Source organism: Enterobacter sp. RHBSTW-00593 (genome assembly GCF_013784105.1).
In the GTDB taxonomy this organism is placed as follows: Bacteria; Pseudomonadota; Gammaproteobacteria; order Enterobacterales; family Enterobacteriaceae; genus Enterobacter; species Enterobacter ludwigii.
This window is the reverse complement of record NZ_CP056393.1, coordinates 2,181,416-2,296,758: the sequence shown is the minus strand read 5'-3', so window position 1 is coordinate 2,296,758 and position 115,343 is coordinate 2,181,416. Positions and strand designations below refer to the sequence as shown.

Below are 115,343 nucleotides of genomic sequence, written 5' to 3'. Positions count from 1 at the left end.
AAACCATGCCCCCGGCTACCGCTTTTACCAGGTGAATTTTGAGATCTGCATCACATAATGGTTGAGTTTTCGCCGGTTGACGTTTTAAGATCGTCTCCTCTTCTTTTCAGCAACGAATCTCCGACATCGCTATGACAACGAACACAGTTACCCGCAGAGTCGCGTGGCTACGCGTGGTCACGCTGGCAATTGCCGCGTTTATTTTTAATACCACAGAATTTGTTCCGGTTGGGCTGTTGTCTGACATCGCTGAAAGTTTCCAGATGGAAACCGCGCAGGTGGGCATTATGTTGACCATCTATGCCTGGGTGGTGGCACTGATGTCACTGCCGTTTATGCTGCTGACCAGCCAGATGGAACGGCGAAAGCTGCTGATCGGGCTGTTTGCTCTGTTTATCGTCAGCCACGTCCTGTCGTTTCTGGCGTGGAACTTTACGGTGCTGGTCATCAGCCGCGTCGGTATTGCCTTTGCCCATGCCGTATTCTGGTCGATCACCGCGTCACTGGCCATCCGCCTGGCACCAGCGGGTAAACGCGCGCAGGCGCTGAGCCTGATCGCCACCGGCACGGCACTGGCTATGGTCCTGGGCCTGCCGATTGGCCGTATCGTTGGGCAATACTTTGGCTGGCGAACCACGTTCTTCGCTATCGGCATGGGGGCAATGATCACCCTGGTCTGTCTGATTAAACTGCTGCCAAAGCTGCCAAGCGAACACTCCGGCTCGCTGAAAAGCCTGCCGCTGTTAATGCGTCGTCCGGCATTGCTGAGTATCTATCTGCTGACGGTCATTGTGGTCACGGCGCATTACACCGCCTACAGCTATATTGAGCCGTTCGTTCAGGTCGTGGCCGGCTTTAGCGCCAACTTTGCCACCGTTCTGCTGTTGATCCTGGGGGGCGCGGGCATTATTGGCAGTATTTTGTTTGGTAAGCTCGGCAATCAGCACGCGTCGGCGCTGGTCAGCAGCGCCATTGGTTTACTGCTCGCGTGCCTGGTGTTACTCATGCCAGCGGCGGGCAGCGAGGGTCATCTGGCCGTCCTGAGCCTGTTCTGGGGAGTGGCGATCATGATTATCGGTCTGGGTATGCAGGTGAAGGTGCTGGCCCTCGCCCCGGACGCAACGGATGTGGCGATGTCACTGTTCTCGGGGATTTTCAATCTCGGTATTGGCGCGGGCGCGCTTCTGGGAAATCAGATTAGCCTTCACGTGTCGATGTCTGCGATTGGCTATCTGGGTGCCATTCCGGCACTGGTGGCGCTCATCTGGTCCCTGCTCATCTTCCGTAAATGGCCGGTCGCACTGGAAGAACAGGCCCATCACGGGTAGACCGCAGTCAACGTAAAACGGCAACCGAGGTTGCCGTTTTGCATTACCGGGCGGGTGATTAATGGTACGTCTTAATAATCTCCAGCACACCGTTGATAATAAACTGCACGCCCATACACACCAGTAAGAAGCCCATCAGGCGGGAAATCGCCTCAATACCGCCCTTACCGACCCAGCGCATGATCGCGCCTGAACTGCGCAAGGATGCCCATACGATGATACCAATCAGTGCAAAAATCAGCGGGGGCGCAACCGTAATGACCCAGTCCGGAAAGGTCGAGCCATCCCGCACCGTTGACGCGGAGCTGATGATCATCGCAATCGTTCCTGGCCCCGCCGTACTGGGCATCGCCAGCGGGACAAAAGCAATATTCGCGCTGGGCTCGGTTTCCAGCTCTTCGGATTTGCTTTTGGCCTCAGGTGACTCATGCGCTTTCTGCGCAGGGAACAGCATACGGAACCCGATGAAGGCGACAATCAGTCCGCCGGCAATACGCAGACCCGGGATGGAGATTCCGAAGGTGTTCATCACCAGCTGTCCGGCGTAGTAAGCCACCATCATGATGGCAAACACATAGACCGAGGCCATCATCGACTGATGGTTACGCTCGGCGCTGTTCATGTTCCCTGCCAGCCCCAGGAAGAGCGCAACCGTCGTTAGCGGGTTAGCCAACGGCAGCAGTACCACCAGCCCCAGACCAATTGCTTTAATCAAATCCAACATAGTGCGTCGTTGTCCTTATCCATGTTTATCACCGCAATTATAGGGTGAAAGTGTGACGTTCAGCCATTCGCTCAACGTAACGATTATTTACGGTCATTAACGATAACCCTTCGTTATCTATTTGAATTGAAAGCATGCAAAAAAAGTTCATGAAACGTTTTAGCAATTCGTGGCATCCGCTGATCCATTCAGTTGACTTATACTTGCCTGAGCAATAATATCTGCCGTGACTAAACTACTTGCCAGGGCAACCATTGTGAAAAGCACCAGTGATCTCTTTAACGACATTATTCCGCTGGGTCGTCTTATTCATATGGTTAACCAGAAAAAAGATCGCCTGCTCAATGACTATCTGTCACCGCTGGATATCACCGCCACGCAGTTCAAAGTGCTGTGCTCCATTCGCTGCGAAGTGTGTATCACGCCGGTTGAGCTGAAAAAGGTGCTCTCTGTCGATCTGGGTGCGCTAACCCGCATGCTCGATCGTCTCGTTTGCAAAGGATGGATAGAACGAAGCCCTAACCCGAATGACAAACGCGGCGTCCTGGTGAAACTCACCAGCGATGGCGCGGCTATGTGCGAGCAATGTCATCAACTAGTAGGACAAACACTGCATCAGGAACTAACAAAAAACTTAACGGCAGATGAAGTGGCAACGCTTGAGCTTTTGCTTAAGAAAATACTGCCGTAAACAGAAAAAGAGGTATGACGATGTCCAGACGCAATACTGACGCTATTACTATTCATAGCATTTTGGACTGGATCGAAGATAACCTGGAATCGCCGCTCTCCCTTGAAAAAGTGTCAGAGCGTTCAGGTTACTCCAAATGGCACCTGCAACGGATGTTCAAAAAAGAGACCGGCCATTCATTAGGTCAATATATTCGCAGCCGCAAGCTGACGGAAATTGCCCAGAAGCTGAAAGAAAGCAATGAGCCGATCCTTTATCTGGCGGAACGTTACGGTTTTGAATCACAGCAAACCCTGACGCGTACGTTTAAGAACTACTTCGACGTGCCGCCTCACAAATACCGTATTACCAGCGTGCCGGGTGAATCCCGATACCTGTATCCACTAAAACATTGTAGTTAATCATCGCCTGTAAAGACGTAACCGAGGAAATCATGAAAGTTACAGCCTCCGCCGCCCTCGCCTTGCTGGTGCTGTTTTCCAGCCAGACCTTCGCGGAGCAAACCCCTCGTGCAACGCAGCAAAATAATCGTGACACGATGATTTTGCCGTCAGCACATGACCAGTCACCTTATGACTTCAACCACATGGGTGCTGGTAGTGACAAATCCGACGAGTTAGGCGTGCCTTATTATAATCAGCACAGCTTCTGATTCGTTTTTGCCCCGCGGATGCGGGGCTTTTTTTATGCCTATCCTCTTGCCCGCGTTACCCGACGCACGCGCAAACCAAACACGTTGATGTACAGCCCGGCCATGATCAGCACGGCCCCCAGCAGCTGCAGCGCACTCAGCTTTTCATCGAGCAACAGCGCGGCGCTGGCCAACCCTACCACCGGAACCAGCAGGGATAACGGCGCCACGCGCCAGGTTTCGTAGCGACCCAGCAGCGATCCCCAGATCCCATAACCAATAATGGTGGCCACAAACGCCAGGTAGATCAGCGATAAAATGGTGGTGAGATCGATTTCCACCAGGCTTTTCAGCATCACGTCCGGCCCATCAAAAATGAGCGCCGCAACCATAAACGGAACAATGGGGATCAAGGCGCTCCAGACCACCAGCGACATCACCTTCGGGCGCGCCTCATGCTGCATAATTAGCTTGTTGAAGATATTCCCGCAGGCCCAGCTCAACCCCGCTGCCAGCGTTAACATAAAGCCCAGTAACGCCACGTGCTGCCCGTTCAGGCTGGCTTCTATCAGCACCAGCACGCCGAACACCGCAAGAGTGATCCCCGCCAGCTGTTTACCCTGCAGACGCTCGCCAAAGACAAACGCCCCGAGAATGATGGTAAAGAACGCCTGAGCCTGTAACACCAGAGAAGCCAGACCGGCGGGCATCCCGAACTTAATGGCGCAGAACAGAAACGCGAACTGGCCAAAGCTGATGGTCAGGCCGTATCCCAGTAAGAGTCTGAACGGAATTTTCGGGCGCGCGACAAAGAAGAGCGCCGGGAAGGCCACCAGCAGAAAACGCAAACCGGCCAGCATGAGTGGGGGCATGTTATGCAACCCAAGCTTGATGACCACAAAATTCAGACCCCATACGATGACCACCAGCAACGCCAGCAGCCCGTCTTTTCGCGTCATACTCTGCCCCTGAATGATTAAATTTTTGTAAACACTTCAAGGTAACGAAAAAAACATGCCACGAGAAGATCATTATTTCTGGCAGTCAACTGAAGCACTTACGGATAAATTAGGCGCTATACAAGCCCCTTATGTCGTGATACTCCTGATATATACCTAAAATAATACACGTTGCAGGATGGCGGCGAGCAAGCGCGGCCAGAATCTCTGCGGCTCAAAAAAAACAAACGCAATTGTCAGGCAGGAATATGAAACCATCACTCAGGCGCTCAACCGCAGCGCTGCTGGCGTCGTCGTTATTATTAACCATTGGTCGTGGGGCAACGCTGCCGTTTATGACCATCTATCTCACACGTGTATTTAATATGAGCGTTGAGAATATTGGTTATGCCCTGACCATTGCGCTTACCGTCGGTGTGGTATTCAGTATGGGGTTTGGCATCCTCGCCGATAAGTTTGATAAAAAGCGCTACATGCTGATTTCTATCGTCGCCTTTATTGCCGGGTTTGTTGCTATCCCGCTGGTGGATAACGTCACGCTGGTGGTACTCTTCTTTTCCCTGATTAACTGCGCCTATTCGGTATTTTCAACGGTGCTGAAGGCCTGGTTTGCCGATGTGCTGACCTCGAGCCAAAAAGCGCGCGTTTTCTCGCTAAACTATAGCTTCCTGAACATTGGCTGGACGATCGGGCCGCCGGTGGGCACCTTACTGGTGATGTACAGCCTGCAGCTTCCGTTCTGGCTGGCCGCTTTTTGTGCCGCACTGCCGCTCGGTTTTATCCATTTCTTCGTGCAAAAAAGCGTTGCGCTCGATGCCACCGAAGAGAAAATGCCGTGGCAACCGTCAGTACTGCTTAAAGACCGCGCGCTCTTCTGGTACACCCTTTCCGGCCTGCTGGCGTCGTATGTGGGCGGGTCATTCGCCAGCTGTATTTCGCAGTACGTGCTGGCTGCGAATGCCGACAGCAACTTTGCGCAAAACGTGGTCGCCGTGGTGCTGCCGGTGAATGCTGCGGTGGTTGTCACCCTGCAATACGTTATCGGTCGCAAGATCTCCGCCACCAATATACGTCCGCTGATGACGGTGGGAACACTCTTCTTCGTCCTGGGTCTGGGCGGTTTTATGCTCTCCGGGGAAAACCTGGTCTACTGGGGCATTGCGGCAGCAGTGTTTACGCTGGGTGAGATTATCTATGCACCGGGCGAATATATGCTGATCGACAATATTGCCCCGCCGGGTATGAAAGCGAGTTACTTCTCTGCCCAGGCGCTGGGCTGGCTTGGGGCGGCGGCAAACCCGATGATCACCGGTATTATCCTTACCAACCTGCCGCACTGGTCATTGTTTGCGATCATGATGGTTGCCATCGTGATTGCCTGGCTGATGATTTTGCGTGGAATGAGCGTGAAGGCGTGGTGCGAAATGCCGAAAGTGGCTTAAGTCCTCAACGCCGGGCGGCATGACGCCCACCCGGCATCGGGCAGGCCATTAATGGTGCAGCATCTCGTCGACCACCTGCTGTTTGTACATTTCGTTCGGGTAGTACGTCGGCCAGTTATCCATCTCTTTTAGCAGCGCCTCGTGGGAGGTGTTGCCCATAAAGATATGGAAATGGGAAGAGGCTTTTGGGGCGATGGTATGGTCGCTGAACTGGACAAACTTCGGCGCCTTGCTGTCCGGATCTTTACACTCGAACAGATAGCGAACCCCTTTCTTACCTGATGCATAAGTCAGGATCTTATAGCCGCTGTAATCATACTGGCAGCGACTGATAGCCTTACCTTTGTGGAATTCCATCACGTTGTTTTCGATGCCGATAGTCTCAACGTCCGTCGCATACCCTGTGCGATAGTAAGCTTTCACCTCGTCGAAGGATTTTTTATCCTTCTGCGCTTTCTGTTTAAAAACCGGATCCAGCGCGCCATCGAGCAAAAACGGATAGACGGATTGCCATGTCCCATCCCAGTCAGACAGCTTTCTGTCTTTGACGTCTTTATCCTCAAAGACGCCGTTCGCCGCCTTCTGTTCCGCTTCAGTCATCTGATGACCATGCGAATGGGCAAACAGCTGACCGCTTACCAGCAGCGCCCCCAGAGTCATTGCAAATTTGCCAATATGTGCAGCCAAAACAAACTCCTCACTCCGTTTTATAAGAATGAGGATGTTATAATATAACATTTCAAATCGCAACCAGTCCGCGAACGCCCTCTTGTTCCATTGTATCGCCCCGTCCACGCTGAATGATGGTCCCGCGCGACATCAGCAGATAGCTGTCGGCAAGTTCAGCGGCGAAATCGTAAAACTGCTCTACGAGCAGGATTGCCATATCCCCTCTGTCCGCCAGTTGGCGGATCACCAGGCCTATCTCTTTGATTACCGACGGCTGAATACCTTCCGTGGGTTCATCGAGGATTAACAGCTGTGGCCAGCTCGCCAGGGCGCGACCAATCGCCAGCTGTTGCTGCTGACCGCCGGAGAGATCGCCTCCACGACGATGCTTCATCTCTTTAAGCACCGGGAACAACTGCCAGATATCCTCCGGGACGCGCTTTGCGTCGCGGGCGGGGAAGCGTGACAGCCCGAGCAACAGATTCTCCTCGACCGTTAAGCGTGGAAAAATCTCACGCCCCTGCGGAACATAGGCCACACCCGACTGCACGCGCTGGTGCGGTTTGCTGTGGGTGATTTTTTTTCCCTGCCAGATAATGTCGCCTGTTTTTACCGGGATCAGGCCCATCAGACACTTGAGCAGCGTGGTTTTCCCCACCCCGTTGCGCCCCAGCAGACAGGTCACTTCACCGGTCGCCGCTTCAAAACTGACCCCCCGCAGAATATGACTGCCGCCGTAATACTGATTCAGTTCGTTCACCTGTAACATGACGGCTCCTTAGCGTCCCAGATAGACTTCTATGACCTGCTCATTGGCCTGCACCTGGCGAAGTGACCCCTCCGCCAGCACGCGTCCCTGGTGCAGCACCGTCACGTGGTCGGCAATGGTTTCGACAAAGCCCATATCGTGCTCGACCACCATCAGGGAGTGTTTGCCCGCAAGGGTTCTGAACAGCTCAGCCGTATAGTCGGTCTCCGCGTCGGTCATTCCGGCCGCCGGTTCATCCAGCAACAGCAGATGCGGGTCCTGCACCAGCAGCATGCCAATCTCCAGAAACTGCTTTTGCCCGTGCGAAAGCAGCCCGGCGCGGCGATTGCGCTCGCCGCCAAGCCGCAGCAAGAGCAGCATCTCGTCAATACGGTCCCGCTGCTCGCCGTTGAGTCTGGCCCGCAGGCTCGCCCAGACGGATTTGTCGGTTTTCATCGCAATCTCAAGGTTTTCCCACACCGTGAGCGCTTCAAAGACCGTGGGCTTCTGGAACTTACGTCCGATGCCCTGGCGGGCGATCTCGGCGGGTTCAAGCGCCGTCAGGTCGATGGACTGATCGTACAGCGCTCTGCCGCTTTTAGGCCGCGTTTTGCCGGTAATCACGTCCATTAACGTCGTTTTTCCCGCACCGTTTGGGCCAATCACGCAGCGCAATTCACCCACGCCAATGTTCAGTGAGAGGTCCGTCAGCGCCTGAAAACCATCAAAATTCACGTTGATGGCTTCAAGCTGCAGTACCGGATCGGTCTGGTCGCGATAGCGATCCCCGGGTAACTGGCGGGTAAATAATCCTTCGGCTGGCTGCATTAGTGTTCTCCCTTACGAAACAGACCGTAGACACCGCGCGGTAAAAACAGCGTCACGGCGATGAAAATCAGCCCCAGAAACAGCTGCCAGTATTCCGGCAGGGCGACGGTAAAGACGCTCTTCGCACCGTTCACCAGCGCCGCGCCTATCACCGGGCCGACCAGCGTGCCGCGCCCCCCCAGCGCAACCCAGATGGCCGCTTCAATCGAGTTGGTTGGTGACATTTCACCCGGGTTGATAATGCCCACCTGCGGCACATACAGTGCACCGGCCAGACCGCAGAGTACGGCTGAAAGTGTCCACACCAGCAGCTTGAAACCGCGGGGATCGTACCCGCAAAACGTCAGGCGGTTTTCGGCATCACGCACCGCGGTCAGAATGCGACCGAACTTACTTTTCGCCAGCGCGAAGCCTGTGCCCAGCGCTATCAGCAACAGCATCACGGTAGCCAGAAACAGCGCGATACGGGTGGTGGTCGCGGTAATGGAAAACCCAAGCAGCGTGGTAAAACCGGTAAAACCGTTATTCCCGCCAAAGCCGGTTTCATTGCGAAAGAACAGCAACATCCCCGCGTACGTTAGCGCCTGGGTCATGATCGAAAAATAGACCCCTTTGATTTTTGAGCGAAAGGCAAACCAGCCAAACACCAGCGCCAGCAGCCCCGGCACCATCACAATTAATACCAGTGCCCAGACAAAGTGCTGCGTCCCCCACCAGAACCACGGCAGTTCGCTCCAGGAGAGAAACGACATAAACGCGGGCAGCCCGTCACCCGCCGCCTGGCGCATCAGGTACATGCCCATCGCATAGCCGCCCAGCGCGAAGAAGATACCGTGGCCCAGGGAGAGCATTCCGGCATAACCCCACACCAGATCGAGCGCCACGGCGACAATGGCATAGCAGAGGATCTTACCCGTGAGCGTGAGCATCCAGGTCGAGATCGCCAGCGGATGCGTCGCGGGCAGTAAGGCGAAAAACGGTAAAACCAGCAGGCAGGCCACGATCAGGCTACCGGCTATCTGCGTCGTGCGTGGCGCTTTGCGCGCCAGCGTTAAGGTAAGCGGCTGGCTCATCAGTCAGTAACCCTCCCTTTCAGTGCGAATAACCCCTGCGGACGTTTCTGAATAAACAGAATAATCGCCACCAGGATCAGGATCTTGCCCAATACCGCCCCCATTTGCGGTTCGAGAATTTTATTAAAGATCCCCAGCCCAAACGCCGCGGCCACGCTACCTGCCAGTTGACCCACCCCGCCAAGCACCACCACGAGGAACGAGTCGATGATGTAACCCTGGCCCAGTTCTGGCCCAACGTTGCCTAACTGCGATAACGCCACGCCCCCCAGACCCGCAATCCCCGAGCCAAGCCCAAAGGCCAGCATATCGACGCGACCTGTCGGTACCCCGCAGCAGGCTGCCATGCTGCGATTTTGCGTCACTGCGCGCACGTTCAGTCCAAGACGGGTTTTGTTCAGAATGAGCCACGTGAAGAACAGCACCAGCAGCACAAAACCCAGTACCACAATGCGGTTCCACGGCAGCGTCAGATTGGCAAACACCTGCACGCCACCGGACAGCCATGCCGGGTTTGCCACCTCCAGGTTCTGGGCGCCAAACGTCATGCGTACCAGCTGAATAATCATCAGGCTGATACCCCATGTCGCCAGCAGCGTTTCCAGCGGTCGGCCATACAAATGACGAATAACGGTACGCTCAAGCACCATCCCGATGCTGGCGGTCACAATAAACGCCACCGGCAGCGCAACGATCGGGTAGAGCGCCAGCCACTGTGGGGCGAAGCCGGCCATCACCTGCTGAACCATCCAGGTGGCGTACGCGCCCAGCATCAGCATCTCCCCGTGAGCCATGTTAATCACCCCCAGCAGGCCGTAGGTAATTGCCAGCCCCAGCGCGGCGAGCAACAGTACCGACCCCAGCGAGAGCCCCATAAACGCCTGACCAAGCAGATCGCCCCACATCAGGCGATGCTCAATCTGTTTCAGACTTTCGGCAGCGGCAGCACGCACGCCGGCATCCGGCTCCGATCCTGCCTGCGTATACGGCATCAGCCGGGACTGAACGTCCGGATCGTCTGATTGCCCTAACAGCGCCACAGCGTTCAGGCGTACCGCAGCCTGCGGACTTGCCAGCTGGAGGTTCGCCAGCGCCAGCTTCAGCGACTGACGGACCACATCATCCGTTTCGCTGCTCACCCGTTTTTGCAGGAAATCGAGCATTTCAGGCTGTGCATCCCGCTGGAGTTGACGGGCTGCCGTACGCCTTTCCGTGACACTGTCACTCACGAGTTGATGGGTTGCCATTGCCGTCGCCACCAGATTGCGCAGCCGGTTGGTCAGACGCACGGCTTTGGTTTGGCCTGCTGCGGCTTTTGTTTCACCCAGGGGAACCATTGCCCCCTGGCGTTGTGCAAACGCATGTTTCTGGCTGTCGGTGTAGAGACTTTCACTCTGCAGCGCCTGGAGCAGCGGCAACCGTGCCGCCTCCGGCGCGGTTGCCCACTGCGTCAACAATTCTGCCTGCTGGCTGCGACTGGCGGCCACGAATTGGTCGGCATCCGATGCCTGCACCATCCCTGGCAGCAGTCCGGTAAGCCACACAATAGCGATGATCGTGCGTATGGCGTTCATGACTTTTCTCCCTGCGGTGATAACTTAGTTGCTGGCGGTTTTCATCGGCTGATCGGGCTTTTTGTCATTACCGGCAATGAAGGGACTCCACGGCTGGGCGCGCACCGGCTGTTCCGTCTGCCAGACCACATTAAACTGGCCGTTACCTTCAATTTCGCCAATCATGACCGGCTTATGCAGATGGTGGTTGGTGGCATCCATGGTGAGCGTAAAGCCTGAAGGTGCCTTGAAGGACTGACCGTCCATTGCCGCCCGAACTTTATCGACGTCGGTGGTACCTGCTTTTTCAACCGCCTGCGCCCACATGTGGATCCCGACGTAGGTGGCTTCCATCGGGTCGTTGGTGACCACGGTGTCGGCGTTCGGCAATTTGTGTGCCCTGGCATACGCTTTGTAATCCGCCACAAACGCCTGGTTGGTCGGGTTATCAACGGACTCAAAGTAGTTCCACGCCGCCAGGTTGCCCACCAGCGGTTTGGTGTCGATCCCGCGCAGCTCCTCTTCTCCCACGGAGAAGGCCACAACCGGAACATCGGTAGCTTTCAGGCCCTGGTTAGCCAGCTCTTTATAGAACGGAACGTTGGAGTCGCCGTTGATGGTGGAAACCACCGCGGTTTTCCCTCCGGCAGAGAATTTTTTGATACTGGAAACGATAGTCTGGTAATCGCTGTGACCAAACGGGGTGTATACCTCTTCAATGTCTTTATCTTCCACCCCTTTCGAATGCAGGAAAGCACGCAAGATTTTGTTCGTGGTGCGGGGATAAACGTAGTCGGTGCCTAACAGGAAGAAGCGTTTCGCGCTGCCTCCGTCTTCACTCATCAGGTACTCCACCGCCGGGATTGCCTGCTGGTTTGGCGCGGCACCGGTATAGAAGACGTTAGGTGACATCTCTTCACCCTCATACTGCACCGGGTAGAACAGCAGTCCGTTCAGCTCCTCAAACACCGGCAGCACCGATTTACGCGACACCGACGTCCAGCAACCAAACACCACCGCCACTTTGTCCTGGCTCAACAGCTGGCGCGCTTTTTCGGCAAACAGCGGCCAGTTCGAGGCCGGGTCAACCACTACCGGTTCCAGCTTCTTACCCAGCACGCCCCCTTTGGCGTTGATCTCATCGATGGTCATCAGCGCAACATCTTTAAGCGGCGTTTCGGAAATCGCCATCGTGCCGGAAAGGGAATGCATGATCCCCACCTTGATGGTATCGGCCGCCTGAGCGCCAAAACTCATCCCCATAGCTACGACAGACGCGGACAATGCGAAGGCTTTTAATAAGGTACGACGGTGCATATTTTCACTCCTGAAAAAGAAAGCTGTGCAAAGGCGTCCGTTACGGCGTGGACGCAGAAAATAAAAACGTCAGCTTAGAGAGAGCAAAAAGGATGCCAGGATGGATAAAGCGCTATGACAGGAGAAGTAATGAAGGATGTAAAAAGAACGACTCAGAATGGTACAGCGCTGCACTTTTATAATGCAGCGCTGTGGCGGAAGGTTTACCAGACTTCGCTGGCGATCTGCGTCACCAGACGGACTTTGTCCCACTGCTGGGTTTCGCTCAGGCTGTTGCCCTCTTCGGTAGAGGCAAATCCGCACTGCGGGCTCAGGCAAATCTGCTCTTTAGCCACGTATTTCGCCGCCTCCTCCAGACGCGCCTTCACCCCTTCAGGGTTCTCCAGCTCGCCATTTTTAGTGGTGATAAGACCGAGCACCACCTGCTGCTTGCCCGGGCGAACAAAACGCAGTGGCGCAAAATCACCGCTCCGGTCATTGTCGTACTCAAGGAAAAAGGCATCCACGTTGACCGTCCCGAACAGCACTTCAGCCACCGGCTCATAGCCCCCTTCGGAAATCCAGGTTGAACGGAAGTTTCCGCGACAGACATGCAGCCCGATGGTGAGATCGTCCGGCTTGCCCTCCAGTGCCTTATTCAGAACGCGGGCATATATACGCGCCAGCTCGTCGGCATCGTCACCACGCTCGCGGATCTGACGACGTTGATCGTCCGAACAGAGATAGGCCCAGACGGTGTCATCCAGCTGCAGATAACGGCAGCCCGCGTCGTAAAACGCCCGGATCGCGTCCCGCCAGGTGGTCGCCAGATCGTCAAAATAGTCCTTCAGATCCGGGTAGACCGTTGCATCAATGTCTTTGCGCCCACCGCGGAAATGCAGCACGCTCGGGCTGGGAATGGTCATCTTCGGCTGAGCATTGCCGCTAATGCTTTTCAGGTAGCGGAAATCCGCCAGCATCGGGTGATCGCCAAAGCCCAGCTTGCCGGTCACGCGCACGCCGTGGGCTTTAGTCTGAACACCGTTGAACTGAATACCCTGCTGAGAATCGTAACGCTCAACACCCTGCAGACCGTCGAAGAAATCAAAGTGCCACCAGGCACGACGAAATTCACCGTCGGTCACCACATGCAAGCCACAGGCGCACTGCTGCTCGACAACATGGCGGATCGCCTCATCCTCAACCGCACGAAGCTGCCCGGCATCAATTTCGCCGCTGGCGAATTTCAGGCGAGCCTGTTTGATGGCATCCGGACGTAAAAAGCTGCCGACTACATCGGCGCGGTATGGGGCATGGTGTCGTTGCATGGAAATCTCCTTTATCTGCCGACAATAATTGCCTGCAGTGATAATTCATTATTTGAATTTTTAGACTTCTGGATGTCTAAATGTCCAAAAAAGATGTCATACCTGCCGCCAGCCGGCAAACGAGAAAATTTCACGGGTGTTGAAAAAAATTCATCTTCACAGTGCGGAGAGCGATTCCTGGCTCGCAAACTCAAACTTTTCATCTTCCCAGCCGGTGATCCCGCCGAGCATAATTTTCACCGGCAGCCCCAGACGCGCCAGCTTTAGCGCGGCTCTGTCCGCACCGTTGCAGTGAGGCCCGGCGCAATAGACCACAAACAGCGTGCCGTCAGGCCACTGGGCCATGCGTTCGGCGGTGATCTGACGCCACGGCATATGTAGTGCACCGGGAACGTGACGGCGGGCGAACTGCTGCGGGCTTCCGACGACGTGCAGCAGGACGAAATCCTGCTCGTGATTCGTGATGGCATGATGCACATCGGCGCAATCGGTCTCGACGCTCAGGCGGCGCAGAAAATGGGTAACGGCTTCCTGCGGTTCAGCAGCCGGAAATTCAGTAACATAACTCATGATCCTTCCTCATCTTTGGCGTTTGTGTTAACACTACTCTATCCACAAATTCAGCCCGTGAATGCGCTCGTTTATGCCAGAAAACAGCAAAAAGATGACAAACTTAAGACAGATTTCCCGCCCTCAGGTCATTGTGCTGGCGTATGACGGTTTGTGTACCTTTGAGTTTGGCGTGGCTGTGGAAATCTTTGGTCTGCCGCGTCCGGAGCTGGGAGACGAATGGTATCGTTTTGCCGTGGCGGGCGTAGACAGCGGTGAACTTCGGGCGACCGGGGGGATTCGCCTCATCACCGACGGCGATTTAACCCTGCTTGAGACAGCCGACCTGATCGTCGTGCCCGGCTGGCGAGGACTGGATTCACCGGTTCCACCCGCGCTCTGCGCGGCATTACGTAAGGCCAATGCGCGGGGATGCCAGCTTTTGTCGATCTGTTCCGGCGTGTTTGTTCTTGCCGCTGCCGGGCTGCTGGATGGGCGTAAAGCCACAACGCACTGGCGCTATATTGAGGCGCTTAAGGCCCATTACCCGGCCATCGAGGTGGTTGAAGATGTACTTTATCAGGACGACGGCGACATTCTCACCTCGGCGGGCAGCGCGGCAGGCATCGATTTATGCCTGCACGTAGTCCGGCGGGATTATGGGATGGAAATTGCCAACACCGTAGCGCGTCGTCTGGTCATTCCCCCGCACCGGGATGGCTCACAGCCGCAGCAGCTAAGCCGCCCGGTGGCGCAACTGCGCGAAAGTCAGCGTCTCGGTCAGCTGTTTGATTTTCTGCATACCCATCTTGCCGTATCGCACAGCGTTGATTCACTGGCGCGTCGGGTCGGCATGAGTCAACGCACCTTTCTGCGCCGCTTTCAGGATGCGACCGGCACCACGCCCGCGCGCTGGTTGCTCAATGAGCGCCTGCTGAGGGCAAAGGATTATCTGGAAAGCAGTCGCTTAAGTATCGACAGCATCGCGGAGCAGACCGGATTCGGTCAGGCATCGACCCTGCGTCACCATTTTCGGCAGCAGTTCGCCCTTTCCCCGGCCCAGTATCGCAAACACTATTCGCGTCCTGCCCGCTAGTGGCCGGATTGCAGACAAAAAAAACCGCCATAATATGGCGGTAAATGCTTGCATGGATAGATTTGTATTTTGGTCTCTACGTCCCGACACTCCATGGCCGGGCAGCGGATCTCTTACAAACTAACATCCATAGTCTCAATGAAAGGTAAACAGCCTGATTAACCCGCTTTGGTATTGATTTGCAAATAACGCATCAGACCCTGCTCCGCGCTCTGTTTTGCATCATCATTGATGGCTTCCAGATAAAACGAACGCGACACACCATACGGTGCTTTTTCAGACGGATAAACCGCGAACTCGAATGTTTTACCTCTTGCCTGATTGGTGCAGCCTAATTGCCAGCGCTGGTCATCAATTTTGGTGCTATTACAGGCCACGCGTCCGTAATCGCTGGTTAAATATGACCCAACACGCGCTTTCGCGGACTGAATATATTCTGGTTCGTCATTACTAATAGAGTAAATACCTGCACCCGCCCCAACAGCAACCACCAGCAGCGCAAGCGCTATCATTTTTTTCATTTAACAAGACCCATTCCTTAGCCAGAGTTTAACCATTATATAGGATTTATCCTTAAAGCTAGTGGCTAATTACGTACCAGAATTGGCGGTTAACAAACTTGATGCTAATTTTAGGAAAAGTCTCATCACAGCTGTCGCCGCACAGAATTTGACACTCTCTTTGCGCTAATTTGAATTTTTGAATAATTTCCCGAAGAAATTATTGGCATGATAGTCCCGCGATGGCATTCAACGGTGAAATAATGATGAGAAAAGGGTTAACGCTGATATTGCTGGTGTGTGGGTTATTTTCAGGTCAGCTGATGGCAGGACATAAAGGCCATGAATATGTGTGGGTAAAGAATGTGGAGCATCAGCTCCGCCATGAAGCGGATAGCGATGAATTACGCAGCGTTGCAGAAGAGTCTGCGGAAGGTTTGCGCGAACACCACCTGTGGCAGAAATCGCGCAAACCGGACACGCACTTTCGGTAATTAATTACCCTTACGCTTAGGCAGGGTTTTCATTAAATCGTCCGGGCTCACGGAGGCCACAACGCTACCCGGTGACGGCATTTTGAAAATATGATTTTTCATCTTGCCAATCACATGCATTTCGCACGGACGGCAGTCAAATTTCAGGGTCAGCACTTCGTCGCCATTCACCAGCTGCATCGGTGTGGCCTTCCAGCTTTTAATATTCCCTTTCGCCTGTTTCGGGCAGAGGTTGAAGGCGAAGCGGAGACAGTGCTTGGTGATCATCACCGGCACGTCGCCCTTCTCTTCATGCGCTTCATAGGCTGCGTCAATCAGCTGTACGCCGTGACGGTGATAGAATTCACGCGCTTTGTGGTTATAGACGTTCGCCAGGAAGGACAAGTGCGTGTCAGGGTAAACCGGCGCAGGAACGGTTTCGGCCTTGCGGCTGCCGCGTGGATAGTTAGCCAGGCGGGCGGCATCCAGCATTTCTGCCGTCTCGCGGCGGAACTGATTCAGCAGGCTGTTCGGAACAAACAGGGCATCCGGCAGGTTAACGTCGATATGACGCGCGTAGTAAAGGGTCTGCCCCAGCTTCGCCACGCCATCCTTCAGGTTGTTAAGGGCTTTTTCCGCGTTGTTTGCCACCTCGAACAGACCATCAAGCGTGTGCGTTACGCTGATACCGTCTTCACAGGTCATGGTCAGGATCAGCTGCTCTTCCCAGCCACCCAGTTCAATGTCCACCGCGATACGGCGTTCGCTCGAGGTTTTCAGTAGCGCCTGCTGCCAGTTATGGTCAAGGTTACGGTTCAGTGCCGCGTTAGGGCGCGCTTTGTAGAGATCCGCAGGCATCTCGTTTGGCCATACGCGATAGCGATTTTCACCGGTTTTTTCCACCGTATTCGCACGGAAGCCCACCACTTCACGCTTGATCATCACGTTCAGTCCATCGCCGTTGGCCAGCGGCTCGGTCACTTCCACGTCGAGGTGATCTTTTGCCACTTTCAGCACTTCACCCACCGGTAAACCAATAAACTTCGGTGAATCAAACGCACCGATATCCCCTTTACGGGCATTCACAAAGTAGTCAGTGCTGCCGCGGTGGAAAGTTTTGTCCGTTGACGGAATAAAGAAATGCTCGGTACGACCGGCCGACGCACGCGCCAGGTCACCGCGATCTTCAATGATGGCATCCAGCATCTGACGATAGTGAGCGGTGATGTTCTTCACGTAGCTCATGTCTTTATAACGCCCTTCAATCTTGAAGGAGCGCACACCGGCGTCAATCAGCGCACCCAGGTTGGCAGTCTGATCGTTATCTTTCATCGAGAGCAGGTGTTTTTCGAACGCCACAACGCGGCCCTGATCGTCTTTCAGGGTATACGGCAGACGACATGCCTGAGAGCAGTCGCCGCGGTTGGCGCTGCGCCCCGTCTGGGCGTGGGAAATATTGCACTGACCAGAATAGGCGACGCACAGCGCGCCGTGGATAAAGAATTCAATGGTTGCGTCGGTCGCCTGGTGAATATCGCGGATCTGGTTCAGGTTCAGCTCACGCGCCAGCACGATCTGGGAAAAACCCACATCAGAAAGAAACTTCGCCTTCTCTACCGTGCGGATATCGCACTGGGTACTGGCGTGCAGTTCAATGGGAGGAATATCCAGCTCCAGCACGCCCATATCCTGCACAATCAGGGCATCGACGCCGGTCTGGTAGAGATCGGTAATTAAACGTTGCGCAGGCTCCAGCTCATCATCATGCAGAATGGTGTTCAGGGTCACGAACACTTTCGCCCCAAAGCGATGGGCGAACGGCACCAGTTCAGCAATATCGCTCAGGCTGTTGCTGGCGTTATGACGGGCACCAAAGCCAGGCCCACCAATGTAGACGGCATCAGCACCATGAAGGATCGCTTCACGGGCGATGGAGGCGTCGCGGGCCGGGCTTAAGAGTTCGAGATGATGGGATTGCAGGCGCATACTTCGTCGTTATCCGTTATGGTCAAAATGGCGGCTATTGTAGTCAGAAGTATGCGGCAGCGAAACAGTTTTGCGTCGCTTCAGCGGGGATAATGGATCAGGGAGTGAAAATGCACCGGCCGGTCGCTGCTGTTGCGGTAGGCGTGCGGTTTATCCCCGGCAAAACGCACCCCCGAATCGGCAGTAATGGTCTGCCACTCGCCATCGATGTTCATCTCCAGTTCGCCGCTGATCACCACCACGTGTTCAATCACGCCAGCCTCGTGGGGCGTGGATTCGCTCAGGGCGCCGGCAGCGAGGGTTATCGAAAAGTGGTCAAACTTTAGCGTCTCATCCCACGGGAATAACGGTTTCACCACCATCGCCTGCTGTTCCGGGTCGAATACCGCCTGCCTGTCAGCTGCCGGCGTGATGAAGGCAGAAAAAGGGATGTTCAGCCCCGTGGCGATTTTCCACAACGTGGATACCGTCGGGCTGGATTCATTGCGCTCGATTTGCCCGAGCATGGCCTTTGAAACGCCGGTCTCTTCCGCCAGTCTGGCGAGGCTCCAGCCACGCGCCTGACGCTCGGTTTTCAGTGTGTAAGCAAGATGTTGTGTGATGTCCATGTTCCCTCCTGATGCGACCGATCATACCACTTGTACGCTATAACGCACAGTGTTACCTTAGGGCGGACGTTATAACGCACAACGGAGTTTTTATGCGCCCTTCATCCTCACTCTTTCCTGCCGTTCTCGCCGGTTTTGTCGCCGTTCTGGTGGGATATGCCAGTTCCGCCGCCATTATCTGGCAAGCCGCTGCCGCCGCAGGCGCAAACGCGCAGCAGATCGCCGGCTGGATGACGGCCCTGGGGATAGGTATGGGGGTCAGCACGCTGGCGCTTTCCTGGTGGTATAAAGCCCCGGTGCTTACCGCCTGGTCTACACCCGGCGCGGCGCTGTTAGCCACCAGCCTGCACGGGGTAACGCTTGCCGAGACCATCGGGATTTTTATCTTTGCCAACGCGCTCATTCTGCTGTGCGGCGTAACCGGGTTGTTTGCTCGCCTGATGAAGCTTATCCCGCATTCCCTTGCCGCTGCTATGCTCGCCGGGGTGCTGCTCAGGTTTGGACTGCAGGCGTTCAGCAATCTTGAGGGACATTTTTTACTGTGCGGCAGCATGCTGGCGGCATGGCTGTTCGCCAAAGCGCTGGCCCCTCGCTACGCCATTGTCGCCACGTTGCTGGTGGGCAGTATGGTGGCCTGGGCGGGAGGTGACGTTGTCACAAAAGAGTTAACCCTTTCCGTGGTGATGCCCACGTTTATCGCGCCAACCTTTACGTTAACCAGTCTGATAAGCATTGGCGTGCCCTTCTTCCTGGTCACCATGGCGTCCCAGAATGCGCCGGGCTTCGCCACGATGCAGGCTTCCGGCTATCCGCTGGCCGTATCACCGCTGATGATCGTCACCGGAGGGCTGGCACTGGTGTTATCCCCGTTCGGCGTCTTTTCCATCTGTATCGCCGCGATCACCGCTGCGATTTGCCAGAGCCCGGATGCGCACCCGGATGCCAGCAAACGCTGGCTTGCCGCCGTGGCCGCAGGCGGGTTTTATCTGCTGGCGGGCATTTTTGGCGGTTCCATTTCCGGGCTGATGGCCTCCCTTCCCCTGAGCTGGATCCAGATGCTCGCCGGCCTGGCGCTGCTGGGCACCATCAGCGGGAGCTTGTATCAGGCATTGAACAATGAAACGGAGCGCGACGCGGCAATTGTCACCTTTCTGATGACCGCCAGCGGCGTCACGATCCTGGGTATTGGCTCTGCGTTTTGGGGGCTGGTGTTGGGCGGCGTATGTTATACGGTCTTTTCACACCTTCGCCGCGCGTAGCTGCGAGGGCGTTATGCCCATCATGCTGCGAAAGCGGTTACTGAAATGGCTGGCGGAGTTAAACCCGCAGGCCAGCGCGATATCCGTGAGCGGTGTGGTTGTATACTGCACCAGCGCTTTTGCTTTCTCCATCCGACGCTGCATCACGTACTGATGCGGTGCCAGCCCCATGGACTGACGGAACATTCTGGCGAAATGATACTCGCTCAGCGCGGCCTGTTCGGCCAGTTCCGCCAGCGTTAGCGGCTGGGAAAGGTTCTCTTCGATAAACGCCAGAACGTTACGCAGCACAAACGGCGACAACCCGCCGGTCACCACCGGCAGTTTCCACTGCACGCTGGAGTAATTCTGTAACAGATGGGTCATCAACAGCGTAGACGCGGTACTCAGGGTGAGCTGGTTAGCTTTTTGCTGCCAGTCGCAGCCGAGCAAAAACTGACGGTAAAGCGCGGTAATTTTCGGGTCGCTGCCGAAGATCTTTTCATCCAGCGTCAGGGACAGCGGGCGCTTGTCCCAGATTTTTTCCCCAACATCACGCAGATGCTCATCGGTGCAGTAGAGATGGACAAACGACAGGTCATCGCGAATATCCCACGTCGATTCACTCTCCTTTGGCATCAGACAGAAACGGTCCGGGCCGCCGCCGTTTTTCCAGCCGCCCGGCGTTTTTTGATAGCTCTCATAACCGTCCGCCACGTACAGGCTGAGGGTATGGTGATTACTTTTCACGGTTATCGTGTCGTGCTTGTTGTACCAGGCTGCCAGTTGAATACCGGAATTCAGCGCAACGGTTTCCCGCAGCACGGCGTTCTGCTGGCGTAGCGTTTCAAAGGTATCGTAAGCGCGAGACATAGCTATTAACGGGTGAGTAATCAGACTCTCAGTCTATGAAGTGTTGCGCCACGATGCCAGATCTGCAGCCACAAAAAAGCGCAAGAATATGCAAGTCCACCGCAAATCGGTGAAAGCAATGTCATGCCACTCGCGCCAGACTGCACTTTTCAGTATGTGAGAAGAGAGCAACAATGAACGCATTACTCTATGGACTGGTGGTGGTGATATGGGGAACAACCTGGATTGCCATTTTCCTGCAACAGGGACCAGTCGCAGCCCCGGTCTCAATTTTCTGGCGTTTTGCCGTGGCCTGCGCCACGATCATGATCGTCTTAATTGCCCTGCGCCGGCTTCGTAAGCTGGCCTTGCGGGATCATCTCTTATGCATGTTGCAAGGATGCTGCGTTTTTTGCTTCAACTTCTGGTGTTTTTATACCGCCGCCGCGCACATTAATACCGGGCTGGAGTCGGTGATTTTCTCGATGGCCGTACTGTATAACGCCATCAACAGCTTTATTTTCTTCGGTCAGCGCCCACCCGCACGCTTCTGGACGGCGGCGGCCCTGGGACTTATCGGGATCATCACCCTCTTCTGGGACGACCTGCTGGCGAGTGGCTGGAGTGCCTCCCTGCTGACGGGGATTGGCCTTTCAGCACTGGGGACCTACGGGTTCTCGCTGGGCAATATGATCAGCATGCGCCACCAGCGAAAAGGGCTGGAGACCATGACCACCAATGCCTGGGCGATGTTTTACGGTACGGCCATTATGGGCTGCATTGCCCTGTTCCGGGGTGACAGTTTTATCCCCGAATGGACGGTGAGTTACATTGGCGCGCTGCTTTATCTCGCCATTTTTGGTTCGGTCATCGCTTTTGGTGCCTACTTCACGCTGGTGGGACGCATTGGCCCGGGCAAAGCGGCATACAGTACGCTGCTCTTCCCGCTGGTGGCGCTGTCCATCTCCACGGTCTATGAAGGTTACGTGTGGCATCTCAACGGCATCATTGGATTACTGCTGATTCTGGGCGGGAATATGGTGATGTTTACGAAACCGGAAACCTGGTTCAGACGTTTGCGTATGGCATAAAAAAAGGCCTGCATTGCTGCAGGCCGTTTTGATTATTTCGCGGTTTTCTTAACATCAAACATGGTGGCATCCGTCGCCATGTCATCCACAACCTGTTTTAACGTTGCGAAGCCCATTGGCGTATTTTCGTTCGCCAGCTCTTTACCTTCGCCTTTACGCACGACCTTCATGACCGGCTTATTCGTCGCCGAATCAATCAGCTCGCCTTCGAAGAAGAGATGGGTATCCATAGTGCGGTGCCCCGTTGCCATCTGCGTACCTGCAACCACTAACGCGACGGGCACTACTTCATAGAACTGCAGACCTTCTTTCTGTGAACTCACACCGGTAATCGCACCGCGGAAGATCAGGCTGTGTTTACCTGGCGTTGTAACAACAGGTTTACGCTGGCTGATTGCCGCTTTCATTTTGGTGTTGGTATAAGCCAGAAGCTCATCAAGCGTTTTTTGACCAATTTGGGTCGTTGGTTTTGGCGCTGGATAATAGGTGATTGGCGTCCATAAAATACTGTCGTAATTTGCCTCGTTATACGACGGGTCGACCCAACGCAGCGTCGGTTTACCCGTTGCGGACGTTGTTTGCTGCAATCCAGAATAATCTTTTAAAAAGCCTGAATATTGTTCGGGGGCGGCGACTTTAGACGAACAGCCCGCTAACGCCAACAGACCAGAAAGCACTGCAACTTTAAAAAAAGTGTGAGTACGCATGATGGTATTCCATGTTATCTGCAAGTATGCATTTGAAGTTATAGCAAAAGTCTGGCGGGTTTGTTGTGACAAAAAATGATGTAAGCAGCACAAATTGCGAAAAGATTGCCCGACTGAACGCCGGGCAGAGAAAAACTACTGATTAATATCAACCTGCCAGAACAAATGCTTGCCAAACGGATCGATTTCATAGCCCGTGACTTCCTTGCGCACCGGTTCAAAAATCGTCGAATGGGCAATCATTACTGCCGGTATCTGGTCATGCATCATCTGCTGGGCCTCTTTATACAGCGCCACGCGTTTATCATGATCGGTTATCGATTTCGCTTCAGCGATAATTTTATCAAATGGTTTGTAGCACCATTTGGCGGAATTAGATCCACCGTTAGCCGAAGTACAGGTAAATAACGGACCAAAGAAGTTGTCCGGGTCGCCGGTTGCGGTCGTCCAGCCCATCAGCGCGGCCTGATGTTCACCGCCCTTCACCCGCTTAAGATACTCGCCCCATTCATAGGTGACGATTTTGGTCTGGACGCCAACCTTCGCCCAGTCGGCCTGAATCATCTCCGCCATCCGTTTTGCGTTCGGATTGTAGGGACGCTGAACCGGCATCGCCCATAAATCGATGCTGATGCCGTTTGCAAAACCAGCCTCCTTCAACAACGCTTTCGCTTTTTCAGGATCGTAGTCGTAATCCTTCAGTTCGCTGTCGGCGCTCCAGACGCCGGGTGGCAGCAGGTTTTTCGCCGCCGTGCCGGTGCCATGGAATACCGCGTCAATAATGGCCGGCTTATTGATGGCCATTGCCAGCGCCTGGCGGACCTTCACGTTATCCAGCGGAGGTTTTTGCGTATTGAAGGCCAGAAAACCGGTATTCAGACCGGCTTTACTCATCAGATTAATGTCTTTGTTAGCCTTCATGCGCGGCAGGTCCGCCGGGTTTGGAAACGGCATCACCTGACATTCGTTCTTCTCGATTTTAGCAAAACGCACCGAGGCATCGGGCGTGATGCTAAACACCAGTCGATCCAGCTTCGATTTGCCCTGCCAGTACTCCGGAAACGCAGTGAACAGGATGCGCGAATCTTTCTGGTACTGCGCCAGCTTAAACGGCCCGGTGCCAATCGGGTCCATATCCACCTTTTCCGGCGTGCCGGCTTTCAGCATCGCGTCGGCATACTCCGCCGACAGGATCGAGGCGAAATACCACGCCAGATCGGCGACAAACGGCGCTTCCGGATGAGCGAGCGTAAAGCGCACGGTGTGGTCATCGACTTTATCAATGGCCGTGATCAGGCTACCGAACTCAAGGCTCTCGAAGTTGGAATAGCTGCCGTTAGAGACGTTGTGATAGGGATGGTTTACATCCTTCTGGCGCATAAACGAGAAAATCACGTCGTCGGCGTTAAAGTCGCGCGTCGGCCTGAACGATTTATTACTCTGGAATTTCACCCCTTTACGCAGATGGAAGGTATAAACCTTGCCGTCCTCGCTCACCTCCCAGCGTTCCGCGAGGCTCGGGACCAGTTCCGTTGTACCCGCCCTGAAATCGACCAGCCGGTTATAGACCGGCACGGCACTGGCATCCACGCTGGTTCCCGACGTGTATAACTGAGGATTAAAGTTTTCCGGCGATCCTTCAGAGCAATACACCAGCGTTTTTGCCGCGACGGTGGAACTGACCGTGAGCGCAGCAAGTGCCAGCGTTAACATTGTGAGTTTGCTTTTCATCATTTATTCCTGTCTTTTTAATTCGACGGCTAATTAATTCTTTTGCCATTTCATAAATATCATTAAAGTGATGTAGCAAACACCTGAAAAATAAATACAGAAGGAATCACTATGGGCTCGGCACTCTCCAGACAATTAACGCACCGCTTCTTCCGCTATCTCGCCATCACCAGCCAGAGCGATCCCAGAGTGAACACCCTTCCCTCTACGCCGGGCCAGCACGACATGGCGCGTGAGCTGGCCCAGGAGCTGGCGCAGCTGGGTTTAGACGATATTGTGATTGATGAATACGCGACGGTTACTGCGGTTAAAAAAGGTAATGTAGCCGGGGCGCCACGCATCGGTTTTATTACCCATATTGATACCGTCGATGTCGGTTTATCACCGGATATTCATCCACAAATATTAAAATTTGCGGGTGAAGACCTCTGTTTGAATAAAGAGAAATCAATCTGGTTACGCGTAAAAGAGCATCCAGAAATTCTGGCTTACCCGGGTGAAGAGATTATTTTCAGCGACGGGACCAGCGTATTAGGCGCAGATAATAAAGCCGCCGTCACCGTGGTCATGACGCTGCTGGAAAACCTGACGCCAGAACACCAGCATGGCGACATTGTGGTCGCGTTTGTGCCGGATGAGGAGATCGGCCTGTGTGGCGCGAAGGCGCTGGATCTAAACCGTTTTGACGTTGATTTTGCCTGGACCATTGACTGCTGTGAGCTGGGTGAGATTGTTTACGAGAACTTCAACGCCGCGGCGGCAGAAATTCGCTTTACCGGCGTAACGGCTCACCCCATGTCCGCCAAAGGCGTGCTGGTTAACCCACTGCTGATGGCGACAGACTTCATCAGCCATTTTGACCGCCAGCAAACCCCGGAATGCACCGAGGGGCGTGAAGGCTATATCTGGTTTAACGGCATTCAGGCGGGGCAAAGCGAGGCCGTCTTAAAAGCGAATATCCGTGATTTCGATAAAGCACAGTTTGCCGCCCGCAAGCAGCAGATTGCCGATGTCGCGGCGTTGATTGCCGGACAGCATCCTACGGCAAAGGTGGAGTATCGCATTGAAGATACCTACAGCAATATCAGCAATGCGATTGGTGAGGATCGTCGCGCTATCGACCTGATGTTTGAGGCCATGGAATCCCTTGGGATCACGCCCAAACCGACGCCAATGCGCGGCGGTACTGACGGCGCAGCGCTCTCGGCAAAAGGCCTGCTCACGCCAAACTTCTTCACCGGCGCGCATAACTTCCACTCGAAGTTTGAGTTTCTGCCGCTGTCGTCGTTCGAGGCCTCATACAACACGGCCCTGCAGCTCTGCCTGCTGGCCGCCCGTTAAGCGGGCTTGCGCGCCAGCAGCGTGGCAAAACGCAGTTTGATGCGGTTACCGTTCTCGTCGGTGCGGTGCAGTTCGCCCACCTCTTCGTTGTACTTGAGCAACGCCCAGCCCTCGTAGTAGTTGCTCAGTTCACCGCTTTTGAACGCAAACGGGAAGCCGACGGTGCACGGGTAATCCGCCGTGTCCATCGCGGCAACAATCAGGTTATAACCGCCGGGTCTGGTGCAGCGCTGCATATTGCCGATCAGGCCCGGAATGATTTTCGCTTCCAGGAACATCAGCACCACGGTAGAGAGAATAAAATCGTATTCGCCCTCAAAGCTCAGGTTGTTCAGATCTTTGATTGCCGTCTGCAGGTTTACGATGCCTTCTTCCGCTTTGATACGCTCAATATTATCGATACTCAGGGGATTTTTATCCCACGCGGTCACGTCGTAACCGTTGGCTGCCAGATAGAGGCTGTTACGCCCGTTACCACAGCCCAGATCCAGCGTTTTACCCGATTTCACAATGCCCGCGCTGTACAGCACTTCTGAGTGCGTACGGGTTAAGCCATATTTCTCTGTGAAGTAATTTTCATCAACAGCCATTATTTTTCCTCAGATTGCATAAGCAGCGCTTTATCAATGCGCACCAGAAGTTTGCCCTGTATCAGCAAGATAAACGTTCGTACCAGCAGCATCCCGATGATGACATTGGTAAAGATAAACAGTGGGACGGCAATGGCGTGGAAAAAGCCCGACGGACTGCTCTGCCCAAGATGAAGCCCCGTGGTGGCCAGGGCCGACACGCCAAACGAGAAGCTCCAGAACGAGGCGTTAAACGGCTGGGACAAATACCATGGCATCAGCCGTAACATAAACAGCAGTTGCAACAGGCCGTAGCCGAACAGCATTTTGGCAAATGTATCCGCCTCACCGCCATTAACGCTAAACCAGGCGCTGCAGGCCACCAGCGCGGGGGCCAGCTGAATACCCAGCGAGGTTCGCAGCGCGGAAGGCAACTCCCCGGCGCTACGAAGTCGTTGCAAAATCACCGGCTCAAGGCTGAGCCAGGAAAAAACGCCCGCCCCGAGAAACACCAGCCCGGCATCGTTAAACCCCAGCGCGCCGCACGCCATGGCGCTGATAAAGTTGTTTGCCACCGTGGGCAGGTATAACCCCGGCGTGGTGGCCTCTTGCGGATGGTTACCGCGCCATAATCCGGCGCTTTGCCAGGCAGCATAAGCCAGCTGTATCACCACCCCGACGCCAAATAACACCAGTGACACCGGACGCAGCCAGGGCACAAAACCGATGGCGACCAGCATCGTTGTGGCGGGAAAAAGGCTGACAAAACTGCTCATCACCGGGTGGCGCATCTCGGCCAGCACACTTCGCGGGAAACGGATCGCCCGGGCGATAAACGCCACCGTCAGCAAAAACCAAATCACAATCGCAAGGGCCACCAGGCTCTCACCCGGCCAGCGCGTTACGGGCCAGAGCGTGCTGGCGTATCGCCAGGCGAATCCCATCCCAATGATGCCAAGCACCATACCGAAGTAACCCGCGGGCAGGTTAAGCACTTGTTGAGCGTTGTTATTTTTATTCATTAATTTGAATTTTTAAAATGTATTTTAAATGCCATTTTAAGGGGTTTCCGCGACGGATGCCAGCACTACGAAACACCGAAAGTTTGCTACGTTTAGTGGAGACGCTTACCCGAGACTCCATGATGAAAAAGTACAGGCTCAGCGAGGACACCCGCCTCTGGCAATGGAAAAACGGCGAGACAACGCACACGACGTCGTTACGACAGATTATTGCCACGGCGAATTTTAACGACATCGTGAGCGGCACGAAAGGCGGTTGGGTTGAAGATGAGAGCGCCCTCGCGCACGAAGGCGACTGCTGGATCTACGATGAAAACAGCGTCGTCTTTGCCGGTGCGACGGTGTCCGGCAACGCGCGCCTTACCCTGCCTTGCATCGTCAGTCATGACGCGCAGATTGGCGACAACTGCTGGCTGGACGGCGCGGAGGTCAGTCACGGTGCGCGCATAAGTGACAACGTCACGATACAGCAATCCTGTGTGCGCGGCGAATGCCATATTTTCGGCGAGGCGCGGGTGCTTCATAACAGCGTGGTTATTGCTGCCAAAGGGCTTACGCCGGACCATGAGCAGATCCTGAAAATTTATGACAAGGCGACGGTGAGCCAGTCACGCATTGTGCATCAGGCGCAAATCTACGGCGAAGCAATGGTTAATTATGCCTTCGTTGAACACCGGGCGGAAGTTTTCGACAGCGCCATCCTCGAAGGCAACGATCTCAATAACGTCTGGGTATGTGACTGCGCAAAAGTGTACGGTAACGCCCGCGTCATTGCCGGTTTTGACGACGATGCCATCCCTACCGTCCGCTACAGCTCTCAGGTGGCAGAGAACGCGGTGGTGGAAGGAAATTGTGTCATTAAACACCACGTCCTGATTGGCGGTCAGGCCTGGCTGCGCGGCGGCCCTATCCTGCTTGACGATAAGGTCGTGATCCAGGGACGGGCGCGCATCAGCGGCGATGTGCTTATTGAGCATCGGGTTGAAATCACCGACGATGCGGTGATTGAGGCTTTTGCCGGTGAGAACATCCATCTGCGCGGAGAAAAGGTGATTAACGGCGACCAGCGCATCACCCGTACGCCTCTGTTGGGAGCGTTATAGCGGGTAAATTTTGCCGTAGAGATTCACATCGTCAAAACGGCCATTCAGGAACTCTGCTTCCCGCAGGCACCCCTCCAGCGTAAAACCGTTGCGCAGGGCAACGTTGTTGCTGGGTTTATTCGCCACCCGACACTTAATGACAAAACGGCGGATCTCGCCTCGCTCGGCGTAATAGCGCATAAACGCCTGCAGCGCCTGCGACAGAATGCCCTGTCCCTGATGCGCCTCATCCAGCCAGTAACCGATGTATCCGGCTTTGTTGGCGGGTTCAATCGCATTAAACGACAGCACGCCGACCAGGTCCTCATCCTTGAAAATCAGAAACATTTTGGCGTAGCCGCGCTGGTGCAGCATCTGATTACTCAGCACATTACGACGGGTGTCATCTTCGGTGCCCACATGCTGCGCCCAGTCAAAGGCGGTTTGCAGCCAGGCTTTGTTTCTGATGACCATGTTGTGCAAATCGGCGGTATAGCGCTCTTCGACGGCGCGAAGCTCGAGATGGTCAGTCACCTGGATTATTTCAGATTCAGTGGCGGTCATGGTCCCTTCCCGTCACCCTCTCCCCGCCGGGGAGAGGGAATAAATGGTCAACGCATGATGCGATCGTCAACGTAGTTACGTTTGTCCGGCGCAGGCGGGAAATACTGATACAGCCAGGTCTCACTGATCGCATCCCCCTGGCAGCGCAGGAACAGGCGCATGTCCACCGGTTCGGTCGAATCCGAGGTAGGATACCAGTCGAACAGAATGCGATAGCCGTCAAACGGCTCAACGTAGAGGATCTCAACCTGCTTCGCTTCACCGCTGGAGAGGGTAATGACCGGCTCAATGCCTTTTGGCGCGGCAGCCTTCAGATCGCCCCCGACGAAGTCGATAGCAAAGCGACGGGCCCACACTTTCGGGTAGTTTTCGCCCGGCGCCCAGCCTTCCGGGAACCCACCCATACCGGTACGGGTCGCGAAGACATTCGCCAGTGGGGAACGGACCGGCGGCATGGCGCTCCAGTAAAGACGGTATTTAAAGTCCAGCTCATCGCCCGCTTTCACCGGTTTTTCTGGCTGCCAGAAGCAGACCACGTTATCCAGTGTTTCACCCGTTGTCGGGATCTCCATCAGGCCAACCGCACCTTTACCCCAGTCGTTACGCGGCTCCACCCAGAGGCCTGGGCGTTTGTTATACCAGCCCATGACATCCTGATAATGCGAGAAATCGCGATCGAGCTGGAGCAAGCCGAACCCTTTCGGGTTTTTGTCCACAAACGCATTGAACTGCAGCTTCTGCGGGTTGTTCAGCGGACGGCAAATCCACTCCCCGTTACCGCGCCACATGGCGAGACGGTCGGAGTCATGAATTTGCGGGTGGATGGTATCGCACATGCGGCGTTCGTTTGTACCGCAGCTGAACATACTGGTCATCGGCGCAATGCCGAGCTGTTTAATGTCTTTACGCGCATAGAGATGGTTTTCCACCTCCATGATCACCTGGCTCTTCTCGCAGTGGATCACGAACTTATACGCACCGGTGATGCTTGGGCTGTCCAGCAGCGTATAGACGGTGAAGGTGGTGTCGCCCGGTTTGACGGTTTCAAACCAGAACGCGGTGAAGTCAGGGAACTCTTCCGGCGTGTCGGTAAAGGTATCCACCGCCAGACCCCGCGCGGAAAGACCATACTGATAGGTATCATCAACCGCACGGAAATAGCTCGCCCCCAGGAATGAGACGATATCGCGACGCGCCAGTTCCGGTGCCTTGAAGGCACGGAAACCGGCAAACCCAAGATCGCTTTGCCCTTCCAGCTGCTTCGTATCAACACCGGTTTCACCGTAGCTGAACAGCTCAGGACGGAAGTGGATTTCGCGCGCCTGTGACGTTGACTGATCCAGCGAGAACATGCGCACGCGGCGACGGAAACCCATGCCCATATGGAAGAACTGCACGTCCAGCTGACGGCCTTCAATGTTATTCCACAGTGACTGTTTTTCATCGTAACGGATGGCGTTATAGGCCTGCGGCGTCATGGTCGCCAGCGTGTCCGGTAACGGTCGCGGTGCTCCGCCCCACGAGGTTTTCGCCAGGTCATGGGCCATGGATTGCAGTACGGAGAAGTCAAAACGACGGCTCTGACCGTCAGCAATGTCAGAGTCAGCAGCGTAAGCCGCTTTGGAAAACAGGGAAGCAAGGCCAGTTGTGCCGCTCAGGGCTGCCATTGCCAGCGAGCCTTTTAGAAAACGTCTGCGATTCATGCCTGGAAAAACGTCCTTATGGTCGTGTGAATGTGTTTCGCACTCGGCGAAATGACGGCAAGAAAGAACGCACAGCCTAAACAAAAATGGTTAAGAATCCAATTGTTGGGCGGCGATTATCTGTACAAAGTGCGAAATATTTTCTGTCGACCAGAACGACCCGAAAAAGGTGTAAAGAAAGGTATAAAGACGTGTATAAAAATGCCCCGGCTGGACATCGTCAGTCGGGGCAAATGAGGCGGTTATTTTACGCTGACATCGATACCTGGGAAGTACTTATCAGCGAGTTTAGCGATCGTGCCATCGGCACGCACTTTATCAATTGCGGCATCAAGTTGCTTTTTGGTGGCCTCGTCCCCTTTACGCAACCCAAAGCCGATCCCACTGCCGAGGATAGTGTCGTCCGACACCGGTTTGCCGATAAAGCCAAACCCTTTCCCCTGCGGCTTGCTGAGGAAACCTGCCTGCCCGGCCGCGGACATAACCAGCGAGGCGTCGATACGGCCATTCAGCAGATCGCCCCAGGCCATATTCTGATCTTTATAAGACACCACGGTGACACCCTGCTTTTCCCAGTGCTCTTTCGCGTAGGTTTCCTGAATTGAGCCCTGCAGGACACCGATGGTTTTGCCCTTAAGCCCCGCGGGCGTTGCCTCTACCGCGGTACCGGCCTTGCCAACGAGCTGCGACGGGATGCGGTAAATCGGCTGGGTAAAATCAATACTTTTACGTCGCTGTTCGGTGATGTTCATCGCCGAGTTAATGGCATCAAATTTCTTCGCCACCAGGCCCGGTATTAACGCATCAAAAGAGGTTTCAACCCAGGTGCATTTCAGCGCTGCGGCTTTGCAGATGGCATTGCCCAGCTCAACGTCAAACCCTTCCAGTTCGCCAGCAGCATTTCGGCTTTCAAACGGCGGATATTCCGCCTCCAGCCCGTACCGCAGTTCGGTAGCCGCGAATGACGAAAACGTACACAGCAATCCCATGCCGACAACTAACGCGCGTAATTTCATCTCCAACTCCTTAGCGTGGTTTAACCCGACACAGGGCCTGGGCACCTGCCCGTAACGTCGCCTCATCTTTCGCAAAAGAGAGACGAATCAATTTATTATCCGTACCATCCGCATAAAACGCCGACAGCGGAATGGTGGCCACTCCATACTCAACGATCAGCCGTTTCACCAGTTCACTGTCGCGCTCATCGCTAAACTGGCTGTAGTCGGCCAGCAGGAAAAACGAACCGGCGCTCGGCAAGAGTCTGAACGGTGATGCTTCCAGCAAACTTTGCAGCAGATCGCGTTTGCGCTGATAAAACGCCGCCAGCGACAGCCAGGTTTGCGGGTCAATCATGTGCTCTGCAAACGCATGCTGCATTGGCGTATCGGCAGAAAACATCAGAAATTGATGGACTTTACAAATCTCATCCATCAGTACCGCCGGAGCAACACAGTAACCCACGCGCCAGCCGGTCACGTGATAGGTTTTTCCGAAGGAAGAGATAATGACGCTCCGCTCCGCCAGCTGCGGATGTGTCGCCATACCGTGGTGCGGTTCACCATCAAAGACGACGTGTTCGTACACTTCGTCAGACAAAATAATGATATCGGTATTGCGGGTCACCGCCACCAGCTGCTGCAGGTCCTCTGCTGAAAAGACCTGCCCGCTCGGGTTGTGCGGAGTATTGATGATAATCATGCGTGTACGCGGGGTGATCGCCGCACGGACTTCATCCCAGTTGACGGCAAAATCCGGCACCGTCAGTTTAATGGCAACCGGCGTGGCCCCCTGCAGGCGAACAATCGGGGCGTAACTGTCAAACGACGGTTCAAAGTAGATCACTTCGTCGCCCGGGTGCACCAGCCCGCTGATCGCCGAATAGAGTCCTTCACTGGCACTGGCGGTGACCAGCACTTCGCTGGCCGGGTCATAGTGCGTGCCGTAGAGGGTGGCAATTTTATCCGCAATACGCTCTTTAAGCGGCTGCAGGCCGGTCATTGCCGCGTACTGGTTGTGCCCTGCCTCCATCGCCCGGGTCACCCCGGCGACCAGTTTGGGATCGCAGGAAAAATTGGGTGCACCCTGAGAAAGATTGATGGCGTTATGCCGGGCGGAGAGCTGGCCGATAACGGTAAAAATCGTGGTTCCCACATCGGGTAATTTGGAACGGGTGTGCACCGGAGTGTGTAACGTCATCCTCTTTCCTTTCTCATGATGAATGCATAACTATTCAAACAACAAGTCGGTTGTCGGGACAATCGAATTGTTGTCATAATAGCCATGAGAAAAACGCATACCTGAGGTGGTTAATGTCGCGCCGTTCGCTCCCGCTTAATGCCATCGACGCCTTTTTAGTCACCGCGCGTCATCTGAATCTGACCCATGCCGCAACAGAGCTCTGTCTGACGCAGGGAGCCGTAAGTCGCAAAATCGCCACCCTTGAAGCGTGGTTCGGCTTTCCGCTGTTCGAGCGCCATGCGCGCGGCCTGCGCCTCTCCCCACAGGGCAGCGCCCTGCTTCCGGAATTGCAATCCACTTTTGAAACGCTGCTGACCCTGGCCGATCGGGCCCGTACCCAGCAAACCGTGATCCGACTCAAAGCACCCACCTGCGCCATGCGCTGGCTGGTGCCTCGTCTGCTGGAGGTGGAGCGCGAGCAGCCGGATATGCAGATCGCATTGACCACCACTACCGACCATAACGTCAATTTCAAAACGGAATCTTACGACGCGGCCATTGTATTTGGCACCCATATGAGCGCGGGCGATCTGCTGTTTGAAGAGGCGTTAACCCCGGTAATGAGCCCCCTGCGAGCAGGTTGCGAACTGGGTGCGTTAACCTTCCTTCACCCGACACGGGATAAGACAGACTGGTCCTTGTGGCTGGCGAAGCAGGAAGGCCCGGGGGTTGTTATGCACAAAAATCAACACTTCGACACGATGGACCTTGCCATCACGGCCGCCATTCAGGGGCTGGGGGTGGCCATTGCCGACGAAACGCTGGTGGAAGAAGATGTCCGCGCCGGAAGGCTGGCGCGGCCTTTTGAGAGCAGCATTAAAACGGGTGCGAGCTACAGACTGGTTCTGCGCGAATCGCCTGGCCAGGAAAATGGGCTGGCGGCGTTTCGCGCCTGCCTGCTCAGTCGAGGCTCACATGGTGTTTCATGACGCGCTTAAAGAGGCTCATGCGCGCGCGCATAAAGCGGTTTTCAAGCCTGAAACCTGCATGTTTATTCACACCGATACGTAGCAGCACGTCCCTTCCTTTTCGACAGGCCGGCCAGTGCGTCGGGCCAGGAAGACTTTCCCGGTGACCGGCGTCACGCGCAAAACTCACCCAATAATCTGCAACCTGCGCTGCGAATTGCCGGTCTCGCGCATTAACGTAGTGGCAGGAAGGCTCAATCTCACCAAGGGTGTCAAACACGTACGGTACCTCATTACCGTGCCAGGCACCGTTGATATAGGTTGCGTGCTCTGCTTCCGCCACATAGTCGAACCAGTAACGCCAGCACAAGCCGCCCACGCGCTGCTGGGCCTGCATCACCACATATCCCATGGTGGTAAAAGCCATATCCCGGCACACCTGCCTGCCAAGCTCCACATCCCCTTTCACCCCCGGATAGAGCAGTTTGATCAGCCCCAGTCCAAAGCGACGTTCACGGCGAAGCTTCTGGATCTGACCGGCGAGATCGATACCAAATACCGCCATCACGCTGGCTTCGTCACTGTTCGACCCGATCATCACCGGAACAGGATGCTGACGCGCGGCAAAGAACACATCGAGCATTGATTCCGGCAGAACACAGTCTCCGACGATGGGGGCCGGGGCGATGTTCAGCGGCGCGGCCAGCGGCCAGAACGCTTCGGGGGGAATGGCACGTAACTGTTCTGCTGACGCCTCCTCAAGGCCGAAATGCGCCGCCAGCGCTTCCCCTTTTTGCAGGGCCTGTTCCCGCGGCGTATCCGGCAGGGTGTATCCGCTTTGCACAATCGCCTTGTGGAAGAGTCCCTTCGCCAGCGGAGACGCCAGCAGCGACAGCACGCTGCGCGCGCCGGCGGATTCGCCAAACAGGGTCACGTTGTCAGGATCGCCACCGAAAGCGGCAATATTCTCCCGAACCCATTCAAGGGCAGCGATCTGATCCAGCAGCGCAAAGTTATGCACCACCCGGTCTTCTTCTCCCTCCAGCGCGGGATGGGCAAAAAAGCCAAGGTGACCAAGACGGTAATTGATCGTCACAACCACCACGCCACGCGTTGCCAGCGCCTTACCGTTATAGGGCGGCAGGCCACCCGCGCCAATGGTAAACCCCCCGCCGTGCAGCCAGACCATGACGGGAAGCGGCGTCGGGCGCTCGACGGGTGACCAGACGTTAAGATACAGACAATCTTCTGAAAACCGGCCGGGATCGCCACCGCCTAACGCCTGGCAATACTCACTGTTCTGCCAGCTTGAGGGCGAAAAAGCGGTGGCCAGGCGCAGCCCCTCCCAGCGTTCAGGCGGCCGTGGCGAACGCCAGCGCCAGTTGCCAACGGGAGGCGCCGCATAGGGAATACCACACCAGAGATGAACGTTTTCATCCGTTAAACCAGACAGTGCGCCCTGGCGCGTTTCAATCACAGGGGCGGAGGGATTTTGCATAACAACCTTCTGTTTCCATCACACCCCAGAAGAGTAACGATTTCAGAGCAAACCGCAACGCTGTTTGCTGCGGATTTCAGCCTCCTGATAGAGCATGAACTCATCGTACACCGGGCAACCCAGCGCCGCTTCGAACGCGTCGCGACTGGCGTTACCGTGGCTACGCGCCTGGGTTTCATTGCCCAGATTCGACTGGAAAATCCCTGCGGCACTGACCGGGAGGAAATCTTCATAGGTAATCGGCTGAGCGACAACCCACCCGCGCTCAATTAACGGCTGTGGATCGTCTCCCGGACGAAACGCATGTCGATGCGCTTCCCCGGATGGCGTCAGGCGATAGCGGAAATAGGCCAGCTCCTGACGGCGCATCAACAATTCACTGTCCGGGAAGGCGCTGAAGATCTCGCGCAAATGGAGCTGGTGCGTCATGTTATCTTTACCGGTACCGGCCTCTGCAAGCAGGCTGTCATAAAGCGCACGACCTTTTGGCGTCAACGCCACGCCGCGCTGTTCAATTTCGCCAAAGCGCGCGGTATGCGTTCCTGTATGCTCCCCGGCAAACAGCACCGGCTCTTCCAGCGCTTTAAAGCTGGTCTGGCGCAGTAATACGGGAACCTCGCGGCGCGGTGGCCCTTCAATCAGAATTTTGGGTTCAATCCCGTACTTCGGCATCAGCTCCTGCACCCGGTCAATATCCAGCGTACGTGGCGTGAGGTGGTTAATATGGCAACCCGGGAAACAGACCACATCCGCAATCAGTCGGTGCTCGTTATGCAATGCCAGATAGGTCTCCTGGTCGACCGTCGCATGACGATGCCAGCGGAAGGTTTCTAACGCCTCCTGTACAAACGCCTGCGCCTGCGCATCCGTAAAGTGCCCTTCTGCCTCATGCAGCGCGATAAGTTCCAGACAACGCGGGGTAAAGATATTGCGGTGAGACAGGATCTCCGCGGCACGCTCACGCAGGACGACGTTGTCAATCAGTTCGAGGCGCAGCAGCGAGGTAAAGATACGAAACGGATTTCGGCACAGCGCCGCATCATCGACCGGGCGGAACGCCGTGGAGTGGACGGGCACACCCGCCTGAGAGAGGTCATAATAGCTGACCGGGTACATCCCCATAATGGCAAACATACGACGCAAGGTCGAAAGCTCTTGCGCGGTACCCACGCGGATCGCCCCATGACGCTCCACATTCAGGCGCGCCAGTTCATCCGCGTTCGCCAGTTGTTCATGTAATAGTGGGTTATTTTCCAGAACCGCCAGGTTTACGTCCGCAACCAGGTCGAGCAAGGTGCCGTACTGCGGAACTTCCTGCTGGTACATCGCCGACATAGCCTGCGAAAAGTGTTCCCGAATATCATCAGCCGTGATGGTGTTCGCCATGATGTCATGCCTCCAGTGAATATTACCTGGAGTGTAGAGAAACCCGTTCCCTCTGGGGGGAAGAATTTCCGATTTGTGATCTTAAGACAGGAGTGGTTAAAGCGTGTGCTGGCCTGCCCCTGACACCCATATGACCTGGCAGATACACCTTCTCTAAATGTAGATTCACCTTCTCTAAATAAAGCGTTTTCTGATCAAATTGTATTATTAATAACCTCATCGCTTAACCATTAAGAGGTAATTAATAGTATTATCTTAAGAGGTAACATCTCATTAAAAACAAATATCAGCGGCATATATCTTATTTCGTTAATGCAACAAGCGTACTCCCATTTTTTTCCTTGAGATTAATCTGTAATTTTTAGACTGCCGCACGCGCTTCAGGCATAAACAATGCAAGAAAAACAGTTATCCTCTGCGGCTCGCGGATTAACTCCATGAAGACAGACAGTTAACCGCAAGCCGTCCAGGATATATTCATATTAAACGAAGCGTTAACCATCAGAAATAAACCAGCAACGAAGCGATGGTTTACAAAACATATTTGACGAATATGAAACACCGACTAAAGTTATTACTCGAACGACGAGTGATACGGAATATTTTCGTATCTTAACTGACATAACCAATATATGAGGTTTAATATGGCAGAGCATCGTGGTGGTTCCGGTAATTTCTCACAAGACCGTGAAAAAGCATCAGAAGCTGGACGTAAAGGTGGCCAGCACAGCGGCGGTAATTTTAAAAACGATCCGCAACGCGCATCTGAAGCAGGTAAGAAAGGAGGAGAAAACAGCCACGGTGGTGGCCGTAAAAACTCCTGATCTGATGTAAATCTCTTTTATTTAAAACAGAGAGCATGCTGCGGGCCTCCAGGCTCGCAGTACCCCTTCTTTATTTTACCGGAGCGTAATGATGAATATGAAAAGTGTCGAAGATGTGTTTATTCACCTCCTGTCCGATACCTACAGCGCTGAGAAGCAGCTGACCCGCGCGCTCGGCAAACTGGCTCGTGCTGCCTCCAGTGAAAAACTGAGCGCAGCCTTTAGTGCACACCTTGAAGAGACGCAGGGACAGATTGAGCGTATCGACCAGATTATCGAGCAAGAATCTGGCCTTAAGCTCAAACGTATGAAGTGCGTAGCAATGGAAGGCCTGATTGAAGAGGCCAATGAGGTCATCGAGAGCACCGAGAAAAATGAGGTGCGTGACGCCGCATTAATTGCCGCAGCACAAAAAGTGGAGCATTACGAAATTGCCAGTTACGGTACCCTCGCCACATTAGCAGAACAACTGGGCTATAAAAAAGCCGTTAAACTTCTGGCCGAAACGCTGGAAGAAGAGAAAGAAACTGATCTTAAACTTACCGACCTGGCCGTAGGAAATATTAACCAAAAAGCGCAAAAATGACGCTATAGCAAAGGTTAAATAAAATGAGCATCAGTCCCAGGACTATTAAACGGTGCCATTTAACGGCAGCAATAATATGGTTCATACTCGCTATCCCTTCCGTTTTATGGTGGAAGAGCAGCGTGCTATGGGTCATTATCATCAGTATCTACGCCAATATTGTCGGCCATTTATCTGGCTACAGTGCTGCGCGTGCCGATCAGGCTGCTGAGAGTGAGACCAAATAAGCGACACCATAATGAGGACATTATAATGAATCACGTAGAACACTACCATGACTGGCTACGCGATGCCCATGCGATGGAAAAGCAAGCCGAATCTATGCTGGAATCCATGGCCAGCCGTATCGATAATTATCCCGATGTTCGCGCCAGAATTGAGCAGCATATTAGTGAAACAAAGCGACAAATTACCTTACTGGAAGAGATCCTCGACCGTAATGATATTTCTCGTTCGGTTTTAAAAGATTCGATGAGTAAAATGGCGGCGCTCGGACAATCCATTGGCGGGATGTTCCCCTCTGATGAGATCGTCAAAGGGTCTATCAGCGGCTATGTTTTCGAACAATTTGAAATAGCCTGCTACACCTCCCTGCTGGCCGCGGCCAAAAAAGCGGGCGACATGGCTTCCGTGCCCGCCATCGAAAGTATCCTGGCGGAAGAGCGCGAGATGGCCGACTGGCTGATTCGCCACATTCCACAGACCACCGAACAGTTCCTGCTGCGTTCAGACGCATCCGGTGTCGAAGCAAAAAAATAACCTCAGGAGAGAAGACATGTTTCGACACGTCAAACAATTACAATATACGGTTCGGGTTGCCGAACCGAATCCCGGCCTTGCCAATTTATTACTGGAACAATTCGGCGGTCCTCAGGGCGAGCTGGCCGCCGCCTGCCGTTACTTTACTCAGGGGTTGAGTGATGACGACCCGGGTCGTAAAGATATGCTAATGGATATCGCGACCGAAGAGTTAAGCCACCTTGAAATTATCGGTACCCTGGTGGGTATGCTTAATAAAGGGGCTAAAGGCGCACTGGCGGAGGGCGTGGAAAATGAAGCCGAGCTGTATCGGTCCATGACCGAAAACGGTAACGACAGCCATATCACCTCCCTGCTTTACGGTGGCGGTACTCCGTTGACCAACTCCGCCGGGGTGCCTTGGACGGCAGCTTATGTCGACACCATTGGCGAGCCGACCGCCGATCTGCGCTCAAATGTGGCTGCCGAGGCCCGAGCGAAGATCATCTATGAACGGCTGATTAACGTCACGGACGATCCGGGCGTGAAGGATGCGCTGGCGTTTCTGATGACGCGTGAGGCAGCGCATCAGCTCTCCTTTGAGAAGGCGCTTCAGTCCATTCGTAATAATTTCCCTCCGGGAAAACTGCCGCCAATCGAGGAATACACCAACAAGTACTACAATATGTCTGAAGGTGGGGAGGTTCGCGGAAGCTGGAACAGCGATAAACATTTCGACTACGTTGAATCCCCCCAACCTGCCGTTGACGGCGGAGACGGGAGTGCAAGCGTGACGCTGACGACCGAACAGGCCACGCTGGTCAAAGCGATGTCGGCCCGCACGAAGTCCGATCCACATTCCGACCCGCTGACCGGCGCCGAACTGGGTGCCGGGAAGAAAAAACCGTAACCGATTTTGCCAGGCAGCCCCGGACTGCCTGGCAATCCTCGTGCGCAACAGTTCCAGAGGTACGGACCATGTTCGAACTCGACGCATTTCACCTCGCCAGAATCCAGTTCGCTTTTACCGTCTCGTTTCATATTCTATTCCCGGCGATCACCATCGGTCTTGCCAGCTATCTGGTGGTGCTCGAAGGGATGTGGCTTCGCACCAAAAATGAGGTGTGGCGCTCGCTGTACCATTTCTGGCTAAAGATATTTGCCGTTAACTTCGGTATGGGGGTCGTTTCCGGTCTGGTCATGGCCTATCAGTTCGGCACTAACTGGAGCGGATTCTCACAGTTTGCCGGCAGTATTACCGGCCCCCTCCTGACCTATGAAGTCTTAACCGCCTTCTTCCTCGAAGCCGGTTTTCTTGGCGTGATGCTGTTCGGCTGGAACAAGGTCGGCCCGGGCCTGCACTTCTTCTCGACCTGTATGGTCGCGCTGGGTACGCTGATGTCCACCTTCTGGATCCTCGCCTCCAACAGCTGGATGCACACGCCCCAGGGGTTCAGTATTCAGAACGGTCAGGTTATTCCGGAGGACTGGCTGGCCATCATTTTTAACCCCTCCTTCCCTTACCGTCTCATTCACATGGCTATCGCCGCGTTCCTGAGCAGTGCGCTGTTTGTGGGGGCGTCGGGCGCATGGCATCTGCTGCGCGGCAACGACACGCCCGCGATACGCACCATGTTTTCCATGGCGATGTGGATGGCCCTGCTGGTCGCGCCCATTCAGGCCGTCGTCGGTGATATGCATGGCCTGAATACCCTCGAACACCAGCCGGCCAAAATTGCCGCCATCGAAGGTCACTGGGAGAACCCACCAGGCGAAGCGACACCGCTGCTGCTGTTTGGCCTGCCGGATATGGAGCAGGAGCGCACCCGCTACGCGCTGGAAATTCCTGCCCTTGGCAGTCTGATTTTGACCCACAGCCTGGATAAACAGGTCCCGGCACTGAAAGACTTCCCGAAAAAAGATCGCCCGAACTCACCGATTGTTTTCTGGTCATTCCGCATTATGGTCGGCATGGGTCTACTGATGATCACGCTGGGTCTGGTCAGCGTCTGGCTACGCTATCGCCATCGACTCTACCAGTCGCGGCCCTTCCACTGGTTCGCGCTGTGCATGGGACCGGCGGGCCTACTGGCGCTGCTGGCCGGCTGGGTCACCACCGAAGTGGGTCGTCAGCCGTGGGTGGTGTATGGCTATCTGCGCACAATCGACGCGGTCTCGCTGCACAGCACGCTGCAGATGAGCATCAGCCTGCTGGCCTTCTTTGTGGTCTATTCGTCGGTGTTTGGCGTGGGCTACGTCTACCTGATTCGGCTTATCAAGAAAGGTCCGCAGCCCGTTGATACCTTGACGTCAAATACCTCGGGCACCCCTGCCCGTCCGCTGTCTGCCGCTGAGTCTGTTCCGGAACAGGAGAGAAACTGATGGGCGTCGATATCTCAGTTATCTGGTTTGCCATCATCGTGTTCGCCACGCTGATGTATATCATCATGGATGGCTTTGATTTGGGCATCGGGCTGCTTTTTAACTTCGTGGGCGATGCCAGAGAGCGTGACGTAATGGTCAACAGCGTAGCGCCGGTGTGGGACGGCAACGAGACCTGGCTGGTGCTCGGCGGTGCGGGGTTGTTCGGCGCGTTTCCGCTGGCCTATGCGGTGATTATCGATGCGCTGACCATCCCTCTTACCGCCATGTTAATTGGCCTTATCTTTCGCGGCGTGGCCTTTGAGTTCCGCTTTAAGGCAACGCCTTCGCACCGCAAATTCTGGGACTACGCCTTCGCCGGCGGCTCTTTGCTTGCCACCTTCAGCCAGGGGGTGGTGGTGGGAGCAGTGATTAACGGCTTTGACGTTGAGGGCCGGCGTTTTGTCGGCTCCGCCCTTGACTGGCTAACGCCCTTCAATCTTTTCTGCGGCATCGGGCTGGTAGTGGCCTACACCCTGCTCGGCACTACGTGGCTTATCATGAAAAGTGAAGGCGCGTTGCAAAACCGCATGCGTGAACTGACCCGGCACGTGCTGCTGGCGCTGGTGGTGGTGATCGCGGTGGTGAGTATCTGGACGCCGCTCGGCTGGCAGTACGTTGCCGACCGCTGGTTTACCTTCCCCAACTTCATCTGGTTCCTGCCGGTTCCCCTGCTGGTAGGCGTGTTTAGCCTGTGGATCTGGAGACTGACGCGCAACCCGGCCAGCCACTCGCGTCCCTTCCTGCTGACCCTTGGGCTGATCTTCCTCGGATTTAGCGGTCTGGGAATTAGCCTGTGGCCTAACATTATTCCGCCGCACATTACCCTGTGGGAGGCTGCGGCACCACCGGCCAGCCAGCTATTTATGCTGGTCGGAACATTACTGATCATTCCGGTGATTCTGGTGTACACCGCCTGGAGCTACTACGTTTTCCGGGGCAAAGTTTCCGACACGGAAGGTTATCACTGAGGTGAACTATGGCAGATTGGCACACCCGAGCCATTATTTATCAGATTGATACTGCACTCTTTTATGATTTAAACGGCGATGGCTGCGGGGACATCGCCGGGATTGGCGCAAAATTGCGCTACATTCGCCGCATGGGGGCGACGGTTATCTGGATCACCCCTTTCTACCTCACCCCGTTTCTGGATGAAGGCTACGACGTCAGCGACCATCTGCAGGTTGATCCTCGCTTCGGAAAGCTGGCCGACATTATCGCCTTTATTGAACAGGCCCGGGAGCTGGGTATGCAGGTCATTATTGAGCTGTTGATTCAGCACACCTCGGACGCCCATCCCTGGTTTCAGCAGGCGCGCCGCAACCCAACTTCACCTTTTCGTGACTATTACATCTGGTCGGATAATAACGAGGACGATATCTCCCCGATGTTTCCCGGCGTGGAAGAGAGCGTCTGGACATGGGATGACGAGGCCGGGCAATACTACCGACATATGTTCTATCACCACGAGCCCGACCTGAATCTGAGCTGCCCCGCGCTGCTCAACGAGATCGAAAATATTATCCTCTTCTGGCTCAAGCTCGGGGTGTCGGGATTTCGCCTCGATGCCGCAACGCACCTGACCGCGCAGGCAGGCGGCGGTGACGAGAAAAAGGGGTTATGGATCCTGGAGCATATGCGCCGCCTTATTGAAGCACGTAATCCGGAAGCGATCCTGCTCGGTGAGGTGGACGTCGACGTGGAGGCGTATAAAGACTATTTCGGCGAAAATAACCGTCTGAATCTGGTGCTGAATTTCTGGCTCAATAAGTATTTCTACGTCAGCCTTGCCAGGAAAAGCGCCCGACCGCTGCGCAATGCCATAAGGAAGATGATTGTCCCGCCTGACTCGTGCTGCTTTGCCAACTGGCTGCGCAATCACGATGAGTTAGATCTGGAAGGGATTGGTAAAAAAGAGAAACAGATTGTGGTCGACACCTTCGCCCCTGACGAAGAGATGAACGTCTACCAGCGCGGGATACGACGCCGTCTGGCACCGATGTTAAAGGGCGATCAAAAACGGCTGGCGTTCTGCCACGCGGTGCTCTTCTCACTCCCAGGCGTGCCGGTCATGCGCTACGGCGATGAGATTGGCATGGGTGATGATCTGACGCTGGAAGAGCGCTATGCCGTGCGAACGCCAATGCAGTGGGCGGGGTCAGAAGGCGGTGGCTTTTCAGCAGCGGATCCTGAGCGGTTTATCGCCCCAATCATCGATCGCGGTCCCTGGCGTTATCAGAAAATCAACGTGGCCGATTCCCTGCTGCACCGCAATTCCCTGCTGCACCGGATCATCGACATGGCCAATACGCGCTCTGAATTTCCGGAGATTGCTGTCGCACCGTTTCGTCTCATCAATATTGATGATGACGCGGTACTGGGCATTTATTACGAAGCCGAAGCGCGCAGTATCCTGACCTTCGTTAACTTTAGCGACAAGCCGGTCCAGTTTACCGCCCGCGGGATCCGTCACGCCACCTGGACCGCCTGCCTGGCGGATAAACGCTATGACGACGCGCTGATCTGTGGCAAAACCGTCCAGCTTACCCTCAGCGGCTACGGCTATCGCTGGTTCTGGACTAACCGTAGCGCGCTGCGCTGATTACCTTTTACGCCGGGTCATCAGCCGCGTCAGCACAACGCCCGCCACCGCGAGGGAGCCTAACAGGACTTTCCCGGGCACACCTGACGTGATCGCCGTGGCGCGGTTTTTCGCTTCCGGGGTAAAACGTCCATGGATTTTATGCAGGTCGTTGACCGGCTGGTCGAGATAATCCTGGCGATCCCGGTCATTCAGATCGTCAGTCATCTGACCTTCCCAGGCCTTCTTCACCATCAGCCGGTCCAGGAAACCCGGGAAGAGGAATTGTCCGACGATCGACTGAATGGTACTGCTGCCCACCCACAGTTCGCGCACCGGTTTTTGCGCGACCTTAAAAATCGCGCTCGCGGCAACTTCAGGCTCAAACACCGGCGGAACCGGACGCATAGACCAGGCGAATTTGTTTCTTGCCCAGTCAAACTGCGGTGTATTCAGCCCCGGCATCTGCACCATTGAAAGCTGCACCCGGCTGTTCTCATGCATCAGTTCCGTGCGCACCGCATCGGTGAATCCCCGAATCGCCGCTTTGGCGCCGCAGTAGGCCGATTGTAACGGGATCGAGCGGTAGGCCAGCGCGGACCCGACCTGAATAATCACGCCGCGATCGCGTGGCACCATCAATTCCAGCGCGGCGCGGGTTCCGTTTACGAAGCCAAGATAGGTCACGTCAGTGACGCGGCGAAATTCATCCGGCGTCAGGGTACGAAACGGTGCCAGCACAGCACCCATCGCATTGTTAACCCACACATCAATCGCACCGAGGCGATATTCAATCTCGTTTGCCGCGTCCACCACCGCCTGGCTGTCGGCGACATCCGCCTGTACCGCACAGGCTTTGACGCCAAATCGTGTTAACTCCTCCTGGGTCGAGTGCAGGCTTGTCTCATCGCGGGCAATAATGCCCACATCGTAGCCTGCCTTTGCGAAGTGCAGCGCCGTTGCCTTCCCCACACCCGCCGTACCGCCGGTAATGACAATCACGGCCATAGAACCTCCGCGCTAATTTACTCGTTATCCCAGCCTGATAATCTGGTCACTAATTCAGACAATGAATACTGCACCGCCTTCTCTACCACATCCTGGCAGTCGCCGGAAAACAGGACGGTACGGGTTTCCGTGTGTCCGCGAAGGTTCCAGGCGAAGCAAACGGTCCCTGCCGCCGTGCCATCGTCGCCCCCTTCTGGCCCGGCATAACCGCTGATGGCAATACTGACATCTGCCTGGGCAATCTCCAGGATCCGGGCGGCCATTTCAGTTACCGTCTGTTCACTCACGGCCGTATACCGTTCAAGGGTCTCAGGACGCACGCCCAGAATGCGCTCTTTTGCGCCGTCACTGAACACGACCAGGCCGACATCATAAAATTCGGCCGTGTTCTCTTCAGCACAAAGGGCGACGGAGAGTTTTCCGCCGGTGCAGGATTCTGCCGTGGTTAAGCGAAGCCCTAGGTCTGTCAATTTGCTCGCCACTTTTTTGGTCAGTTCGGCGACGGTATAATTGTTATCGTGGTGAAGGTTGCTCATTTCGTGGCCTCTTACTTCTCAAAAGGAATGATTGAAATATGACCATTGCGCTCAAGAATGGCATATTTAATTTCACTCAGCTGCGTAACACCATTATTCTGGCGTGCCGATACCAGAATATCATCACAGGAAACGTCGACTTTTTTGAGTTTATCTGCTAACGGCACGCCGTTCTCAACCAATATCACCGGAGTACCATCAAGAATATTTTCTACCGGTGAGAAATATTTTTTCATTATCCCAAAGATAATATCCACTACCACCAGCGTGGTAATGGTAATCATTGCGCCGGTGACCGAAAAATCTTCCCCGAGCAGCGCCTGTTGCGTCGCCTCACTGATAATTAACAGGAGAATCAGATCAAAGCTGGTCATCTGCAGCAAAGCGCGCCGTCCGGCAACTTTAAATACCACGACGAGGAACAGGTAAATAGCCAACGCACGAAAGACCATATCCATATCAGCCTCCTACGGGTAAATTAATTGCCAGAAAGGGATTTCCGGCTCGTTGTTTATGCGAACGACATTGTTCCATTTACCTGCGCGTGCAGGGGTCGTGAAAAGTAAGACAGAGAAGTTGTCGGACATTTTCAGGTTGTTATAAACAAAAAAGAGCGTATTCCCGCGACTGAACATGCTGTCCGGTTGCGGCCAAACGCTTCCTGGCTCGTAAACATCGTTGCTCTCGCTGGTCACACTCAGGGTGTATTTCCCTTCTGTTTTGACCGGGAATGAAAGGTGGATCTTCGACTCCGTCTGGCGTCGGCCAAAGCGCTCGTAGTTGATGGTCAGCGACTTTGCCGAGTTTGTTCTTTGCGTATCACTCACCACTCCGCTTGAAAAGAAACCCGCTATCGCCGCAACGATAATGGCCAGCAGGACAATAAACCCCACCTGACGAAATCCATATTCAAACGTCAGCAATCGGTAATTCTCATCTATCCCAGGTAACTTATCACTTTGACGCTTCATGGCGGCTATCACCGTTTCGCTTATTAACCGATATTTTTGATTTCAAAAGCGAATGTTTTTAAGACTTATCACATTTGCCACATAAAGGAATAGCAACAATACTTAATAAGTCAAGACACACAAAATGAAGGATATCAGATGAAATTATCGCTTATTTCCGCTTTTTTGATATTTCTGGTACCGGCCGCATGGGCAGATAATAACGGCGGGTTACAAAAAGGTGAAGCACCGCCACCGCCGCACGCACTGGATAGCGGTTATCGCGGAACCGATGACGCACGAATTATGACCATCGATCATGCAAAAGAAATGCATGATGGTGCGACTATTTCATTACGCGGAAACCTTATTGACGGTAACGGCGATAAGTTTGTATTCCAGGATAAAACCGGAAAAATAGACGTTATTATTCCCCAGGCAGTATTCGACGGCAGAACAGTAAAACCCGATCAGATGATCAGTATCAACGGATCGCTTGATAAGAAATCATCGCCACCTGTCGTGCGCGTCGATCATTTGCAGAAATAATTCAGCGAAGCGTTAACGCTGCAACTATCCATCAAATCTCACCCCTTGGCTTAAGGAGTCAGCTATGAGTGATACTACACAACGTCAGAACGCTTACCCGCAACCCCCTTTCCCGGAGCAACCGCAAACGCCGCCGGGACTGGCATCAGAAATGCAACCCGTACCCGACCACGGGGAAACGAGCTATAAAGGGCATGGCCGCCTTGCCGGCAAGAAAGCATTGATCACCGGAGGTGACTCCGGTATTGGTCGCGCAGTCGCGATCGCTTACGCCCGTGAAGGGGCTGACGTCGCAATCAACTATCTGCCTGAAGAAGAGAAAGACGCGGTTGACGTCATTGAGCTTATCAAAGCGGAAGGACGCATTGCCGTCGCGCTGCCGGGTGACATACGTGATGAGACGTTCTGCCAGAATCTGGTAGAAGAGGCGGTGGCCAAACTGGGGGGACTGGACATTCTGGTGAATAACGCCGGTCGTCAGCAATACCGGGAATCCCTTGAAGAGCTTACCACGGAAGATTTTGACGCGACCTTCAAAACCAATGTCTATGCGCCTTTCTGGATAACCAAAGCGGCGCTGCGCCATCTGAAACCGTCGGCCTCTATCATTAATACTTCCTCGGTCCAGGCGGTTAAGCCCAGCCCTGTGCTGCTGGATTATGCCCAGACAAAAGCCTGTCTGGCGGTATTCACCAAATCCTTAGCGAAACAGCTTGGTCCAAAAGGAATACGCGTCAACGCGGTTGCCCCGGGTCCTTACTGGACGGTGCTGCAATCCAGCGGCGGCCAGCCGATGGAAAAAGTGAAAGAGTTTGGTGGTGATACCCCGCTGGGACGTCCGGGTCAACCTGTTGAGATCGCACCGCTCTATGTCACGCTGGCCTCGGATGAATGTTCATTTACCTCCGGTCAGGTATGGTGCTCTGACGGCGGTGATGGCGTGATTTAACCCGGCTATACACTGACGTAACGCTCTCAATGTGCTCGAAAAGAACAAGGACGTTCTTCCTCTCCCCCCTGCCAAAAAACATGTTGTAACTCAAACAGATCAAATGTTAAAAATATTTTGCTATCAAGTTATCAAAATTAAACAACTTAGCTTGTCACCCGCATCGCTCTGTTTTTAACATCGCCTATGGAAAAAAATGGTCTGTTCAGTCAGCGCATACGCTTGCGCCATTTGCATACATTTGTGGCCGTCGCTCAACAGGGAACGCTGGGGCGAGCGGCTGAAACTCTCAACCTAAGCCAGCCTGCGCTCTCCAAAACGCTGAACGAGCTGGAACAACTCACCGGCACCCGTCTCTTCGACCGCGGTCGGCTGGGGGCACAACTCACCCTCGTGGGTGAACAATTCCTGACGCACGCCGTCAAGGTTCTCGATGCGCTGAATACTGCCGGACAGTCGCTCAACCGCAAAGAGGAGCACGCCACGGAGATTGTGCGCGTGGGTGCCCTGCCAACGGCGGCGCTCGGCATTCTGCCTCCGGTCATTGGACAGTTCCACAAACATCAGCGGCATACCACTATTCAGGTTGCCACCATGAATAACACTATGCTGCTCGCCGGGCTAAAATCCGGCGAACTGGATCTCGGTATCGGGCGCATGTCCGACCCCGAGCTTATGGGCGGGCTTAACTACGAGCTGTTGTTCCTGGAATCCCTGAAGCTGGTCGTGCGTCCCGGTCACCCCCTGCTGCAGGATACGGTGACGTTAAGCCGCGTGATGGAGTGGCCGGTGGTAGTATCCCCAAAAGGCACCGTTCCGCGTCAGAACGCTGAGACACTGCTGCAGATGCAGGGCTGCTCACTGCCTTCAGGTTGCATCGAAACGCTGTCGGCCTCACTTTCGCGCCAGCTTACGGTGGATTATGATTACGTCTGGTTCGTTCCCTCCGGCGCGGTGAAAGATGATCTCCGCCAGGGCACGCTTACCGCACTGCCGGTGACGTCGCCAGGTGCGGGCGAACCTATCGGTATATTAACCCGCGTGGATACCCCGCTCTCCCCGGGTGCGCAGACGCTGCTCAGCGCCATCCGCAAATCCATGCCTGCCTGAGACGCCTTTACAACCTCAACCACTAACCCGTCCTGTCGACGGGTTTTTTGTTTCTGTGGTCAAAAAATGCGAAATCATCCATTAACAATTGCGTAAAACAATTTAACAGTTTTATCATAGCCTCGAATTCACCAAATGGTTCGCATGCTATTTGTTAAACAGGAATTCAACCGCACATGATGCGGATAAACCGTATAAAACCTCATCCCCCTCCGCGATTATTACCCAATTGGTACATATTCGGCACCGTTCCGCAACGCGGGGGATTTAAAGGAGACAGAAATGGCATTTGGCAGCGCGCCACGTGGGATACCCCGTATCCTGCAGTGGCTCCTTGCCGGACTGATGACGCTCATCGGTCTGGCTGTTGGCGGCTTAGGTTTAAAGCTTGTTACCGTAGGCGGAAGTGGGTACTTCCTGATCATGGGCGTGGCGATGGTGATTGCCGCCGTTCTGATTTTCATCAACCGCGCCAGCGGGATCGTCCTCTATGGCATCGCGTTTATCGCCTCGCTGTTCTGGGCCGTCAGCGATGCCGGATGGGATTTCTGGCCGCTCTTCTCGCGCCTCTTTACATTTGCCGTGCTGGCCTTCCTCTGTGCCATCGTCTGGCCGTTTATGCGCGCCGCAAACCACAACGCCCCGAATAAAGCACCGGCGTTTGGCGTCGCGGCCGTTCTGGCGGTCGTGATGCTGGTGAGCCTCGGCTGGATGTTCAAGCCGCAAACGCTGGTGGTGGCGAATGAGCCGGTACCGGTAAAACCGGTCGCACCGGGTCAGGAGCAGAAAAACTGGGCGCACTGGGGCAATACCACCCACGGTGACCGCTTCGCCGCCCTCGATCAAATTAACAAACAAAACGTGAACGATCTGAAGGTGGCCTGGGTTGCCCACACGGGGGATATTCCTCAGAGCAACGGCTCCGGTGCGGAAGATCAGAACACCCCATTGCAAATTGGCGACACGCTGTATGTCTGTACGCCGTACAGTAAAGTCCTGGCGCTGGACGTCGACTCCGGTAAAGAGAAATGGCGTTACGACGCGAAAGCCTCGGCACCGAACTGGCAGCGTTGCCGCGGTCTGGGTTATTTTGAAGACCACAGCAGCGTGACAACGTCACAGGCAGATGCACAGCCTGCGGCCTGCCCTCGTCGTCTGTTCCTGCCGACCACCGATGCGCGACTGATAGCCATCAATGCGGATAACGGCAAAGTCTGTGAAGACTTTGGCGATCGTGGCACCGTTGACCTGAGCATCGGGATGGGGGAAATCAAGCCGGGCTACTATCAGCAGACCTCCACGCCACTGGTCGCGGGGAATGTGGTGGTGGTCGGCGGTCGTATCGCGGATAACTTCTCCACTGGCGAACCGCCGGGCGTCGTGCGTGCATATGACGTTCATACCGGTAAGCTGGCATGGGCATGGGATCCGGGTAATCCGCAACTGACCGGCCTTCCACCGGAAGGACAGACCTATACACGCGGCACGCCGAACGTCTGGTCTGCCATGTCTTACGATGCAAAACTGAACCTGATCTATCTGCCAACCGGCAACGCCACGCCAGATTTCTGGGCGGGTGAGCGTACGGCGCTGGATGACAAGTACAGCTCCTCCATCGTGGCGGTGGACGCCGCCACCGGTCAGGTGCGCTGGCATTTCCAGACCACCCACCACGACCTGTGGGACTTTGATCTCCCTTCCCAGCCGCTGCTGTACGATTTACCCGACGGTAAAGGTGGCACCACGCCGGTGCTGGTGCAGACCAGCAAGCAGGGCATGATCTTTATGCTCAACCGCGAAACCGGCAAGCCCGTGGCGAAAGTGGAAGAGCGCCCGGTACCGGCCGGTAACGTTGAAGGTGAACGTTACTCCCCGACCCAACCGTACTCTGTTGGCATGCCGATGATTGGCAACCAGACGCTGACCGAATCGGATATGTGGGGGGCGACACCAGTCGACCTGCTGCTATGCCGCATTCAGTTTAAAGAGATGCGTCACCAGGGCGTCTTCACCCCACCGGGTCTCGACCGTTCCCTGCAGTTCCCGGGCTCCCTTGGCGGGATGAACTGGGGCAGCGTCTCAATCGACCCGAACAACAGCCTGATGTTCGTTAACGATATGCGCCTGGGCCTGGCAAACTACATGGTACCGCGTGCCAACGTGGCGAAAAACGCCAGCGGCATCGAAATGGGTATTGTGCCTATGGACGGTACACCGTTCGGGGCTATGCGTGAACGCTTCCTGTCGCCGTTGGGCATTCCGTGTCAGAAGCCACCGTTTGGCACCATGTCAGCCGTTGACCTGAAATCAGGCAAGCTGGTGTGGCAGGTTCCGGTCGGTACGGTGGAAGATACTGGCCCGCTTGGCATTCGCATGCATATGCCGATCCCAATCGGTATGCCGACCCTGGGCGCGTCACTCGCTACCCAGTCCGGTTTGCTGTTCTTTGCCGGCACCCAGGATTTCTACCTGCGCGCGTTTGATACCGCCACCGGGAAAGAGATCTGGAAAGACCGTCTGCCGGTCGGTAGCCAGTCCGGACCGATGACCTATGTTTCACCGAAAACCGGTAAACAGTACATCATCATCAACGCGGGGGGTGCCCGTCAGTCGCCGGATCGCGGTGATTACGTGATTGCCTACGCGCTGCCGGATAAGCAGTAACGCAATAAAAAAGGGACCTGACGGTCCCTTTTTTTTCACCCGTTTACCCCGGACGACTCAGAACGTTTCCCAGTTATCACCCGACACCGCAGGCGCAGGACGTAAAGGTGCGTTTTTCACCGCTGGCGCAGACGAGACTGAACGGCCAGGCTTTGCGCCACTCAGACGAAATGCCCCGACAGCCTCGGTCAGACGCGCGCCCTGTTCTTCCAGGGAGGCCGCCGCCGCAGAGGCTTCTTCCACCAGCGAGGCGTTCTGCTGCGTCACTTTGTCCATCTCCGAAATCGCCTGGCTGACCTGCTCGATACCGCGGCTCTGTTCGTCGGAGGCGGCGGCAATTTCCAGCATAATATCGGTGACGCGTTTCACCGCATCGACGATGTCGTTCATGGTGTTGCCCGCGGCGACCACTTCACCGGAACCCTGATCGATCAGGGAAACCGACTCGTTGATCAGGCTTTCAATCTCTTTCGCGGCATTTGCACTTCGGCTCGCCAGGGTACGCACTTCGCTCGCCACCACCGCAAAGCCGCGTCCTTGTTCACCCGCACGCGCTGCTTCTACTGCCGCATTGAGCGCCAGGATATTGGTCTGGAACGCAATGCTGTTAATTACTGCAGTAATCTCAGAGATCTTCTTCGAACTGGTGGAGATATTGCTCATCGTTTTCACCACGCCGGAGACCATCTGGCCGCCACGGCTGGCTTTACCGGAGGCATCTTCCGCCAGCTTGCTGGCATGGTGCGCGTTATCGGCATTTTGTTTCACCGTCGCGGTCAGCTGTTCCATACTTGCGGCAGTCTGCTCAATGGCGGCCGCCTGCTGTTCGGTACGGGATGAGAGATCGGTGTTGCCAGCCGAGATTTCACTGGTTCCACGATAGATCTCTTCCGCCCCCTGGCGTACGGTGCCAACCGTGGTCTCCAGCGAGTGCTGCATGGTTTGCAGGTCGCGCGTCAGTCGGCCAATTTCGCTGCGCCCGGCGACATCATCCGGCATCGTCAGGTCGCCTTTCGCAATGTTCTCGATTCGCGTGGCAGCACGCTGAAGCGGATTGATGACCGTGCGGCGCAGCACGATAAAGGTCAGCGCAGTCAGCACCAGCGCCAGGGCAAACGCCCCGACCATAAACATCAGGCCCAGCTGCGTGCGGCTGTGCGCCTGCGCCGTCAGGGCATTGGCCCGGTCGGTACGGATCTTAATCGCCTTCAGCAGGACGGCGTTATAGGCGTCATCCAGCGGGCGCGCGGATTCGTTTTCATGGTTAATGATCGCTTCAAACATGCCGTTTTTGGCAAATTTAACCATCGGCTGAAGACCTGCGATATAGGCGTCAAAGCGTGTTTTCAGTTCGGCATCCAGTGCTTCATCCTCCGCCGTACGAACGGGGCGGTTCATGTACGCATTAAAGCCATCCTGAGACTGCTTAATACGTTTTTCCGCCTCGCTGATGTTCTGCTTCATTGCATCCATCTCAGCGATACGGCTGGCCGCGCCAGCGTGGATCATATTGATACGCGCGGTGCGAAGATGGTTAGAACTGTTCGACAGCCCCATACGCACCTGAATTTCTGATGTGACATCCTGCTGATCGGCGTCTGCCTGCAGCAGGAAATAGCCCGCCAGACCTGAGCTCAAGGCGAACAGCAAAATAATGCCACCGAGAATGGAGGAAAACAGCGGAACCAGCCTGATATGATGCAAAAAGCTCAGCGTGCGCTGCGCCTGCACCGTTGTTGTGTTGTCCATGACCGTCGACTCTCTTGTAGGTAAGATGCGTAAAAACACGCCTGTAAAATAGTCATCGGCACGGCTGGAGATTAGCTTACGGCTAAAAGCGCAAGGCAGGTCACACTTTAGAGAAGATTATGCAGGAAACGCCAGCGGCAAAAAAACCGCTGGCAGAAGAGTTACTTGTCGCCGAAGTGAATCACGGTACGGATGGACTTACCTTCATGCATCAAATCGAACGCATCGTTGATTTGCTCCAGCGGCAGGCGATGGGTAATGAACGGGTCGAGCTGAATTTTCCCGACCATTGCATCTTCCACCATGCCCGGAAGCTGGGTGCGCCCTTTCACGCCGCCAAACGCTGAACCACGCCACACACGGCCGGTCACCAGCTGGAATGGACGGGTTTTGATCTCCTGGCCCGCACCGGCAACGCCAATGATGATGCTCTCACCCCAGCCTTTGTGGCAGCATTCAAGCGCGGAACGCATCACGTTAACGTTACCGATACATTCGAAGCTGAAGTCAACGCCGCCATCGGTCATCTCAACGATCACATCCTGAACCGGCTTATCGTAGTCTTTCGGGTTCACGAAATCAGTGGCACCCATTTGGCCTGCCAGGGTGAATTTCTCCGGGTTAGTATCGACAGCGATAATACGACCCGCCTTCGCCTGCACCGCCCCCTGGATAACCGCCAGACCGATACCGCCCAGACCGAACACCGCAACGGTGTCGCCCTCTTTCACTTTTGCGGTGTTATGCACCGCGCCAATCCCGGTGGTCACGCCGCAGCCCAGCAGGCAAACTTTATCCAGCGGCGCCTGTGGGTTCACTTTCGCCAGCGAAATTTCCGCGCACACGGTGTATTCGCTGAAGGTACTGGTGCCCATGTAGTGATAGATCGGCTCACCGTTATAGGAGAAGCGAGTGGTACCGTCTGGCATCAGACCTTTACCCTGAGTAGCGCGAACCGCCTGGCAGAGGTTAGTTTTGCCGGATTTACAGAACTTACACTCACCACATTCTGCCGTGTACAGCGGAATCACATGGTCACCCGGTTTCAGGCTGGTCACGCCCTCGCCGACTTCCACCACAATCCCGCCGCCTTCGTGGCCGAGTACCGCCGGGAAAACGCCTTCAGGATCGTCACCCGAAAGGGTAAACGCATCGGTATGGCACACGCCGGTATGGGTAATTTTGATCAGGACTTCGCCTTTCTTCGGCGGAGCCACGTCGATTTCAACGATTTTGAGCGGCTGGCCGGGGCCAAATGCGACAGCAGCGCGAGATTTCATAATGTCTCTTCCCTTATTGTGAGGTCTGTGGGTTTATTTTAGATAAGAGCGCAGCAAATGGCCGACTTCTGCCATGCGAACGGCCCGCTGGTCCGGCGTTGTTTCCCCGGTCACCAGCTCATCTTTGAGGTGAATTTCAACCATTTCGCCCATCAGCCCATTCGCAGCACCGCGCACGGCGGCAATTTGCTGCAGGATGGCCAGACAGGGGTCGCCCGATTCCAGTGCACGCTCAAGAGCATCAACCTGCCCTCGAATGCGGCGGACGCGCGTCAGAATACGTTTTTTATCTGCGGGTGAATGCGGCATACGCCCTCCTGATACTATAGGGGGGTATTGTATCTTTTAAAACAGCTTTATGTAAACATTAGGTTTTACGTGGTTATCGTGTAGTTAGCTGAGAGGGTCATCAGCCAGAATTGCTGCTCAGGGTTAGTTCATCTCCTGCGATTTGCTCATAACCACGACCAAAGGATGCAGAACGAATCGTGTGGCTAAACTTCCCTTCCCTTTCTGCCCGTATCTGGGTTCACCAGGTGAATATATCTGTCGCCACGTTTCCTCCGGACGTAAAAAAACCCGCCTAAGCGGGTCATTTTTTTAGCTAAAAATCACGGGTATTTTTTCTTCAATTCATCAAGCTTGTTACCGTCTTCCTCTGTAAACATTGTTGCATCAAACAACGCCCGCTTATCAGTACCGTCTACTCTCATGACTGTCACAGTGAAAACAGCGTCGCTTGGGGCATAAAGTTGACCCCATTCAGAATTTTTAGGCGGAGCCAGAGCCCATGTAGCTTCTTCATTCGGTTTAAGCCCGTCAGGAATATCGTAAAAGAACTTACTTTCCAACCAGGGATCTGAGTGTCCGCTGCTTGCTATCACTCCATGCAGGTAGGCTCTGGAAATAACGTTTTCACTCTTGTTTTTTACAACCAGTCTAATTACGGGTTGTGGCTCACCGTCTGCCTCAGGCTCCCTGGTAAATCTGGCTGATAAAACCTGGATTTTCTTCAGCTCCTCTTTAGCCATATCTGAGTCAGCTTTTTTCTTTTCTAGCGTTTTAATTTCCTGAATTGCCTGTTCTTTCTGCTTAAGCTCTCGCTCTGCTGTTACTTTCTGAGCATAAGAAATGACTTCCTCAGCAGTCTTTCCCGACAGGGGTTCGCGCATCTTTTTGCTGAGGTCTTCTTTGTCATTGTCTGATGAGGCATGCATGAGATCAGCCATGTTGATGTTACTGAATGCCACAACTTGCAGAGCGCTATCAAACTCCTCCCGCTTATTCTCCGGAAGTGACTCTCTGACTTTAGCTATAGACGATTTCATTGCATCATCAGTTGATGAGTCAATTTTAGGTTTATCGCAACCGGCAAGTAAGCAGGAAAGTAATATCACGCCAACAATTTTTTTCATGTCCCTATTCCATCAGTAAAAATTAGGAACAATCTTATCAGGAATTGGTGCATTGATAAAATAAGCATATAGAACATTAACTTGATTCAGTTGCATTCCACACGTCTGGTGATTATCAACGCCAGGCGCAGGGTCGTTTTCACCATGCCTTCTGCGTTTTGGCTGCGGCCATCACATCCCGCGCATTCATCACAATAAAAAAGGCCACCGAATGGCAGCCCTGGTCGTTAGGTATTTATCAATATCGTTTCATGGTGCCGACTGGCGTCCTTTCTGACCAATCAGGCCTCTCGCCAGCCATGATCGCACGCTGTTGGGATGGCGTCACAGACTGGGTTATCTCTGGCATAGCCTTGTATTCAGGTTTTTGAGGTGGGCTGAGAACCAGATCGGAACTACAACCTGTCAGCAAAAAAATCGCAAGAAGAGAGGAATTAAACTTGTGCACTCTATACCCTTCCAATGGGATAAAAAATTAAAGAAAGAATCGTGGTGTCGGGTGCATCCCAGTGACTCTCCCCAGGTAAGCAAAGACGCGTGTATACCTGCGGACAGCAGTAGTCTGGAACGTCCTCTCGTCAGAGAGGATTCACCACGGAAATAAATTATGTCGAATTTATTCCTTCGGTCAATGCGTGATTGCTGCGAGTCGTCGCAGGATCGGGGGAATATGAGGTGACGTGATCGGAGCCATAGAAAAGAAACGTGGATGTTTACGTTCGCCGGGGTTTGCCCTGAACGTTCACTTTCTTCGGTTACGGGACTACAATTCAATAAATTTCATTCACATAGAGTTGATACGATGAGTACAACCCCCTTTATCCGCCCTCAACTTACCCTGCCAGACGGCGCCGACAAACTGCTGCTGCACTCCTGCTGCGCCCCCTGCTCGGGAGAAGTGATGGAGGCGATCCAGGCGTCGGGAATTGATTACACCATATTTTTCTATAACCCCAATATTCATCCGCAAAAGGAATACCTCATCCGTAAGGAGGAGAATATTCGCTTTGCGGAAAAACACGGCGTGCCGTTTGTCGATGCCGATTACGACACCGATAACTGGTTTGAACGCGCTAAGGGCATGGAATGGGAACCCGAGCGCGGCATCCGCTGCACCATGTGCTTCGATATGCGTTTCGAACGCACAGCGTTATATGCGGCAGAAAATGGTTTTCGCGTCATCAGTAGTTCATTAGGGATCTCCCGCTGGAAGAATATGCAGCAGATAAATGACTGCGGCCAGCGTGCGGCAGCGCGCTATCCGGGGATGGTCTACTGGGACTACAACTGGCGCAAACAGGGCGGTTCCTCGCGCATGATTGAGATAAGCAAGCGAGAACAGTTTTACCAGCAGGAATATTGCGGGTGCGTGTATTCGCTCAGGGACAGTAACCTGCACCGCAAGTCTCAGGGCCGCCCGCTTATCCGGATTGGGAAACTGTATTACGGTCAGGATGAGAATGAGAAATAAAGGGTTTATGGCATAGAGATATATCCGAAAACAGGAGGATTTTGTGCCAATTTCCGCCCTGCGTCCCTTAAAACGCAAAAGAGAGGCTATCCTTATACTATCAACACAAGGAGGCAAAAATGACTGATTTCAATACTGATAAAAATACACAGTTTGCAGAAGACAAAGCGAAAAATAAACTCGATGAACTGGCAGGCTCAGCCCAGCAGCAGTTTGGCGATTTCGTTGACTCCCCTAAGCATCAGGTTAAAGGTGCTGCCAAAAAATATGCCGCACAGGCCAGCGACGCCGTTTCCGATGTCACTGAAGCGGTGAGAAATAATCCCCTGACGGGTTTAATTGCTGCGGGGGCGGTAGGTATTGTTCTCGGCCTGTTACTGGGTCGAAAATAAATAAAGGCCCTTCGGGGCTTTATTTTTGCGCTTTAGCTAAACAATCTGACCATGCGATCTAATTCGTCTTCTTTCACCGCCCGCGACAGATAATAGCCCTGAAAGCTTTTAACCCCAAGGGCGACTAACTTCTCAAACTTCTCTTCGCTATCCACCCCTTCAGCAATACAATCCGTGCCGGTCATATCGCTGTATATCTGTATCGCTTTAATAAGATTATAATCATTATCATTCGCCACAAAATGCTCGACGATATCCCGATCAAGCTTTAATCCATCAAAATGCACCTGCCTTACCGGGAACATGGTTTGATGGTTGGAAAAGCAGTCATCGAGAAACAGCCGGCACCCGGTATTGCGTAAACGCCGCATGGTTTCTGGGATCGTCCTATCCTTGGTCACATCAATATCTTCGGCAAATTCAAAGACCAGTTTGTCGGCCCACTGCGGATTGAGCAGCATCGCCACAGCCTTTTTGGCCATGTCGGGAAGTGCATTACCCGAGGCAAGTCGCGGGGGGATATTGACGGAAAAATAATATTTACCGTTATATTTATTAATACCTGACACCGCAGCATGAATCACTAGCGCAGTAATTTTTAGCCATATTTCCTGGCTTGAAATATCAGTAAGAAAATTAACTGGCTTGATAATTTTACCATTATTATTCCAGCGAATAAGTATCTCAAACCCCACCCCTTTCTTATAACGATCGGTTATGATCTGATATGCAGGGAATATCTCTCTTTTTAGCAATGCATTATAAACCGCCGTCTCTTTGGCAGAGAGACTTTCTTTTTGCGTTAACCGTTCCGTGCTGCCTTCCATTCTTAAGGCATGCGGATCTTTCAGCCAGCGTCGGATCTGGTGTAATTTTTTCACCCCTTCCTTACGGTGGGTATAAACCGTTTTATTAGACAGCCCCATTTTTTCACACTGCTCTTTTACTGACATTCCGCGATAAAAATTTAATAAAACACTTACCTCTCTTTCGGTTAAACCTTTTACGTTTTCCTGATAAGACACCCCCCAGTATTGGTCACGCAATGAACGTGAGTTATCCTTAAATACGTCATTATGCATACGAAAACAGGTCATAACATCAGACACGCTGGCTATACGAATCACTGAAAGCTGGAAAGTATTATTTAACAGATTCCCCAGCGTTCGATACAGCCAGCCATCCGGCATTTCCCCGTACAGGGTTACCTTTCGAATAACAGGAAGTTTATTTAGCACGCAAGCGAGTCGCTTCAGGCTCTCCAGCAGAGAGACCACACCTTTTCCGAGAAACACCGAGATTTGAGCGTTTTGACTGCTAAGGATATTTTCCAGATCCTGCCGGGAAGGTTCATCCCCCTCAAAACGAACGTGCGAAGCGTCTATACCGTACTGTTTAAGCAACAGACTGTACCCCTGAAATGTGAAATGGCAGGTTGAGATGACAAATTTTTGCTCATAAAAAGCAGCATTTCTGAAAGAAATATTTTGGGTCATAACCTGCTCCTGGGCACAAAAACACATATCCCATTTGTGAATGTAACAAAATATAAAAACCCTGTTGTTGATAATAATTTTACAGTACACCATCAGGTTAAGAAACCGTTATCAACGTGACTAACGAGAACATCTTTGTGTTAATCACCGCCTGTATTCATATGCAGTATAAATATAAAATTCGCATCAAATAATAACGGTAAATATGTCAATCTCAAGGTATAATGAAAAATCCGAAAGAAGACTGGATACTTCATCTATCGGCTCATTCATATAAGAGACAAACGCTATGGATAATCATATCTCATCCAGGGCCTTGCTACATCGAAGGGATGTCATTAAAAACAATCCGCGATTCAGTGAGGCAATAACAGAGCACTACACCATTAATGACGCCATCTACAAAAAACAACCTTTGTTCTACAAAACGATGCTTCAGGAATCACGGTTCAACATTATTCTTTCCATGTGTTGTTTTATCTTTGGAAATCAGGCTGAGTCAGTATCAGAAATTAAAGAATTATGTTCCCGTTATAAAATAGCCAGCCCCAACAGTGTGATTGCGATCATCACCTTGCTCAGAACCACCGGGCGTATCAAGACCTGGCGCTGCAGTGAAGACAGACGCAAAACGAGAATCGCACCGACTGAAAAGGGACTCAATGAACTTAAACGCTACATGTCCGGCGCATTTTTGCCGGTAAGTATTCTTTTCCCAAAGTTTAATATCAACGTTAATCTGCTGGATAACGACATCCTGCGAAATAACTTTTTCCGTCGCGCAGCGGAATACCTTTTCAGGGGATTAACGTTCAGGAAGGTTTTGCCTGAAGTGGGATTGTTTATTGATAAAGACGGAGGGCGGATGATAATGTTATATCTTTACCTGCAGGCCATAAAAAATAAAACCGCACATGGCGCAGTCATACCTTATTCAGCCAACTTACTGGCTAAAGAATTTTTTGTTTCACGGATCCACGTCAACCGTATTATCAAATCGGCGCAAGAGGCGGGTTATCTTAAAGATCAGGGTGATGGCCAGATGTCGATTTACCCGGCGTTTATAGAACTGGTCGAAAACTATGCCGGATTATACTTCGCCTATGTGACTCACTATATTAACGTTGTTCCTAAAGAACGACGCCACGTTGTTAACGTAACGTCGACGGTATAATGTTTCTGGCGTTCGGTTTCCCGAACGCCCTTTGTTTACCGTTCCCGCAGTGCCTCTTTCGCCTTATTAAGCGGTTTCAACAGATAATCCAGAATCGTTTTACTGCCTGTTTTAATATCAACGGTCGCAATCATCCCCGGAAACACCGGGAAGGCTTTGCCTTGTCTATTGGTCAGATGGTTACTGTCAGTGCGGATATAGACCCGATAGTAATACACATCCCTTTTCACCTCATCCTGAAGCGTATCCGGCGAAATCATGGTCACCTCGCCCTCCAGCCCACCGTAAATGGAGTAGTCATAGGCGGTCACTTTCACCAGCGCTTTTTGTCCCGGATGAATAAAGGCGACATCGCGCGGCGAGATTTTCGCTTCAATCACCATCTGGTCATCAAGCGGAACCAGGCTCATCAGCTTGCCGTTTGGCGGAATCACCCCTCCCACGGTTGTCACGTCGATATCCTTAACGATCCCGCGCACCGGCGCATTGAAGGTCAGTCTGGTCAACGAATCTTCACGCCCTTTCATCACCGAACGTTGCGCTTCAATCTCCGCGTTCGCTTTCGCCAGCTCTTCACGGGCGCGAACGTAATACTGGTTTTTCATCTCGGTGATTTTGTTCTCAAGCTCATTTTTTTGACGCTCAAGACGTAACACCTCCACCTTACTGGCTGCCCCCTGCGTCACCAGCGGACGGGTTAGCGACAGCTCACGCTGCACCAGTTCGGCCCCCTGCCGTAACCCCGCCAGCCCTTTTTCAAGACTTTCGCGACGAGACTGATACAGCGCCGTTTCCTGTTTGACCAGCTCAACGTCATCATCCAGCTCTGCCGGAAAAGCCAGTGCCGTGTCGTTCACTTCGGCCTTCAGACGCGAGGCGGTTGCCAGCGCGGCATTCAGGCGCGATTCACTCTCCAGCACGCTTGATTCGGTTTTCGTCCGGTCAAGCTGTGCCAGCTGCTGACCACGCTCAACGATGTCGCCTTCACGCACCAGCAAACTGTGAATAATGCCCCCCTCAAGGGACTGGATCACCTGCTCGTGCGAAGAGGGGATCACCTTGCCGCTACCGGTGGTGACCTCATCAAGGCTGAACAGGCTTGCCCAGGTGATAAATACCGCCAGCAGGGCGAACAGCGACCAGGCGACCCAGGTTGACCGCGGCAAGCGTGGCTCCTTCAGGCGGCTGTTGACGCGAGAGAAATCAGTCATGCTACGCCCTCCTCTGCTACTGGTGTCGGTTTCATGGTCACGGTACGCTGTGAGGCTTTTTGCGGCGCCATACCGTGCTGGCGAAGGATGGCGTCGCGCGGGCCATCCATGATCACCTTGCCGTTTTCCAGCACGATGATACGGTCAACCAGTTCCAGAATAGGCAGACGATGGGTCGCGACCACCAGCGTCCGGCGCTTGCCCAACCACGGTTTAAGGTGCTGGATAAACTGCTTCTCACTCATCTCGTCAAGCCAGGCGGTAGGTTCATCCAGCAACAAAATGTTCGGAGAGGTGATCAGGGCGCGAGCCAGTAATAACGCCTGACGCTGCCCGCCGGACAGGCCCGCACCGCCTTCGTTGATAATGTAGTTGAGCCCCATTTTCTGTTTGCGGACAAACTCCAGCGCACCACTGTTCACCAGCGCCTGATGGATCTCATCGTCGGTGGCCAGCGGGTTGCCCATCAGAATGTTGTCCCGCACGGAGCCAAAGAACAGCCGCGCCTGCTGGCTCAGCAGCTGCATGTCGCGGCGCACGTCAGCCGGGTCCAGGTGGTTCAACGCGATATTATCCAGCAGAATGCTGCCCTGCTGAGGCTCCTGCATCCCTGCCAGCAGTTGCAGCAGCGTGCTTTTGCCGGAGCCATTGCGTCCGAGCACCGCCACCCGCTCACCGGCGCGAATCTGCAGTTTGCTGATGTTCAGAACGGTGAGTTTTTCTTCATCGTCGTACCAGAACCCCACCTCTTCCAGCGCATAATCCCCCCGCAGATGGGCTTTATGCACCTTCTTGCCCTGCTGAGGATCGTCAATCGGGCGCTGCATCAGATCGTCGAGTCCTTTACGCGCCACTTTCGCCGACTGCCAGCGGGAGAGCACGCCTGAAATTTGCGACAGCGGCGCGATGGTCCGTGACGCGAGAATAGAGGTCCCCACCAGCGCACCGGTGGTCATGTCCCCGCTGATAACCAGGTAACACCCCACCAACAGCACCACGGCATACACAATCGACTGCACCTCCTGCGTCCAGGTCAGCAACAGCCCGGTCAGCCAGCGCTGCTTCATGCCGACGTTAGCGGCAACATCATTGGTGTTATTCCACTGATTCTGGAAGCGCTGTTCAGCGCGCATCAGCTTGATGTCTTCAATGCCCTGAACCGCTTCCACCAGCGTGGCGTTACGAATGGCAGACTCGCGCATCCCTTCGCTGGACAGTTTGCCCAGCGGGCGCTGGACCAGCAGGCCCGGGATAAGCAGCAGCGGCACGGCAAGCAGGACAACCAGTACCAGAGGACCGCCAATCATCCACAAAATGAACACAAACAGCAGGAAGAATGGCAGATCGGAGATGGCCGCAATGGTGGTGGACGTGATCAGTTCACGTACCGACTCCAGCTCGCGGATCTGGGCAATAAACGACCCGGTTGACTTAGAGCGCGCCCCGTTTTTAATCCGCAGCGCGTGTGCAAAAACGCGTTCAGAAATACGCAGGTCGGCACGTTTACCCACCACATCCGAAATGTGCACGCGCAGCATGCGCATGATGAATTCGAAAACAATGGCGATCATCACTCCGCCAAACAGGACCCACAGCGTGGCTTCCGATTGCGAGGGCACCACCCTGTCATACACCTGCATGGAAAAGACCATGCCGGAAAGGGCCAGGACGTTAGCGACCAGCGCCACCAGCATAATATCGCTGTAGCGTCGCCAGTCCTTCAGGGCCAGCTGCCAGAACCAGTTTTTCTCATACGGTTTGATGTAATCATCCACCCGGGCATCCGGCGTGGACTCGAGCGGGCGCAGCACCAGCAGTCCTGTCAACCGTGAGCACAGCGCCTCACGCGTCAGCGTCGTCTCCAGGCCGCCGTCACCGCTGAACTGCAGGCTCACGTTGCCCTCGCTGTCCATGCGGTTAATGACCGCGATTTGCCCGCCGGTAAATTCCGCAAGCAGAGGTAAACGCCACGGGTCGAGGGAGACCGCGTCGGCCGCCACCATACGCATCCCTAACCCAAGCTGGCGTGCCATCTCTTCCAGCACCAGCTGGCGTGGAGACTGGCTTTCATGGTTAATCGTGACCCGAACATGCTCTGCCGAGAAGTCCAGCCGATAGTGCTTCGCGATGATGAGCATGCCCTGCAACCAGGGTTCGTACTGTGGATGTGTCTTCATAATGTTGTGAAATCTTTTATCGCTCTTCGTTGTAGCCACGCAAAAGGCCGCGAGGATCGCTCCTCGCGGCATAGTTTTACGCAATTAACAGTTGATGATTTGCCAGCAGCGTAGCCAGATCGGTCTGCACGCCGTTCAGCGTGACCAGCGTTGTGGGTGAGAACTGACCGCCGCTACCGTCCAGGTCAACCTGGATTTCGGTATTGCTGCCGTTCTGCACCACGCGGATGTAATCGGTGATATTCCCCGCACTGCCGTCCAGCGTGGCGACCCCGTTCACATAGCTCGCTGAGCCCGTACCGGTGTAGCCGCTGCCTGAAAGCAGATCGCGCAGGTCAATACGGTCCGTATCCGCCGTGCCTTCCCAGGTGCCTACCGTAAAGCCGTTCACCACATCACTGCCGTTACCGCCTGTGGCATTGGAGGCGTTGATCAACGTGTAGAGCAGCGTATCGTGACCGCCGCTGCCAATATTGAACGTGTCGTTACCGCCACGGCCTTCGAACTGGTTGTTACCGCTGTTGCCGGTAATGACATCATCAAAGTCCGAGCCGTTAATGCCCTCAATGTTCAGCAGGCGTGAGGTACCAAACCCGGTGTCCTGCGCGGTAGAAAGACGCAGATCGACGGTCACGCCGGACGTCGCATTGCGGTAGTCCACCACGTCCATCCCCCCGGTGTTACTCCAGGTGTCGTGATCCGAGTGGGTCGTCCAGCCGCCGGAACCGTTATAGGTATACGTGCCGTCCTCGGCGATAAAGGTATCGTTATACCCGGTACCGGTAAGCGTCCCGCTGTGCCCTCCGGTTGCTGCTTCGGCAGTGAGGACGTAGCCCTCTTTGCCGTTGCCGGCTTCCAGACCGCTCCAGGTGACGTTATCCGACACGCCATTGGTGATTTTCAGGATCTCGGCCGAGTAAGTTTCATTCGGATCCAGACCGTAGAAACTCACCAGTGCAGAGGTATCGTTCGAACCGATACCGGACTGGGCGTTGATGATCTGCGAGGCCACCAGTACGCCCGCCGCGTTATACAGATTGACCGTATTACCGTAGTAGGCGTTGATACCCTCACTGTCGACAATGTGCAGATGCATCGCCGTGCCGTCCGCAACGGTTTTGCTGTTTTGCACCAGCACCACTTTGCCGTTCTGCTGCGACACCAGCAGATCCTGCGCGCCGTCCCAGTTGTAATCCACGGCGGCCACACCGGTGACGTTCGCCAGTCCGGAAGCCAGCTGACTTGATGTCCAGCTTGAACCGTAACCGTTGTTGGTAAACAGGGTTGCGGTCTGCGCTCCGCTGTAGGTACTGAGCTTGATGACGTCCATCTGGCCGTCAGCGTTCCAGTCCACCGCCACCGACAGATACCCTGCTGACGCGTTAGAGGCCTCAACCGCGCTCTTGGTGGTGGACAGTTTCCCGGTACCGTCGTTGTAGTAGATCACCCCGCCGTTGTTGTTGTAGCTGCTGCCCAGGTACAGATCCATGTAGCCATCGCCGTTGAAATCCGCCCACGTCATCGACGCCGCCGTGGTGGTATTCGCCACGTTTGCCACAAACACGTTAGTCAGGTTCTGACCGAGGGATAACGTCCCGTTACCGTTGTTGTTAATCACGGTAAGCGAGTACGCGCCGCTGCGGTTGGTGTGCTGAACCACATCCACGGTGCCGTCGTTATTCAGGTCAACGCCGGAGATTTCACGCATGGTGGTGAATTGTCCCCAGAACCCGGCGCCGCCATAGCTCCCATCCGGCGTGAGCACCCCTTTGTTGTTAATAAGGTAGGTAATGGAGTCCGCACCGGCATCGCCATACGCAAGGTCCAGATACCCGTCACCGGTTTTATCGTAGGCAATGACACCGCCGTACCAGATAGTGGTTCCCATACCCAGTTGGCTGGCGTTGTAAGTGCTGCCATCGTAGGTCCACATCACCTGTGTAGACCCGCCGTAGGTGGTTTCAGTCGCAAAGATGTCCTGCGTGCCGTTACGGTCGAAATCGGCGGCGGTCTGGCTTACGGCAGGGAAGCCACGCGTATTGGTTAGCGCGTTCGCCGCGTAGGTTGAATCATCACTGCTGGAATAGGACTGTCCGTTAGCAATGATATTCCACAGGCCGCTGCTGTTCATGCCGACGGTCATGGTCGAGTTATCGCTGTTACCCGCCGTGGTGGCCCAGCTGGTATTCACCGTGGTGGTGTCAATCACCAGGCTGCCGCTCGCCGTCCCGGTGGTATTGCCGTTACCCGCGCTGCTCTTCACCTGTGCCGTTACGTTATAGCTGGCAACGCTCAGTGCATCGCTGTCCGGGATCTGCAGATACCAGGTGTTGTGATCCGGGTCGACCACCACCGCGCCGCCCGTCTGCGACGTGTAGGTTTTACCGTTCACATTCACCACCAGGTACTCGCCGTTCACCAGATCCGCGGAGACCGTTCCGCTGACAATCGGCGTGGTATCCGATGTTGTCTGCGCGGTAATTGCCGCCGTGGTGGTCGGGATACTGGTATCGACGTTCAGTACAAACCCGTCCGATTCCGTATAGTTACCGGCTTTATCGGTTACCCGCAGGATATACGTATGATTGCCATCGCTCAGGCCGTTATCCTGGAAGGACCAGCTTGCGCTACCGTTCATCGTGACCTGGCCCAGCAGGATCCCGTCACGATAAAGCTGCACAATCTCACCGTCATCCGGCGCGCGGTTCAGCGTTCCGTTGATCAGCGGCGAGCTGTCATCCGTCGCCATCGCGCTGCCAAAGGAGCCCAGACGCTCACCTTCGTCATCGGTATAGCTCACCACGGTTCCCACGGTGGTTGGCGGCGTGGTATCCACCGTCACCACCTGCGATGAGGTTGAGCCCACGTTGCCCGCCTGGTCGATAATCCGCACCTGGTAGGTGTAATCACCGTCAGCCAGATCGCGGGTATCGGTGTAGCTCCAGCGCTGGTTGGTTACCGTTGCATCTGTCCAGGTATTCCCGCCGTCCAGGCTAATCTGCACGCGTTCATCATTGGCCAGCGCGCTGCCAAGCGAGCCGTTGAGCGTAAGCGTGGTGTCCATGGTGATGAAATCAGTGCCGGACTGCCCGGTATCTTCACTGATGCTGTCAATGGTGATGCCGTACTGAGGCGCATGGGTATCAACCGTGACCGTCTGCGACGTGGTAGCCCCGACGTTACCGGCCAGATCGACCACCCGCACCTGATAGTTGTAGCTACCGTCGGACAGGGTACGCGTGTCGTTATAGCTCCACTGTGTGCCATTCACCGTCGCGTTAACCCAAGTGGTGGCGCCATCCATACTGACCTGAACATACTCGCCCGCACCGGGTTGCGCCCCCAGCGTCCCGTTCAGGGTGTATGACGTTGAACTGGTCAGGAAGTCGTTGTTGTCAAAGCCGGTATCCACGGTGATGTTATCCACGGTCACCGTAATCGCCGCATCCGGGGCGACCGTATCGACAGTCACCTGCTGATGGGCACTGGATCCCACGTTACCTGCGGCATCCACCACGCGCACATAATAGTCATAAGTGGCATTACCCAACGTGCGGCCGTCCACGTAGTACCAGCTGTTGCCGGTGACAATCACGTTCTGCCAGGTCACGCCACCGTCGATGCTGATTTGCGCATATTCGCCGTCAGCCAGCGTCGCGCCGAGCGAGCCATGCAGCGTCAGCGAGGTATCATGGGTGATAAAGTCGCTGCTGCTCAGGCCAGTGTCATCGCTGATGCTGTCAATGGCGATGGTTTTACTGGCATCGGGTGCCACGGTATCAATGGTGACCACCTGGCTGGTGGTGGCGCTGATATTGCCCGCATCGTCAATCACGCGAAGCTGATAGTTATAATCGCCGTCCGCCAGCGTGCGGGTATCAACCCAGGTCCAGCTCAGTCCGCTGACGCTGACATCCGTCCAGGTTACGCCGCCGTCGAGGCTGATCTGCGCGTGATCGCCACTCCCCAGCGCCGCACCGAGCGTCCCTTTCAGGCTGATATGGTTATCGCTGGTGATAAAGTCGCTGCCAGACAAACCGGTATCCTGACTGACGGAATCGATCGTAATGGTCGTCGCCGCAGGCGCGGTGAGATCCACCACCACGTTCTGGCTGTCCGTTGCCCCTACGTTACCCGCGTTATCAATCACGCGGACCTGGTACTGATACGTACCGTCCGTCAGGGTGCGGCCATCGGTGTAGCGCCAGGTGGTGCCCGTGACGGCCAGGTCAATCCAGCTCGCCCCGCCGTCCACGCTGATCTGCGCTTTCTCGTTATTGCCGAGCTGCGCGGTCAATGAACCGTTAACAATAATCTGGCTGTCGTTGGTGATGAAATCACTCGCGCTCAGCCCGGTATCGTTTTGCAGGGCGTCGATACTGATCCCCATTGACGGCGCGGTCAGATCCACGGTCACGGTGTGATCGTCGCTGGCAGTGTTACCGATGGTGTTACTCACCTGGGCATGGATCACATACGATCCTCCGTCTGCCAGCGCGGTCACGTCTGCACTGCCTACGGTGTAGTTCCAGCTACCGTCAGCCTGAACGGTTGTGGTGTAGGTTTTGCCGTTCAGGGTGATGGTCACCGTCTGGCCCGCAGGCGCGTCGGTGGTACCACTGACCACCAGAGGGATACCATGTTCAGCGGCGCTGACGATATCGTCCTGCGCAAAGGTATGGATAGTTATGGTCGGAACATCACCGTTCAGCGTCACGTCGTGCGTCGCGCTGCCCGGGTTACCGGCCTTATCGTTCACCGTCGCCGTTAGGGTGTAATTCCCGTCGCTCAGGCCGAGGAAATCATGCCCCGGCACAAAGACCGACCATGAGCCGTCCGCCCCCACGGTCGCCTGATAGTTGTGATCGTTGAAGGAAACCGTCACCCTCTGGCCCTGTTCCGCCGTGGTGGTGCCGCTGATGGTCTGGCCTGCCAGCTGCTCAGCGTTATTGACAATATCGTCATCCGCCACAGTGCCGATGGTTACGGTTGGCGCCACGGTATCCACCGTCAGGGTGTGAGTGGTCTGTCCGCTGTTACCCGCTTTATCGTTGACTGAAGCGGTCAGCGTCAGCGCCCCTTCATTCAGGGCCGCCAGGTCGGCGGCCGGCACATCCAGCGTCCACGTACCATCGCTCGCCACCGTTGCGCTGTAGGTTTTCCCCCCCAACTTTACGGTAACGGTCTGCCCGGCTTCCGCGCTGGTAGAACCGTGCACGGTCAGCGGCTGCTGTGCTTCTGCTGCATTTAACACGTCGTCGCCAGAGAGCGTATTCACACCGATCACCGGCGCGGTGGTATCCACGCTGATGCTGTGCGTTGCCGACGCGCTGTTGCCCGCGCTGTCCTGGGCAGCAACGGAGACAGGATAATGTCCGCCATCGGTCAGTGCGCCCACATCAGCAGCCGGCACGGTAGTCGTCCAGGAGCCGTCACTCTGAATGGTGGCGGTGTAGCTTTTACCGTTCAGGGTTACCGTGACCTGCGTCCCGCTGGCAAACTGCGCGCTCGAGCCGTTAATCACCAGTGAGGAGCCTGCTTCTGCCGCGTTGATCACGTCGTCGCCGGCAATGGTATTCACGGTCAGCGCCACCGAGGCCGTGTTGACCACCACATCATGGGTCTTCGTGCTGCTGTTGCCCGCACTGTCGGTAATGGTTGCACTGAGGGTCGCGGTGCCGTCAGCCAGCGAGGAAATGACGCTGGCCGGTACGCCCACACTCCAGTTGCCGCTCGCATCCACGGTTGTCGTGTACTGATGAGACCCGACGGTAATCACCAGCCTGTCGCCGACGTTTGCACCGATTGCACTACCGCTGACGATCTGCGCCTGCGCATGCTCCACGCTGTTGATCACATCATCAACGGCGACCGCGTTAAAGCTGATAACCGGTGGCGTGGTGTCAAGGGTAATGGCTTTAGCCGCACTGCCTGGGTTACCGGCCGCATCGCTCACGCTAACCTGTACGGTGTAGCCGTTGTCGGCCATCGCAGTCAGGTCGGCCCCGGGCACATTCACACTCCACGTGCCGCCTGCCTGAACCTGCGCGGTGTACTGCTTATCGCCGAGCGTTACGGTGACCGTCTGACCCGCTTCTGCCGTGGTGGTGCCGGTGATGGCCACACCTGCAGACGCTTCGCTGGCGTTGATCACATTGTCGCCGGCAACTGTATCAATTGTCACGCCAGGCGCGGTCGCATCGACGCTGTATTCGCGCCCTGCTGAGGCGCTGTTGCCGTTCACGTTGGTGACGCTCACCTGTACGCTGGCATCGCCCTCTTTCAGACCGGCCAGGTCAGCAGACGGTACCGTCGCCGTCCAGTTACCGCTGGCATCAACGGTGGCCGTGTAGTGCTTGCCGCCAAAGGTGATGCTGACGGTCTGGTTGGCTTCCACGTTGCTGGTGGTGCCGGAAAGCAGCAGATCTGCCCCTTTCTCCGCCGCGTTAATCACATCGTCAACGGCAATGGTATCAATGCTGATGGCGACGGCCGCCAGATCAACAGTGACGTCATGGCTGATGGTCACCGGATTGCCCGTGGTGCTTTGGCCTGCAACGGTAACGGTTACCGTTCCTGCCGGCAGCGCGCTTACATCCGTCGCCGGAATAGCCGCGTTCCAGGTCCCGTCAGCCAGTACGGACGCCGCATAGGTTTTGCCGTTCACCGTTACCGTAAGCATGGTCCCCGCTGCCAGCCCATCGCTGGAGCCGCTGACAATCAGGTTCTGACCATGCTCAATGCTGTTGATCACATCGTCGCCTGCCACGGTATCGACACGCAGCCCCGGCAGGCTGGCATCGATGGAGATATCACGCTCGCCGGAACCGGTATTGCCGTGCCCGTTGGTAACCGTTGCGGTGACGGTCAGGTCGCCATTACCCAGCGCGGTCAGCACGGACTGCGGGACGTCAACCGACCAGCTCAGATCGCTCTGTACCGTTGTGGTGTAGGTATTGCCACCGACAGAGACCGTCACGGTGTTACCCGCTTCGGCGTTCACCACTTTCCCGCCGATCGTCTGGCCTGCCGCCACTTCCGCTGCATTGATGACGTTGTCACCGGCCACGGTGTTGATGGTGACGGTCGGCAGCGCGGTGTCGACCTGCAGGTTCGCCGTATTGCTGACGCTGTTCCCCACGGTGTTCGTCGCGGTTGCGCTCAGGGTGTAGTTCGCCTCACCCAGCGCGGTCAGATCCGCTGCCGGTACCGTCAGGCTCCAGCCGCCGTCCGCCGCGGTTGTTGCGGTGTACTGTTTGCCGTTCAGGGTCACGGTGACCAGGGTACCTTCCGCAAGGTTGGCGCTGGTACCGCTGACGCTCAGATCCTGACCTTTCTCCACCGCGTTCAGCACATTGTCGCCGCTCAGGGTACTGAAGCCCACGGAAGGCAGTCCGGTATCGACGGCCACGTTATGGGTGCCGGATCCGGTATTGCCCGCGGCATCGGTGACGCTGACGCTGACCGTCACGGTGCCATCCTGCAGCGCGGAAATCACGTTCGCCGGAACGCCCACGCTCCAGTTGCCCGCGGCGTCCAGCACGGTGGTGTAGGTCTGGCTGCCAAGGGTCACGGTGACTTTATCGCCCGCCGCCGCGCCGGTGGCAGAGCCGCTGACGATCTGTGCCTGCGCATGCTCAGCCACGTTAATCACGTCGTCGCCCGCCACGGTGTTGATGGTCACGACCGGCACCGTCACGTCGACAGCCAGGTTGTGAGCCACCGAGGCCGGGTTACCCGCCTTGTCACTGACGGCGGCCGTCACGGTCACGCTGCCGTCCGTGAGCGCAGCCAGGTCGGCTGCCGGAACGTCCAGCGTCCAGTTGCCGTCTGCCCCCACGGTGGTGGTGTAGTGCTTCCCGTTCAGGCTCACGGTGACCGTCTGGCCCGCTTCGGCGGTGCTGGTACCGGACACCGTCAGGTCAGCTTTCGCTTCGGTCGCATTCAGGATGTCGTCAGCCGCCAGGGTGTTAATCGTTACGGACGGCGCGGTGGTGTCCACGCTGTACTCGCGGCCCGCAGACGCGCTGTTGCCGTTGACGTTGGTGACGCTCACCTGCACGCTGGCATCGCCCTCTTTCAGACCGGTCAGGTCGGCAGACGGTACGGTATAAGTCCAGTTACCACTGGCATCGACAGTGGTGGTATAGATTTTACCGCCCATGGCGAGGGTGACGGTCTGTCCGGCTTCCACGTTGGTGGTCGCACCTGACAGCACCAGATCGGTCCCTTTTTCCGCCGCGTTAATCACGTCATCGGTAGCGATGGCGTTAATGCTGATCGCCACGGTCGCCAGATCCACCGTCACGTCGTGGCTGATGGTCATCGGGTTGCCCGTCGGGCTATCGCCGGTAACGGTAATTTTCACAGTGCCTTCCGGCCACGCGCTGGCGTCTGCGGCCGGCACGGCTGCGTTCCAGGTCCCGTCCGCCAGTACGGACGCCGCATAGGTTTTGCCGTTCACGGTGACGGTCAGTGCCGTGCCCGCTGCCAGCCCATCGCTGGAGCCGCTGACAATCAGGTTCTGACCATGCTCGATGCTGTTAATCACATCGTCACCTGCCACGGTATCGACACGCAGGCCCGGCAGGCTGGCGTCAATGGTGATATCGCGTTCGCTGGAACCGGTATTGCCGTGCCCGTTGGTGACGGTGGCCGTCACGCTCAGTCCGCCGTTACCCAGCGCTGTCAGCACCTCTGAAGGCACGTTGACGGACCAGGTCAGGTCATCCTGCACCGTCGCCGTCCAGCTGTTACCGCCCATCGTAACGGTGACGGTATTGCCCGCTTCCGCGTGGGCCACGGTACCGCTCAGGGTTTGCCCGGCAGCCACTTCCGCCGCATTGATGACGTTGTCACCGGCCACGGTGTTGATGATGACGGTCGGCATCGCGGTATCGACCTGCAGGTTCGCCGTATTGCTGACGCTGTTCCCCACGGTGTTCGTCGCGGTTGCGCTCAGGGTGTAGTTCGCCTCACCCAGCGCGGCCAGATCCGCTGCCGGTACCGTCAGGCTCCAGCCGCCGTCCGCCGCGGTTGTTGCGGTGTACTGTTTGCCGTTCAGGGTCACGGTGACCAGGGTGCCTTCCGCAAGGTTAGCGCTGGTACCGCTGACGCTCAGATCCTGACCTTTCTCCACCGCGTTCAGCACGTTGTCGCCGCTGAGGGTATCGAAGCCCACGGAAGGCAGCCCGGTATCGACGGTCACGTTATGGGTGCCGGATCCGGTATTGCCCGCGGCATCGGTGACGCTGACGCTGACCGTCACGGTGCCGTCGCTGAGGCCAGAAATCACGTTCGCCGGAACGCCCACGCTCCAGTTACCCGCGGCGTCCAGCACGGTGGTGTAGGTCTGGCCGCCAACGGTCACGGTGACTTTATCGCCCGCCGCCGCACCAGTGGCGGAGCCGCTGACGATCTGTGCCTGCGCATGCTCAGCCACGTTAATCACGTCGTCGCCCGCCACGGTGTTGATGGTCACGACCGGCACCGTCACGTCGACAGCCAGGTTGTGAGCCACCGAGGCCGGGTTACCCGCCTTGTCACTGACGGCGGCCGTCACGGTCACGCTGCCGTCCGTGAGCGCAGCCAGGTCGGCTGCCGGAACGTCCAGCGTCCAGTTGCCGTCTGCCCCCACGGTGGTGGTGTAGTGCTTCCCGTTCAGGCTCACGGTGACCGTCTGGCCCGCTTCGGCGGTGCTGGTACCGGACACCGTCAGGTCAGCTTTCGCTTCGGTCGCATTCAGGATGTCGTCAGCCGCCAGGGTGTTAATCGTTACGGACGGCGCGGTGGTGTCCACGCTGTACTCGCGACCCGCAGACGCGCTGTTGCCGTTGACGTTGGTGACGCTCACCTGCACGCTGGCATCGCCCTCTTTCAGGCCGGCCAGGTCTGCAGACGGCACCGTCGCCGTCCATTTGCCGTCAGCATCCACCGACGCCGTATAGGTTTTACCGCCGAAGAGGATGCTAACGGTCTGATTCTCCTCCACGTTGGAGGTGGTGCCAGAGAGCACCAGGTCCGCGCCCTTCTCAGCCGCGTTAATCACATCATCCGTGGCAATGGCGTCAATCCCGATGGCGACCGCCGCAAGGTCCACCGTCACATTGTGGGTAATGGACACCGGCGTACCGGCGCTGTTCTGCCCCTCAACGGTGACCGCTACCGTGCCTGCCGCCAGCGCGCCAACATCGGCCGCCGGAATAGCCGCACTCCAGGTGCCGTCAGCCAGCACGGTGGCCGGATAGGTTTTATTATTTACCGTTACGGTCAGTGCGGTTCCTGTCGCCAGTCCTTCGCTGGTGCCGGTCACGATCAGGTTCTGACCATGCTCGATGCTGTTGATCACATCGTCACCCGCCACGGTATCCACACGCAGGCCCGGCAGGCTGGCGTCGATGGTGATATCGCGCTCGCCGGAGCCGCTGTTGCCCACGCCGTTAGTCACGCTGGCGGTGACGGTCAGTTCGCCGTTACCCAGTGCGGTTAATACGGACTCCGGTACGTTGACGGACCAGGTCAGGTCATCCTGCACCGTTGCGGTCAGGGTGTTACCGCCGAGGGTCACGGTGACGGTGTTGCCCGCTTCGGCGTTCACCACGGTACCGCTGAGAGTCTGGCCGGTCGCCAGCTCCGCGGTATTGATAATATCGTCGCCAGCCACGGTGTTGATGGTGACACCCGGCAGGACAGACTCCACGTTCACGGTGTGAGTCACGCTGGTACTGTTGCCAACAGCATCGGTTGCAGACGCGGTGAGGGTGTAGATCGCTTCACCCAGTGCGCCGACCTGATCCGCCGGAACGGTAGCCGTCCACAGCCCGTTATCATCCACCGTCGCGCTGTAGGCTTTGCCGTTCAGCATCACGGTGACGATCGCGCCCGCCGCCAGACCTGACGCGGTGCCGGTGAGGGTGAGATCCTGCGTTTTCTCGGTGCTATTGATGACATCGTCGTCTGAAACGGTGTCAATGGTCAGCACCGGAGCGGTAAGGTTGACGGCCACGTCGTGCGTCGCACTGTTGCTGTTGCCCGCTTTATCGGTCAGGGTCGCGGTGATGGTGTGATCCCCGGCGGCCAGAGCATTGACGTCGGCCGCAGGCACTCCCACGCTCCAGTTGCCCGCAGCATCCAGCGTGGCGGTGTAAGATTTATTATTGATGCTGACGGTGACCACATCACCCGCTGCCGCGCCGGTGACAGACCCGGTGACAATCAACGCCTGCGCGTGCTCAACGCTGTTGATGACGTCGTCATCCGAAACGGTGTGAATGGTCAACTGCGGCACCGTGGTATCCACCAGCACGTCACGATCCACCGAGGCCGGGTTACCCGCTTTGTCGGATACCGCCGCGGTGATGGTGTAGTTTCCGTCGATAATGCCGCTCAGGTCGGTTGACGGTACGCTCAGGCTCCAGCTGCCATCCGCCTGCACGGTGGTGGTGTAATCCTTGCCGTTCAGCGTAACGGTCACGGTCTGACCCGCTTCCGCGTTCGTGATGCCGTTAACCACCAAATCCTGCTGCGCTTCAGACGCATTAATGATGTTGTTGTCGCTGACAATGTCGATAATGACCGTCGGCGCGGTCGTATCCACGCTGTATTCACGGCCCGCTGACGCGCTGTTGCCGTTCACGTTGGTGACGCTCACCTGCACGCTGGCATCGCCCTCCTTCAGGCTGCCTAAATCAGCAGAAGGCACGGTAGCGGTCCAGTTACCGCTGGCATCCACGGTCGCGGTGTAAGACTTGCCGCCGAAGGTGATATACACGGTCTGGTTAGCTTCGACATGGGTGGTGGTACCCGACAGGACCAGATCAGTGCCTTTTTCCGCCGCGTTGATCACGTCGTCGGTGGCAATCGCGTTGACGCTGATCGCCACCGCGGCCAGATCGACCGTGACGTCATGCGCGATCGTCACCGGGTTTCCTGCGGTGCTCTGACCCTCAACGGTTACCGTCACCTTGCCTGCGTTCAGCGCGCTGACGTCGGCGGCCGGGATCGCTGCCGTCCAGGTTCCGTCGGCCAGAACCGTCGCCGCATAGGTTTTACCATTGACGGTCACCGTCAACGCAGAGCCGGTTTTCAGCCCATCACTGGAGCCGCTAATAATCAGGTTTTGACCATGCTCGATGCTGTTAATCACATCGTCGCCCGCCACGGTATCGACCCGCAGACCCGGCAGGTTGGCATCAATGGTGATGTCGCGGCTGCCGGAGCCGGTATTGCCGTGACCGTTAGTGACGCTTGCCGTCACGGTCAAATCGCCGTTGCCAATGGCCTTTAAGACTTCAGGCGGCACATTGACCGACCAGCTCAGATCATCCTCGACGGTGGCGGTCCAGGTGTTGCCCCCCATTGAAATCGTGACAGTGTCACCGATTGCGGCACCGCTGACTTTTCCGCTCAGGGTCTGTCCCGCAGTCACTTCCGCCGCATTGATGACATCATCAATGGCGACAGCGTTAATGGTCACCACCGGTAGCGCACTGTCGACAAGTGCCTGATGGCTGGTGCTCGCGCTGTTGCCTGCGGTATCGGTCACGCTCGCGGTAACGGTGTAGTTCGCTTCGCCCAGCGCCGAGACGTTTGCTGCCGGTACCGTCACGCTCCAGTTGCCACTGGCGTCAGTCGTGGCCGTGTAGTTAATGCCATTCAGGGTCACGACGATCGTGGTGCCGTCCGGCTGGTTGCTGGTGCCGGAGAGTTGCAGATCTTCGCCTTTCTCGATGGCATTGATCACATCATCGCCCGCAACGGTATTGATAGCGATAACCGGTGCGGTCAGGGAAACCGCAATCTCATGCGTCTGCGTGGTGCTGTTGCCCGCTTTGTCGGTGAGGGTCGCAGACATCGTATGGTCGCCATTGCCCAGCGCGCCCGCGTCAGCCGCCGGAATACCCATACTCCAGTTGCCGGACGCGTCCAGCATTGCGCTGTAATTTTTACCGTTCAGCGTCACGGTGATCACGTCGCCTGCCTGTGCCCCGGTGACTGTGCCAGAAACGATCAGCGCCTGATCGTGTTCAGCAATATTCAGAATGTCATCACCGGCAACGGTGTTGAAGGTGATCTGCGGCACGGTAGTGTCCACCAGCACAGACGCATCCGTGCTGGCCGGGTTACCGGCTTTATCCGACACGGCCGCCGTAACGACGGCAGTGCCGTCGGTGATACCGGCCAGATCGGCTGCCGGCACGTCAAGCGTCCAGCTGCCGTCAGCCTGTACCTGTGCGGTGTATTGATTGCCATTAAAGGTCACCGTGACCGTCTGCCCCGCTTCGGCAGTCGAGGTGCCGCTCAGGGTGAGATCCTGTGCCGCCTCTGCCGCATTGAGCATGTTGTCGTGACTGACCGTATTGATGGTGACCGTCGGCGCAGTGGTATCGACGCTGAATTCGTGTGACGAAGACGCCGGGTTGCCATTCACGTTGCTCACGCTCACCTGAACGCGGGCATCGCCCTCTTTCAGGCCGCTTACATCCGCAGCCGGAACGGTGTAAGCCCAGTTGCCATTCGCATCCACGGTGGTGGTGTAGCTTTTGCCGCCAAAGGTGACCGTCACCGTCTGACCGGCTTCGACCCCAGACGTGGTGCCGGAGAGCGCCAGATCGTGTCCCTTCTCCGCCGCATTCAGCACGTTATCAGGGGTCACGCTGTTAACGCTTATCGCGACCGGGGCGAGATCGACATCCACCACGGTCCCGATATTCACCGGGTTGGCGGAAGCATCCTGTGCGCGGGCTGTAATGTCGAGAGGACCGTCCGCCCACTGGCTGACATCCGCCGCAGGCACAGCCGCTTTCCAGGTTCCGTCGGCCAGGACCGTGGCGACGTACTCAATGTTGTTAATGGTCACGGTAACGGTGCTGCCCGCTGCAAGATCGGTGCTGGTACCGGAAACAATCAGGTTCTGCCCGTGCTCGATGATATTGATAACATCGTCGCCCGCCACGGTATCAATACGCAGACCAGGCAACTGGGCGTCGATGGTGAAGTCCAGCGCGGCAGAACCGGTGTTTCCGTGCGCATTCGTCACGCTGGCCGTAACCGTCAACTCACCGTTACCGAGCGCGGTTAACTGGCTCTGGGTTAACGGCAGGCTCCAGGTAAGATCGTCCTGCACCGCAACGGTATACGTCTGGCCGCCCAGGGTAAGGGTGACAATGTCGCCTGCCGCCGCGTTGGCGACTTTCCCCGTCAGGGTCTGGCCTGCCGCCAGTTCCGCCGCGTTGATGATGTTATCGCCCGCCAGCGTGTTGAGCGTGACCACCGGCAGCGAGCTGTCTACCAGCACATCGTGCGTGGCCGACGCGCTGTTACCCACACTGTCCGTGACGCTCGCCGTCACCGTATAGTGCGCCTCGCCCAGCGCGCTTACTGCGGAGGCCGGTACGGTAACACGCCAGTTACCGCTGGCATCCGTAATGGCGGTGTAGTGAATGCCATTCAGGGCCACGGTGATCGAGGTGCCTTCTGGCTGGTTGCTGGTCCCGGAAAGCAGCAGATTTTCGCCTTTTTCGGTGGCGTTAATCACGTCGTCCGCCGCCAGAGTGTGAATACCTATCTGCGGCGTCACGGTATTAACCACCACCTCCAGCGTGCTGCTGCCGGTGTTGCCAGATTGATCGGTCACAGAGACCGTTATCGTCCAGGTTCCGTCCGCCAGGCCCTGTACCACAGACGCAGGCAGGCCGAGGCTCCAGTTGCCCGCCGCATCCACCACGGTGGTGTAATCCACGTTATTGATGGTCACCGTGACCCAATCACCCGCTGCCGCTCCGGTCACGGAGCCGCTGAGGACCTGCGCCTGGGTATGGGCAAGCTGGTTTATGGTATTGGTATCGGTGACAAAATCGTTAATGGTCACCTGCGGTACGGTGGCATCCACCAGCCCGACGCGATCCGTGCTGCTGCTGTTACCTGCCACATCGCTCACGGTTGCCGTTACCGTGACGGTGCCATCGGCCAGTGCGCCGACGTCCGCAGCAGGTACTGTCAGTTGCCAGCTACCGTCATGTTGAACGGTGGTCTGGTAGGTTTTACCGTTCAGCGCGACGGTGACCGTCTGGCCCGCTTCCGCCGTGCTGCTACCGCTTAACACGATATCCTGCTGCGCTTCGGCAGCACTGATGATGTTGTCATCGGTCAGATTATTGATCGTGATGTCCGGAGGCAGCGTATCGGCCGTCACCACGCGCGACGCATCGGCGCTGTTGCCGTTAACGTTCGTCACGCTGACGCTCACCTGCGCGCGGCCGTCAATCAACGTTTCCATGGCGCTGGCCGGTACGGTCAGGCTCCAGGAGCCATCCTGCTGTACCTGCGCGGTATAGGTCCGATCGGCGAATTTCACCACCACAGTCTGCCCGGCTTCCACGCCCTGCGTCTGGCCAGAGAGCGTGAGATCGCTGCCTTTTTCCGCCGCGTTCAGCCGGTCATCACCGGAGATGACATCAACAGTCACCGCCACGGCGTTCAGGTCGAGTTCGATCGGATGTTCAGCGGCAACGGCATTGCCCCACGCATCTTCTGCACTGACGTGCACCGCGATATGGCCCGGCGTCCAGGACTGGAGGTCGCTCGCCGGGACACCAATCTGCCAGCCACCGGTGGCGTTGACCACGGTGACATAGTCGACGTTATTGATGGTGACGGTGATCTGCGTGCCTGCGGCCAGATGGCTGCTGGAGCCGGTCACGGTAAGATCCTGATGCTGCTCAATGGCATTGATCACGTCATCACCGGAAAGGGTGTTGACGCGCAGACCCGGCAGCGCCGCGTTGATATTGATATCGCGCTCGCCGCTGCCCGTATTGCCGTGGCTGTTGGTGACTGACGCGGTAATGGTCAGGTCGCCGTCGCCGAATGCCCTGAGATCCGCAGACGGGATAGTGAGGTTCCAGGTCAGATCGCTACCCACGGTGGCGCTGTAATGCTTGCCGCCAACGGAAACAGACACCGTATCCCCTGCCGCTGCACCCGTGACACGACCGCTGATCGTTTGATCGGCGGCCACTTCGGCGTTATTCACCCGGTTGTCGCCGGCAAAGGTATTGATGACCACCTGTGGCAACACGGCATCAACCAGCAGTGTGGCCTCCGCTGAGCCGCTGTTGCCCACGCTGTCGGTACCGCTGACGCTGACGGTGTACAGCGTGTTCGCCAGTTGCAGGACGTCGGAAACCGGTACCTGAACTGACCAGCTCCCGTTCTCGACAACGGTTTGATAATTGACGTTGTTCAGCGTCACGGTGATGGCGCTGCCGTCTGGCAGCGTGCTGGTGCCGGTCAGACTCAGCGGCTGCATAGCCTCCTGAGCATTGAGAACGTTATCCTGGCTGATGGCATGAACGGTAAATTCCGGTGGGTTACCGCTCAGCGTAATGCCGTGTGTGGCGCTGCCGGTATTGCCCGCGGCATCGGTAACGGAAACCGTAATGTTGTGGTTGCCTTCTCCCAGCAAGCCCACCACAGACGCAGGCACACCCACGCTCCAGCTGCCGTCCGCCTGCACCACACCGGTGAAGGTCTGACCGCCAACGGTTACGCTCACGACATCCCCTGCTGCAGCGCCGCTCGCCGTACCGGAAATAATCTGCGCCTGGCCCTGCTCGCTGGTATTGAGGATATTGTCGTCAGCAACGGTGTTAATCGTCACGACCGGGGCGGCGGTATCCACGGTGAAATCGACGGTCGTGGAAGATCCGTTCCCCGCTTTATCGCTGACGTTCACCGTTAGCGTATGGTCGCCATTCGCCAGCGATTGCACCTCGCTGGCGGGAAGCGTAACGGACCACGTGCCGTTGCTCCCCACCGTGGCGGTATGATTTTTCCCGTTGAGCGTTACCGTCACAATCTGGCCGGCTTCCGCATCGGTTTTACCGGTGAGCGTCAGCGCCTGGTTGTGCTCAGCCGCGTTGATGACGTTGTCCTGCGCAATCGTATCAACAGAAAGCGCTGGCGCGTTGGTATCCACACCTATCGTCTGGCTGCCGCTCACGGTATTGCCCGCGGCGTCTTTACCGCTGACGTTCACCGTCCAGGTGCCGTCACCCAGCGCCTGCGCATCCGCGGCAGGCACGTTCACGCTCCATGCGCCGCCGGCCCCCACTTCCGCCGTGTAGGTTTTGCCGTTCAGCGTGACGGTAAGCCCGGTTCCCTGCGCCAGATTTTTGCTGGTGCCGGACAGCGTAAAGCCAGCGGAGTGTTCGCTGGCATTGATCACGTTGTCACCGGCCGTTGTCCCCAGCGTGATGCTGGCGTCAGCGGTAGAGATTGTGACGGTAATGCTGCCCGCCTGCGTCGTTTTGCTCCCGTCGATTTGCACGACAGACCAGGTATGTTCGCCGTCAGCCTGAGTCGGGAGTTTTACGGTCCAGGTACCCTCTTTCCCGACCATGGTGCTGGCAATGGTGCTTCCGCTGCTGTCTTTAACCTGAATGGTCGCGCCCGGCTGCCCGGTACCGCTAAAGGTTGGGGTGTTGTCGTCCGTGATCGCTTTTCCACTCAGCACACCCTGCTTATCACCCGCGTTGTCCGTCAGCAAAAAGGTCGGCGTCGCGCTTTCAACATCTTTGGTGTTGTCGATGACTTTGGTTTTGGTTTCGCCGTCACCCCCGTGCGCCAGCAGTGCGCCAATGGCACCGCCGCCCAACGCAGCGCCTGCAATCCATCCCCATGGCGCGTCATTGAGAACGCTTCCCTGCTCAAGGAAAGGCTCAATGCTGGCAACCGGCGTAGCCTGCGCGGTTAACTCGGTAACAGCAACGCCAGACGCTTCCCCGGCATCGGCAAAAGAAATATGCGTCAGTTCCTGCTGATCGTTGAAGACCAGTTCTGATTGATTATGGGTCTGTGGATCTTCAACAAAATAGTTATTGCAGCGAATAACGCTGCCGTCTTTCATATAAATAAGCAGGTCTTTACCCTGGCGAACATAACGCACAACATCCTGAGCAGAACCCTGAATTTCAATCACACTTGGCGAAGAAATAGAAACCGACAAATTACCCTCACCGGTTAATTTCGTTTTCTCGGCCGTTTTGCGAATGATGACATCAACAATTTTTACGTTACTCATTTTCCTCTCCTTGCAGGTGTCCGGATTCCTGTGGATATGTCCACCAAATGGATGTAGCTATCCCTGGGAAAAAGCACCCATTATTTTCTTACTTATTTCGCACAAAAAGACGCGTGTTTTTTAACTCAAATCAGGTAATTTTGCGGCAGCGTTTTTCTCTATTCCGATCAGCGGCATCAAATTATCAACGGCAGATGCGTAATTAATCGCCGAACTCCAGCCATCATATTCAGCCATTATTTTGGCTGAGGTGGCTTGCCAGACATCCTGTTCAACGCTGAGCAAATCGTTAATGCTCCGCTTGCTCAGGGTATATTCATTTCTGTAAACATCCCGGGCGCGTAACGCGCTTTCCAGCTGCAGCTTCCCCGCCTGCATTCTCCCCTGCGCGCCGGTCCAGTCAGCCTGCGCGACAGAGGCTTTTTGCAGGACATCGAACCGCGCCTGGTCAACCTGAGACGATGCCATGGCCCTTGCCCCTTCGGCCTGGCGAACGCGGGCTGAAACGGCCCCCCCCTGGTATAGCGGTGCGTCAATATTGAGCTGAATCTGGTCATCCCAGTAAGAACGGTTGTCGGACTCGTAGCGGGTGCGGCCTCCTTTCAGGCTTAACGTCGGCCAGTGCTGAGACTTTGCCGTTGCCACGCCATACTGAGCTGAACGCTCCATATTCTGCGCGGCCATGACCGCGGGAATGGACGAGTAATCAATGCGATTAAGCGAGTCTTGCTCAACGGCAAGCTTCGCCGGTACAGGTGAATAGCGCTCGGCCTCCATGCCAGTCAACACCGCAAGCCGTGCGCGGGCGCTGTTTAACGCTGCGTTATACTGCTCGACCGTGGCCTGCATACCGGCAATGCGCGTGCGCGTCTGAAGCTCGTCAGAGGTTGAGCTGACGCCTGCGTCGGCGCGGAGCTTGGCCAGTTGTTCAACGTTTTTGAGCGCCTGAACGTTCTCTTTGGCGGCCTGTAACAGGTCGGAATAGCGTTTAACTTCTACGTAGCTGAGCGCCGTTTTTTCCGCCACCGCAGACAAGGTGCTCATCAACTGGTAACGATAGCTATCGCGCTGCGCCGTGGACTGGTCGATGCTGTTGTTGGTCTTGCCAAAATCGTATACCAGCTGCGTCAGACTCAATCCCCAGGCCGCAGAATTGCGCAGCGAGCCGCTGGAATCGGTGGTCTGGCTATGGCCGGTGCTACCGTTTAACGATATTTGTGGCATCCAGCCGCTGCGTGCTTCATCTATTTGTGCCTGACCTATTCCCAGTTGCGCGGCCTGCTGGCTAATCGACGGATCGCGATCGATGGCAAAAAGAATACTCTCTTTTAATGTTGTCGCGGCAATCGGAGCAATCCCCACCTGGCGGCTATTCGCAGAGGCCGTATTAAAGGCCAACGAAATTAATGCCAGGGCGACTGGAAATCTCAGCAACATATTATTTCGCATGATAGTCATTTTTATCTCCCTGACTCTGAATGACGCTTAAATATTTACCCCTAAAGGGGTATAAATAATTCGACAAATATCTTACCTGGGTCCGAATAAATATTGGACAAACGCTCCCCAACCCCATTTCCATTGGAGATGAGAGCCGACCATATTCTTATGACAATAAGAATTTACTTATTTCTTTAACTGGTTTGCAGCATAACAAAATGCGCTATAGGCAACTACACCCACAATGTTAATGTGGTGTTACAGATAAGAAAAAAGATGGGGTTTCTGGACAAAACCTTAAAAAGGGGCTTTCAAATGAAACAAATAAAGTCTTTGTTATTTAAGTAAAATTTTAGAATCGCCGGATGCACATTTTTGCGTTAATTTCAGCATGCGTCAGACACAAAGATTTTCAAAGAAATGTCAGTTTAAGTAACCATAATGCCATATACAACATTAATATCTGTGTATATAAATATACACAGAATTTATTGCTATTTATTAATTTCATTAAAGCATTAATGGTTGCATATTGGTATCACAATGGTTATATCCGCCAGTGTGTTTAATAAAACACAACAATAACATTGCTGTTAACATTTGGAATGAATCACTCACACCGTATTAATAACATTTTAATAATAACCAATATGAACAATACCGGACATTGATACTTACTGGCGATCAACACCCTTCCCTCTGCGGCAAAATGCTGTAATATGCAACTTATTGCGACATTTTGCGGGATTCATCCATGCACAAAACGGCCAGACAAAAATATGTGCTTGATATCATTAGTGAGCACGGGCAGGCCAGCATTACGGAACTGGCGGACAAACTGCAGGTCTCAGCGGACACCATCCGCCGGGATCTGACCGATCTCGAGAAACAGGGGCTGGCGCAAAAGAACCACGGCGGGGCAATTGCCCTGAATCTGTCGGCCATGAATCGTCAGGGGCGCAATACACTGCTGCCGGAAACCAAACAACGTCTTGGTAAACAGGTGGCGCAGACTGTTCCGCCAGGTTCGACGCTGTTTCTGGATGCGGGGAGCACGGTAATGGCTGTCGCCTCGTTCCTGAAGGGACCGCTGACAATCATCACCACCTCGCTGGATATCGCGTGGCACTTCAGCGACCGTGACGATATCGAACTGATCCTGCTCGGCGGAAAATGGGATCACAAGCAGCGACTGTTTGCCGGCAGCGCCACCCTCTCCCTGCTGTCACGCTACCGCGCGGATATCGCCATTCTGGGGGCCTGTGCTATCCATGCTGAACTCGGTCTGAGCGCCGGAAAAGAGGCCGATGCCGAGGTCAAACGGGCGATGCTCGCGGCCAGCCATGAGCGCTGGATTGTCGCCGACCATCTGAAACTAAACCGCTGTGAACCGTATCTGGTCAGCGGATTATCCAACATCCAGCACCTCTTTTTAGATCGTCCCTGGCCTGAGCTTGGGGACCCTGGCGCAATGCACATTACGGTTTGCGCGAAATAACGTGGAGAAGGTCATGAGTAAAAAGAAGACAATCAACATTGCGCTGATCGGGTATGGATTTGTAGGCAAGACCTTCCATGCCCCGCTGATCCAGTCCGTGGACGGCCTTAAGCTGGCGGTGGTTTCGTCTCGTGATGAAGAGAAGGTTAAACGCGATCTTCCTGATGTTCAGGTGGTGGCAACCCCGCAAGAAGCAATTCAGCATCCAGATGTCGATCTGGTGGTAATTGCCTCCCCTAATGCCACCCACGCGCCGCTGGCAACGCTTGCCCTGAATTCAGGCAAACATGTGGTCGTGGATAAACCGTTCACGCTCGACATGCAGGAAGCCCGCGACCTGATTGCACTGGCGCAAGAGAAGCAACTGCTGCTCTCCGTCTTCCATAACCGCCGCTGGGACAGCGACTTCCTCGGCATTAAGCAGGTTATTGAGCAAGGAACCCTTGGCAAGGTCAAACACCTTGAGTCGCACATTGACCGTTTCCGCCCGGAAGTGCGCGTGCGCTGGAGAGAGCAAAACGTGCCCGGTAGTGGTCTGTGGTTTGATCTGGGGCCGCACCTGATTGACCAGACGCTGCAGCTCTTTGGACTGCCACAGTCGGTACAGGGCAATATCGCCACGCTGCGTGACGGCGCGGAAATTAACGACTGGGCACACGTGGTCTTAGATTATCCGCAACATAAAGTGATTTTGCACTGCAGCATGCTGGTGGCTGGCGGAACGGCACGTTTTACCGTTCACGGCGATAAAGGCAGCGTGGTGAAAGCCCGAATCGACCAACAGGAAGCGCAGCTGCTGGCGGGCGTGATCCCCGGCAGTGAGGCCTGGGGCGAGGACAGTGACAGCATGGTGTTCTTTGGTGCAAACGGTGAGCCGCAGACCGTTACCACGCCGAAAGGCGATCAGCGTCAGTACTACATCAACGTGCGTGATGCGCTACTCGGAAAAATCACCAATCCGGTTCATCCGGTCGAGGCGCTGGCGGTGATGGCGGTACTGGAAGCGGCCGTGAAATCCTCAGAGACGGGCACCACTCAGGCGCTGGAGTTAACCCCGGAAGAACGCGCTCAACTGCAATAAAACGCTAAAAAAAAGCCCTGCAGACTGCTGCAGGGCTCGCGGTTATGGGTTACTGGCGTTTTTTTGGCATCATGCGCAGGAGGGTGTTGTCTTTCCAGAAATAGTGATGCATCAGCGCCGCCATCGCGTGCAGACCAATCACAACGTACCCCACGTTGGCCAGCGTCTCGTGCCACTCTTTCAGAACGTCGACCAGATCAAAATTCGATTCTGCCGCGTGCGGCATCACCAGACCAAAGGCTAACCAGTCAGTACCGCGGTTATACATCATGACAATACCAATCAGCGGCAACGCGATGAACAGCAGATATACCACCAGATGGCCAAGATGGGACAGTCCGGTCACCATCGGTTTTGGCTTCGGTTCAATCGGCGGTGCGCGGAATTTAAGGCGAACCACTAAACGCGTCACCATCAACACCAGCACAGAGATGCCGCACGAAACGTGGATCATGTTGATTACCGGCCGGGCGGTGCGTGGGAAGAAGCCTTTGAACTCCATCGCGCAGTAGGCGACGATGATTAACAAAAACACCAGCCAGTGGATAGCAATTTGCAGGCTTGTATATTTAGTACGCATGAGATTTCCTGATAAATAACCGATATCGCGCCAACATAATCCCCTTTCCTTAAAAATTCATTAATTTTTCTGTATGGTTTTTCAAATACTTCCCCTCGCATGAAGCTTCTTCAATTGCCGCCCTGTCCGTGATGGTCTAAGCCTGGATGAGTTCAAACTGTCGCAAAGACGCGTTCACAGGAGTACACCATGAGTAAAATTGGCATTAACGGATTTGGACGCATAGGACGCCTTGTCCTGCGTCGCCTTCTTGAAACCCAGGACAGCAACACCGTCGTCGCCATCAACGATCTTACTTCTCCCAAAGTACTGGCTTATCTGCTCAGGCATGATTCCAACTACGGTGGCTTCCCGTGGAGCGTAGATTTCACCGAAGACGCCCTGATTGTTGACGGAAAAACTATCGCCGTGTACGCCGAAAAAGAGGCAAAACATATCCCGTGGAAAGCCGCGGGCGTGGATATCGTCGTGGAATGCACCGGCTTCTACACGTCGGCAGAAAAATCACAGGCACACCTCGAGGCCGGTGCCCAAAAAGTGCTGATCTCTGCCCCTGCCGGTGAGATGAAAACCATCGTGTATAACGTGAATGACGATACCATTGACGCCAGTGATACGATTATCTCCGTTGCTTCCTGTACCACCAACTGCCTCGCCCCACTGGCAAAAGCCCTGCACGATGCGTTTGAAATAAAAGTGGGCACCATGACAACCATTCACGCCTATACCGGCACGCAGGCGCTGGTGGATGGCCCGCGCGGGAAAGATCTTCGCGCCTCACGCGCCGCGGCGGAGAATATCATTCCGCACACCACCGGGGCGGCCAAAGCCATCGGTCTGGTGATTCCGGCCCTCAGCGGCAAGCTGAAAGGCCACGCCCAGCGCGTACCGGTGAAAACCGGTTCAGTGACCGAGCTGGTCTCGATTCTGGGTAAAAAGGTCACCGTTGAGGAGATCAACGCCGCGCTGAAAAAAGCGACGCAGGGGAATAAATCTTTTGGTTATACCGATGAAGAGATTGTTTCGTCTGATGTGATTGGCTCTCACTTTGGTTCTGTCTTTGACGCCACACAGACCGAAGTTTCAGAGGCTGGCGATCTGCAACTGGTGAAAACCGTCGCCTGGTATGACAACGAATACGGTTTCGTCACCCAACTGGTGCGCACGCTGGACAAATTCGCCTCGCTGTAATGCCTGTCCCCTCTCCGCGGAGAGGGGAATACCGCAAACGGCCTCTGCTCAGAGAAGCGACCGGTGGTTCAGGGCATCCGTAAGCACAGGATCCTGCTTTAACCGTGCCCACGCTGCAGTCACCTCGTCGGGGAATTCAACGTGTGCAATAAAATCACGCCCGGCCGGGCCATAGCCGTTCATGTCATCACAGAGTCGCGGAAGCTCGCCTAAAATGAGCGAGAGATAACGCTCTACCGGCCAGAGGCCAGCGCTCTCCCCGCTGAACACCAGCCCGTTTTCGCCATTTTTCAGCACCGGTGTATAGCCCGGGTGGCTGACCCACTGCGGCGAAGCAGACTCGTCACGGCACACGCGGGCAAAGGTTGCCATCGTGCGGCGCTGCATGGTCGGATCCTGCACGACCAGCACGCGCCCGGACGTCTGTTGATGCTGTTTGAGCATGTTCCAGCTAAAACGCGCGTTTTCTCCGCAGTTGGTTGATTGATCGTCAACCCACACGTGCGCATCAGGGATTTGCCAGAACTGGCGGGCAATATCGGCCAGAATACGTGCTTCCGCTCGCCCCGTTACCGGGACAGTGTGATAACGCGAATGCTGAGCGATGGCCGCATACAAAAACGCGGTCGAATGGCCAATCCCTCCGCTAATCAGTAACGGAACGTCGTGTTCAGCGGCAAGACGGCAGGCAGCGTCGATGGTCGGCATCACCGCGTTTCCGGCCAGAATAACCCTGTCAACCGCCGCCACGTCGCGGGTATCGCCCAGATCATCCTGTGCCAGCCACTGGCCGACCGTGTTGATTGCCGCCAGGGTTGACTCCGGCAGAAGGGGAAAATGCGTCTGAACCATGGTGATGTCCTCAGTTGCTCAGGTTCAGATTAACGACTTCAGATCGACAAAACAACGGCCTCCCGGGCCGCTCTTTTTCCTTAACCTGTTCTTCAACATTTGATTAACCTGCGAAAATCATATTCACTTGAATTATCATTTGCGGCAAACGTAGAATCGTTAGCCCACTCATTATTCAATTTTTTCTAAGGTAAAAGACGTTATGCGCCTGCCCGAACGCGACCCTTATGCTCCTCGCGAGTGGCAGCCTCATGAGAAACCCGCCCTGTTGGGTTCGCCCTCCACGCCAGAACACAGCACGCCAAAACGGATTGCCTACGGGGTTGTCGGTCTGCTGGTGTGCCTGACGGGGGCGCTGGGTAATGCGGTGGTCACCGCCAATCTGCAAAATCTGCAGGGAACCTTCGGGGCCTGGTCGACAGAAATCGCCTGGCTCCCGGCGGTGTATGTGATGACCAACATCTCCATCAACCTGCTGCTGGTGAAATTCCGCCAGCAGTATGGTTTGCGCGCCTTCACGGAAGGTTTTCTGGTGCTGTATGTGCTGGTCACCTTTTTCCACCTGTTTGTAAACGATCTCAGCTCCGCGCTGATGGTGCGTGCCGCACACGGGATGGTGGCCGCCGCGCTCAGCTCCCTCGGTATTTACTACCAGATACAGGCCTGGCCCGCGAAACACCGTCTGAAGGCACTGACCATCGGGATTACCGGGTCATCGCTCGCCATCCCCCTCGCCCGCCTCTTTTCGACCGAGCTGCTGCAGCTTGACGAGTGGCGCGGGCTTTACTTCTTTGAGCTCGGGCTGGCGCTCATTTCACTGGCCTGCGTGATAGCGTTGAAATTGCCTCCTGGCGACCGGCGCAAGGTCTTCGAGAAAAAAGACTTCATCACCTTCTTTTTACTGGCCCCGGGGATGGCGCTGCTCTGCGCGGTGCTCTCCTTAGGCCGTCTTTACTGGTGGTTTGAAGCGCCGTGGATCGGCTGGTCGCTGGCATTAGCGCTGGTATTAATCGTGTCTGCGATCGTGTTTGAACATAACCGTTCTAACCCGTTGCTGAATACCCGCTGGTTGTCGAGCGGCAGCATCGTGCGTCTCGGGCTCATTATGCTGCTGATCCGCATCGTGCTGGCGGAGCAAAACACCGGCGTTATCGGCTGGCTGCAGTATGTCGGCCTGCAGAATGAGCAGATGACCCACCTGGCGTGGTCTATTTTTGCCGGTATTGTCTGCGGGATTGTGACCAGCTGTTTGACCATCAAGCCCACAAAACTGGCGTGGCCGATCATTACCTCGCTGGCGCTTATGATTGTTGCCTCCCTGCTGGACAGCCAGTCGAACAACCTGACCCGCCCGGACCAGCTGATGCTAAGCCAGTTCCTGCTGGGCTTCGGCAGCGCCTTCTTCCTCGCGCCCGCCATGCTGGCCGCGATTGGCGGGGTTATCGCCGATCCGCGCAACCTGGTGAGCTTCTCGGTGATGTTTGGCATGAGCCAGAACCTCGGCGGCCTGCTCGGCTCTGCCATCCTGGGGACCTTCCAGACCTGGCGCGAGAAATACCACTCCAGCATGCTGGCCGATCAGCTCACAACCCTGAACCCGCTGGTGAATGACCGTATTCAGGCTTACACCGGGCTGTACCGGAACCTGATTGGCGACAGCTCGCTGCTGGGTACCCAGGCCATCACCCAGCTGCAAACGGTTTCAACGCTTGAGGCAAATATTCTGGCTTATAACGATACTTATTTACTGACGGCGAGCATCGCCGCCGCCACCCTGGTCTGGATTTTATGGCGCTTGCTGCGCCTGCGCCTGACTGCCCGTATGGCCCTGAAGAAGGCAACAGGCAACAAGTAATGAATATGAAGATGATTTCTCTGGAGATGTTATGAGTCAGCAGGATGCCGCTAAAGAGCAGGCCAACACCCGTAAAAATGTCCGTATCGTTTCGGTTTTCACCGCGGCGGCAATCGGTATTGTCGGCGTACTGGTGATCCTCTACGCCTGGCAGCTACCCCCGTTCACCCGCCACTCGCAGTTTACTGATAATGCCTACGTGCGCGGACAGACGACCTTTATCAGCCCGCAGGTTAACGGCTATATCACTGAGGTGAAGGTGCAGGATTTCGACCGGGTCAAAAAGGGCGAGCTGCTGCTGCAGATTGATGACCGTATCTACCGCCAGCGGGTGCATCAGGCCGAAGCGCAGCTGGCGATGAAGATTGCCGCCCTGAACAACAACCTGCAACAGCGCAAAAGCGCCGAAGCGGTGATCGCCAAAAACGAAGCGGCTCTGAAAAATGCCCGCGCCCAGAGTCTGAAATCCCAGGCGGATTTGAAACGCGTAAAGGACCTGACGGCGGATGGTTCACTGTCTATCCGTGAGCGCGACGCCGCGCTGGCAAGCGCAGCCCAGGGCAGCGCCGACATTGACCAGGCGAAAGCCACGCTGGAAATGTCGCGCCAGGATCTGCAAACGGTGATCGTCAATCGCGGCGCGCTGGAGGCGGATGTGGAAAACGCCAAAGCGGCGCTGGAGCTGGCGCAAATTGACCTGCAAAACACGCGCATTGTGGCGCCTCGCGACGGCCAGCTTGGTCAGATCGCCGTTCGTCTGGGCGCTTACGTTACCGCCGGAACCCACCTCACCACCCTCGTGCCGCCTCAGCACTGGGTGATCGCCAATATTAAAGAGACGCAGCTGGCGGAGCTTCGGGTGGGTCAGCCGGTGAAATTCACCGTCGATGCATTAAATGATAAGGCCTATCAGGGCCGCGTGGAGAGCATCTCTCCGGCAACCGGCGTTGAGTTCAGCGCCATCACGCCGGATAACGCCACGGGTAACTTTGTCAAAATTGCCCAGCGTATTCCGGTGCGAATTGAAGTATTGGGTGACCAGGAAGCCTATCAGCTTCTGCGTCCGGGCATGTCGGTGCAGGTGACCATTGATACGCGGGAGGCGAAGCAATGACCCTTCGCCCGATAGCCGTTCTGATGATCATGACCGTGCTGGCCGGTTGCCAGTCGGTCGACGTGAAACCGGCGCAGCCGTCGCTGCACATCCCCACGCAATGGCGAGCAACAGCAGGCCCGGCAAGCCCTGCAGAACAGCTCTGGTGGCGTAATTTCCACGACAATAATCTGAACCGCTATGTGGACCTGGCGCTTAAGAACAACAGCGACGTGCTGATTGCCCGCGAACGGATTAACGAGTATCAGGCACGGGTCTACGCGGCCGACGGCAGCCTGTTTCCGTCGCTGGATGCTGGCGTCACGGGCACCCGCGCGCGGACACAATCTGCTGCCACCGGTCTGCCGATCTACAGCAGCCTGTATAAAGGCAGCCTCACCGCCAGCTATGATGTCGATATCTGGGGCGTAAACCGCAGCACCGCGAATGCGGCTGAAGCCTCGCTGGACGCGCAGAAAGCCGCGGCGGCGGCGGCAGATCTTACCGTGGCATCCTCGGTCGCCTCCGGCTATATCACCCTGCTGTCCCTCGATGAACAGCTTCGCGTCACCCGCTCCACGCTGAAGTCTCGGGAAGAGGCATTCACTCTCGCTAAACGCCAGTTTGAAACGGGCTACAGTTCACGCCTGGAGCTGATGCAGTCCGACTCCGAACTGCGCTCCACGCGGGCGCAGGTTCCCCTGCTGCAGCATCAGATTGCACAGCAGGAGAACGCCCTGAGCCTGCTGCTGGGGAGCAACCCGGGCGAGGTCGCGCGCAGTGAAAACTTCGCGGCCCTGACGCCCCTGACATTGCCCTCGCAACTGCCCTCCTCGCTGCTTAATCGCCGTCCGGATATTGTGCAGGCTGAAAAGCAACTGGTTGCGGCTGATGCCTCGCTGGCTGCCTCAAGCGCCAGCCTGCTGCCGTCGATCAACCTGACCGCAACCGGATCGATACAGGATCGCACGCTCTCCGGCTTACTCGACAACCCGCTGCAGCTCTGGAGCGTCGGCGGCAGCATTCTTGCTCCGCTGCTCAACCGCCAGGCGCTGAACGCACAGGTGGATATTTCGCAGTCCCAGCGCAACCAGGCGCTTTACAGTTATGAAAAAACCGTCCGTAACGCCTTTGCCGAGGTCAATAACAGTCTTGATGCTATCACGCGCTATCAGGAACAACTGACGGAGCTGCTTGCCCAACAAGATGTGGCGCAAGAGACGCTGCGCATAGCGCAAAACCGCTATCGCAACGGCTATTCGTCGTACCTGGATGTGCTGGATGCCCAGCGCACGCTGTTCTCGGTACAAACCAGCGTCGTGCAGGTCAAAAATAACCTGCTGCTGGCGCAGGTTGATTTGTACAGAGCACTGGGCGGAGGCTGGAGCAACGCGTGACCTGATACCCCACAAGCCCTCTCCGGCATGGAGAGGGCGAAAACCGGATCGCAGCGCAACCCGGTGTTTGCCACTCAGGAGTCAATCTATGCAACAACAGTGGTCTGCAGTCGATAATTACATGATCTCTTCACTCATTCCCGAGGATGATATCCTCCAGCGGGTGCTGGAAAACAACCAGCGAGCTGGTTTACCCGAACATGATGTCGCAGCCAATCAGGGGCAGCTGCTGGCGCTTTTTGTCCGCATGACGCAGGCACGGCGGATCCTTGAAATCGGCACGCTGGGCGCCTACAGCACTATCTGGATGGCGCGTGCGCTGCCACCTGACGGGAAGTTGATCACCCTCGAAGCGGACCCCATCCATGCCCGCGTTGCACGTCAGAATATCCAGCTGGCGGGGCTCAGCGATCGGATTGAGCTCATTGAAGGCCCTGCGCTGCACTCTCTTGAACACGTCGGTGATGTTCCACCGTTCGACCTGATCTTTATCGATGCCGATAAGCCAAACAATCCGGGGTATCTGGAGTGGGCACTGTACTACTCACGCCCGGGAACGCTGATCGTCGGGGATAATGTGGTTCGTGACGGCGAAGTGATTAACGCGCAAAGTGACGATGCCCGCGTACAGGGCGTCAGACGATTTATTGAGATGATCGGGGATAACCCGCGCCTGACGGCGACCGCGCTACAAACGGTGGGCAGTAAAGGATGGGATGGCTTTACCCTGGCCGTGGTGAATCGCTAAACGCAGATGCCCTCTCTCACAGAGAGAGGGCGAACACCCGACGTTACGCCGAAATCTGCTCCATTGCCTGCAAAATACGTTTATCCGAAATGGGATACGGCGTTCCGAGCTGCTGGGCAAAGAAGCTGACGCGCAGCTCTTCGATCATCCAGCGGATCGCCTGCACGTCTTCATCGTCACGGCGCGCCGGCGGCAATTTGTTGAGCCACTGCTGCCATGCCTTCTGCACGCTTTCCACTTTCAGCATCTGCGCGCGGTCACGATGCGGATCGATAGCCATTTTCTCCAGACGTTTTTCGATCGCCTGCAGATAACGCAACGTATCGCCAAGGCGTTTGAAGCCGTTGCCGGTAACGAATCCACGGTACACTAACCCGGCCATCTGCGCTTTCACGTCCGACAGCCCCAGCGCCATGGTCATATCCACGCGCCCTTTCAGGCGTTTGTTGATATTGAACACGGTGGTGAGGATCTGCTCGACCTGTTTCGCAATGTCGACCACGGTGTCGTTCAGTTCTGCCCTGACTTTCTCATGCAGTACCGCAAACTCCGCTTCTGACCAGACAGGACCGCCCGCCTCGTGGATAAGCTTGTCCACACCACAGGAGATGCAGTCGTCAATCAGATCCAGCACTTTACCGTATGGGTTAAAGTAGAGGCCAAGCTTGGCTTTGTTCGGTAACTTCTCGTGCAGATATTTAATCGGTGACGGAATATTAAGCAGCAGCAAACGACGCAGACCACGCCACATCATCTGCTGTTGTTCCTGTGGATTATCAAAGAGTTTGATGGCCACGCTGTCACGCTCATCCACCAGTGCAGGCCAGGCCTTCACCCGGTAGTTGCCGCGTTTTTGCTCATAGCTTTCCGGAAGCGCGCCAAAGCTCCAGATGTGCAATCCGCTCTGCTCGATACCGTCATCAGCCACCGCAGAAAGCGTCTCCTGGACTTTACCTTTCAGCGCCTCTTTCAGTTCGGTCAGCGATCGGCCTTCCTGCAGCTTTTTGTTTTTGTCGTCCACCACGCGGAAGCTGATTTTCAGGTGATCGGGCACCTGATCCCAGTGCCAGTCGTCGCGGTCGACGGTTACGCCCGTCATGCGCCTGAGCTCACGCTCCAGCGAATCCAGCAGCGGCAACTCCAGCGGCGTTACGCGGCCTAAAAACGCTTCGGCATAGTTTGGCGCAGGCACAAAGTTACGACGCACCGGTTTTGGCAGCGATTTGATCAGCGCAATCACCAGCTCGCGACGCAGCCCCGGAATTTGCCACTCGAATCCGCTCTCTTCGACCTGGTTTAACAGCGGCAGCGGAATGTGTACGGTGACGCCATCCGCATCCGCGCCCGGCTCAAACTGATAGGTCAGACGCAGCTTGAGAGAGCCCTGATGCCAGAAGTTCGGGTAATCGAGTTTGCTGACCGACTCCGCTCCCTCTTTGATCAACATGCTCTTTTCAAAGTTGAGCAGGTCCGGGGTCTCTTTGCTGGCCTTCTTCCACCAGCTGTCGAAGTGGCGGGCAGAAATCACATCGTGGCTGATACGCTGGTCGTAAAACTCAAACAGCGCCTCGTCGTCGACCAGAATGTCGCGGCGACGGGATTTATGCTCAAGCTCTTCCACTTCGGCACGCAGTTTGAGGTTTTCACGGAAGAATGCATGACGCGTCTGCCAGTCGCCCTCCACCAGCGCGTGACGAATAAACAACTCCCGACACAACGCGGGATCTATCTGGCTGTAGTTAACCTTGCGCGCGCCAACCACCGGCAGACCGTAAACGGTCACTTTTTCGGTCGCCATCACCGCGCCCTGCGCGCGCTCCCAGTGCGGTTCACTGTATGAGCGCTTCAGCAGGTGCTGGGCAACAGGTTCAACCCATTCGGGATCAATGCGCGCCGCAATGCGGCCCCACAGGCGGCTGGTTTCCACCAGTTCGGCCACCATGGTCCATTTAGGCGGTTTCTTGAATAAACCGGACCCCGGGAAGATGGAGAAACGGGCGTTACGCGCCCCGGTATACTCCTGCTTGTCGGCATCCTTCATCCCGATATGGGAGAGCAGCCCGGTCAGCAACGCAATGTGAATTTCGCGGTACTCCGCCGGTTCACTGTTAACCGGAATGCCCAGCTCTTTCACCACCTGACGCAGCTGCGTGTAGATATCCTGCCACTCGCGCACGCGCAGATAATTGAGGAAATCGACGCGGCACTGGCGGCGGAACTGGTTCGACGACAGCGCTTTCTGCTGCTCGCCGAGGTAGTTCCACAGGTTCACAAAGGCGAGGAAGTCGGACTCTTTATCGTGGAACCGACGGTGTTTTTCATCAGACGCCTGCTGCTTGTCCATCGGACGCTCGCGCGGATCCTGAATCGAGAGCGCGGAGGTAATGATCATTGCTTCACGCACACAGCCGTGTTTCTGTGCTTCCAGCACCATGCGCGCCAGACGCGGGTCAACCGGCAGCTGGCTGAGCTGACGGCCCAGCGGCGTCAGTTTGTAGGCGCTAGCCTGCTCGTCGGTGGTGATGGCACCCAGCTCTTCCAGCAGGCGCACGCCGTCCTGAATATTGCGCTTGTCCGGCGCTTCGACAAACGGGAACGCGGCGATGTCGCCAAGCCCTAGCGCAGTCATCTGCAGGATGACCGACGCCAGGTTGGTGCGCAGAATTTCCGGGTCAGTAAACTCCGGGCGCGACAGGAAATCGTCCTCGGAATAGAGGCGAATACAGATCCCTTCCGACACACGGCCGCAGCGGCCTTTACGCTGATTAGCGGAAGCCTGAGAAACCGGCTCAATTGGCAGGCGCTGCACTTTGGTGCGGTAGCTGTAGCGGCTGATACGCGCCGTACCCGGGTCAATCACATATTTGATGCCCGGCACGGTAAGCGAGGTTTCCGCCACGTTGGTGGCCAGCACAATACGACGTCCGCTGTGCGGCTGGAACACGCGGTTTTGTTCGCTGTTAGACAGGCGCGCATACAGCGGCAGAATTTCGGTATGGCGAAGATCGCGCTTGCTGAGGGCGTCAGCGGTATCGCGAATTTCCCGTTCGCCGCTCAGGAAAATCAGAATGTCGCCCGCGCTTTCATTTCCCAGCTCGTCGACGGCATCAAAGATGGCCTGCAGCTGGTCGCGCTCGGTATCGTCCGCGTCTTCCACTATCGGGCGATAGCGCACCTCCACCGGATACGTTCGGCCAGAGACCTCGATAATCGGCGCATTGTTGAAATGCTTTGAGAAACGCTCCGGATCGATGGTGGCGGAGGTGATGATAATTTTCAGGTCCGGGCGACGCGGTAACAGTTCTTTCAGATACCCGAGCAGGAAGTCGATATTCAGGCTGCGTTCGTGCGCTTCATCGATAATGATTGTGTCGTACTGCATCAGCAGACGATCCTGCTGGATTTCCGCCAGCAGAATACCGTCAGTCATCAGCTTGACCATGGTGTTATCGCTAACGTGGTCGCTGAATCGCACCTTATACCCAATGCAGCCGCCGGGCTGCGTTTGCAGCTCTTCGGCAATACGGTTCGCCACGGTACGCGCCGCCAGACGACGCGGCTGGGTGTGACCAATCAGCCCTTTCACCCCACGCCCCAGCTCCATACAAATTTTCGGCAGCTGAGTGGTTTTCCCTGAACCGGTTTCCCCTGCGACAATCACCACCTGGTGGTCGCGCACGGCGTCAAGAATGTCCTGTTTTTTCTGACTGACCGGCAGGTTTTCCGGGTAGGTAATCTCCGGACGTGCGGCTTCGCGCAGCACGACTTTCCCTGCCGCCTGTTCAATCTCTTTCGCCATCTCCTGATAAATGGCCTGTTGTGCATCAGGATTTTTAACCTTCTTCACCCCGTGCAGACGGCGGGCAAACCGCTGTTTATCACGCAGCATCAGTGAATCAAGCTGTTGCAGGAGCATCGGGAAGGTTAATTTTTGTTGTTCTGTCATAGCGTTAACGGGCAGTGCACTGCCGGGTAAAATCTCTTTTTAATGATTGCTATAGAGTATCACATTGGCGCTTTGAGTGCCTTATTCAAAAAATTCGAACATAGACTTCGATATATTGCGCTATCCCTGCGACAGGATTGTGAATAGAGTGTCAACAAGCAACGGGGCAACCCCCTTCAATCAAATGCAAAAACAGGAATCACCCATGAGCAAAGTATTAGTATTGAAATCCAGTATTCTGGCAGGGTACTCACAGTCTGGTCAGCTTTCTGACTACTTCGTTGAACAGTGGCGTGAACAGCATTCTGCTGATGAAATCACCGTGCGTGACCTGGCTGCAAACCCGATTCCTGTGCTGGATGGCGAACTGGTTGGCGCGCTGCGTCCAGGCGACGCTCCCCTGACGCCACGTCAGCAGGAAGCCCTGGCCCTCTCTGACGAGCTGATTGCTGAACTGCAGGCGCACGACGTTATCGTGATCAACGCGCCAATGTACAACTTCAACATCCCTACTCAGTTGAAGAACTACTTCGACCTGGTGGCCCGTGCCGGCGTAACCTTCCGTTACACTGAAAACGGTCCTGAAGGTCTGGTGAAAGGTAAGCGTGCGATTGTACTGACCAGCCGTGGCGGTATTCACAAAGACACCCCAACTGACCTGGTTGCACCGTACCTGACTCTGTTCCTGGGCTTCATCGGTATCACCGACGTGAATTTCGTGTTTGCTGAAGGTATTGCCTACGGCCCGGAAGTTGCGACCAAAGCGCAGACCGACGCGAAAGCCGCTATCGACAGCCTCGTAGCCGCTTAATCATCCCCCTCTCACCGCCTGGTGGGAGGGTTTCTTACTGTCCCCACCGCTAAAAATTCGCTATCATCCGCACCCACTCTTCTGTCGGGCCGTCTGATGTCTGCGATTATAGATTCTTTTATTGCCCCACCGTGTCACGACGAGATCGAGATCCTCTGGCAGGACGAACATCTGGTCCTGATTAATAAGCCTTCCGGTCTGCTCAGCCTTTCAGGCAAAAATCCGCAAAACCGCGATTCAGTGCATTATCGACTGGTACAGACGTTTCCCGGCTGCACGCTGGTGCATCGTCTGGATTTCGGTACATCCGGGCTGATGGTGATTGCGCGCAATAAAGCGATTAACGCCGCCCTCTGTCACCAGTTTAGCCAGCGCGCCGTGCGAAAGGTATACAGCGCCCTGCTTTGCGGGCATGTGGAACACGACGAGGGAGTGATTGATGCCCCGATTGCTAAAGATCCGGCGCTGTTTCCGCTGATGTCGATTTGTGCAATTACCGGCAAACCCGCACGCTCACGCTATCAGGTGATGGACCGGTTTTATGATGCGGCACTGCCGTTAACGCGGGTCAGACTGACCCCGGAGACCGGGCGAACCCACCAGCTGCGTATTCACTGCCAGCAGTTGGGCTACCCTATTTTAGGCTGCGATCTGTATGGTGGTCTTGCACTGCCGGGCACCGAACAGATACCACGGCTGATGCTGCACGCCAGCGAGCTGGATTTTGTGCATCCGGTGAGCGCAGAGGCAATTAACGCCCGTCACGCCGCACCGTTTTAAGCGCTGCTTACCACATCAAATCGTCAGGAATTTTGAAATCTGCGTACGGATCGTCTTCATCCTGCTCTTCCTGACTCAGGGCGCTGTTTAACACGATACTCTCGGCATCGCGCTGGGCGATTTTATCGGCCACCACTGCCGGGATAATCGCATAGTCGCAGTCGCCATTGGCATTAATCACCAGACGCGCAATCGCCAGGCGGCCATTGATCAGCTGGGCCTGCGTCTGCTTGTCGACCTCGATTTTTTTGATGAGATTGCCGTCGGTAAAGTTAAAGGCGATGGTGCCTCTGGTCACGGTGATGCGGTTCATTTCGATCAGCTGCTTGACCTGCGCTTTAAACTCTTTCGCCAGCGTCGCCTGCTTCTGCTGCTCGCTCAGCTGCTTGTCACGCTCGAGCTGCGCTTTTTTATTCTCTTCTACTGCTTCCCTTGCTTCACGGGCCTGAACGCGCGATTTCTTGGCCGTGCGCTGAACTTTAGCCATCTTCTTACTGCTGACTAAGCCTGCTTTCAGCATCTGCTCTTGTAGGGTGAGTTTTGTCATGATCGTTTCTAAACCGTATTGAAATTTTGGGGATTATACCTGGAAAGGCGCTGTTCATGAAGATAGCTCATGTTGCAGTGAAATTAAGTCACTTCCCCTCCGTCACGGGCTCAGGCATAAATTATGCATTGGTAACTTCTTAGCAACAAGAACTTAGGATGTATAACGACGATGAGTAATGCTTTTACATTTAGCCTTAAGCGTAGTTGCTTTGATGAAAATTATAACCCTTCAGAAAATACGCGTACCACCACCAACTTCGCCAACCTGGCCCGTGGCGAAAAACGCCAGCAAAACCTGCGTAATACGCTGGTGATGATGAATAACCGTTTTAACGCGTTAGCGCGCTGGGACAACCCAAAAGCCGATCGCTATGCGCTCGAACTGGACATTATTTCTGTGGATTTGCATATCGGCGCTGAGAAGCCCTTCCCGGCTATCGAAATATTGCAGACAACGATCGTTGATAAAAAGACCCATGAGCGCATCGACGGTATCGTTGGAAATAATTTCTCGTCCTATGTCCGCGATTATGATTTCAGCGTCTTGCTGCCGGAGCACAATAAAAATCAGTCCCGCTTCGCGATCCCGGATAATTTTGGTGAGCTGCACGGCACTATTTTCCGGCATTTCGTTAACTCACCTGAATACAAAGAGAACTTCAAAAAGGCACCGGTGATCTGCCTGAGCGTCTCCAGCAAAGACACCTACCGCCGCACGGGCAACCAGCACCCGGTGCTGGGCATCGAGTATCGTCCGGACGGTACATCCTTAACCGAGCAGTATTTCGGGAAAATGGGTCTGCAGGTTCGTTACTTTATGCCTGAGAATAGCGCAGCGCCGTTTGCGTTTTATTTCACCGGCGATTTATTACGGGATTACACCAACCTGGAGTTGATTAGCACCATCAGCACCATGGAGACTTTCCAGAAAATTTATCGCCCTGAAATTTACAATGCGAACTCGACAGCCGGAGAATGCTACCAGCCCGATCTGAATCATGAGGATCATTCATTAACAAAAATTGTTTATGACCGCGAAGAACGCAGCCGGCTGGCAATTGAACAGGGCAAATTTACGGAAGCGTATTTCATCAAGCCCTATAAACCTCTTCTTGAGCAGTGGTCAGGTCACAACACGCTTTAATTAATCAATAATAAAGGTCTTCTACTATGAAAACATTGCTCCCGACTTCAACGGCTGGCAGTTTGCCTAAGCCAACCTGGCTTGCGCAACCCGAAACGCTCTGGTCGCCATGGAAATTGCAGGATCAGGAATTACTTGCCGGTAAACAGGATGCGCTGCGTTTATCTCTGGATGAGCAGATCCGTGCGGGCATTGATATTGTCAGCGACGGGGAACAGACTCGTCAGCACTTCGTCACCACCTTTATTGAACATCTCAGCGGCGTTGATTTTGAGAACCGCCAGACCGTGCGAATTCGTAACCGCTATGACGCGAGCGTGCCGACCGTGGTGGATGCCGTCGCGCGTCAAAAACCGGTGTTCGTTGATGACGCAAAGTATTTACGTCAGCTCACGGATAAACCGATCAAGTGGGCTCTGCCCGGCCCGATGACCATGATCGACACCCTCTATGACGCTCACTATAAAAGCCGCGAAAAGCTGGCCTGGGAATTTGCCAAAATTCTCAACCAGGAAGCGAGGGAGTTAGAAGCGGCAGGCGTTGATATCATCCAGTTTGATGAACCGGCCTTTAACGTGTTTTTTGATGAGGTGAACGACTGGGGTATTGCCGCGCTGGAACGCGCCATCGAAGGTTTGCGCTGCCAGACCGCGGTCCATATCTGCTACGGGTATGGCATCAAAGCCAATACCGACTGGAAAAAAACGCTCGGTTCAGAATGGCGGCAGTATGAAGAAGCCTTCCCTAAACTGCAGACGTCCAATATCGACATCATCTCGCTGGAGTGCCACAACTCCCGCGTACCGATGGACCTGCTGGAACTGATCCGCGGCAAAAAGGTGATGGTGGGTGCCATTGACGTGGCGACCAATACCATTGAGACGCCAGAGGAAGTGGCCGATACGCTGCGTAAAGCGCTGCAGTTTGTCGATGCCGACAAGCTGTGGCCATCAACAAACTGCGGGATGGCCCCGCTCTCACGTCAGGTAGCCAACGGAAAGCTCAACGCCCTGAGCGCCGGCGCCGACATTATCCGTAAAGAACTCGGCGCGTAATCGCTACGTCTGCCAGTAAGGCGGGGTGCCGAAAAGCGCCACGTAATGATCAATCACCGCCCTGACGTTCAGGGGCGGATGACGGGCGTGAGGATAGATCGCCGCAATGTTCAGCGGCTCGGTGTTTATGGCGCACTCCCGTTCCGCGAGGAGTGCGACCAGTTCCCCCTTCTGCAGTCTGTCGCCAATCAGCCAGTCCGGAAACAGCACGATCCCCATCCCGCCCAGCGCGGCAATGAGCAGCGACTCCGCATTATTGGAGGTCATCAGCGGCACCACGGGGTAATGTACCCAGGCTTCCCCCTGACCTCGCACCAGCCAGCGATTGGGACCTGACGACCCGCGGTAGACCAGGCACCGGTGGCGACTGAGGTCATCCGGCCCGTCTGGCACGCCGTGTTTTCGCAAATAGTCCGGCGACGCGGCCAGATGGTAACGCTGCTGGCCAAAAACCCGCGCGTGAAAGGTTGAATCCGTCAGCATGCCGATGCGAAAGATAACGTCGGCGGCATCTTTGTGCGGGTCGATAAAGTCATCGGTCAGCGTCAGCTCTATATTCAGCCGGGGATACCGCGCCGCCAGTGCAGGCAGGCCAGGGGCAACGTGCCGCTGCCCAAAGTACACCGGGCCATTTATGCGCAGCGTGCCGGAAGGCTCCGTCGAACGCTCATCCAGCTCCCGACGCGCCTCCTCCAGGCTTTCCACCATCGCTCTGGCGTAGCGGATAAAAAGGTGGCCGCTTTCCGTTGGGATCACCGCCCGGGTATTACGATAGAAAAGCTGCTGGCCGAGCGCATCCTCAAGCTGATGGATAACGCGTGAAACCTGCGAGGCAGACATCCCCTCCCGCCGGGCGACCACAGAAAAGTTTTGCGCTTCGTAAACCGCAATAAAAACCCGCAGCGAGCGGATATTCATATTTCCGGCATCAACCATTAGTGCATTTCCTGCAAAGGTGTTTCCTGCATTATGGCATTTTTCTCATCGATGTTCAGGTCTAGTCTGTTTCACCTTCAGAACGTAGAGATAATGAATATGCAATGGTTGTTAATTTTACTGGTTATTCTCGGCGGCATGGGCCTCTCTGTAGAGGCTGGCTTGCTGGGGCCACTGGGTGGGGAAGTCGGCGATTTATGGGCCACGTTCAGTATTTTCGGTACAGGTGCCGCGCTGACGTTTCTGCTGATGCTGTTTTTCAGCCCGCGTAACAGTCCGTCGTTTTTCGCACAGCCCGCATGGCAACTGCTCGGCGGCGTACTCGGGCCCGTTTACGTCGTCATTTTGACCCTCGCCACGCCGGCCATCGGCATTGCCCTGACGATGATTGGCATTCTGGCAGGTCAGGTCTTTAAGAGTCTTATCATTGACCACTATGGGTTGCTGGGCACCACGCCCAGAAAGATTAACGGTAAACGCATCATCGCGCTGCTTTTCATCATTGCCGCGCTGGTTCTGGTTGCACAGGGGTAACAAAATGACACTGATTATGATTATGTTGGCAGTGTGTGGCGGCGCGACGCTGAGCATCCAGGCCGCCATCAACGGACAGCTGGGAAGCAGCGTGGGCGTCTTTAAAAGCGCGTTTCTGACGTTTTCCGTTGGTGCGCTGGTCACCGCCCTGCTAATCTTCTTCTTTGAACCCAAACAGGCCGTTACCCTGATGGACGTGCCCAAATGGCAGCTGCTCGGTGCCCTGTTCGGCGTGCCCTACATTGTGATAATGGTACTGGCGGTACAACGTATCGGTACCGCCGTTGCCACGGTCGCGGTGATCTTCGGCCAGCTCACCATGAGCATGTTGATTGACAGCTTTGGCTGGCTGGGTAACGCCGTCATTCCGTTTTCGCTGAGCCGTCTCGGGGCCATCGTCTGCCTGGCCATTGCGCTGATCTTCATCTACCTCAGCAGCAAAACCCCAGCCGAACCGGCGCCCGGGAGCGAGTAACGTCACGCCTTGCGGGTAAAGAACAGCGTCACCGTGGCGACGGTGACGCCCAGTTTCTTCAGCTCTGTTTTATTGAACAGATGGGTTTCATCCTGCAGGTACATCCAGTCGTCAAAGTGCAGCAGCCAGGTGCTGCCATTGGCTTTCACCTGCATGCTGTAATGCCAGTTGAAGGCGTTTCCCGCCGCCTGCCCGGTTGCCACCCCTTCGATATCCCCTGCCGTGCCTTCGTAGCGATCGTCACCCATCCGTCGGATATGCCATACCCGCTGCTGCTTTTCGCCGTCGTCATAGACGAAATGTTCATTGAGCGTCAGCGTATCGCCGATAACGTCCCCGGCAATCTCAACGTGAAACCGGCGCAACTGTTTACCGCTGCGATCCTGCACCATGCCCCACGCTTCGGTTTTCCCCTGAAAATAGTGGAAGATATCCAGCTTCGGCTGCTGCTGACGGTATTCCGTCACCTCTGTACTGCAGCCGGCCAGCAGCATCGTTACCGCCAGCGCGATGACCAGTATACGTTTCATTGTTGCCCTCCTGTCAGCTGCTGACGCAGCGCGGGATATTGCGTGCGGGGACTGAGCCAGATTGCCAGAAAGCGCGTGCTGAACGCGGCGGACTGACGTGGTCCCAGTGGAATAAAGTCTTTCTGCGCCGCCGAAGCGCGGTACCAGAACTGCCCCTGCCTGTCGGTGACCACAAACGCCAGCTGGCTGCCCGGCCCAACATCGGGCCAGAGCGACTGGAGCATACGCAGCCATGCTTCGCTTTGGGGCTCCTGCTCGAGGATCCCCTGCGCCTGCCACTGATCGCGCGTTGCCTCAACCAGGTCTTCACGGTCGATTTCACGCGCGTAAGTGATGATCAGCGCCCGATCCCCGTTCTCCCCACTGTAACGCCCCTCCGGCGTGCGAAGCTGTGAGGTATAGACGGTGAACGGCCCCCAGGTCAGCGTGGCGTCACCGACCTTGCGCCATGTCAGCCAGTCGGCAGCCTGAGCCACGGGGGACAGGATTATCAGCCAGAGAAGCAGTGCCGCAGCTCTCATTTTTGTCTCCCCACCAGCAGATGGAAAAACAGCATCAATACCAGCCAGCCCGGTGCCATCCAGCTGATGACAATAAAGGTCGGCTCCAGAAAAGTAATGGCACCAAGCCGTTCGCCAATCAGATAGGCGACAGGCCCGCCCACGGTTGCCAGCAGGGTCAGCAGCCAGCCGGGTAATGTTGTTGTGCGCGTCAGCTGAGTCCAGACGGTGGCGAACATCAGCCACAATGCCACCATCCACAGCGGCATCAGTGACTCACCCGTAAACGCAAGCAGGCCCGTCAACGCCCAGAGCGTATCCAGCAGGCTCCCTGCCGCGGCCAGCGCAATGGCGTAAAGTCGGTACGCGGACGGCAACAGCAGGCAGGCCACAACCGCCAGCACGATCCAGATAATCAGGCCCTGCTCGCGAAAGAGCACCACCAGCGCCCAGTAAAAATCGAACGCGATAGCCAGCAGAAAGACCTGCAAATAATGTTTCATACGCGCTCGGCGGTCAGCTGCACCACGCTGATGGTGCGGGCGTTAAACCCGGCTTCGCAGTAGCCGAGGTAGTACAGCCACATCCGACGAAACCGCTCATCGAACCCAAGCTTTTCAATCTCCTGCCATGCATGCACGAAGCGCTGGCGCCAGAGAGCCAGCGTGCGGGCATAGTCGGGCCCCATATCAAAGAGATTGCGCATCACGAAATCGGTGTGGCGTGTCATAAGCTCATTCATGGCGGTGATGCTTGGTAAAAAACCGCCGGGAAAAATGTAGCGCTGGATAAAGTCGACGCTTTTGCTGTAGTCGCGATAGCGCTGGTCCTGAATGGTGATGGCCTGTATTGCCATACGACCTCCCGGTCGCAGCCTGGCCTGACAGGTGCGGAAGAAGGTTGGCAGATAGCGCTGCCCCACGGCCTCAATCATCTCTATCGAGACCAGCTTGTCGTACTCTCCGGTGAGGTCGCGGTAATCGCACAGCAGTACCTCAACGCGATCCTGCAACCCGGCGCGGACAATCCGTTCTTTCGCCCAGAGATACTGCTCCTGCGACAGCGTCGTGGTGGTCACCCGACAGCCATAATGACGGGCGGCATATTCCGCCATCGCACCCCAGCCGGTGCCAATTTCCAGCAGGTGATCATTGGCGTTCAGCGCCAGCTGATCGCACAGGCGAGCCATTTTGGCCTGTTGAGCCGCCGTGAGATCCTGCTCATCTGCGGTGAACAGCGCACTGGAGTAAAGCAACTCGTTGTCCAGAAAATGGGCATAGAAGGTGTTACCCAGATCGTAATGCGCGGCAATATTTTCGCGGGCCTGGGCGCGTGAGTTTCGCCGCGTCCAGTGACGAAGCCGTTCAAGTGGCCTGCTGAACAGACGAAATCCCTTTTCCAGCCGGCCAAGCACCTGCCCGTTAAGCGCCAGGATCTCAAGCAATGGTGTGAGCTGTGTGGTTTCCCATTCGCCATCCATCCAGGCCTCAGCGGCGGCGAGGCTGCCCCCCGTTAAGACACGCCAGTACACGCCCGGGCTCAGGATCTGAACGTCCGCATGCAGCGCAGCGGATGTCTCGCCGAAATGGAACGTCTGAGCACCCTCACGCAGGGTCAGCGAGCCGCCGCGGATACCGCTTAACAGACGAAACAGCAGCCAGCGCGCGATGCGGACGTTGCGCGGGATATCGGGTTCAAGCGCAAAGACGGGATCGGTCATGAGCGTTCACTCCTGCTGACGGGATGGTTATACAGCGGCACGCGCTTGAGCCACAGCCGCAGCGCCTGCCAGTAAATAGCGAAAACGGTTTTGAGGGTCATCAGTGGAATGCGCAGCAGCAGCGACCGCAGTGCCGCCCGGGTAAGCGGCTCCCGGCGTAGCGCCAGCGTGGCGTCAAACACCTTCGCTTCCTGATGGTTTTCAATGTGCATATGCAACGAGTCGTCAGGCGGGTTAAAGCGCCAGTGGTAGACCATGTCCATCGGGTTAAAAGGGGAAACATGAAACGCTTTTTCTGTGGGACGCGCATCCTGCCCATTCACCGCGTAGTAATGACGCTCATTCCACGGGGTATTGCGAACTTCCGCCAGCACCCAGCGCAGCGTCTCCGCCCGGTCATAGCAGTAGTAAAAGTTGACCGGATTAAAATGGAATCCGAAGTAGCGCAGCTGCGTCAGGAGCATAACCCGCCCCTGCGGCCGTTCTCCGGTCAGGCTTTCAAGCCTGGTGAGGACATTATCTTTAAGCGGCGTGCCCAGCGGATAATCCGCATCATGGAACGAGGCGGCGGCAACACGATTGCGACGGACCCCGACCGCGGGCAACGTCTCCAGCTCATCGAGATCGAGCCAGGCCATAAAGACGCTGTAGCGGAACTGGTGCGCTTTCGGCCGGAAGCGACGATGGCGTAATACACCGTGATAGAGGCAGCTGTTCATTTCAGTTCCCCTCCCCGGCGGCTATTGCATTCACCACGTCCAGCGCACTGCGCACGCCATCTTCATGAAAGCCGTTGTACCAGTAAGCGCCGCAGAACCAGCTACGCTGGTGGCCGTTAATCTCACCGCGACGCGCCTGTGCACGCCAGCTTTTGGGGTTAAACAGCGGGTGTTCATAGACAAAGCGTTTCAGAACGAAGCGTTCATCCACGGGGATGTCCGGATTAAGGGTGACGCAGAACAACGGGCTACCCGCAGGCAACCCCTGCAAAATATTCATGTTGTAGGTGACGCAGGCGCTGGCCTGATCCTGCTGGCTCAGACGGTAGTTCCAGCTCGCCCAGGCACGCTGACGTACCGGTAGCCAGCGCGGATCGCTGTGAAGCACCACCTCATTACGCTGCCAGCCGATATCGCCCAGCACGTCCTGCTCAGCCGCGCTCGGCGCGTCAAGCATCGCCAGCGCCTGCCCGGAGTGACAGGCAAAAATCACCTGATCAACGCTGTGGCTCGCGTTGTCGAGCTGGATCGTTACCCCATTCTGCTGACGAATCACCCGCTGCACCGGGGCGTTGAGGTGTAGCGTCAGGCGGTCACCGAGTTTATCCAGCATGGCGCGGATGTATTCCCGCGAACCTCCGGGCACGACGTACCACTGCGGACGATGCGTCACATCCAGCAGGCCGTGATTGTCAAAGAAACGCAAAAAGAGCGGCAACGGGAAACGTTTCATCTCCTGCAACGACGATGACCAGATGGCCGCCCCCATCGGCAGAATGTAGTGACGTGCGAAAAACGGCGTAAAGCGGTGCCTGTCCAGAAACGTCTGCAGCGTCGCGTGCGGGTCTGGCTCGCTCTCCAGCGCCTGTTTCGCCAGGCGATTAAAGCGGACAATCTCTCCGAGCAGCCGCCAGAACGATGGGTTCACCAGGTTTCGACGCTGGGCAAATAACGAGGTCAGGGTGTGTCCGTTGTACTCCAGCCCGGTTTGCGGGTTATGCACCGAAAAGCTCATCTGCGTCTTTTGCCCGCTGATACCCAGCTCGCTCAGCAGGCCCATAAATCGTGGGTAGGTACGGTCGTTGTAGACGATAAAACCGGTATCGATGGCGAAAGTGCCCTGGGGCGTCGGCACGTCAACCGTCGCGGTATGCCCGCCGGGAGTGGCCCCCGCTTCGAACAGCGTCACCTCATGATGACCGGCAAGACGCCAGGCACAGGTCAACCCGGCGATGCCGCTGCCGATAATGGCAATCTTCATGAACGCACCATCCTGCGCAGCAGTGCGCGCTGAAGAAATGCGGGAAGCCCTGAGAGCAACCGCAAGATAAGGCCAAACCCCACCGGAAACGCAATTTGCATTTTCCCTTTTGCCAGCCCGGTCCGAATGGCCTGCACGGCCTCCTCAACGCTCACCCTGCCCGGCATGGCAAAGTCATTTTTTCGGGTCAGCGGCGTATCAACGAAGCCCGGGAATACCACCGTCACGGCGATCCCTTTCGGCTCCCAGTCGAGCCGCAGACTGTCGGCAAACCAGCTCAACGCCGCTTTGGACGCGCCGTAAGCCTCTGCGCGCGGGAACGTCAGCCAGTGCGCCATGGAGCTGACCAGCACCACGCGGTTGCCTGAAACCAGCTGCGGCTGTAACGCGGCCAGACAGTTCACCGGCCCGAGGAAATTGGTGGTCATCACCCGCTCTACCAGCGCTGCATCCACCACGCCCTGCTCAAGGTATTCGCAGGTACCGGCGCAGAGAATAACCAGGTCGGCATAGCAGCCCGTCAGCGCCTGGCGACAGGCGTCCCTGTCTGTCATATCGAACAGGCGAACCGTGATAGTGGGGCTGTGCTGATGCAGGGCGTCCAGACGCGCCGGATCGCGCCCGCAGGCGATAACCGTGTGGCCGTCAGCGGCGAAGGATTTCGCCAGCCCGGCGCCGATGCCCGAGCTTGCTCCGGTAATCAGAACCGTGCTCATGCGTTCACCCTCCGCTTCACGCCGCGCACTGCCCAACCGAGCAGCGGAAGGTGTTCGTAGATCATCTCTCCGGCGTCGTAATAGTCACGCTGGCGAGTAATCAACCCATGTTCGGTCTCCACCACCGAACATCCCGGCAGGTCGAGCGGCTCGCCTCCGGCAATGCGCGGATGCGACCAGTGCATAATCCACGTGACAACGAAACGGCGGTCACCGAACAGCGGAGGATCAATGGTAAAACGGCAATTTTCAACATTGGCCAGCAGATGGGTGAAATAGCGCTGGAGCGCGAAAATCCCGTCATGCTCGCCGAACGGATCGATAAGCGTGGCATCCGAATGATAAAGCCCGACCAGCGCTGAGGGCGGCTGGCTATCCAGTGCGGTGTAGTACTCAACAAACCGACTCACGACAGAGGGCAAAGTGCTCATGGGTCACATCCTGGCGGTAAACAACGTGGCGTAATCGCATAATTAAAACTTACACAATTAACGTTATTTGTCCAAGTTTGTGTACAACTATTTTTTATTTATATTATTTTTCAAAATGTTACACCTGTGTTGCCGATGCTTTTTTCAGAACATTTTCTGACGCACCTGTTTCCCGTTTTGCTTTTCAGTTTTACCTTAAGGCGCATTTCCCCTTCTTCTTCCAGACTTATCCTTTTTAATCATAAGGATGAGGAAACCCCGCGATGAAACGTTTCTTTCTGTCACTTTTCTCCAGTCCGGAATCATTGCTCCAGGTGATGAGCCAGCAGGAAATTATCGAAGCCGTGGAGGATGGCGATCGCATCATCATCGACCAGGACGGGAACGCCTCGGTGAACTACAAGAGCAACGAGGTGCGACAGGATTTCCTGCGTCATGTTAACGCGCTGAAGAGGGCCTGATATGGGAACGGCTATCTTTATGGTGCTGATGGTCTGTGGGTACTGGTACACCAGCCGTGACCTGTCGACCCGTTTTAAAATCAAGCGATCTTTCGGCTGGGATGTCTATTTTCTCGTTGCCCTGTATGGCTGTATCTTCGTTCTGCAAGGGGTGATCGCCACGGGGCTGCTCTGGCTGTTGCTCTATGCACTTTCTGCCGCCGACAACACCTTCCACTTCACGGCGCAAACCTATGCCGACTGGCAAATAGATTTTATGAACTGGAGCTTTTTAGGTATTCAGGCACCTGTTGTCGTCATGCTGGCCTTCGCCATCCTGTTTTGTCTTTATCGTTCTAACTGGGCAGGCAGCGCCAGGCTGGACGGAGAAGGCAGGAAGAAGCTCTACAAACGTCTCGCGCAGTCGAGCGGTATCGAACAACTGCTGTATCAGTGTATGGAGCAAGGGGAGCTGGCGCAGGTGACGCTGCGCTCGAGACGGATTTATGTCGGCATGATCCACACCGCAACGCTCGAGTATGAAAAAACCGCCAATATCGTGCTGATCCCTATGCTAAGCGGCTACCGCGATGAGAAGACAATGCGGATTTGCATCGAAAATAATTACAGCAAATGGTATGCCCGCCACGACATTACTCTGGATTCAGAACCCGGAAGCGCAATGGACTTCAGAAAGGTGATCATGCTAAATCAGATCGAGAGTATTTCCCTGTTTGATCCGGCCAGTGCCAGCTCGCTGGCGATGGCGGAACGGGCAGAAGATGATGACTAAAGGCAGGAGCCTGGCATTCACTGCCAGGCTCAGCGCCAGCCCTTCCATGCTAAGCGTATTTCGTCGACGGCCGATCGTGCCCCGGTTCAGGCGGCGTTTTCTGTTAGCCGTTCTACTCCCTTTTTCAATGAGCTTATGACCTCATCCGCTGCGATCCCCATTTGCGCATGAATAATCGCACCGTCGATCAGCATCATGATTTCATTAACGGTTTTCTCATCGGTTATGCCGGTCAGGGATGCTATTTTTGCCTTTGTTTCGGTTTTATGATTGCGGCAAATATCTTTTATTTCGCGTTCATTTTCTTCAGATTTTGCTTCTGCGCTGGCATTAATAAAGGCGCACCCATGGAATAATGGCGAAATAAACCATTCATACAGCGTGTCAGATAATGCACTGGCCGGGGTTTTACCCGCAGCAAGATGTCGACGCAGCGTGTTTTCAAACCAGTCAATCCATATTTCGTGTCGATAGTGGAGATAGGCAACAATCAGTAAACTTTTTCCCGGAAAATGGCGATAAAACGTCACTTTCGTGACTTTAGCCTGCTTGATAATGGTATCCACGCCCGTTGCTTTAAATCCGCTGGAATAAAACAGATCGTGCGCGGTAAGCAATATTTTTTCCCTCACACTGATTGTTTTATCGTTATTCAAGTTGACTCTGTTCACAGATCGACGGCCTCAATTGACAGGTTGACAGCGTTATTTTTCAGGCCTAGATTAACACCAGTAGACAGACCTGTCTACCTAATACCAACCAGAGGTAGCCGAAATGAACACACGCCCCCCTTTACCGCCTTTTACGCGTGAAAGTGCCATCGAAAAAGTCAGACTGGCAGAAGATGGCTGGAACAGTCGCGATCCGGCCAAAATCGCACTTGCCTATTCGCTGGATACCCAGTGGCGAAACCGCGCGGAGTTTGCCACTAACCGTCAGGAAGCGCAGGCATTCCTGGAGCGCAAATGGAAAAAAGAGCTGGATTATCGTCTGATCAAAGAGCTGTGGGCATTTACGGAAAACCGTATCGCCGTGCGCTATGCCTATGAATGGCATGATGATTCAGGCAACTGGTATCGCTCTTACGGTAATGAAAACTGGGAATTCGAGCCGGATGGTCTGATGAAGCGCCGCTTCGCCTGCATCAACGATATGCCGATAAAAGCGTCTGAGCGCCTGTTTCACTGGCCGCTGGGCAGACGTCCTGATGACCACCCTTCACTGAGCGACCTGGGGCTGTAGGTTTCGTCAGGATCATGCTTCGCCATTACGGGGGGTTATACGCTCCGGGTAACCTTTCGGTTACCCGGGCGGGCTTATCTTTTACACCACGAAAAAGAGGCAGACTATTATTTAAATCACACCCAACTGTTTCATCAGCGTCAGGTTATCTTCAATATGCCAGTTGGACACTATTTTACCGTTGCCGATCTCATAGATATCCGTCGCGATAAAATCCACGTTCTGACCCTGCCCTTTTATTTTGCCAAATGTCCCGCTGAAATGGCCGTGGAAATGCAAATGGGAGACGACACGATTACCCGTAACGATCATTTGTTCCACCTCGCAGCGTAAATCCGGCACCGCGGTACGAAATACCCTTGAGGCCATAATGGCGCCCTCCGGCCCCTGTTTACGGCCTTCCGGTGGGGTTTTATCCACAAAATTAACCGCCAGCGCTTCCCGCGCCAGAGACTCTTTGCCGGTATCCCAGAACGTGGCATACGTAACGGCCGCATGTTCGCTCGCCGTTAATTGCGTTTGCGACAGCGTGTTATCCACGATAAGAAGATTCGGTTTCACCCGGTCGCTCTGGGCCGAATAAGCCACACCGGATACGCCAGCCAGAATTAACGCCAGCACAGCTGGACGTGCATATGTTGAATATTGCATAAACGCTTACAACCTGAGATTACGTTTTCCGCCAGCATGTTCACTGCCGGAATCAATTCGGATCAACACGGGGTCAGTTAAGTAATGCCCCGCCCTCAATATCAATCACCGAGCCCGTAACAAAGGCATTATCGATGGCAAAGAGATAGCCCTGAGCAACGTCTTCCGCTCGTCCCCACGCTTTAGCGGGCAACGTTTGTGCTGCAACAGTCAGCATTTTTTCCCGCGCAGCCGCATCCATCCCGGCGTGGGCTTCGGTATCGGTCAGACCCGGGCTGATGACGTTTACGCGACGCGGTGAAAGTTCTTTTGCCAGCACTTTTGTTGCCGCCTCGATGGCGGCGTTCATGGTGGTTTTGACTATGGCACCGGCTACCACGCGGCGTGCAACAAATCCGCTGGTCAGCGTCAGCGTACCGCGGAGCGAAATATTCCCGCTCAAATACCTGGCGACATGCATGCTGCCCCAAAATTTGGTATCAAAAGCCAGTTTCGCCGCGCCAGAGTCGAGGCTGGAAAGCGGCCCTCCCGGTGCCTGAGAGCCGGCCGTGACAATAATATTGTCGACCTCACCCAGCGTTTCGCTTAACGCGATCACCTCTGCTTCATTGCTAATATCGAGGACGAGGGTCTCAACAGAGGCGGGAGATGGACTCAGCCGCGCGCGGGCAGCGTTCAGTTTCTCTTTATTGCGTCCCGCGAGAATAATGGCGTCGCCGCGTGCTGCCAGGGCACGGGCTACAGCAAAACCAATACCGGACGCGCCGCCAATAATTAACGTTTTACGGGTCATCATTTTTCCTCACTCAGGTTGTAAGTGGGGTAATCGGTATACCCCACCGCTGTACCACCAAAGAGCGTGGCGGGATCGCTGACGTCATTCAGCGGCCAGTGATGCGCCAGCCGCTGTGGTAAATCGGGGTTGGCAATAAACGGGCGTCCAAACGCAATTAAATCGGCATACCCAGCTGCGAGGATTTTTTCCGCCTTTTCGGGGGTATAATTTCCTGCCACGATCAGGGTGCCACGGAATGTTTCGCGCAGTTTTTTGCGGAAACTCTCCGGAACCTGTGGCGCATCATCCCAGTCGGCTTCCGCCAGGTGAATAAACGCAATGCCTCGTTGCTGGCACCAGGCCGCGAGGGCGAGAATGGCTTCGATGACCTGCGGATCGTTCATTCCCCGCTGTGTAATAAACGGCGAAAGCCGGATACCGGTGCGCTCAGCGCCAATGGCCTGCGCAATGGTATCGAGCACCTCCTGCGCGAAGCGGATCCGGTTCACGAGACTGCCGCCATACTCATCCGTGCGGATGTTTGACGTAGTTCTCAGGAACTGATCAATCAGATAGCCGTTTCCGCCGTGCACCTCCACGCCATCAAACCCGGCCTGAACGGCATTGAGCGCCGCCTGTCGGTACTGATCGACGACGCGCACGATCTCTTTTCGCGACAGCACGCGTGGCGTCGGGCAGTCAACCATTTGACCTTCGCCATGTTCATTCACCACCCATACTTTCGCATCGGGTGCCAGCGCGGAGGGCGCGACGGGCAGTCCGTCTTCGTGAAAACGGGCATGAGACATCCGCCCCACGTGCCAGAGCTGGGAAAAAATCACCCCTCCCGCCTGGTGGACCGCGCCGGTAGTGAGTTGCCACCCCGCAACCTGCTCTGGCGTATGGATCCCCGGAGTCCATGAATAGCCCTGGCCCTGAGGCGAAATCTGCGTGGCTTCGGTGATGATTAAGCCCGCGCTGGCCCGCTGTCGGTAATATTCAGCCATCAGCGTCGAGGGAATATTTCCCGGCTGAAGAGCGCGGGCACGGGTCATTGGTGCCATGACGATGCGATTTTTCAGGTTGAGATCCCCTAACCTGTAGCGTTCAAAAAGTGAGGTCTGGTTCATCTGGACGTCCCTTGTGGTTACGATGAAATCACTTTACAGGCGGCATCTGATTTTGATAATTACACTAAAATCAGATGCACTTTTCGGTAAATATGAATAATGGGTAAACTCGAAGATATGGCGCTGCTGGTTGAAGTGGCCGAGGCTGGCGGGCTTTCCGCCGCTGGCCGCCGCCTGTCACTTTCCCCGGCCACCATGACCGCCCGCCTCAAAGCGATTGAAGAACGCTACCAGACGCGCCTGTTTCACCGTTCCACGCGGGCTATCTCCCTCACCCGGGCGGGTGAAGAGTTTTACCATGCGGCACTGCGCGTGCTGGAAGAGATGCATCATGCCGAGTCGTTACTGGCACAAAAAGAGGGCGTGCTCAGCGGCAACATTCGTCTTTCCGCCCCCTCTGACTTTGGCAGGCAGTATCTCAGCCCCGCCGTCATGGCATTTTCCCGCCTGCATCCGGAAATCAAATTTTTCATTTACTTAAGAGAACACGTAGAGGATCTGGTCGCTAACCGGCTGGATATGAGCATTCGCTTCGGCAACCTGCCGGACAGCAGCCTGGTGGTCAGAAATATCCGTCCCAATCACCGGGTGCTGGTCGCATCAGCAGCGTATCTTAACGACCAGGGTATCCCTGCCTCCTGTGACGCGCTGACGGACCACCGCTGTCTGGCGCTGGAGTCGCAAGGGGTGGT

At 55.6% G+C, this 115,343-nt stretch carries 98 protein-coding genes (1 of these 98 cut by a window edge); 44 read left to right on the top strand and 54 right to left on the bottom strand.

Translation table 11 applies throughout. The annotated features are described in order from the left end of the window. Positions 1-131: 131 nt before the first annotated feature. Positions 132-1,328 (top strand): sugar transporter, encoded by a 1,197-nt coding sequence (locus HV242_RS10825; protein WP_020884157.1) that lies wholly within the window; start codon positions 132-134, stop codon positions 1,326-1,328. Between the two features lie 58 nt (positions 1,329-1,386). Here the strand turns inward: HV242_RS10825 and HV242_RS10820 are convergent, their stop codons facing one another. Continuing rightward, positions 1,387-2,052 (bottom strand): MarC family NAAT transporter, encoded by a 666-nt coding sequence (locus HV242_RS10820; protein WP_014170045.1) that lies wholly within the window; start codon positions 2,050-2,052, stop codon positions 1,387-1,389. 256 nt (positions 2,053-2,308) lie between these two features. Between HV242_RS10820 and marR the strand changes: the two genes are divergently transcribed. The 3 genes from marR to marB are packed head-to-tail and all read left to right on the top strand — an operon-like array spanning position 2,309 to position 3,395. Then, positions 2,309-2,743 (top strand): multiple antibiotic resistance transcriptional regulator MarR, encoded by a 435-nt coding sequence (gene marR, locus HV242_RS10815; RefSeq protein WP_020884159.1) that lies wholly within the window; start codon positions 2,309-2,311, stop codon positions 2,741-2,743. 20 nt (positions 2,744-2,763) lie between these two features. Continuing rightward, the gene (marA, locus tag HV242_RS10810) at positions 2,764-3,144 is read left to right on the top strand and encodes an MDR efflux pump AcrAB transcriptional activator MarA (RefSeq protein WP_008502237.1); all 381 of its coding nucleotides are present in this window, start codon (positions 2,764-2,766) and stop codon (positions 3,142-3,144) included. Between the two features lie 32 nt (positions 3,145-3,176). Further along, positions 3,177-3,395 carry a multiple antibiotic resistance protein MarB gene (gene marB / locus HV242_RS10805; protein WP_014170042.1) on the top strand — a complete coding sequence of 73 codons (219 nt, stop codon included), beginning with the start codon at positions 3,177-3,179 and terminating at the stop codon, positions 3,393-3,395. Between the two features lie 38 nt (positions 3,396-3,433). Here the strand turns inward: marB and eamA are convergent, their stop codons facing one another. Next, positions 3,434-4,333 carry an O-acetylserine/cysteine exporter gene (eamA, locus tag HV242_RS10800; protein ID WP_020884160.1) on the bottom strand — a complete coding sequence of 300 codons (900 nt, stop codon included), beginning with the start codon at positions 4,331-4,333 and terminating at the stop codon, positions 3,434-3,436. A 248-nt stretch (positions 4,334-4,581) separates the two neighbouring features. On the opposite strand from eamA, the gene ydeE reads away from it, so the two are divergent. Then, complete coding sequence (gene ydeE / locus HV242_RS10795) at positions 4,582-5,775, top strand: efflux MFS transporter YdeE (RefSeq protein ID WP_025204210.1); 1,194 nt, start codon at positions 4,582-4,584, stop codon at positions 5,773-5,775. 48 nt (positions 5,776-5,823) lie between these two features. Here ydeE and zinT read toward each other — a convergent pair whose 3' ends face one another. From zinT to HV242_RS10755, 8 genes are all read right to left on the bottom strand, one after another. After that, a complete protein-coding gene (gene zinT, locus HV242_RS10790) occupies positions 5,824-6,462 on the bottom strand; it encodes a metal-binding protein ZinT (protein WP_044866926.1) in 639 nt (212 codons plus the stop codon). Between the two features lie 52 nt (positions 6,463-6,514). Next, entirely contained in the window at positions 6,515-7,213 is a 699-nt protein-coding gene (urtE, locus tag HV242_RS10785; RefSeq protein ID WP_050736784.1) for an urea ABC transporter ATP-binding subunit UrtE, read from the bottom strand. A gap of 9 nt (positions 7,214-7,222) precedes the next feature. Next, complete coding sequence (urtD, locus tag HV242_RS10780) at positions 7,223-8,020, bottom strand: urea ABC transporter ATP-binding protein UrtD (RefSeq protein WP_014170037.1); 798 nt, start codon at positions 8,018-8,020, stop codon at positions 7,223-7,225. Further along, a complete protein-coding gene (gene urtC / locus HV242_RS10775) occupies positions 8,020-9,093 on the bottom strand; it encodes an urea ABC transporter permease subunit UrtC (protein ID WP_050736783.1) in 1,074 nt (357 codons plus the stop codon). The genes urtD and urtC overlap by 1 nt, the downstream gene beginning before the upstream one ends. Beyond that, complete coding sequence (urtB, locus tag HV242_RS10770) at positions 9,093-10,667, bottom strand: urea ABC transporter permease subunit UrtB (RefSeq protein WP_050736782.1); 1,575 nt, start codon at positions 10,665-10,667, stop codon at positions 9,093-9,095. Before urtB ends, urtC begins: the two co-directional genes overlap by 1 nt. A gap of 24 nt (positions 10,668-10,691) precedes the next feature. Further along, positions 10,692-11,963 carry an urea ABC transporter substrate-binding protein gene (urtA, locus tag HV242_RS10765; RefSeq protein WP_050736781.1) on the bottom strand — a complete coding sequence of 424 codons (1,272 nt, stop codon included), beginning with the start codon at positions 11,961-11,963 and terminating at the stop codon, positions 10,692-10,694. Between the two features lie 203 nt (positions 11,964-12,166). Continuing rightward, the gene (locus HV242_RS10760; protein WP_040017460.1) at positions 12,167-13,270 is read right to left on the bottom strand and encodes a cobalamin-independent methionine synthase II family protein; all 1,104 of its coding nucleotides are present in this window, start codon (positions 13,268-13,270) and stop codon (positions 12,167-12,169) included. A gap of 156 nt (positions 13,271-13,426) precedes the next feature. Then, on the bottom strand, positions 13,427-13,840 hold the full coding sequence (locus HV242_RS10755) for a rhodanese-like domain-containing protein (RefSeq protein WP_025204217.1): 414 nt from the start codon (positions 13,838-13,840) through the stop codon (positions 13,427-13,429). Positions 13,841-13,913: 73 nt separating this feature from the next. Between HV242_RS10755 and ftrA the strand changes: the two genes are divergently transcribed. After that, positions 13,914-14,915 carry a transcriptional regulator FtrA gene (ftrA, locus tag HV242_RS10750; RefSeq protein ID WP_050736780.1) on the top strand — a complete coding sequence of 334 codons (1,002 nt, stop codon included), beginning with the start codon at positions 13,914-13,916 and terminating at the stop codon, positions 14,913-14,915. A gap of 158 nt (positions 14,916-15,073) precedes the next feature. Here the strand turns inward: ftrA and HV242_RS10745 are convergent, their stop codons facing one another. Then, positions 15,074-15,436: a hypothetical protein gene (locus HV242_RS10745; RefSeq protein WP_020884170.1), complete on the bottom strand. Its 363-nt coding sequence runs from the start codon at positions 15,434-15,436 to the stop codon at positions 15,074-15,076. A gap of 242 nt (positions 15,437-15,678) precedes the next feature. Between HV242_RS10745 and HV242_RS10740 the strand changes: the two genes are divergently transcribed. Then, a complete protein-coding gene (locus tag HV242_RS10740) occupies positions 15,679-15,909 on the top strand; it encodes a DUF2554 family protein (RefSeq protein WP_025204219.1) in 231 nt (76 codons plus the stop codon). On the opposite strand, the gene HV242_RS10735 is transcribed toward HV242_RS10740, so the two are convergent. Together HV242_RS10735 and HV242_RS10730 are read right to left on the bottom strand one after the other, a co-directional pair. After that, entirely contained in the window at positions 15,910-17,874 is a 1,965-nt protein-coding gene (locus tag HV242_RS10735; protein WP_014170027.1) for a peptidase U32 family protein, read from the bottom strand. Positions 17,875-17,954: 80 nt separating this feature from the next. After that, a complete protein-coding gene (locus HV242_RS10730; RefSeq protein ID WP_014170026.1) occupies positions 17,955-18,482 on the bottom strand; it encodes a helix-turn-helix domain-containing protein in 528 nt (175 codons plus the stop codon). A gap of 92 nt (positions 18,483-18,574) precedes the next feature. On the opposite strand from HV242_RS10730, the gene HV242_RS10725 reads away from it, so the two are divergent. Next, positions 18,575-19,741: a benzoate/H(+) symporter BenE family transporter gene (locus tag HV242_RS10725; protein WP_050736778.1), complete on the top strand. Its 1,167-nt coding sequence runs from the start codon at positions 18,575-18,577 to the stop codon at positions 19,739-19,741. Here the strand turns inward: HV242_RS10725 and HV242_RS10720 are convergent. Beyond that, a complete protein-coding gene (locus HV242_RS10720; protein WP_014170024.1) occupies positions 19,721-20,593 on the bottom strand; it encodes a helix-turn-helix domain-containing protein in 873 nt (290 codons plus the stop codon). The two genes, HV242_RS10725 and HV242_RS10720, sit on opposite strands and share 21 nt — an antisense overlap. 173 nt (positions 20,594-20,766) lie before the next feature. On the opposite strand from HV242_RS10720, the gene HV242_RS10715 reads away from it, so the two are divergent. Further along, positions 20,767-21,663 (top strand): DMT family transporter, encoded by an 897-nt coding sequence (locus tag HV242_RS10715; protein ID WP_025204221.1) that lies wholly within the window; start codon positions 20,767-20,769, stop codon positions 21,661-21,663. Between the two features lie 32 nt (positions 21,664-21,695). Here HV242_RS10715 and HV242_RS10710 read toward each other — a convergent pair whose 3' ends face one another. Together HV242_RS10710 and HV242_RS10705 are read right to left on the bottom strand one after the other, a co-directional pair. Then, positions 21,696-22,370 (bottom strand): DUF3313 domain-containing protein, encoded by a 675-nt coding sequence (locus HV242_RS10710; protein ID WP_020884175.1) that lies wholly within the window; start codon positions 22,368-22,370, stop codon positions 21,696-21,698. Between the two features lie 135 nt (positions 22,371-22,505). After that, on the bottom strand, positions 22,506-24,101 hold the full coding sequence (locus HV242_RS10705; RefSeq protein ID WP_050736777.1) for an ABC transporter substrate-binding protein: 1,596 nt from the start codon (positions 24,099-24,101) through the stop codon (positions 22,506-22,508). Between the two features lie 111 nt (positions 24,102-24,212). On the opposite strand from HV242_RS10705, the gene pepT reads away from it, so the two are divergent. Further along, positions 24,213-25,442, top strand: a complete 1,230-nt coding sequence (pepT, locus tag HV242_RS10700) for a peptidase T (protein ID WP_050736776.1) — start codon at positions 24,213-24,215, stop codon at positions 25,440-25,442. Here the strand turns inward: pepT and tehB are convergent. Both tehB and tehA read right to left on the bottom strand, forming a co-directional pair. Then, positions 25,439-26,032 carry a tellurite resistance methyltransferase TehB gene (tehB, locus tag HV242_RS10695; RefSeq protein WP_050736775.1) on the bottom strand — a complete coding sequence of 198 codons (594 nt, stop codon included), beginning with the start codon at positions 26,030-26,032 and terminating at the stop codon, positions 25,439-25,441. The two genes, pepT and tehB, sit on opposite strands and share 4 nt — an antisense overlap. After that, the gene (tehA, locus tag HV242_RS10690; RefSeq protein ID WP_050736774.1) at positions 26,032-27,033 is read right to left on the bottom strand and encodes a dicarboxylate transporter/tellurite-resistance protein TehA; all 1,002 of its coding nucleotides are present in this window, start codon (positions 27,031-27,033) and stop codon (positions 26,032-26,034) included. Before tehA ends, tehB begins: the two co-directional genes overlap by 1 nt. Positions 27,034-27,155: 122 nt before the next feature. Between tehA and ydcK the strand changes: the two genes are divergently transcribed. Then, entirely contained in the window at positions 27,156-28,136 is a 981-nt protein-coding gene (gene ydcK, locus HV242_RS10685; protein ID WP_025204226.1) for a YdcK family protein, read from the top strand. Here the strand turns inward: ydcK and rimL are convergent. The 4 genes from rimL to HV242_RS10665 form a co-directional block, all read right to left on the bottom strand. Then, complete coding sequence (gene rimL, locus HV242_RS10680) at positions 28,131-28,679, bottom strand: 50S ribosomal protein L7/L12-serine acetyltransferase (RefSeq protein WP_050736773.1); 549 nt, start codon at positions 28,677-28,679, stop codon at positions 28,131-28,133. The genes ydcK and rimL overlap by 6 nt on opposite strands. Before the next feature lie 47 nt (positions 28,680-28,726). Then, the gene (locus HV242_RS10675; protein WP_049022859.1) at positions 28,727-30,382 is read right to left on the bottom strand and encodes a glucan biosynthesis protein D; all 1,656 of its coding nucleotides are present in this window, start codon (positions 30,380-30,382) and stop codon (positions 28,727-28,729) included. Positions 30,383-30,624: 242 nt separating this feature from the next. Beyond that, positions 30,625-31,398, bottom strand: coding sequence for a transporter substrate-binding domain-containing protein (locus HV242_RS10670; RefSeq protein ID WP_025204230.1), 774 nt, complete (start codon positions 31,396-31,398; stop codon positions 30,625-30,627). 10 nt (positions 31,399-31,408) lie between these two features. Further along, the gene (locus HV242_RS10665) at positions 31,409-32,578 is read right to left on the bottom strand and encodes a pyridoxal phosphate-dependent aminotransferase (RefSeq protein WP_014170012.1); all 1,170 of its coding nucleotides are present in this window, start codon (positions 32,576-32,578) and stop codon (positions 31,409-31,411) included. 113 nt (positions 32,579-32,691) lie between these two features. Between HV242_RS10665 and HV242_RS10660 the strand changes: the two genes are divergently transcribed. Further along, positions 32,692-33,549, top strand: a complete 858-nt coding sequence (locus tag HV242_RS10660; protein ID WP_050736771.1) for a LysR family transcriptional regulator — start codon at positions 32,692-32,694, stop codon at positions 33,547-33,549. On the opposite strand, the gene HV242_RS10655 is transcribed toward HV242_RS10660, so the two are convergent. Beyond that, entirely contained in the window at positions 33,521-35,026 is a 1,506-nt protein-coding gene (locus tag HV242_RS10655) for a carboxylesterase/lipase family protein (protein ID WP_050736770.1), read from the bottom strand. The two genes, HV242_RS10660 and HV242_RS10655, sit on opposite strands and share 29 nt — an antisense overlap. 42 nt (positions 35,027-35,068) lie before the next feature. Further along, positions 35,069-36,412, bottom strand: a complete 1,344-nt coding sequence (hglS, locus tag HV242_RS10650; RefSeq protein ID WP_014170009.1) for a 2-oxoadipate dioxygenase/decarboxylase HglS — start codon at positions 36,410-36,412, stop codon at positions 35,069-35,071. A gap of 644 nt (positions 36,413-37,056) precedes the next feature. Here hglS and HV242_RS10645 point away from each other — a divergent pair. From HV242_RS10645 to HV242_RS10610, 8 genes are all read left to right on the top strand, one after another. Beyond that, entirely contained in the window at positions 37,057-37,236 is a 180-nt protein-coding gene (locus HV242_RS10645; RefSeq protein WP_032681041.1) for a con-10 family general stress protein, read from the top strand. A 91-nt stretch (positions 37,237-37,327) separates the two neighbouring features. After that, complete coding sequence (locus HV242_RS10640; protein ID WP_020884188.1) at positions 37,328-37,822, top strand: YciE/YciF ferroxidase family protein; 495 nt, start codon at positions 37,328-37,330, stop codon at positions 37,820-37,822. 23 nt (positions 37,823-37,845) lie between these two features. After that, positions 37,846-38,049 (top strand): hypothetical protein, encoded by a 204-nt coding sequence (locus tag HV242_RS10635; protein ID WP_020884189.1) that lies wholly within the window; start codon positions 37,846-37,848, stop codon positions 38,047-38,049. A gap of 25 nt (positions 38,050-38,074) precedes the next feature. Beyond that, positions 38,075-38,581, top strand: a complete 507-nt coding sequence (locus tag HV242_RS10630; protein ID WP_014170004.1) for a ferritin-like domain-containing protein — start codon at positions 38,075-38,077, stop codon at positions 38,579-38,581. Between the two features lie 16 nt (positions 38,582-38,597). After that, complete coding sequence (locus tag HV242_RS10625; RefSeq protein ID WP_020884190.1) at positions 38,598-39,470, top strand: manganese catalase family protein; 873 nt, start codon at positions 38,598-38,600, stop codon at positions 39,468-39,470. 68 nt (positions 39,471-39,538) lie between these two features. Then, positions 39,539-40,942 carry a cytochrome ubiquinol oxidase subunit I gene (locus tag HV242_RS10620; protein ID WP_050736769.1) on the top strand — a complete coding sequence of 468 codons (1,404 nt, stop codon included), beginning with the start codon at positions 39,539-39,541 and terminating at the stop codon, positions 40,940-40,942. Next, positions 40,942-41,952: a cytochrome d ubiquinol oxidase subunit II gene (cydB, locus tag HV242_RS10615; RefSeq protein WP_014170001.1), complete on the top strand. Its 1,011-nt coding sequence runs from the start codon at positions 40,942-40,944 to the stop codon at positions 41,950-41,952. Before HV242_RS10620 ends, cydB begins: the two co-directional genes overlap by 1 nt. Positions 41,953-41,960: 8 nt before the next feature. After that, complete coding sequence (locus tag HV242_RS10610; RefSeq protein WP_050736768.1) at positions 41,961-43,586, top strand: alpha-amylase family protein; 1,626 nt, start codon at positions 41,961-41,963, stop codon at positions 43,584-43,586. On the opposite strand, the gene HV242_RS10605 is transcribed toward HV242_RS10610, so the two are convergent. From HV242_RS10605 to HV242_RS10590, 4 genes are read right to left on the bottom strand one after another with little or no spacing between them, the layout of a single operon-like run. Beyond that, positions 43,587-44,573, bottom strand: coding sequence for an SDR family oxidoreductase (locus HV242_RS10605; RefSeq protein WP_050736767.1), 987 nt, complete (start codon positions 44,571-44,573; stop codon positions 43,587-43,589). A gap of 17 nt (positions 44,574-44,590) precedes the next feature. Then, positions 44,591-45,109, bottom strand: a complete 519-nt coding sequence (locus HV242_RS10600; RefSeq protein WP_014169998.1) for a 2-oxo-tetronate isomerase — start codon at positions 45,107-45,109, stop codon at positions 44,591-44,593. 11 nt (positions 45,110-45,120) lie between these two features. Further along, positions 45,121-45,567, bottom strand: coding sequence for a DUF421 domain-containing protein (locus HV242_RS10595; RefSeq protein WP_020884195.1), 447 nt, complete (start codon positions 45,565-45,567; stop codon positions 45,121-45,123). A 9-nt stretch (positions 45,568-45,576) separates the two neighbouring features. After that, positions 45,577-46,080 (bottom strand): hypothetical protein, encoded by a 504-nt coding sequence (locus HV242_RS10590; protein ID WP_050736766.1) that lies wholly within the window; start codon positions 46,078-46,080, stop codon positions 45,577-45,579. 138 nt (positions 46,081-46,218) lie between these two features. Between HV242_RS10590 and HV242_RS10585 the strand changes: the two genes are divergently transcribed. The 4 genes from HV242_RS10585 to HV242_RS10570 all read left to right on the top strand — a co-directional run bounded on the left by HV242_RS10585 (position 46,219) and on the right by HV242_RS10570 (position 51,331). Continuing rightward, a complete protein-coding gene (locus HV242_RS10585) occupies positions 46,219-46,608 on the top strand; it encodes a YdeI family stress tolerance OB fold protein (protein WP_050736765.1) in 390 nt (129 codons plus the stop codon). Between the two features lie 64 nt (positions 46,609-46,672). Next, the gene (locus HV242_RS10580) at positions 46,673-47,557 is read left to right on the top strand and encodes an SDR family oxidoreductase (protein ID WP_014169994.1); all 885 of its coding nucleotides are present in this window, start codon (positions 46,673-46,675) and stop codon (positions 47,555-47,557) included. 186 nt (positions 47,558-47,743) lie between these two features. After that, entirely contained in the window at positions 47,744-48,667 is a 924-nt protein-coding gene (locus tag HV242_RS10575) for a LysR substrate-binding domain-containing protein (protein ID WP_014169993.1), read from the top strand. A 282-nt stretch (positions 48,668-48,949) separates the two neighbouring features. After that, positions 48,950-51,331, top strand: a complete 2,382-nt coding sequence (locus tag HV242_RS10570) for a glucose/quinate/shikimate family membrane-bound PQQ-dependent dehydrogenase (protein WP_050736764.1) — start codon at positions 48,950-48,952, stop codon at positions 51,329-51,331. Positions 51,332-51,388: 57 nt separating this feature from the next. Here the strand turns inward: HV242_RS10570 and HV242_RS10565 are convergent, their stop codons facing one another. The 4 genes from HV242_RS10565 to HV242_RS10550 form a co-directional block, all read right to left on the bottom strand. Continuing rightward, positions 51,389-53,080 (bottom strand): methyl-accepting chemotaxis protein, encoded by a 1,692-nt coding sequence (locus HV242_RS10565; protein WP_050736763.1) that lies wholly within the window; start codon positions 53,078-53,080, stop codon positions 51,389-51,391. 161 nt (positions 53,081-53,241) lie between these two features. Continuing rightward, a complete protein-coding gene (locus HV242_RS10560) occupies positions 53,242-54,360 on the bottom strand; it encodes an S-(hydroxymethyl)glutathione dehydrogenase/class III alcohol dehydrogenase (RefSeq protein ID WP_050736762.1) in 1,119 nt (372 codons plus the stop codon). A gap of 33 nt (positions 54,361-54,393) precedes the next feature. Then, the gene (locus tag HV242_RS10555) at positions 54,394-54,669 is read right to left on the bottom strand and encodes a metal/formaldehyde-sensitive transcriptional repressor (RefSeq protein WP_014169989.1); all 276 of its coding nucleotides are present in this window, start codon (positions 54,667-54,669) and stop codon (positions 54,394-54,396) included. A gap of 302 nt (positions 54,670-54,971) precedes the next feature. Then, positions 54,972-55,775, bottom strand: coding sequence for a DUF6694 family lipoprotein (locus tag HV242_RS10550; protein WP_020884201.1), 804 nt, complete (start codon positions 55,773-55,775; stop codon positions 54,972-54,974). 802 nt (positions 55,776-56,577) lie between these two features. Between HV242_RS10550 and HV242_RS10545 the strand changes: the two genes are divergently transcribed. Both HV242_RS10545 and HV242_RS10540 read left to right on the top strand, forming a co-directional pair. Next, the gene (locus tag HV242_RS10545; RefSeq protein ID WP_020884202.1) at positions 56,578-57,246 is read left to right on the top strand and encodes an epoxyqueuosine reductase QueH; all 669 of its coding nucleotides are present in this window, start codon (positions 56,578-56,580) and stop codon (positions 57,244-57,246) included. 119 nt (positions 57,247-57,365) lie between these two features. Next, a complete protein-coding gene (locus HV242_RS10540; RefSeq protein ID WP_014169987.1) occupies positions 57,366-57,638 on the top strand; it encodes a DUF883 family protein in 273 nt (90 codons plus the stop codon). A 32-nt stretch (positions 57,639-57,670) separates the two neighbouring features. Here HV242_RS10540 and HV242_RS10535 read toward each other — a convergent pair whose 3' ends face one another. Further along, the gene (locus HV242_RS10535) at positions 57,671-59,134 is read right to left on the bottom strand and encodes an EAL domain-containing protein (RefSeq protein WP_020884203.1); all 1,464 of its coding nucleotides are present in this window, start codon (positions 59,132-59,134) and stop codon (positions 57,671-57,673) included. Positions 59,135-59,423: 289 nt separating this feature from the next. Between HV242_RS10535 and HV242_RS10530 the strand changes: the two genes are divergently transcribed. Then, complete coding sequence (locus HV242_RS10530) at positions 59,424-60,308, top strand: MarR family transcriptional regulator (RefSeq protein ID WP_014169985.1); 885 nt, start codon at positions 59,424-59,426, stop codon at positions 60,306-60,308. A gap of 35 nt (positions 60,309-60,343) precedes the next feature. Here HV242_RS10530 and HV242_RS10525 read toward each other — a convergent pair whose 3' ends face one another. The 4 genes from HV242_RS10525 to HV242_RS10510 all read right to left on the bottom strand — a co-directional run bounded on the left by HV242_RS10525 (position 60,344) and on the right by HV242_RS10510 (position 83,236). Further along, positions 60,344-61,519, bottom strand: coding sequence for an HlyD family type I secretion periplasmic adaptor subunit (locus HV242_RS10525; protein ID WP_014169984.1), 1,176 nt, complete (start codon positions 61,517-61,519; stop codon positions 60,344-60,346). After that, complete coding sequence (locus HV242_RS10520; protein ID WP_047955582.1) at positions 61,516-63,696, bottom strand: type I secretion system permease/ATPase; 2,181 nt, start codon at positions 63,694-63,696, stop codon at positions 61,516-61,518. The genes HV242_RS10525 and HV242_RS10520 overlap by 4 nt, the downstream gene beginning before the upstream one ends. Before the next feature lie 76 nt (positions 63,697-63,772). Next, the gene (locus tag HV242_RS10515) at positions 63,773-81,778 is read right to left on the bottom strand and encodes an Ig-like domain-containing protein (protein WP_181616925.1); all 18,006 of its coding nucleotides are present in this window, start codon (positions 81,776-81,778) and stop codon (positions 63,773-63,775) included. Between the two features lie 120 nt (positions 81,779-81,898). Then, a complete protein-coding gene (locus HV242_RS10510) occupies positions 81,899-83,236 on the bottom strand; it encodes a TolC family outer membrane protein (RefSeq protein WP_020884207.1) in 1,338 nt (445 codons plus the stop codon). A gap of 736 nt (positions 83,237-83,972) precedes the next feature. Here HV242_RS10510 and HV242_RS10505 point away from each other — a divergent pair. Together HV242_RS10505 and HV242_RS10500 are read left to right on the top strand one after the other, a co-directional pair. Next, positions 83,973-84,716, top strand: a complete 744-nt coding sequence (locus HV242_RS10505; protein WP_041162592.1) for a DeoR/GlpR family DNA-binding transcription regulator — start codon at positions 83,973-83,975, stop codon at positions 84,714-84,716. A gap of 13 nt (positions 84,717-84,729) precedes the next feature. Next, positions 84,730-85,797, top strand: coding sequence for an oxidoreductase (locus tag HV242_RS10500; protein WP_050736760.1), 1,068 nt, complete (start codon positions 84,730-84,732; stop codon positions 85,795-85,797). A 49-nt stretch (positions 85,798-85,846) separates the two neighbouring features. Here HV242_RS10500 and cybB read toward each other — a convergent pair whose 3' ends face one another. Next, the gene (gene cybB / locus HV242_RS10495; protein WP_025204247.1) at positions 85,847-86,377 is read right to left on the bottom strand and encodes a cytochrome b561; all 531 of its coding nucleotides are present in this window, start codon (positions 86,375-86,377) and stop codon (positions 85,847-85,849) included. 189 nt (positions 86,378-86,566) lie between these two features. Here cybB and gap point away from each other — a divergent pair, with 189 nt between their 5' ends. Beyond that, complete coding sequence (gene gap, locus HV242_RS10490; RefSeq protein ID WP_014169977.1) at positions 86,567-87,568, top strand: type I glyceraldehyde-3-phosphate dehydrogenase; 1,002 nt, start codon at positions 86,567-86,569, stop codon at positions 87,566-87,568. A gap of 48 nt (positions 87,569-87,616) precedes the next feature. Here gap and HV242_RS10485 read toward each other — a convergent pair whose 3' ends face one another. Next, positions 87,617-88,420, bottom strand: coding sequence for a YdcF family protein (locus tag HV242_RS10485; protein WP_014169976.1), 804 nt, complete (start codon positions 88,418-88,420; stop codon positions 87,617-87,619). A 202-nt stretch (positions 88,421-88,622) separates the two neighbouring features. On the opposite strand from HV242_RS10485, the gene HV242_RS10480 reads away from it, so the two are divergent. The 4 genes from HV242_RS10480 to HV242_RS10465 all read left to right on the top strand — a co-directional run bounded on the left by HV242_RS10480 (position 88,623) and on the right by HV242_RS10465 (position 93,513). Next, on the top strand, positions 88,623-90,275 hold the full coding sequence (locus HV242_RS10480) for an MFS transporter (protein ID WP_044866484.1): 1,653 nt from the start codon (positions 88,623-88,625) through the stop codon (positions 90,273-90,275). A 31-nt stretch (positions 90,276-90,306) separates the two neighbouring features. Then, a complete protein-coding gene (locus HV242_RS10475; protein ID WP_014169974.1) occupies positions 90,307-91,389 on the top strand; it encodes an HlyD family secretion protein in 1,083 nt (360 codons plus the stop codon). Further along, positions 91,386-92,765 (top strand): efflux transporter outer membrane subunit, encoded by a 1,380-nt coding sequence (locus HV242_RS10470; RefSeq protein WP_044866485.1) that lies wholly within the window; start codon positions 91,386-91,388, stop codon positions 92,763-92,765. The genes HV242_RS10475 and HV242_RS10470 overlap by 4 nt, the downstream gene beginning before the upstream one ends. An 88-nt stretch (positions 92,766-92,853) precedes the next feature. Further along, positions 92,854-93,513: an O-methyltransferase gene (locus tag HV242_RS10465; RefSeq protein ID WP_032681065.1), complete on the top strand. Its 660-nt coding sequence runs from the start codon at positions 92,854-92,856 to the stop codon at positions 93,511-93,513. Positions 93,514-93,556: 43 nt separating this feature from the next. Here the strand turns inward: HV242_RS10465 and hrpA are convergent, their stop codons facing one another. After that, positions 93,557-97,459, bottom strand: a complete 3,903-nt coding sequence (hrpA, locus tag HV242_RS10460; protein WP_032678113.1) for an ATP-dependent RNA helicase HrpA — start codon at positions 97,457-97,459, stop codon at positions 93,557-93,559. A gap of 205 nt (positions 97,460-97,664) precedes the next feature. Between hrpA and azoR the strand changes: the two genes are divergently transcribed. Next, positions 97,665-98,270, top strand: coding sequence for an FMN-dependent NADH-azoreductase (gene azoR / locus HV242_RS10455; RefSeq protein ID WP_025204253.1), 606 nt, complete (start codon positions 97,665-97,667; stop codon positions 98,268-98,270). 96 nt (positions 98,271-98,366) lie between these two features. Next, complete coding sequence (locus HV242_RS10450) at positions 98,367-99,050, top strand: RluA family pseudouridine synthase (protein ID WP_032678112.1); 684 nt, start codon at positions 98,367-98,369, stop codon at positions 99,048-99,050. Between the two features lie 7 nt (positions 99,051-99,057). Here HV242_RS10450 and HV242_RS10445 read toward each other — a convergent pair whose 3' ends face one another. After that, positions 99,058-99,597, bottom strand: coding sequence for a DUF2058 domain-containing protein (locus tag HV242_RS10445; protein ID WP_014169968.1), 540 nt, complete (start codon positions 99,595-99,597; stop codon positions 99,058-99,060). A 171-nt stretch (positions 99,598-99,768) separates the two neighbouring features. Between HV242_RS10445 and HV242_RS10440 the strand changes: the two genes are divergently transcribed. Both HV242_RS10440 and HV242_RS10435 read left to right on the top strand, forming a co-directional pair. Beyond that, positions 99,769-100,743, top strand: a complete 975-nt coding sequence (locus tag HV242_RS10440; protein WP_014169967.1) for a DUF1852 domain-containing protein — start codon at positions 99,769-99,771, stop codon at positions 100,741-100,743. A 26-nt stretch (positions 100,744-100,769) separates the two neighbouring features. Then, the gene (locus tag HV242_RS10435) at positions 100,770-101,798 is read left to right on the top strand and encodes a methionine synthase (RefSeq protein ID WP_025204256.1); all 1,029 of its coding nucleotides are present in this window, start codon (positions 100,770-100,772) and stop codon (positions 101,796-101,798) included. Positions 101,799-101,801: 3 nt separating this feature from the next. Here the strand turns inward: HV242_RS10435 and HV242_RS10430 are convergent, their stop codons facing one another. Next, a complete protein-coding gene (locus HV242_RS10430; RefSeq protein WP_014169965.1) occupies positions 101,802-102,734 on the bottom strand; it encodes a LysR family transcriptional regulator in 933 nt (310 codons plus the stop codon). 99 nt (positions 102,735-102,833) lie between these two features. On the opposite strand from HV242_RS10430, the gene HV242_RS10425 reads away from it, so the two are divergent. Together HV242_RS10425 and HV242_RS10420 are read left to right on the top strand one after the other, a co-directional pair. After that, entirely contained in the window at positions 102,834-103,268 is a 435-nt protein-coding gene (locus HV242_RS10425; protein WP_032670472.1) for a DMT family transporter, read from the top strand. Between the two features lie 4 nt (positions 103,269-103,272). Then, positions 103,273-103,743 carry a DMT family transporter gene (locus HV242_RS10420; protein WP_032681070.1) on the top strand — a complete coding sequence of 157 codons (471 nt, stop codon included), beginning with the start codon at positions 103,273-103,275 and terminating at the stop codon, positions 103,741-103,743. A 2-nt stretch (positions 103,744-103,745) separates the two neighbouring features. Here the strand turns inward: HV242_RS10420 and HV242_RS10415 are convergent, their stop codons facing one another. The 8 genes from HV242_RS10415 to HV242_RS10380 are packed head-to-tail and all read right to left on the bottom strand — an operon-like array spanning position 103,746 to position 109,620. Beyond that, a complete protein-coding gene (locus HV242_RS10415) occupies positions 103,746-104,273 on the bottom strand; it encodes a DUF3833 domain-containing protein (protein WP_050736759.1) in 528 nt (175 codons plus the stop codon). Next, a complete protein-coding gene (locus tag HV242_RS10410) occupies positions 104,270-104,794 on the bottom strand; it encodes a hypothetical protein (RefSeq protein ID WP_050736758.1) in 525 nt (174 codons plus the stop codon). The genes HV242_RS10415 and HV242_RS10410 overlap by 4 nt, the downstream gene beginning before the upstream one ends. After that, positions 104,791-105,276 (bottom strand): DUF2878 domain-containing protein, encoded by a 486-nt coding sequence (locus tag HV242_RS10405; RefSeq protein ID WP_014169960.1) that lies wholly within the window; start codon positions 105,274-105,276, stop codon positions 104,791-104,793. The genes HV242_RS10410 and HV242_RS10405 overlap by 4 nt, the downstream gene beginning before the upstream one ends. Continuing rightward, positions 105,273-106,493: an SAM-dependent methyltransferase gene (locus tag HV242_RS10400; protein ID WP_047744609.1), complete on the bottom strand. Its 1,221-nt coding sequence runs from the start codon at positions 106,491-106,493 to the stop codon at positions 105,273-105,275. The genes HV242_RS10405 and HV242_RS10400 overlap by 4 nt, the downstream gene beginning before the upstream one ends. Continuing rightward, positions 106,490-107,212, bottom strand: a complete 723-nt coding sequence (locus tag HV242_RS10395) for a DUF1365 domain-containing protein (protein WP_050736757.1) — start codon at positions 107,210-107,212, stop codon at positions 106,490-106,492. The genes HV242_RS10400 and HV242_RS10395 overlap by 4 nt, the downstream gene beginning before the upstream one ends. A gap of 1 nt (position 107,213) precedes the next feature. Next, positions 107,214-108,473, bottom strand: a complete 1,260-nt coding sequence (locus HV242_RS10390) for an NAD(P)/FAD-dependent oxidoreductase (RefSeq protein ID WP_049022881.1) — start codon at positions 108,471-108,473, stop codon at positions 107,214-107,216. Beyond that, complete coding sequence (locus HV242_RS10385) at positions 108,470-109,189, bottom strand: SDR family NAD(P)-dependent oxidoreductase (protein ID WP_050736756.1); 720 nt, start codon at positions 109,187-109,189, stop codon at positions 108,470-108,472. Before HV242_RS10385 ends, HV242_RS10390 begins: the two co-directional genes overlap by 4 nt. After that, positions 109,186-109,620 carry a nuclear transport factor 2 family protein gene (locus HV242_RS10380; protein WP_014169955.1) on the bottom strand — a complete coding sequence of 145 codons (435 nt, stop codon included), beginning with the start codon at positions 109,618-109,620 and terminating at the stop codon, positions 109,186-109,188. Before HV242_RS10380 ends, HV242_RS10385 begins: the two co-directional genes overlap by 4 nt. Before the next feature lie 263 nt (positions 109,621-109,883). Here HV242_RS10380 and HV242_RS10375 point away from each other — a divergent pair, with 263 nt between their 5' ends. Beyond that, the gene (locus tag HV242_RS10375; RefSeq protein WP_008502331.1) at positions 109,884-110,081 is read left to right on the top strand and encodes a hypothetical protein; all 198 of its coding nucleotides are present in this window, start codon (positions 109,884-109,886) and stop codon (positions 110,079-110,081) included. A 1-nt stretch (position 110,082) separates the two neighbouring features. Next, positions 110,083-110,853 (top strand): hypothetical protein, encoded by a 771-nt coding sequence (locus HV242_RS10370; protein ID WP_047744605.1) that lies wholly within the window; start codon positions 110,083-110,085, stop codon positions 110,851-110,853. Between the two features lie 86 nt (positions 110,854-110,939). Here the strand turns inward: HV242_RS10370 and HV242_RS10365 are convergent, their stop codons facing one another. Beyond that, positions 110,940-111,524 (bottom strand): TetR/AcrR family transcriptional regulator, encoded by a 585-nt coding sequence (locus tag HV242_RS10365; protein WP_050736755.1) that lies wholly within the window; start codon positions 111,522-111,524, stop codon positions 110,940-110,942. A 103-nt stretch (positions 111,525-111,627) separates the two neighbouring features. Between HV242_RS10365 and HV242_RS10360 the strand changes: the two genes are divergently transcribed. Next, the gene (locus tag HV242_RS10360; protein ID WP_014169951.1) at positions 111,628-112,095 is read left to right on the top strand and encodes a nuclear transport factor 2 family protein; all 468 of its coding nucleotides are present in this window, start codon (positions 111,628-111,630) and stop codon (positions 112,093-112,095) included. 111 nt (positions 112,096-112,206) lie between these two features. Here HV242_RS10360 and HV242_RS10355 read toward each other — a convergent pair whose 3' ends face one another. The 3 genes from HV242_RS10355 to HV242_RS10345 all read right to left on the bottom strand — a co-directional run bounded on the left by HV242_RS10355 (position 112,207) and on the right by HV242_RS10345 (position 114,651). Then, complete coding sequence (locus HV242_RS10355; RefSeq protein WP_044868496.1) at positions 112,207-112,746, bottom strand: ester cyclase; 540 nt, start codon at positions 112,744-112,746, stop codon at positions 112,207-112,209. 73 nt (positions 112,747-112,819) lie between these two features. Next, entirely contained in the window at positions 112,820-113,542 is a 723-nt protein-coding gene (locus HV242_RS10350; RefSeq protein ID WP_014169949.1) for an SDR family oxidoreductase, read from the bottom strand. Further along, positions 113,539-114,651 carry an alkene reductase gene (locus HV242_RS10345; protein ID WP_050736754.1) on the bottom strand — a complete coding sequence of 371 codons (1,113 nt, stop codon included), beginning with the start codon at positions 114,649-114,651 and terminating at the stop codon, positions 113,539-113,541. The genes HV242_RS10350 and HV242_RS10345 overlap by 4 nt, the downstream gene beginning before the upstream one ends. Before the next feature lie 99 nt (positions 114,652-114,750). On the opposite strand from HV242_RS10345, the gene HV242_RS10340 reads away from it, so the two are divergent. Continuing rightward, on the top strand, positions 114,751-115,343 hold the 5' portion of the coding sequence (locus tag HV242_RS10340; protein WP_014169947.1) for a LysR family transcriptional regulator. The gene runs 343 nt beyond the window's last position; 593 of the gene's 936 nt are visible here — the first part of the coding sequence; its start codon is at positions 114,751-114,753; its stop codon lies off the right edge, out of view.

Coding starts and splice junctions, on each gene's coding strand:
- HV242_RS10825 (WP_020884157.1), top strand. CDS start 132: ATGACAACGAACACAGTTACCCGCAGAGTCGCGTGGCTACGCGTGGTC.
- HV242_RS10820 (WP_014170045.1), bottom strand. CDS start 2,052: ATGTTGGATTTGATTAAAGCAATTGGTCTGGGGCTGGTGGTACTGCTG.
- marA (WP_008502237.1), top strand. CDS start 2,764: ATGTCCAGACGCAATACTGACGCTATTACTATTCATAGCATTTTGGAC.
- marB (WP_014170042.1), top strand. CDS start 3,177: ATGAAAGTTACAGCCTCCGCCGCCCTCGCCTTGCTGGTGCTGTTTTCC.
- eamA (WP_020884160.1), bottom strand. CDS start 4,333: ATGACGCGAAAAGACGGGCTGCTGGCGTTGCTGGTGGTCATCGTATGG.
- ydeE (WP_025204210.1), top strand. CDS start 4,582: ATGAAACCATCACTCAGGCGCTCAACCGCAGCGCTGCTGGCGTCGTCG.
- urtE (WP_050736784.1), bottom strand. CDS start 7,213: ATGTTACAGGTGAACGAACTGAATCAGTATTACGGCGGCAGTCATATT.
- urtD (WP_014170037.1), bottom strand. CDS start 8,020: ATGCAGCCAGCCGAAGGATTATTTACCCGCCAGTTACCCGGGGATCGC.
- urtC (WP_050736783.1), bottom strand. CDS start 9,093: ATGAGCCAGCCGCTTACCTTAACGCTGGCGCGCAAAGCGCCACGCACG.
- urtB (WP_050736782.1), bottom strand. CDS start 10,667: ATGAACGCCATACGCACGATCATCGCTATTGTGTGGCTTACCGGACTG.
- urtA (WP_050736781.1), bottom strand. CDS start 11,963: ATGCACCGTCGTACCTTATTAAAAGCCTTCGCATTGTCCGCGTCTGTC.
- HV242_RS10760 (WP_040017460.1), bottom strand. CDS start 13,270: ATGCAACGACACCATGCCCCATACCGCGCCGATGTAGTCGGCAGCTTT.
- HV242_RS10755 (WP_025204217.1), bottom strand. CDS start 13,840: ATGAGTTATGTTACTGAATTTCCGGCTGCTGAACCGCAGGAAGCCGTT.
- ftrA (WP_050736780.1), top strand. CDS start 13,914: ATGCCAGAAAACAGCAAAAAGATGACAAACTTAAGACAGATTTCCCGC.
- HV242_RS10745 (WP_020884170.1), bottom strand. CDS start 15,436: ATGAAAAAAATGATAGCGCTTGCGCTGCTGGTGGTTGCTGTTGGGGCG.
- HV242_RS10740 (WP_025204219.1), top strand. CDS start 15,679: ATGATGAGAAAAGGGTTAACGCTGATATTGCTGGTGTGTGGGTTATTT.
- HV242_RS10735 (WP_014170027.1), bottom strand. CDS start 17,874: ATGCGCCTGCAATCCCATCATCTCGAACTCTTAAGCCCGGCCCGCGAC.
- HV242_RS10730 (WP_014170026.1), bottom strand. CDS start 18,482: ATGGACATCACACAACATCTTGCTTACACACTGAAAACCGAGCGTCAG.
- HV242_RS10725 (WP_050736778.1), top strand. CDS start 18,575: ATGCGCCCTTCATCCTCACTCTTTCCTGCCGTTCTCGCCGGTTTTGTC.
- HV242_RS10720 (WP_014170024.1), bottom strand. CDS start 20,593: ATGTCTCGCGCTTACGATACCTTTGAAACGCTACGCCAGCAGAACGCC.
- HV242_RS10715 (WP_025204221.1), top strand. CDS start 20,767: ATGAACGCATTACTCTATGGACTGGTGGTGGTGATATGGGGAACAACC.
- HV242_RS10710 (WP_020884175.1), bottom strand. CDS start 22,370: ATGCGTACTCACACTTTTTTTAAAGTTGCAGTGCTTTCTGGTCTGTTG.
- HV242_RS10705 (WP_050736777.1), bottom strand. CDS start 24,101: ATGAAAAGCAAACTCACAATGTTAACGCTGGCACTTGCTGCGCTCACG.
- pepT (WP_050736776.1), top strand. CDS start 24,213: ATGGGCTCGGCACTCTCCAGACAATTAACGCACCGCTTCTTCCGCTAT.
- tehB (WP_050736775.1), bottom strand. CDS start 26,032: ATGGCTGTTGATGAAAATTACTTCACAGAGAAATATGGCTTAACCCGT.
- tehA (WP_050736774.1), bottom strand. CDS start 27,033: ATGAATAAAAATAACAACGCTCAACAAGTGCTTAACCTGCCCGCGGGT.
- ydcK (WP_025204226.1), top strand. CDS start 27,156: ATGAAAAAGTACAGGCTCAGCGAGGACACCCGCCTCTGGCAATGGAAA.
- rimL (WP_050736773.1), bottom strand. CDS start 28,679: ATGACCGCCACTGAATCTGAAATAATCCAGGTGACTGACCATCTCGAG.
- HV242_RS10675 (WP_049022859.1), bottom strand. CDS start 30,382: ATGAATCGCAGACGTTTTCTAAAAGGCTCGCTGGCAATGGCAGCCCTG.
- HV242_RS10670 (WP_025204230.1), bottom strand. CDS start 31,398: ATGAAATTACGCGCGTTAGTTGTCGGCATGGGATTGCTGTGTACGTTT.
- HV242_RS10665 (WP_014170012.1), bottom strand. CDS start 32,578: ATGACGTTACACACTCCGGTGCACACCCGTTCCAAATTACCCGATGTG.
- HV242_RS10660 (WP_050736771.1), top strand. CDS start 32,692: ATGTCGCGCCGTTCGCTCCCGCTTAATGCCATCGACGCCTTTTTAGTC.
- HV242_RS10655 (WP_050736770.1), bottom strand. CDS start 35,026: ATGCAAAATCCCTCCGCCCCTGTGATTGAAACGCGCCAGGGCGCACTG.
- hglS (WP_014170009.1), bottom strand. CDS start 36,412: ATGGCGAACACCATCACGGCTGATGATATTCGGGAACACTTTTCGCAG.
- HV242_RS10645 (WP_032681041.1), top strand. CDS start 37,057: ATGGCAGAGCATCGTGGTGGTTCCGGTAATTTCTCACAAGACCGTGAA.
- HV242_RS10640 (WP_020884188.1), top strand. CDS start 37,328: ATGAATATGAAAAGTGTCGAAGATGTGTTTATTCACCTCCTGTCCGAT.
- HV242_RS10635 (WP_020884189.1), top strand. CDS start 37,846: ATGAGCATCAGTCCCAGGACTATTAAACGGTGCCATTTAACGGCAGCA.
- HV242_RS10630 (WP_014170004.1), top strand. CDS start 38,075: ATGAATCACGTAGAACACTACCATGACTGGCTACGCGATGCCCATGCG.
- HV242_RS10625 (WP_020884190.1), top strand. CDS start 38,598: ATGTTTCGACACGTCAAACAATTACAATATACGGTTCGGGTTGCCGAA.
- HV242_RS10620 (WP_050736769.1), top strand. CDS start 39,539: ATGTTCGAACTCGACGCATTTCACCTCGCCAGAATCCAGTTCGCTTTT.
- cydB (WP_014170001.1), top strand. CDS start 40,942: ATGGGCGTCGATATCTCAGTTATCTGGTTTGCCATCATCGTGTTCGCC.
- HV242_RS10610 (WP_050736768.1), top strand. CDS start 41,961: ATGGCAGATTGGCACACCCGAGCCATTATTTATCAGATTGATACTGCA.
- HV242_RS10605 (WP_050736767.1), bottom strand. CDS start 44,573: ATGGCCGTGATTGTCATTACCGGCGGTACGGCGGGTGTGGGGAAGGCA.
- HV242_RS10600 (WP_014169998.1), bottom strand. CDS start 45,109: ATGAGCAACCTTCACCACGATAACAATTATACCGTCGCCGAACTGACC.
- HV242_RS10595 (WP_020884195.1), bottom strand. CDS start 45,567: ATGGATATGGTCTTTCGTGCGTTGGCTATTTACCTGTTCCTCGTCGTG.
- HV242_RS10590 (WP_050736766.1), bottom strand. CDS start 46,080: ATGAAGCGTCAAAGTGATAAGTTACCTGGGATAGATGAGAATTACCGA.
- HV242_RS10585 (WP_050736765.1), top strand. CDS start 46,219: ATGAAATTATCGCTTATTTCCGCTTTTTTGATATTTCTGGTACCGGCC.
- HV242_RS10580 (WP_014169994.1), top strand. CDS start 46,673: ATGAGTGATACTACACAACGTCAGAACGCTTACCCGCAACCCCCTTTC.
- HV242_RS10575 (WP_014169993.1), top strand. CDS start 47,744: ATGGAAAAAAATGGTCTGTTCAGTCAGCGCATACGCTTGCGCCATTTG.
- HV242_RS10570 (WP_050736764.1), top strand. CDS start 48,950: ATGGCATTTGGCAGCGCGCCACGTGGGATACCCCGTATCCTGCAGTGG.
- HV242_RS10565 (WP_050736763.1), bottom strand. CDS start 53,080: ATGGACAACACAACAACGGTGCAGGCGCAGCGCACGCTGAGCTTTTTG.
- HV242_RS10560 (WP_050736762.1), bottom strand. CDS start 54,360: ATGAAATCTCGCGCTGCTGTCGCATTTGGCCCCGGCCAGCCGCTCAAA.
- HV242_RS10555 (WP_014169989.1), bottom strand. CDS start 54,669: ATGCCGCATTCACCCGCAGATAAAAAACGTATTCTGACGCGCGTCCGC.
- HV242_RS10550 (WP_020884201.1), bottom strand. CDS start 55,775: ATGAAAAAAATTGTTGGCGTGATATTACTTTCCTGCTTACTTGCCGGT.
- HV242_RS10545 (WP_020884202.1), top strand. CDS start 56,578: ATGAGTACAACCCCCTTTATCCGCCCTCAACTTACCCTGCCAGACGGC.
- HV242_RS10540 (WP_014169987.1), top strand. CDS start 57,366: ATGACTGATTTCAATACTGATAAAAATACACAGTTTGCAGAAGACAAA.
- HV242_RS10535 (WP_020884203.1), bottom strand. CDS start 59,134: ATGACCCAAAATATTTCTTTCAGAAATGCTGCTTTTTATGAGCAAAAA.
- HV242_RS10530 (WP_014169985.1), top strand. CDS start 59,424: ATGGATAATCATATCTCATCCAGGGCCTTGCTACATCGAAGGGATGTC.
- HV242_RS10525 (WP_014169984.1), bottom strand. CDS start 61,519: ATGACTGATTTCTCTCGCGTCAACAGCCGCCTGAAGGAGCCACGCTTG.
- HV242_RS10520 (WP_047955582.1), bottom strand. CDS start 63,696: ATGAAGACACATCCACAGTACGAACCCTGGTTGCAGGGCATGCTCATC.
- HV242_RS10515 (WP_181616925.1), bottom strand. CDS start 81,778: ATGAGTAACGTAAAAATTGTTGATGTCATCATTCGCAAAACGGCCGAG.
- HV242_RS10510 (WP_020884207.1), bottom strand. CDS start 83,236: ATGACTATCATGCGAAATAATATGTTGCTGAGATTTCCAGTCGCCCTG.
- HV242_RS10505 (WP_041162592.1), top strand. CDS start 83,973: ATGCACAAAACGGCCAGACAAAAATATGTGCTTGATATCATTAGTGAG.
- HV242_RS10500 (WP_050736760.1), top strand. CDS start 84,730: ATGAGTAAAAAGAAGACAATCAACATTGCGCTGATCGGGTATGGATTT.
- cybB (WP_025204247.1), bottom strand. CDS start 86,377: ATGCGTACTAAATATACAAGCCTGCAAATTGCTATCCACTGGCTGGTG.
- gap (WP_014169977.1), top strand. CDS start 86,567: ATGAGTAAAATTGGCATTAACGGATTTGGACGCATAGGACGCCTTGTC.
- HV242_RS10485 (WP_014169976.1), bottom strand. CDS start 88,420: ATGGTTCAGACGCATTTTCCCCTTCTGCCGGAGTCAACCCTGGCGGCA.
- HV242_RS10480 (WP_044866484.1), top strand. CDS start 88,623: ATGCGCCTGCCCGAACGCGACCCTTATGCTCCTCGCGAGTGGCAGCCT.
- HV242_RS10475 (WP_014169974.1), top strand. CDS start 90,307: ATGAGTCAGCAGGATGCCGCTAAAGAGCAGGCCAACACCCGTAAAAAT.
- HV242_RS10470 (WP_044866485.1), top strand. CDS start 91,386: ATGACCCTTCGCCCGATAGCCGTTCTGATGATCATGACCGTGCTGGCC.
- HV242_RS10465 (WP_032681065.1), top strand. CDS start 92,854: ATGCAACAACAGTGGTCTGCAGTCGATAATTACATGATCTCTTCACTC.
- hrpA (WP_032678113.1), bottom strand. CDS start 97,459: ATGACAGAACAACAAAAATTAACCTTCCCGATGCTCCTGCAACAGCTT.
- azoR (WP_025204253.1), top strand. CDS start 97,665: ATGAGCAAAGTATTAGTATTGAAATCCAGTATTCTGGCAGGGTACTCA.
- HV242_RS10450 (WP_032678112.1), top strand. CDS start 98,367: ATGTCTGCGATTATAGATTCTTTTATTGCCCCACCGTGTCACGACGAG.
- HV242_RS10445 (WP_014169968.1), bottom strand. CDS start 99,597: ATGACAAAACTCACCCTACAAGAGCAGATGCTGAAAGCAGGCTTAGTC.
- HV242_RS10440 (WP_014169967.1), top strand. CDS start 99,769: ATGAGTAATGCTTTTACATTTAGCCTTAAGCGTAGTTGCTTTGATGAA.
- HV242_RS10435 (WP_025204256.1), top strand. CDS start 100,770: ATGAAAACATTGCTCCCGACTTCAACGGCTGGCAGTTTGCCTAAGCCA.
- HV242_RS10430 (WP_014169965.1), bottom strand. CDS start 102,734: ATGGTTGATGCCGGAAATATGAATATCCGCTCGCTGCGGGTTTTTATT.
- HV242_RS10425 (WP_032670472.1), top strand. CDS start 102,834: ATGCAATGGTTGTTAATTTTACTGGTTATTCTCGGCGGCATGGGCCTC.
- HV242_RS10420 (WP_032681070.1), top strand. CDS start 103,273: ATGACACTGATTATGATTATGTTGGCAGTGTGTGGCGGCGCGACGCTG.
- HV242_RS10415 (WP_050736759.1), bottom strand. CDS start 104,273: ATGAAACGTATACTGGTCATCGCGCTGGCGGTAACGATGCTGCTGGCC.
- HV242_RS10410 (WP_050736758.1), bottom strand. CDS start 104,794: ATGAGAGCTGCGGCACTGCTTCTCTGGCTGATAATCCTGTCCCCCGTG.
- HV242_RS10405 (WP_014169960.1), bottom strand. CDS start 105,276: ATGAAACATTATTTGCAGGTCTTTCTGCTGGCTATCGCGTTCGATTTT.
- HV242_RS10400 (WP_047744609.1), bottom strand. CDS start 106,493: ATGACCGATCCCGTCTTTGCGCTTGAACCCGATATCCCGCGCAACGTC.
- HV242_RS10395 (WP_050736757.1), bottom strand. CDS start 107,212: ATGAACAGCTGCCTCTATCACGGTGTATTACGCCATCGTCGCTTCCGG.
- HV242_RS10390 (WP_049022881.1), bottom strand. CDS start 108,473: ATGAAGATTGCCATTATCGGCAGCGGCATCGCCGGGTTGACCTGTGCC.
- HV242_RS10385 (WP_050736756.1), bottom strand. CDS start 109,189: ATGAGCACGGTTCTGATTACCGGAGCAAGCTCGGGCATCGGCGCCGGG.
- HV242_RS10380 (WP_014169955.1), bottom strand. CDS start 109,620: ATGAGCACTTTGCCCTCTGTCGTGAGTCGGTTTGTTGAGTACTACACC.
- HV242_RS10375 (WP_008502331.1), top strand. CDS start 109,884: ATGAAACGTTTCTTTCTGTCACTTTTCTCCAGTCCGGAATCATTGCTC.
- HV242_RS10370 (WP_047744605.1), top strand. CDS start 110,083: ATGGGAACGGCTATCTTTATGGTGCTGATGGTCTGTGGGTACTGGTAC.
- HV242_RS10360 (WP_014169951.1), top strand. CDS start 111,628: ATGAACACACGCCCCCCTTTACCGCCTTTTACGCGTGAAAGTGCCATC.
- HV242_RS10355 (WP_044868496.1), bottom strand. CDS start 112,746: ATGCAATATTCAACATATGCACGTCCAGCTGTGCTGGCGTTAATTCTG.
- HV242_RS10350 (WP_014169949.1), bottom strand. CDS start 113,542: ATGATGACCCGTAAAACGTTAATTATTGGCGGCGCGTCCGGTATTGGT.
- HV242_RS10345 (WP_050736754.1), bottom strand. CDS start 114,651: ATGAACCAGACCTCACTTTTTGAACGCTACAGGTTAGGGGATCTCAAC.